This is a genomic window from Streptomyces sp. NPDC059679 (assembly GCF_042734105.1).
Classification (GTDB): domain Bacteria; phylum Actinomycetota; class Actinomycetes; order Streptomycetales; family Streptomycetaceae; genus Streptomyces.
The window spans coordinates 228125-340209 of record NZ_JBHWES010000003.1 but is presented as its reverse complement, the minus strand read 5'-3'; the positions used below and the strand labels follow the sequence as shown (position 1 = coordinate 340209).

The window sequence follows — 112085 nt, the reverse complement described above, 5'->3', positions numbered from 1 at the left end:
CTGAACTCCTGGTCGTCTGAGGCCGGTTCGAGGCGCAGGGTGTCCAAGGCCCGGTCGACTCCGGCCAGCACCTCGGCGTCGATCACGGTGACCGCGGCCGCGGACCTCCGGGCCTCCGTACGGGTGCCGACGAGCAGGACGCCCCGGTCGGCGTCGGCGTACAGGCCCATCACCCACGCATCGGCGCCGGGCAGTGGCGGACGGGTCGGGATGCGGGGGACGATCGGCTGGTCCGGCATGATGTTCCAGCGGCGGCGGATCGCCGCGACCGTGGCGTGGGAGACGCCGAGTTCGCGGGCGATGGCGCGGCTCGCACCGCTGCCTCCAGGCGCGAGCAGGGTCCTGGTGACGACGTCCGCCTCGTCGACCGTCACGGGCCGTCCGGTGCGGCGGCGCTGTTCGAGCCCGGCGAGTCCGCCGCTGTACCAGCGGTGCCGCCAGGCGCCCACGGTCTGCCGGGACACGCCGAGGCGCCGCGCGATTTCCGCGTCGCGCCGGCCCTCGGCGGCCAGCAGCACGATCCGGGCGCGCAGCGCGAGGGGCCCGTCGGCCACGGCCCAGTCGCGCAGCGTCGCCCGAGTCCGGGACGTCAGCGTGTCGGCGTGGAGGGGATCAGGCACCGAGTGGCTCCTCGTCGGCCTCGGCCCGGCTGATCCTCAGGGTGCGGATCTGGAACGGGCGCAGTTGCAGGTGGATGCGGGGTCCGTCGTGGGCGTGCGGGACGGCGTTCTCCTCGAGCAGATCGGTCGTGCACGCTTCGGCGACGGCGAAGTCGGCGGTGAGCGTGGTCCGCGCAGCGTTGCCGCTGGACTCGTACAGACGTACGACGACGTCTCCGCTGCGGTCCTCAGCGAGCTTCACCGTCTCCACGACGACGTCCGGGTGGTCGACGCGCACCAGCGGACGCAACGACGACGCCCCGTCCGACAGACGCAGGGGCATGTCCAGGCGGTAGCCGTCCGCGACAGCGTCGCCGACTGTGGCGCCGGGCCGCACGGTGTGCCGGAAGCGGTGCACTCCCCGGTCGGCGTGCGGGTCAGGGCTGTGCGGGGCGCGGAGCAGGGTGTGCCGCAGTGTCGTGTCCGTACCGCCGTCGCACCGTTCGCGAGGGACGACGTCGTGGCCGTGGGTGACGTCGCCGGCGAAGCCGACCGTCCACGTGGGGGCGTCGACGTGGATCCAGCGCTGCGCCGCCCGTTCCTCTCCGTCGCCCGGTGTGTGCACGGTGTGGCCGAAGGCGATGCCGCACCGCACGTGTGATGCCGGCCCGTTGAGCGGCCACGTCTGTTTGAGGGCGGTGTCGCGCTCGCGCCAGTCGACCTCGGTGTCGACCGTCAGCGAGGGGCCGCCCGCGGTCAGCGTCAGGTCCTGGGTGAAGACGGAGCGGCCGTTTCCGCGGCGCACCCGCACCGTGGCCACCAGCGGCCCGCTCGCGAGAAGTTCGACGTCCTGCGCGTGGATCAGGTCCCGGCGGGTCCGGTCGCTGCCGAGCGCGAGTGTGCGGGACGGGTCGGCGACCGGCTCGTCACGGTGGAGTTCCAGCAGATTTCCGCGGCCGCCGGGGGCGATGACATCGTGGCCCGTGGCCGGGTCGACGAGGGAACGCACGAGACCGTCGCCGTCGATGGTGACGCGCACCAGGCCGTTGTCGAGGACGGAGTGCCCCTCGCGGGTGCGGCGGGCCGTGACCGGTGCCGTACCGTCCAGTGCGATGGCCACCGGGCCGCTGCCGTGGGCGGGCGCCTCGGCGAGCACGGCACACCGCCCGCCGGGCAGCCCCTGGGCGACGGCGGCGCCCTCGACCACGCCGTCCAACAGGACGACTTCGCGGCGTGCGAACGGTGCCGCGTTGTGCGCGGCGACGTCCCCGCCCGGCCCGAGCGCGCGGTGGACGATCCGGGTGAGCCGGCGCGCGGCCTGATGGTGCGCATCCTCGGCGTCCTGGCGGGCGCGGGCGACCGCGGCGCCGGCGAGGACGTCGTGGCTCTGCTGAGTGAGCACGGACTTCCAGATGCGGTTCAGTGCGTCGTACGGATAGGGAATGCCGCGCCGCACCGCCGCCGTGGCCGACCACAACTCCACCTCGTGGAGCAGCACTTCACACATCCGGTTGCCTCGTTTGGTGCGCGCCTGGCTGCTGTACGTGCCCGCGTGCGGGGCGAGGTCGAGGGCGCCGCGCATCCTGGCGCCGACGTCCGTGTCGTGTGCGGGGTGCAAGCTGTGTGACGGCGGGCCGTCCAGGTCCGCAAGGCGGCGGGCCCGCTCCAGCGTGGCGCGGTCGGGGTTGCGCAGGGTGTGCAAGGACTGGGCAGAGGCCTCGTCGCTGCCGGGGCCGGCTGCACGGCCCGTGAGGCGGATGAGCATGGCGGTGCCGTCGATGCCCTCCCAGGTGAACGTTGACCGCGACCGCGCTGCGTCCCGTCGGGAGACCATCAGCCAGTGCGCGCCCGCGGCCCTGGCGATCTGCGGCAGGGCCGGTGAGACGCCGTCCGTGTCGGTCAGCCATACACCGTCGCTGTCGGCGCCGAACTCGCCGCGGAGAAAACGACGCCCGTGCACGAACTGCCGTACCAGCGACTCCGACCCGGCAAGTTCGGTGTCGGCCTGCGCCCACAGGCCGCCGACGGGCAGCCAGGCGCCGTCGGCGACCATCTTGCGCAGCCGCTCGAAGACATGCGGCTCGTGCTGTTTCATCCAGGCGTAGTGCTGCACCGCGGGCGCGACGGAGACGAATCCGGGGTACTCGTCGGCAAGCGCGGCGAACGTGCTGAAGTCACGGGCGCAGGCACGAACCGCCTCGTGCAGGGGCACGGCGCCGAGCGCGGCGGGAGCGCTCTCTCCCACCACAAACGTGGGGCGGCTCGACGGCTCGCGGGCGAGTTCGGGCGCGAGCACGGCGCATGCGGCGGAGGCGGTGCGACCGACGGCACGCGGGTCGACGGCGTCGATCGCGCGCTCCAGGGCGTCACGGATGCGGGCCGCGCGCGGTACGTCGTCGGTCAGCGAGCGCTGCAGTCGGTGCAGCGCCCTTATGTCGTGCGACAGCCGCCACACTGCCTCGTCGCGCACGGCGAGGTCGGCACGGCCCACCCGCAGCGGCAGGGCATCGGCTGCGGCCGCGACGACGGAGGCCTCGACGAAGAGTCGTACGTCGTCGTCTCCAAGAGCGCGCCCGGCGACGAGGACCGGGTCCGGATGCGCGGCGCCCAGTCCTTGCAGCGGCGCTCCGTACGCGTCGCGGACGAGCGCCTGCGGCCTGGCGCCTTCCCCGCCGCCCAGGTCGAGGACCGCCTCGACGCGACGGCCCGCCCAGCCCTTCGGCACGGTCGCCCGGAGCGTGAACCAGGTGGTTGACCACGGCCGCCCCCATGTGTCGCCCACGCAGAACGGTTCATAGTCGGCGCGCAGGGCGACAGGTGCGGGAACGGGCTCGCCCGGCAGATGCCAGGCGCCGACATCGAGAGGAATGCGGAGCGGGTACAGCGCCGGTCGCAGCCTTTGGGCGAGGAATGCGGCTATGCGCTCTTCGAGCATGGGCGGTCCCCTTCGCGTCCAGCCAGTAACCGCTATGTAAAACCATGTGTGTTATCAAGTCAACGCTTCGCACCGGCTCCCTTGAATTGCAGATGAGGGCCGGGGAGATTTCTTTTGTCAGGGGACTTAGATTCCAAATCCGAGGTCGCTTGTAAAGAAAAGGATTGACGTTTCGGGTATGCGAGCGCCGAGCGGGGCGGGAGCACACCCAGTGGGTGTCTCCCGCCCCGCTCGGCGCCTTAAGTCAAATCGATGGACTTATGCTGGGCTCCGTAGAGCTCCCATGTATGCGCGACGGGTTCAGGGCCGCTGCACACTGCCGTCGGTGTTGCGCAGCAGCGCCCACCGATCGTGACCGAGAGGCTCGGGCACCGGGTGGCGCCGGGCCGCAGCCTCGTCGAAGTCGACGCCGTGGCCTGGCGCTCCGGAGGGCACAAGTAGCCCGCCGTGTGCCGCCACGGTGCCGGGGAACACCTCGTGCACCGGCTCCTTGAAGACGGCTGCTTCCTGAACGCCGAAGGCCTGGCTGCTGACGTCGAGCGCGAGGGTCGCGGCCTGGGCGACGGGGCTGACGTCCGCCGGTCCGTGCGGGGCAAGGCGGACCCCGTGCAGTTCGCACAGGGCTGCCAGCTTCCGGGCAGGAGTCAGGCCACCGAGCGTGGGGATCCGCATGCGCGCGAAATCGATGTCCGGTCCCTTCAGGAGGGCCACGAACTGCTGGGGATCGCTGAAGAGTTCACCCACGGCGAGGGGAACCGGCGAGACGGCGTGCAGCCGTGCGAAGTGCGCGGCGTCCTCAGGGGCGAGCAGGTCCTCGACGAAGTACAGGCCGATGTCCTCGACACGGCGCAGAAAGTCCGCGGCCTGGCGAGGATCGAGCCGTTCGTGTACATCGTGCAGCAATTCGACCTCGTCGCCCACGAGTTCGCGTACCCGTGCCAGCACCCGGGGGACGTTTCGCAGATACGCCGCGGAGTCCCACGGCACCCGGCGCTCGCGCACCGCCTGCGGATCGGCACCACCACCTGCCCCGTATGTGTCAGATCCCGGCACCGCGGCCTGGATTCGCACATGCCGGTATCCGCGCTGCCGGGCCGCACCCACCTTGTCGGCGATCTCCTCGGCGTCGGCTCCGTCGACATGGGTGTACGCTTCGGCGCCGATGCGCACTCGGCCGCCGAACAGGGAGTGCAGCGGGACGCCCAGGCGCTTCGCCTTGAGGTCCCACAGGGCGACGTCGATGCCACCGAGGGCGTTGCCGGTCAGCGAACCGCCGCGCCAGTAGGCGCTGTTCAGGATCAGCCGGTGCAGGTCTTCGATGTCGTCCGGGTCGCGTCCGGTGAGCAGCGGGGCGAGGTAGTCGTCGAGGACCGAGCGGACGGCAAGGGTGCGCTGCGGATCGCTGGCGCAGCCCAGGCCGTACAGCCCCGGCTCGTCGGTTTCCACGCGGACGATGAGATGGGGGCAGCCATGCGGGGCGGTCAGGAAGGTGCGGACGGCCGTGATGCGGATCTTGGACCCGCGCTCATCGACCCAGGGGGCCGGAGCGAGCAGGCGGGTGAGGGCGAGGGCATCAGGCTCCGTCATACGGACTCCAGCATTCGAGTAGCAGAATGACGTACTGCCATCCGAACGTATGGAGCGGGGATCCGTTTTGTCAACGGCCATACAGATATGGCGCTTGAGGGCCGGGGGCACGAGCTCCCGGCCCTCAAAGCGCCCGTGGCGCCGCGCATGTGCGCTCAGTGCTGGCCGAGGCGCTTGAGGAGCATGCTCAGAGAGTGCGCCGCCTCGGTCACCGCCTGGGCCACTTCCTCGATCCGGTCGTCGCCCATCCTGCTGCGCGGCGCCGAGCAGCTCACCGCGTCACCGCCGTCCGGGGACACGCCCAGCGGCACGGCGACGGACCGGATGTCCACCGCGTTCTCCCCGTCGTCCATGGCCCAGCCGCGCAGCCGCGCCTCCGCGAGTTCGGCCAGGAAGGCGTCCGGGTCGACGACGGTGTCCGGCGTGAGTTTCTCCAGCGGCCAGGTGAGCCGGCGCTGCACCTCCGCCTGGTCCAGCTGGGAGAGCACGGCCTTGCCCAAAGCCGTGGCGTGCGCCGGCAGCCGATACCCCACCGCGGAGTACGTCCGCAGCGCGTGCCGTGACTCGCGCTTGGCCAGGTGGACGACGTGCGTACCGTCGAGCCTGCCGAGATGCACCGCCTCGCCGGTCTCCTCGGCCAAGGCGTCCAGCACCGGCCCGGCCAGGCTCGCGACGTCGTCGCCGGCCAGATACGCGGTGCCGGTGAGCAGGGCCTTCAGACCCAGGCTGTAGCGCGTGCCGGACGGATCGACGTCCACCCAGCGCCTCGCCTGCATGGTGCGCAGGATCGCGTGCAGGCTGCTCTTGGGCACGGCCATCGCGCTCGCCATTTCCGCAAGCGAGAGGCGGGCGCCGTCCCGCCCGAGGAGTTCGAGGACCTCCAGGACCCGAGCCGCGGACTTGACCTCTTCGACCTTGCGGACCCCCGCCGCGTCCGTCACCGATTCCACTGCCCCTCCGCTTCCCGCCCAGATCCCGACTGGACCGTCACCCACGCTCAATCCCGCCCTGCGTCTTGACGCTATATCACGACGAGCCTAAGTTCGGTCACTCCAACGCCATTCGGCCTTCTGAACGGTCGACCCTAGGTAGGGGTTCATGCGTATCTCAACTTCCCGCAAGGCCACGTACGTCGCCACCGCCGTGGCCACCGCGCTGTCGCTCAGCGCCCTGACGGCTTGCGGCGGCAGCGGCTCCGGCGGCTCGGACGCCAAGAGCCTCACGATGTGGACGTTCAAGCAGTCCCACGTCAAGGCCCTGCGCAACGCCGCCAAGGAGTTCAAGAAGGAGACCGGCATCTCCGTCAGCATCGAGGTCTTCACACCTGAAGAGGCCTATATGACCAAGGTGCAGAGCGCCGCCAAGACCGGCGATCTGCCCGACGTCCTCGAGGTGCACTCCGACGGCGAGGACCGCGTCCTCGGCGCGGCCGGCATCGCCGCGGACCTGCGCGACGACTACAAGGGCGACTGGCTCAACGAGATCCAGCACTCCGTACACGAATCCGGCCTCATCACGCCCGAGCGCTTCAAGAAGTCCCAGAACAAGAAGTCCTCGGACAACGGCATCAAAGAGGGCGCGCGCTACAGCGTCCCGCTGACCATCGGCACGTTCGGCATCGTCTACGCGAACAAGCAGAAGCTGGCCGACGCCGGGATCAAACAGCCCCCGAAGACTTGGGAGGACCTGATCTCCGCCCTCAGGGCGACGACGAAGAAGGACCCGAAGAACGGCGGCCTCACCACAGGTCTCAAGGCCAAAGGCCCCGGCCTCAACTGGATACTCCAGCCGCTCGCCTTCGCCCAGCTCGGCAAGAAGAGCTACGAGGACCTGTGGGGCAAGGACAAGAACGCCGGCTTCGGCTCGCCGAACGGCGTCAAGGTGCTCTCCCAGTACAACCAGCTCACCCCGTACTGGACGCCCGGCACCCAGTCGCTCGACGTCGACCAGGCGGACCAGACCTTCGCCCAGGGCAAGGCGGCGTTCGATGTCGGCGGCACGTTCACCCTCGCCTTCCTGCAGCAGAGCGGCATGAACCCGGACGATGTCTACGCCTTCGGCCTGCCCGCTCCCAAGAGCGGCGCGGTCCCCGACCGGGCGCTGGCCCCGATGGCGCTCACCGGCATCACCCTCAGCTCGGCGAGCAGGCAGCCGGACAACGCCAAGAAGTGGATGCGGTTCCTGGCCGGCAAGAAGGTCGCCGCCCAGTTCGCTCAGGACGCCACCGACCTGCCGGCCACGGACCTCGGCGCCGACACCGCAAAGGCACTCGGCCCGACGCTCAATTCCATGGTCCAGAGCTTCAAGGGCACGCCGGAGACGACGTACGACGCCAACCTCAACCAGAACCTCCAGTCCCCCGGCTATGAGCAGAACGACGTCGGCGACATCCTCGCCGACATGTCCCCGCTCAGGCGCGCCTCCGTCGAATCAACCGCGCGCAAGATCAGCAATCTGAACCAGTCGTACTGGAAGGCAGCCGGCCAGTGACGCTCCAGCCCACGCTCCCCGCGAGGGTGGAGAAGGATCGCACCGGGGTGCCCAGAAGCGGGCCCTCACAACGCAAGGACCACCGGTACGAGGCACTCGCGGGCTACCTGTTCGTCGCGCCGGCGGTCGTGCTGTTCCTGGTGATGGGCCTGTACACGGTCGGCTACGGATTCACTCTGTCCTTCGCCAAGTGGAACGGCTTCGCCCCGAACTGGGAGTGGGTCGGCCTCGACAACTACAAGGACCTGTTGTGGCGCGACCCCGTGTACGCGCCCCGCGTCCGGCACGCCGCCGCCAACACGATCTGGGTGATGGTCGCGGCCCCCGCGCTGACCGTTGTCGTCTCGTTTCCGCTCGCGGTGCTCCTCAACCAGGTCAAGCGGTTCCAGGGCGTCCTGCGCTCGGTTTACTTCCTGCCATACGTCACCAGCGGCGTCGCGGTGTTCTTCGCCTGGCAGTACATCCTCCAGCCGGACGGGGCCATCAACTCCCTGCTCAGCGGTCTGGGTCTGGGCTCGCTGCAGCAACCACAGGGCTGGCTCGGCAATCCCTCAACAGCCATGCCCACCATGATCGTGATCACCGTGTGGGGCCATGTCCCCGTGGCGATGCTGCTGTACCTGACGGGTCTTCAGGGCATCGACCGCAGCATCCTCGAAGCCTCCCAACTGGACGGCGCGGGCTGGTGGCGCACCAACACGTCCGTGGTGTGGCCACTCGTCAGGCCGATCACCGCGATCGTCCTGTTGCTGAATCTGCGCGAGGCGCTCCAAGGGTTCCAGACGTTCCTCGTGATGACCAACGGAGGCCCCGGAGACCACACCAACGTCCTCGGCCTGGAGGCCTATCGGCTGGCCTTCCTCAAGAACCTCTCTCCCACTCTCGGCCTGGCAAGTGCCCTGGGCTGGCTCCTGTTCGCGGCCGCCCTCGTCCTCGCCCTGATCAACCTGCGAGCGCTGCGGAGCAAGACATGACAACGATATCAACGGCCCGGCCCCGTCCGGTCCGCTCCGCCCGACGAGCGCCGTCCGGCCGCTCGTCGGCCCGGATCGTCGTGGGCGTGCTGCTCACCCTGTACGCGCTGGTCAGCGTCTATCCGTTCCTGTGGATGGTGTCGGCGGCGTTCAAGGACCAGGTCGAGGTGGTGCGCGGTGGTCATCTGATCCCGGACCACCCCAAGCTCCAGACCCTGGTCGACACCTGGAACGAACTGCACTTCTTCGACTTCTTCGTCAACAGCGTCCTGGTGACGCTGTACACCGTCGTGCTGACGGTGGTGTTCTACGCGGCGGCCGGCTACGCGTTCGCGGTGCTGCGCTTCCCCGCGCGGGGTGCGCTGCAGAAGCTGTTCGTCTCGCTGCTGTTCGTGCCGGGTGTGACGGTGATGCTGCCGATCGTCCTCCTGGAGAACAAGATGGGCATCCTCGGCACGCACTGGGGACTGGTGCTTCCGTTCGTGAACGGCGGCGCACCCCTGTCGATCCTGCTCATGACCGGCGCGTTCTCCGCGGTCCCCACAGAGCTGCGCGACTCCGCGCGGGTCGACGGCGCCGGTGAGCTGCGCATCTTCACACAGGTCTATCTGCCGCTCACCCGGCCCGCGTTGATCACCGTCGCCCTGCTCACGGCCATCCCCACCTGGAACGAGTACCTGCTGACCCGTGTGTCGCTCAACGATCCGTCCCAATACACCCTGCCCCTCGGTCTGCAGGTGCTCTCCTCCGAGAACGTGCCGCACTACAACAACCTGATGGCCGGCGCCCTCATCGTAGTGGTCCCCGTGGTCCTCCTCTTCCTTAGCCTCCAGAAGTACTTCGTCAACGGCCTGGTCGGGGCGGTGAAGGGCTGATGCGTGTCCTGATCACCGGCGCCGCGGGACACATCGGCATCCATGCCACCCATGAACTGGTCGCCGCAGGGCACGAGTTGACCCTCACCGACCGGGTGCCGTTGGACGCCCCGACCGGCACCCGTGTCCTGATCGGCGATCTGCGGGACGCCGACCTCGTCCGCAAGGCGGTGGACGGCGCGGAGGCCGTCGTCCACCTCGGGGCGATCCCCCATCCGAACGTCGAGGATGACAGCGCCCTGTTCGCCACCAACTGCCTCACGGCCCACCGCGTCCTCGACGAGGCGGGACAGGCGGGCGCACAGCGCATCGTGGCGGCGTCCAGCCTGGCGGCCGTCGGTCTCGCCTGGTCACCGGTCCCCGTCTCACCCCGCTACGTCCCCTTGGACGAGGAGCACCCGACGCTCGTACGCGACCCGTACGGCCTGTCCAAAGTCGTCCTGGAGGAGACGGCCCGCAGCACACACCGACGCTGGGGCACGGACATCGTCTGTCTGCGCTTCCCCTTCACCGGGACCGGTCGGCGACTCACGGACCAACTGGCCCACGTCGCGGCTGATCCCGGCGCCCACCGGCACGACCTGTGGGCCTGGCTCGACACCCGGGACGCGGCCGCCGTGATCCGCCGGGCCCTGACTGCCAACGTCACCGGCTGCCACGTCCTCAACGTCGCGGCAGCCGACACATCATCGCCGCTGACCACCGACGAGCTGTTCCACCAGCACCACCCGGGCGTACCGGCGTTCGAGCCGCTGCCCGGCCGCACCTCTCTGATCGACACCAAGGCGTGCGCGGACCTGCTCGGCTTCACCCCGCGCCATTCCCGTCCATCCGTCCAAGGAGAGTGACCCGGATGACCGCACACCCCAGATCTCTGTCCCGGCGAGGATTCCTCGCCGCCGGCGCCGCTGCGACCACTGCCGTCGCAGCGGGTACCGGCAGCGCCACAGCCGCCCCGGCACACAAGCCATCCGCACGCGCCCACATCTTCTACTACCCCTGGTACGGGAACCCTCAGGTGTACGGCGAGTGGCGGCACTGGCAGCAGGGCGAGCTGACCCCGCCCGAGGCGATCAGCTCCGACTACTACCCTGTGCTCGGACCCTACGACTCCGGTGACCGGCGCGGCGCCGTCGACCGGCACATGCGCTGGCTACGGCAGGCCGGCACCGGCGTGCTGGTCAGCAGTTGGTGGGGGCAGGGCAGTTACGAGGACCGGATGGCACCGGTGGTCCTCGACGCCGCGGCCGCCGCCGGGCTCCAGGTGGCCTGGCACATCGAGCCGTACGAGGGCCGCGACGCCGCCTCGGTGGTCGCCGACATCCGCTATCTCACCGAGCGCTACGGCCACCACCCGGCCTTCCACCGTGACGCGGAGCGTGGCGGGCGGTGCGCCTACTACGTCTTCAACAGCCTTCTGACGGTGGACTGGTCGCCGCTTCACGAGGTCGACGACCGGGCGATCGTGATGGCTCAGACCTGGGATCTGTCCCGTATCGGGGACTTCGGCGGCGTGTACACGTACGACGCGATCGCCACGGCCAACAAGCCGGACTGGTCGCAGGTCGCCGCCTTCTGTGCGGAGCGCGGCATGGTGTGGGCGCCGTCGCTCGGCCCCGGTTACATCGACGATCGGGCCGTCCCCGGCAACACGACGCCGACCCTGGACCGAGCACAGGGACGGACGTACGACCTGGAATGGGAGTACGCCCTGTCCACCGGGAACTCGGGCGGCGTCCCGGACTGGGTGAGCATCACCTCGTTCAACGAATGGCACGAGGGCACCCAGATCGAACCGGCCACCGCCGCCACTCCCGGCGCTCTCGACTACCTCTCGTACGAGGGTGCCTACGGCCGCAAGGGCGGCCGCGCGCAGACGGCCTACCTGGACCGCACGGCGTACTGGGTCGCCCGCTTCGAGGCCGCCCACGCGCGGCAGCGGGACTGACGCGGCGTCGCCGGTGCCCGGGACGCTGTGCCCCGGGCACCGGGGGGCTCACCTCTTCTGCTCGGCCCGGACCCAGTCGATCTCCGCCTGCACTCCCCCGGCGGCGATCTTGTCGACGCTGGACTGCGGCAGACCCCAGTAGGGGGTGGTCACCTGGTTCCAGCCGGCCGGGTAGGCGCCGCCGAGGGCGAGGTTCGTCACCAGCGCGGCCGGGGCGGGCAAGACGGTGCTCGTCCTGGAGCTGATCCTCGGTCTCCTCGACGGTCGGACAGCCGACGCGCCGGTTCCCGTCCGGATATCCGTACCACGCCTGGACACCGTGGAGTTGGGCAGCGAAGTAGCCGAGGAGCGCGCCGTATCCGCCGGGCTGGCCGAACACCTCAGGCAGGCCCACGGACTGTCCCCCGCCGCCGCCCATGCCATCGTCGAGGCCGAGCAGACCGGTACGACACCCTGGTCGAGCAGGGCGAGCTGTGGGTCGGCTACGCAGCCGTCTTTCGCCTGCAGCCCCTCGACTCCGCGGCCTGCACCGAATTCCTGACCTCCCGCGCCATCAAGCCCGCGCGCTGGGCGCCCGTCCTCGAATCCCTGCAACGCGGCCCCCATCCCGTTCTGACCACCGCCCTCTCGACGCCCTGGCGGCTCACCCTCGCCACAACCATCTGCGAACAGCGCCACCGAGGCGGCCACTACCTGTACGAACCCGCAGATCTACTCCATCCGGAACTCGACAGCGACCACGCGAACGCGACCACCTGCTGAGCCACTGCGTCGCCGCCGTCATCGGCAGCCACCCCGGCCGCTACGACCCCGGCCGGGCCCATCGCCGGCTTGCCGAGCTCGCCCGCTACCTCCAGACCGGTGACGACACCGGCAGTCGGCACCCTGCGGCCGATATCGTCCCGTACGAACTGTGGCCACTCCCCGGCCGATTCGTGCCTCGCGCCCTGCCCACAGCGCTGATGAGCATGGTGAGGAAGCCGGGATCATCCGCGGCTACCGGGCGGTGATCGAGCCCGCCGCGGTCGGCCGCAGCCTGCGGGTGTTCGCCGGTGTCCGGCTGATGCGGCACGCGCGCGCGGACGTGACCGCATTCGAGCGTGCGGTCACCCGACTGCCCGAGGTGACCCGCACCCACCTGTCACCGGCAACTACGACTACCTGCTCGAGGTCGAGGTCGCCGGCCTGCCCGCCTACGAGGACTTCCACGCCAACCAGCTGGCCTGGCTGCCCTGCGTAGCGACGGTGACCGGCTACGTCACTATGAAGACGCTCTCCGCGGGGGAGCTTTGCTCCAGAGCGAGGTGTGCATGCTGCCGGAACTTGATGGACTGGGTGGATGAAGATTCTGCCGCCTCGTGTGCTGCGGGCACTTGAACGGTTCAATGCCGCCTATCCCTGGGATCACAACGCCCACTACCACCGCTGGATCTTGCGGCAGCTCCCGAGACGCTTCGACTGCGCTCTGGACATCGGCTCCGGCAGCGGTGACCTCGCAAGGCTCATGGCCCGACGTGCCGCTGCCGTGACGGCAGTCGATTCCGATCCGGCGATCACCGCCCAGGCCCGGAAGCTGACTCCCGCATCGCTTCCCGTGACCTTCGCCGTCGCGGATGCGACAGCCGAGTTCCCGAACGGCTCCTACGACGTCATCACATGTGTCGCCACGATCCATCATCTGCCGTTCGCCCAGACACTCGCCGCTTTCCGCCGCCATCTGGCCCCGGGAGGGACCTTGGTGATCGTCGGCCTGTCCCGCGCCCAGACCCCTGTGGACTACTCGCTGGATGTCCTCGCCATCCCAGCCAACGCCGCCATCGGCTGGCTGAAGAACAAGGGCCGCCCCTCACCCCGGCCCGTCTCCATGACAGCTCCTACCCGCCCAGCGGACATGACCTTTGACGACATCGTCCGTGAAGCCAGAAACGTTCTCCCCGGTGCGCGACTGCGACGACGGCTGTTCTGGCGCTATACGCTCGTATGGCACCGTCCCTGAGCAGCCCGCGCTCCCGGGCGCGGCGGAGGCATGTCTGCGGTCCAAAGCAGGCGGGCTGTTCTGTGAACGGGCGGCAGGCGACAATACGGATTGACGAGGAATCAGGACGATTCCGGCAGACAAACGGGGGACACATGATCTTCGTTGTTTCTATGGTGATCCTGCTCGCGGCCGCGGTCGGGGTGTGCTTGGCCGTACTGCTGCGCAGGCGCGGTTCGGGGGAACGCGGGGCACTGGCGCGTGCGGCAGCGGACCAGGGACTCGCACAGGGGCTGGGCGCCGCGAACGCCACGAGGCGGAACACGGGGCCCTCCGGGTTCTGAGTCCTGGCCGCAGCCAACCAACTGCTCGACCACCTCCGGCGGCAGCATGGTGGGCAAGGTCGGCGGCGGGCATCGCTGTGCCTTGCCCCTTGAAACTTGGCGGTGATGCGGCTGAGGCCGTGCCACCGCCAAGGTGGGGATCCGGGCCGCTATACGCCTGGCACAGTGACACGAAGGGGGTCTGATTCTCCGGGCTGGTTCGGTTCATGAGCCGGGCAATCTCTGTCGGATCGCTGCCGCTGGGTCCTGGTGTAGAAGGTGTAGGCGACGAAGACCACCAGGACCCAGACGCCGGAGACGATCAGCGATATGCGGGTCTCCGGCAGGATGGCGATGCAGACCAGGACTGCGGCCACGAACACCAACGCGAGGTAGTTGCCGTAGGGATGGAGTGGCATCTTGTAGCAGATCTGGTCCTCCTGGCCGTTGCGGATCTTGGCCTTCCGGAACCTGAGGTGGCTTATCACGATGGATCCCCAGGCGCATACCAAGGCGAAGGCGGTGACAGAGGAGAAGACCGTGAAGACCTGGTCGGGTCACCGCCCCGACCTCGAACAACCGATGAGCCATCCGTCCCCGCCCGCCGAAGCCGACCTGGCCGTCGACGGCGCCGGCCTGCTCTGCGTCACCCTCCTGCTCCGCCTCCGCAAGCAGATCGAGGGCGCACCGCCGGGCACCGTCGTCCACGTCATCGCCACCGATCCCGCCGCCCCACTCGACCTACCCGCCTGGTGCCACATGACCGGCCACACCTACCTCAGCCCCATCCCCGGCAAGCAGCCGACATACGCTCTCCAACTGACCGCCGACGCACTCCCCACCCGCCCCGACGCACCGTGGCACCCGGTCCAGCCCGGCTCCTGAAGCGGGGCGACTAGTCAGCCCAGTCGGGGCAGAAGCGACGGCCCTGGCACGGATGACCGGGACCGGCGGCGCGGAGCCGCCATCCCGATTCGCGTCGCACTCTGGTGGCCAGTGGTGTGGTGCGTGCGATCCGTCCCGGGCCGCCAGCCGCGTCGTAGCGGGCCGGTGTCAGTGTGAACGGCGCCTTCAGAGCCCCGCCTCCGTGCCGCCATCGTCGGCCGGTGAGTGCGTCGGGAGAAGCTCCCACCTGATCTCCCCTTCGTGCCAGTGTCCGGTTGGAGCCAGGCCCGCAGCAGTGGCGACAGCAGCGGATGCATGATGGTCCGGATGAATGTGGGCGCAGATCTCCTGCACGCCTTGCTCCTGCAGCCACGCAACCAGTCCTCGTGCCGCCTCGGTAGCGATGCCGCGCCCCTGCCACGCGGTCCCGACCACCCAGGCAACCTCGGCCGCGCACCCGTGCTCAGCAGCGGTGATCGTTGCCTGCACCGTCCCGGTCAGGCTTTTCTCCTCGCGCAGCCGGAGAACCCAGTTCCACCACGTCACGGAAGGTTCGGGTGAGCCGACCACCAGGCGCTCATACCGTGCCCGCAATGCCTGCGGAGGGTGCGGGGTACCGCCGATGAAGACATGCAGAGCCGGGTCGGAGAGCACCTCGGCCATCTCGTCCGCGTGCTCGACAGCGAGCGGTACGAGGCTCAGCCTGCCAGTCTCGATGATCCCGATCTTCATGGCGTCCACGCCGTCTCCTTGTCCAACCGCTTCCCCTGCCAGTGCCCACAGGATGGGCACCCCCGCTGATCCCACCGTCGGCCGCCGCTTGGCAGCGACCCGAACACATCGGCAACGAACTCCGACATCGGTGCGGAGCACGGACGGAATACGCACGGATCCCCGCTGGTTGGCCCGGCGTGGCTACTTTAGGACTCATCGGCAGTGGACGCATCGGCAGCACTCTCGCGCGGCTGGCCGTGAACGGCGGACTCGACATCGTGCTCAGCAACTCGCGCGGCCCACAGACGCTGGCCAACCTGGTCGCGGAGCTCGGCCCCGGTGTCCGGGCGGCGACCGCGGCAGAAGCCGCCGCAGCAGGTGACTGGGTGGTCGTGACCGTCCCGTTCAAGGCGTACGACTCCCTGCCGCGCGAACCTCTCGCGAGCAAGACGGTCATCGACACCAGCAACTACTCCCCGCAGCGCGACGGCGGAATCGAGGCCCTGGACGACGGCTCGACCACGAGCAGCGAACTGCTCCAGCAGTACCTCGGTGAATCGGCGTACGTCGTGAAGGCGTTCAACAACATCCACCACCAACACCTCGCCGAACTGAACAGGCCGGCAGGGGCCGAGGACCGCACCGCGCTCCCCATCGCCGGGGACAACACCGAAGCGAAGCGGCACGCGACCGAACTGCTCGACATTCTCGGATACGACACGGTCGACGCGGGACCACTCGCGCAGGGCAGGCGGTTCGCACCGGGCACGCCCGCATACGGCGCTCCCTACACGGAGCTGCCCAGCGAGTCGTTCGGCTCCCTGGCGGCCGGCTCCGCCCCGGCCGGGTTCCTCTCCCTCAAGGCAGGCCCCGCTTCGGCCGCCGAGATACGAGCGCTCCTGGCGAAGGCACAAAACGGATAGGGCGTCCGGTTCATTCACCCGGGATGCGAGCGGATCGCCTTGAGGTGCGGCTTCGGCTTCCCCGGATCTCCAGGTGCCGACTGCGCGTCCGCGTCCCGTGGCTCCTCGGTGACTGCCGTGTCGGAGGCGTTGCCGCCGTCCGGGACCAGCGCCCTATCGACCCGCCTGCAGGCGACCACCCCTCCCGCCTCCGGTCACGGTCACACCTTCGGTGTCCCGCCGCAGGCAACCGTCCAGTGAGCGGCTCAACCGCCTCTCGGGCTGGTCGCTGAACCACTTCAACCAGACCGATCCGGCAGCTGCGAGCAGTACGACGACGAGCACGGGCGTCGCGCTCGCCGTCCCGGCCGGGCAAGGGTTCGACAGGAGGGTTGCGGGTCAGTGGCTGAGCAGCCGGCCGACACGGTCGTAGGCAAGGATCTGGTAAGCCACCACGACTGCGAGCAGCCACCGAGCCGCACGCCGTCGGCCGGCGAAGTGGAGGGCGGCCACCGCGCCGAAGAACACGGCGACGGGGAGCACGACGACCGCAGCCCAGCGCCAGGGCGAAGGCACACGACGCCATGCCCAGAGCGTCACGCAGGCCAACGAGACCGGTTCGAGCAGGAAACGGACGGCGAGTATGGCGTCGTTGTTGGCGAGGGCCAGTGTGACGTTCATCTGGCCGCCTCCGAGCGGTCCGCCTCGGCCGCCGGCCGGAGAGCGACCTGTTCCAGGGGGAACGGTAGGGCATCGGTCAGGGTGAGCGATCCAGTTGGCGGGGGCCCTCGGCTGCCGCTGCCGCTGCCGGCAGGACAGTACCTGAGGTGTCCGACGCTTATGTGCTGGTGCGGTGTGCCTGCTCGATGGTTGCCTCGGGCAGCCGGGGCTACGGACGGAGCACTATCTTGCCGTGGGTGTGCCCCTGTTCCAGCTCGCGGAACGCGTCTCGCACCTGCTCCAGCGGGTAGGTACGGGCGATCGGCACCTTGAGCTCCCCGCGCGCGGCGAGCCGGGCGAGCTCGCCGACCACGACCGCGCACGCCGCCGAGCCTTCTCCGTAGGTCCGCGCACCCACCTTGGCCGCGGCCTGCCAATCACGGATCGTGTTGATCCGCTCGGGCCGCACACCCAACTCCACTGCCAGCTCCACATAGCCGTCGCCGAACGTGTCGATGAACGCGTCGACGCTCCCGCCGACGGCCTGCCGGATCCGCTCGGCCACGCCTTCCCCGTACGTGACCGGGAGGACACCACGATCCTTCAACCAGGCGTGGTTCCGCTCGCTCGCCAGCCCGATCACCGTGGCGCCGCGCCGCCGCGCGAGCTGCACGGCGAGCGATCCGACGCCGCCCGCCGCACCGGACACCACGACGGTGTCGGCCGGTCCGGGATCCACCGCGAACACGGTGGCGTATGCGGTCGTGCCGGCCACGTACAACGACCCGGCCACCTCCCAGGACAGCCCCTCCGGACGGGAGACCGCATTCACGTCGTCGACCACGACGAACTCCGCGTGGCTCGCTCTGCTATGGGTGAAGCCCAGGACCTCATCGCCCACCGCGAAGCCGCGCACCTGCGGGCCGACCTCCACCACGACGCCGGCCAGATCGCTGCCCTGCCCGGAGGGGAACATCGCCGGCCAGCGGTCGTGCCGCGCGCCCTTGCGGATCATCACCTCGCCAGGCTGGATCCCGGCCGCGCGGACCTCGATCAGCATCTGCCCGGGGCCGGGCACCGGGCGCTCCACCTCCTCCACCCGCAGCACATCGATCTCGCCGTACTCGTGGAACCGCACTGCCTTCATGCCGTAATCACCGCATTCCCTGGTTCGGACAAGGCTTGGAGGCCACGTACCGGATGCCACACATCGACCGTGCCCTCGCATTCAACGGCTCGGGGACGGAGGTGTCTTCCCAGGACGTGCCGCCGACAGCGATGACGTCCGCGCCGATGCCGGCCCCGCCGACAACCCCGAGCCGGCAGACCGGCGGGCGTACTCCGGCGATAGGGCACACTGCCGACTTCACATCACACATGGTTGGTCAGCGGTCCTTGAGCAAGAGCTGTAGCAGCGTCACGACCCCTACGCCGACCAGAAGTGCCGTGCCCAGTGGGGGATGCTCGAACGCGACATACACGGTGACGGCTCCCACCAGCAGCAACAGTGCCGTCCGCTGATTCATCTGGCCATCCATCTGCAAGCACCCTCCCGAACGTGCGGTCCGCCCCCGGTTGCGGCGGTACCCGGTCGATGGAGAGAGAGCGCAGACGGCTCCAACATTGCACGGGTTTCCCGCACCAAATTCGTGATGTACGTCACACGCGCTCCTTTGATGCGGCAAAGAGCGCATTCCCTACCGGCTTCCGACAAGCGGGCCGAACCTGCCACAGTGCCGCGGCCCCTTCAGCGGAAACGGTGCAGACAGCGATCAGCAGGTGAGTGATGATTCGACCGTCCGCTGTTCAGACCAAGATGGCCGGGTTGCTCAACGCTGCCATGTGCCCCTTCACGTCGCGGACCTCGGTGCGAATGAACGCCGATTCCTCAGCGCTGATCCGCCACTTCACCGTGCCCGAACCCGTGTCGGGCAACGATTCGCTGCACACCTTTCCCCTCTCGGTGTGGAGGCTGACAGTGCCGCAGGGCACGCCTCGTACATCAACTCGTACCACGGCCGGCCCATCGCCGATCTTCAGCTCCTCACCGATCCCAGCGCTGCGGTCACCGGCAGAAACTGTGAAAGACAGCCCGACGGCGTGCGATGCGGCGATCCAGCTACGGCCGGCGCGGACACCAGCAAGGATCGCCTCAACACTCAGCTCGTCGGCCAGCACGACGGTGTGCGGGGTGCCGATCTGGCCCTCCAGGTGGGTGTCACTGTTCCCTATCGCAGGCCGCCGCCGTCCCTGGTGGATTTCCGCGGCGAGGCTGCGCCCCCACTCGGCCAGGGCCGCCTCATTGTCCGCCTGCCATGGCACATCCGAACGCCACGGCCCGTTCCACACCTCAACCACGTCGAAGCCCTGGTACGGATACATGAACGTGCCCGACGTGTACGGGACGTGCGGATGAGCTGCCACACAGAGCCCACCCGCCCGATGAACCTCCTCCAGATGCCCGTCGACCCTGTCGTCCCGCACCCCGTAGCGCCAGTCGACCACCTGATCCGGGCGGACCCCCAACGCAAGCCAATGTCCCGTCCGCGTGACAACCTCTTGCCCCAAGATCATTAACAGATCGTTGCCGACGTGCCGGCTCCAGGCGCCATGCGTCTCAGCAGAGTTGTGCTCGGTGGTCGCGAGGAAATCGAGCCCCGCCGCACGCGCACCTACCGCAAGTTCCGCGGGCGTCAGCTCGCCGCCGTGCGAGGCCACCGAATGCACATGACAGTCACCCCGATACCAGCCACGCCCCCGGTCTGCCACCCGCCGCAACGGGAACTGAGACACCGGAAGACACATCCCCGCTTCGTCACCCATCGTCATTCCAGCAACCTAAGGCGCCGCCAGGAGGTCGTGGCCATCGCGGGCGGGCAGCGCGGGCCAGGCTGCCGTCCACGGGCGAAGCTTGTCGGGGTTGCGGACGGCCCAGGGGCGATCCTACGGATGTCCTTGGCCTCCCATGCCTGTCTGAAGTTTCTGACCAGGCCGGCCTGGTGGGCGGCCGGGGCCGCTTGCGGTCGGGAAGTGTGGAGGCGGCGGCGGGCTTGGGATGCCAGCTCGCGGCATGCTGCCGGGGTGAATTCGAGTGCGATGAGGAAGGCCGTGCTGACCGACCCGTCCATGGCGACCCGGTCGGCCGGGTCGGCCGGGTCGGCCGTGGCGCCGCTGGTCCACTCGGTTCGGCCGGGTAGCGGCTCGGGGATCTATCGGCATCAGCACGAGCACACCAGGGCCTGGGCCGACGTCATCGCCACGTTCGACGGGTTCGTGATCGCGGCTGATCTGCGGGGCGCTGCGGATGGCCGACGTGGCCCCGCAGCTCACCCTGTCGCTGCGGACCGAGTTCGAGAACTTCGCCACGTTCAAACCGGGCGACCACAGTGCCACCGCCCTGGACACGCTGCTGGACCAGGTCGTCGCCTGGAGCACTGCCCTCGCGCCGTTGCGCGCGACTTCCCCGGTTTCCTGGAACGGAGGACGCAGTGCACTCGAACGATTCCGAAGTCAGCACGGCTGCCGCGGGCCTGACATCCCGGGCCGCTGTGGCGTCGTACTAGTGAGAAGCCGAGATTCCACACCGATTGGAAGGGATGGTCGCGATGTCTACGCAACGCGAGGTCGACGAAGCCAAGATTCGGCAGCAGATCGACAACATTGTGGAAGGGATCCGAGCCAAGGATCTCGAGGGTCTGAAGCAGCTCTACGCGGCGAACGTCGTGTCCTTCGATGTCGAGCCACCGCTGCAGCATGTAGGGGTAGAGGCGAAGTTGCAGAACTGGGTGAGAGCGTTCACGTTCTTCCAGGATGTGCGTTACGAGGTTCGCGACCTGACCGTCACCGTGGGCGGTGACGTGGCATTCGGGCACTGCTTCGGTCGGCTCAGCGGCACGTTGAAGAACGGGACGGCGGTAAGCGGCATGTGGGTCCGGGCCACGTTCTGCTTCCAGAAGATCGACGGCAAATGGTTGATCGCGCACGACCAGGTTTCTGTGCCGTTCGATATAGCGAGCGGCAAGGGAGTGGCCGACCTCGAGCCCTGACGAGCCCCAGAAGTTCGGGACCTCGCCCGGCGGCGCTGCTCGTTGAGCCCCTGACCTGGCTTCGCAGGCCAGGGGCGCGGCGGTGGGCCAGGGGCTCAACGACACCGGCATCGCGTTCGCGTTCTTCGACGGCGCCACCGGCCTCCGTACACGCCGTGCATGATCGACGACGGCCGACACCGTACGGCCGGGCCGTGCGGAAGGACAACGGAACGTGTCCGTGTCGGTGGCTAGGGTTGCGATCATGGATATCGAGGAGACCAACCGCATGTGGCGGACGGCGCTGGCCGACGGCGACTCGCGCGGTGTCGAACAGTTGCTGCGGCGCGACACTCGACTGCGGCTGTTGGGGCACGAATCGTCGGGGACCCTCGAGACGGCGGGCAGGGCCGAGCTGCGAGGGCTTCTGCTGCTGGGCGGCGACGGCGACATCCCGTTCGCGGCGGATTCTCCGTGGGGCATACCGGCCGACGCGGGTCTCGCCGACGCCCTGGAACACGTATGGGCACCGGTTGCCGCGTACTGCCCGGGCTTCCTCGCAGCGTTGCGCGCGGAGGTACTCGGGCTGGCGTTGGTTGCGATGGAGAACGTGTATCTGCTCGGATACCTGTACCTCGCCGATCGGTCAGGCGAGTTGCCGCGTGACCTGAAGGACCTGGTGCCGTACACGGGGTCGAACTCCCTGGACGTGCTGTGGGGGACGGCTCCGACCCTCCTCGGCCCGACGGACGTCGTCCCCCTGCTGGGCGAGCCGCTCCCCGCAGGCGTTCGTGACCTCGCCGCGGTCCACGCCTCCTTCACGTCGTTCGACTTCGATCTTCGACTGGACCGCTTCACCACGACGCTCGGCGCCTCGACCCTCGCGGACTATGAGGGAGAAGACCCCGACGACTACGGCCAGGACGAGGACTTCGTCCGCGCGGCGAACGGCGAGTTCGACCGCTGGATACAGTTCTGCACGTGCACCTCCGCCGCTGAGGCCTACTTCCTGGACATCGCCGACCGCGATCCCCACGACACCCCCCGGGTCGCGCTCTCGGGCATCAACGGCACCTCCGCGCGGCCCGGCGAGCCCTTCTGGGACTGGACCAACCAGGCTCTGCCATCCCTGCTCTTCTGCGTGTGAACATGGTTGAGGTTGGGGTGTGACCCAGATGCGGCAGAAACCCGCCAGAACTTGATCATGATGGCTGGGTCCCTACCACTGGCCGCGCAGGGCTGTCTTGACCATCGCCCTTCTGCTGTCGGCCCCGCTGTGCGTAACGCGCGACCGGGCCGATGGCGAGGCCCGCGCCGGCGAACAGCCCGCCCAGGACCAGCCAGCCGCCGGTGCCCCAGCCGATGAGCAGCGTGGTCATCACGACCGGGCCCAGCATCCGGGCGATCTGCGGGCCCATCCCGAAGAAGCCCTGGTACTGACCCTGCCGGCCGTCCGGGGCCAGGCCGAAGCCGATCTCCCAGGCGCCGGCGCCGTGCGTCATCTCGCCGAAGACCTGCACGACGGCCGCGGCAAGCAGCAGAGCGACGGCCACAAGGGCGCCCGCCGACGCGCCGGAGGCCGCGTACACCAGGCAGGCCGCGAGCATCAGCACACCGGCCCGGGCCGTGGCGCGGGCCGCGGTCGCCAGGTCCGTCACCTGGTGGGCGACGCGCACCTGGAAGACAACGACGCTGAGCATGTTGACCACCAGCACGACGGCCGCCATCGACTCGGAGGCGTCGGTGCGCTCCACGATCCACAGCGGCAGGCCGAGGCTGAGCAGCGGCATGTTCAGGTAGAGGACCGCGTTGAGGAGCGTCAGCAGCGCGTACGGGCGGTCGTGGAGCACCGCGAGGCGCGGTTCGCCCGTGACGCGGGCCTCGGACGGGGCGGGCGGCACTTCCGGGAGCCGGCCGAGGATGACGACGGCGCAGAGGAACGCCAGCGCGTCCAGTACGAAGACGCAGAGGTACGCGGGCTCGGTGCCGACGGCCAGCGCGATCCCGCCGGCACCGGCGCCCAGCGCCAGCCCGCCGTTGAGGGTGGACTGCAACTGGGCGCGGACGCGGGTGCGTTCGTCGGCGTCGACGAGACCTGCGAGCAGCGCCTGGCGGGCGGAGGTCAGCCCTCCCTGACAGCAGGCGTAGAAGCAGAAGACGAGGACGAACAGCGGGAAGCTGCGCACCACGAGGAAGGACAGCAGCGCGGCGGTGGTGCAGACCGCCAGCAGCCGCGCGGTGCGACGCGGTCCCCACTGGTCGGCCAGGTATCCCAGCGGTACGCCGGCGAGCATGCCCGTACACCAGCCGATGGTGAGCGTGAGGCCGACGCGGGCGGCCGAGAGGCCGACGATCTGGGTGAAGAAGAGGGCGGACGTGGCGTAGAAGGCACCGTCGCCTATGGAGTTGGTGAGCTGCGCCTGCGCCAGGATGCGTGGCGGGCCGGGCTGCGGCAGGAACCTGGGCACAGGCGCTCCTCGGGACGGCGTCGAGAACTGATCGTCGTCAGCCAACCACCGTCGTCAGTGGGGAGGAAGGGCCAATTCCCGGCTCGGCAGCTGGGCAACCGGGCACTCGCCCTGGCGTCAGCCACTCTCCTGTGCACGGCACGCCCGGGCGTAAGCCCCGCTCCCGTGCGCGTGGCCCCGGGCCGTCAGCGGCCGGGACGAGGTCGGCCCCTTCCCGACCGCCCGCGCTGCCGCCGCCGGGCTTGCCGCGGGCTCCTCACCGCTAGCCCCCGGCTTGGTGAAGGCTGCCACGTTTCGCACTCGCAGAAATGAGTCGCTGCCCGGACCGAGGCCCGCATACCTTCGGTCGTATGGCTGATGAGTGCTTCGCACATCCGCAGCTCGCCGCGATCTATGACCCGCTCGACCCCAATCGCAGCGATCTCGATGCATACATCCGGATGACAGAGGAATTCAGCGCACATCGAGTGCTGGACATCGGCTGTGGAACAGGCGTGTTCGCGCTTCTGCTGGCTGATCGCGGCATCGAGGTTGTCGGCGTCGATCCCGCCCAGGCATCGATCGATGTCGCCCGGGCCAAGCCGGGCAGCGAGCGAGTGCGCTGGATCTGCGGCGACGCCACCGCGCTACCACCGCTACGCGTCGACCTCGCGACGATGACAGCGAACGCTGCCCAGCAAATCACCGATCCGACAGCGTGGCAGGAAACCCTGCGACGAGCCTACGAAGCGCTCCGGCCGGGCGGCCGCCTGGTGTTCGAGATCCGGGATCCGGCCAGGCGCGCCTGGGAAGAGTGGAACCGCGAGACGTCCTACAAGGTGACGGAGATCCCGGGCTCCGACGCGGTCGAAAGCTGGGTCCAGCTGATTGAAGTGAGCCCGCCCCTCGTGACGTTCCGCTGGACCTACGTGTTCACTGGCGACGGGCAGGTCCTGACCTCGGATTCAACGCTGCGTTTCCGCGAGCGGCAGGAGGTCGAGGCCGACTTGACCGCACAAGGCTATGTGGTGGAGGACGTCCGCGACGCGCCTGACCGGCCAGGCAGAGAGTTCGTCTTCCTCGCACGACGTCCGTAGGTCAACCGCCCAGCACGGGGCGCCCCCGGACACCTCCGACTCCGGCTCCCGGCCCCACAAACTTCACTGAGTTTGCTCCTTCGGTGCCGTCTTCACCCCGGCTCACTCCTCGCGGGCCGGGCGCTGCGCGGGGGCACCAGTAGCGGGTAGGCGGGGTCGGCTCCCGCCGTGGCCCAGCCGGCCAGCCCCAGGGCAGCCAGGAGCATGCCGGAGACCACCAGCGGACGATCACCCGTACGGCGGCCAGCCGCCCGGACAAGGCGGAGGCGAACATGGTCATCGCCACCGACGGGAACAGCGCCAGCCCGTTGCCGAGGGCACTGAAGCCGCGCTGGTGCTGGAATTCCAGACTGGCGGTGAACAGCAGGCCGTAGAAGCCGAATTTGAACAGCAGACCGATGACGGCTCCACCGCCCATCGCACGAGAGCGCAGCAAGCGCAACGGCAGGGCAGGAGACCAGGCCGGCCGCTCGCGCACCGCGAACGCCGCGGCGGCCACCACGGCCAGGCCCACCCCGGCGAGTACGGCCGGATCCAACCGGCCCCGCCGCCCGGCCTCGTTGAGCGCCTCGGTCAGCAGCGCAACAGCCGCCACGATCGCGCACTGCGGCGGCCAGTCCAGGGCCCGGGCGGTGCGCCGGGGCGAGCGTGCCACATACCGCAGCGTCAGCCCCAGGACGGTCGCGTCAGCCTCGACTCACTCCCGTGGCATCGAGCTGCGGTACAACGGATCCTGCGCGTGGGGCAGGATCTTCGGCCCCCGGCGACCTGGTGTGGGTGGACCGCAGCTTCGACCGCGGCCGGACCTGCGAGCAGCTCAGCGCACCAAGATCAACACCGGCGGCGGCAACCACACCGACGCGTTCAACAACCGCGGCAATCTCATGCGAGCCTGCGGCAAGGCCAGCGACTACCCCGATGTCGCCTGCACCACCTGGTGGTGACCTGGCGCCGACGACAAACTCCGCATCGGTGACGATGCCAGTGGTCCGTGGTGCCTGCCGGCGCAGGCACCACGGGCCGGGACGCGCTCGAGCTCGTGGGGTACGGGCGACCAGGACGGGACGGGGCTACTCGTCTGACGTCCGCATCGCCGGACCGGACCGTTTTGTCTTCATGGGTGGCGACCCAGGAAACACAGAGAAGGCCGTCGACGTGTGGTGCTCTTGCGCCGGAAGGGGGGCCTGACCGTTGCATCGAGACCGCTCACCGTAGGCGCCGGGCGTTGACCTCCTGGTCGAGCCGCCAGGTGTGTCCGCCGTCGGTCGATCGTTCGTTTCGCCAGTGGAAGGTGTCCGCGGTGATGTCGGCGAAGGTCCAGCGGACGAGGTCGCTGCCGGTGGCGCGTTCCATGACGACCTCATCATCGACCTCGCGGGCGTACATGTACACCAGGTCGCCACGGGCCGTGCCGTGAAAGGTGAACCGCCATAGTTGCAGGCGCGGGTCCCAGATTCGCACGCACAGGCCGCACTCCTGGTCGCGCGAGCGACCCGCGGCAGGGAGTTCGTCGCGCCCAGGCCATCGCCAGACATCCAGGACCGCTCTGCCCTCCAGGGCGTAGCCGAACTCCCATTCGCCACTGACTCGGCGGGCCGGTGAGTTGTTGGCGGCGGCGTAGTGGGTGATCTGGGTCGCCCAGTGTCCGGCCAGGCGTCCGAACTGCTCCATCTCGTTCGCGCACAGGTCGCTGGGGCCATCGGCAAGTAGCGTCTTCAAGCGTGCGTCTCCACGGTCGCAAGCGGGGTCAGGGCGGAGGCGAGGCAGTCGACGATGGGAGTGGCGTACGCGCCGTCCGGGTCGAGGTCGGGATCGTAGATGGCGACATCCAGCCCCACCACCCGGCCGGTGCCGACCAGGGTCGAGATGAGTTCGGCGAGCTGGGAGAAGTCCAGGCCGGGACGGCCCGGAGAGTCCACCGCGGGCAGCGCGCGTTCGTCGAGCACGTCGAGGTCGATATGGAGCCAGACGCGGTCCAGCCCACGCCGCTCCAGGCGGCTGATGGCCCGCTCACCCAGATCGGCGATACCGATCTGCTGGATCTCCTGGGCGGTGAACCGGGTGACCGGGGGTATCTCCTCGTCCTCCCGGTCGCCGATCTGGACCACGTCCTCGTCGGCGACCAGTGGTCGGCCCACCACCGGCCAATGGGAGAGCAGCAGCTCACCACGGCCGGTGGCCAGGGCCAGATCCATCCCGGCCGCCGAGCCGAGGGACGAACTGGCGTCGTAGTTGCCGGGGTGCCGGAAGTCGCTGTGCCCGTCGAGGTGTACCAGGCCACAACGTCCGTCGCGGCGGGCCCCCAGCAGGCACCCCAGCAGGATGCTGCAGTCGCCGCCCAGCACGACCGCGAACCGGGAGGCAGCGAGCGCGGCCTGGACCGCCTCGCCAAGCCGCAGCGCGTGCTCGCGAATGGTCACCCCGTTGCGGATACGGGTCGCCGGCTGCGCGTCGAACTCGTACGGCGGACGGTCGAGCTTCACCACCCGGGTCGGCCGCAGCCGCGCTTCCAACCCCGCCGCCAGCAGCGCTTGCGGGGCCTGCCATGTGCCGGGCTCGCGCCCCGGCGCGGGCGGGCGCAAGCCGAGATTCCAGGGGGCTGTGATGAGTTCAACGGCGGCAGCCAAGGCTTTCTCCTTTCAACCGGGAGGCATTCCATTCCAACCGGATAACATGTGTACAGTGGTTGGATAGACTGAGGCAAGCCCATGAAAGGCGGTCGTGCGTGACGGGAACCATCCAGGCTCACACTTTCAAGCCCCGTGACCTGGTCGGCGGGCACTTCGTCATCGACCTGGTGAACACGGTCACGGCTCGTGACGCGGAACCGATCGACTGGCTCGACGGCTACCCGCGCCTGTTGGAGTGGGCCGCCCTTACTGGTCAGTTCGACCCTGTCTCCCTCGCGGACTTGCAGCGACTGGCCGAGACCGAGCCCGGCAAAGCGGCGCTGGCCCTGGACCGCACCCGCGAGCTGCGCGAGGCTCTGCACGACCTCATCGCGGCGCTGATCCACCAGGACCCTCCGGCCCCCGCGGAGGCGGTCGACCAGGTCGAGAATCATTGGAAGCACGCGGTCGCCAGCGCTCGCCTCACCGTCCGCGAGAACACGCCACAGCTCCAGGTCAGCGTCGAGACGTCGGGGCTTGAGTACCTCAACCACGAACTCGTCCTGCAGGCGTTCGACCTGCTTCGGTCACTGCCGCTGGAACGCACCCGCGTGTGCCCTGGCCTGCGATGCGGCTGGGTGTTCATCGACGGCTCCCGGGGCGGCCGCCGCCGCTGGTGCGATATGGCCACCTGCGGAAACTCCGCCAAAGGCCGAACCCACTACCAGCGGAGGCGACAGACCGCGAACCGACAGGAACAGCAGCAGCCGCCCAACGACCAGTAGGTCCCAACGTCCCGTCACGGACCAGTCTGCGGCACCGTGGGCAGCACGCCCCCTCCCCCACTCAGCGAGGACTCACCTCCGCCTGTGCGAAGAGGTGGTTACAGTGCCCGCAGCGCGTTGCCGAGGTCTGGTCCGTAGAGAAGTTCGACCACGGCGTGGCCCAGCTGGGGCCGGATCCACTCACCGCTCCGTTCTATGCCGATGACGCCTCCGAGGAAGGCCATGTCGTAGGTGTCGGTGGGGGTCTCCCAGCGGAACGGGACGCAGGAGACATGGGAAGGGAAGTCGTCCTCAGCGGTGATGCCGTGGCCGAACGATTCTTTGGGACGTGGTCCGTCGTCGGTGTACCGGTGAGCGAAGAAGGCGGTGATCCAGCCGGTGACCCGGTCGCCGCCGGACGCCGACTCCCACGTGTAGAGCGAACTCCAGAATCCGTGGTCGACGCCCCACCCGGAAGCTGCCGCACTGATCGCCTCCAGCACCGGCTGCAAGGCGGTGAACCACGGCCGCAGACCCTCGAACCACCCCGCCAGCTCCCGCACCCGCGCCGCCAACAGGCGCCAGTCCCGGTCTGAGCCCTCGAGCCGGATCCGCGGAATGCCACAGAGCGTCTGCCACCGGAAACGGTAATACGGGCTGACCACGTCCATCAGCGCGACCAGCGCGGCGGTGGCATCGGCGGGGGTGGTCGTGGAGAAGGCGGGCTGGAACAGGTCGGCCACCTCGTCGCCGATCCTTGAGCGCAGGGGCTGTTGAACCAGGTTGATCGAGCGCCCCCAGTCCTGCGGGGCGAAGTCGTCGCGGACGGCGATGGTCTGCTGGAATCCGGGGGTGTCGGTGAAGACCCCCTCGTACGTACTGGGGTTCAGCCGGACGTGAACGGCCACCTCGTGGACGACGGCGTACCAGAGCAAGTCAGGTGACAGGCTCAGTGGCAGGTGGGCGGTGAAGCACAGGTGGATGGCACGCAGCAGGAGGCTGGAGGTGGGCTCGGTGGTCTCCGGAGCGCTGGTGGACCAGCCTACGAGGCGGTCCGTGCTGCGGTGATGAAAACGCGCCTGGTCTCGGAGCACCGCCCGCAGGAAGCGCTCGTTGCCGAGTTCGGTCAGTTCGGTCGCGAGCCGAGCGGCATTGGGGTCTTCGCCGAGCGGAAGATCCATCTCCAAAGCCATCCATATCCCCCAGGAGCAGTGATCGGCCTCGATCCTAGAAGGTCGATCAAGCCCCTCGATTCCGGCTCGCTGCTCGCGACGGATCGACAGCGAAAGGTCCTCCCAGCCCAGCCGGCTTGGTGTCCCGCCGACATACCTGTTCGGGCGCTTTCCGCTCGCGTATGCCCGGGCCGAAGATGTATGGCTCTCACCGACGGGGGATGCGGTGAGAGCCATGCTCAGTATGGCATGGAATAGGCACCGAAGTGCCCGATCCGGGCTGCAAATCTCGCATATATCCACTACTTTGGCCCCACGCGGCTCAGCCGCCTCAGCCCGCACGCACCAATACTTCGTCTCTGCCGCTCCCCGGTGGTACCCGGCCTCGCCGGTCGCGGCCACGCCATACTGCTGCCCCACCGCCTCCGCGTGGGCGAACACCTCGCAGGGTGACCGGGGACTCCCTGGTCAAGGCAAGTCGAGCTCGGCGCGATAACACTCAGTCACATAGGACATCTCCGTTGGGCGCTTCGCGTCCAGCAGCGTGCGGACCCGGGCCAGCAACTCCTCCCGTATCGCGGGCTCCAGAGTGATCACGTAGCTGCGGGAGCCGATCATCGCCATGACCTCCCCAGCCGTCATCGGATGACTCCACCGGAAGTCCTGCCGCTCGACGGACCCAAAAGGCGCGCCCACGCGCTCCACTTGTCGGTCCTCTGTCGGCGCTGCGGCGTAGTCACGCAGGATCCGGTCCAGCTCTGCGACCCAGGGCACCGACACGTCACGAGAGTTCCACACCAGGCCAAGCCGCCCGCCTGGACGCAGCACCCGGGCAACTTCTGGGACCGCCCGCTCCGGGTTCACCCAGTGCCATGCCTGCGCGCAGACCAGAGTGTCCACGCTTGAGTCCGGTATCGGGATCGACTCCCCTGTCCCGTCCAGAACTCGCACATCAGGGAGCACCTGGGAGAACTGCTCGCGCATCCCGGCCGAGGGTTCCACCGCGACGACATCCCGGCCCGGGGCCCGCAGCGCACGGGTCAGCTTGCCAGTGCCTGCGCCGAGATCGACCACGATCCGTGCGCGATCGGGCACCAGCCAGGCCACCGCCTCCGGCGGATAGGGCGGGCGACCGCGCTCATAGGCATCCGCTGCGGCTCCGAACGAGCCCGCCTGACGATATTTCTCCTGCTCTTCGGCCGTCGTCATGCCCGGCATCCTGTCAGGTGGCCGCTTCGTTGCAACCATGCGGACCGGGCGAAGGTCATCCGAGAGGAGTGGCGGCTCAGGTCCAGCCGGGCGTTGGCGGGAGTGGCCACGTCGGTGGCGTGGGCGGATGAGGTTCTGACACGAGGTGCGTGGCCGGTCCGCGGCCGGAGAGCCAGGCGAGGAGCGCATGCCCGGGTCCGGTGGCCGCGGGCCCGGTCGGCGCGAGGGTCCAGGAACGGTCGAGGTCGCCGGCTTCGATGCGGGCGATGGGGAAATCGCGTGCGGCCAGCGTGGCGATGGTGTCGTCGAGTGCCCAGGTGACGTAGCTGGTGGGCCAGTCGGCAGTGGTGTAACCGAGGTTCAGGTCGACGTGGTGGGTTTTGAGTTCGCGGCGGGCCCGGTGGAGGGTGTACCAGGCGGGGTGTCGCCGGCCCGCGAGGGCGGTGACAAGAGTGGGCCAGCGTTCGGTGGGCATGGCCGTTGCCTCGTCAAGCATGCGGTCCAGGCTGCGACGCAGATCGGCGACGAGGTGGGCGGCGTTGCGCTCGGCACCTTCGCGCAGCGCGCGGTCCAAGGTGGCGGCGTCGGCTCGCGTCACGGGCCAGCACCGTACAGCCGCCCGGTGAGCAGCTGGCCGGAGGTCGCGATGCCCTCCGTGACGGCTTGTTCGCCGACGTTTCCGAAGCCGAGAACGAGCTGTGTGGGTGTGGTGACGCGTGAGGCGCGGGCGGGCGGGTGGTCATGCCGCAGAGGACGGCTGACCGTTCGCGGGCGGCGGTGATGACGTGGTGTTCGGCTGCGCCGGCCGGCAGGTGGGCGACGGCGCGCGCACCAGCGGCTGCGGCGCCCGCACCACCACCGCCAGCTCCCGGGCAGGCCCTGGCCTATCGCTCCGAGCCCGAAGCGGGGCCTGTGCCACAGGTGGGCTCGCGGCGGGTCTGCCGGTTACCGATAGGCACGAGGGCGGCGGCGAGGAGTAGCGCGGCCAGGGCGGCGAGGGTGGTGCCCTGCCAGCCGAGGGTGTTGAGGAGGGGTGCGGCCACGGCGGTGCCGACGGCGCCGATGGTGAAATACAGCACCAGGTAGACGCTGCTGAGGCTGCCGGAGCGCTGGGGGTTGAGGGCGATGATGCGGCTCTGGTTGGCGGCCTGGGCGACGAAGCAGCCGGCGTCGAAGAGGGCCAGCCCGATTGCTGTGGTCGGCGGATTGTTGAGACCGGTGGCCAGCAGGGCGGTTCCGGCCGCGGCGATCAGCATGCCAGCGGCTATCACGGTGTGCGGGGCGTACCGGTCGGCGAGGCGTCCGGTGAGCGGGAGCACGGCGAAGCCGAGGAGTCCGGCCAGGCTGTACAGGCCGATGGCGGTCGGGCCGAGGGAGTGTGGCGGCTGGGCCAGGGTGAGGGCGAGGGCGACCCAGATGAGGTTGAAGGCGAAGTACCACAGCCCGCCGGTGGCCACCGCGCGGCGCAGCTGCGGGTGGTGGCGCAGGAGCGGAGGAAGTGAGGCGAGGGTGGCGCGGTAGCCGCGGCGGGAGTGCGGCTGCTGCCGGGGCAGGAGCGTGACGGCGGCGATCGCGCCGAGCAGGGCGAGGGCGGCGAAGACGAGGAGCATCCGCCGCCACCCGAGGATGTCGGCGAGCGTTCCTCCCGCCAGTCGGCTGAGCAGGATGCCCGCGGACATGCCGGCGGCCACGGTGGCAACGCCGGTCCCGCGGCGCCCGGCCGGAGCGTAGCGGCCTGCGATGCTGCTGGCCTGGGCCGCGACGCCGGCGGCCGCGCCGATGAGCACGTAGGCAGCCAGGAGCACGACCGCGCCGGGTGCGGCCGCGCCGAGGGCGAGGGCCGCGGCCAGGGCGGTGAGTTGTGCGCTGACCAGGCGGTTGGGGGCGAGGTGGTCGGTGAGGGGGAGCAGAAGGGCGAAGCCGGTCATGCAGCCGGTGAGCGCGGCGGTCGGTACCAGGCCGATTACGGAGAGCGGGACGCCCAGATCGGCGGCGACCGCGGAGAGCGCCGGCTGGATGGCGTAGTTGTTCGCGATCGCCGTTGCGGCTATGGAGGCGAGAAGGAGTGTGCCGCCCCGGGCGAGGGGGCGCGTCACGGTGTTGTGCCTCGGGTGAGGATGACGGCGTAGCGGCACTCGGTGTCGGTGGTGTTGGCGAAGACGCGCTCGGCGGGCTCGCCGAGTTCGATGGTGTCTCCGGTGTCGAGTTCGTGGACGGTGTCGCCGTCGTGGAAGGTCAGGTGGCCGTCGAGGACCCAGACGATCTGGCGGATGAAAGCGAAGGCGGCGGCCGGATAGGGCACGCGGGCCCCGGGGGGCAGGCGGATCTCGGCGATCTCCGCTGGGAAGTGGGGGCCAGTGATCTGGCGGCGGCGGTAGCCGGTGGCGGGGTCGCGCCACTCGGCCGCGTCGGCCTGCCGGCGCACTCCCGGGATTCCGTCTGTGTCGTCCGGGGTTCCTTCGGCGAGGGCGAGCAGAGAGGCGACGCTGAGCTGGAAGGCGGCGGACAGCTTGCCGAGGACGACGGCGGTGGGACTGCTCTCGCCGCGCTCGATCCGGTTGATCATGGCACGGGAGACCCCGGAGGCATCCGCGAGCTGGGCCAGGGTCCACCTGCGGCGTTCGCGTTCGGTGCGGACGCGGGCTGCGATCTGCCCCACCAGAGGATCTATTATGTTGGACATGAATCCAATATACGAGAAAAGGCTGGCTGTGGAAGTGCGCCCGGTCCGCCCCGGCGACGCGGAGGCCATACGTGCCATCCGCAACCACGCGATCGAGCACTCGACGGCCCTGTGGACGCAGACCCCGCAGTCCCCCGCCGAGGGGGCCGCCTGGCTGGCCGTGCATCTGGAGCGCGGATCGGCGTTCGTGGCCGAGGTGGAGGGCGAAGTGGCCGGGTTCGCGGCCTACGGCCCTTGGCGAAAGCTGGACGGATACCAGCACACGGTGGATGACTCGGTCTACGTCCGCGAAGGCCGACACGGGCTCGGCATCGGCTCCGCGCTGCTGGCCACCCTCATCGCGTCTGCGCGCGAAGCGGGCCACCACGTCATGATCGCCGATATCGAAGCCGAGAACACCTCCTCGATCCGGCTGCATGAACGGTTCGGGTTCCACCACGTCGGCACGGTGCCGGAGGCCGGCTCCAAGTTCGGCCGATGGCTCGACCTGACGATCATGCGGCTGCCCCTGACCTGAGCCGCCGATGCAACCGTCGGCGCAGGGGCGGCGCCGAGCGACACGAGGGGGACCGGTGCGTCCACCCGCCGCGCCGGGCGCCGTCATTGGCCGCGCGGTTCATCCCATCGGTTCAACCCGTCGGTTCGCCCCATGAGGCGAACCGTCCAGCCCGGCAGTCCTCACCACCGTGGCCGGACAGCGGGGGCCCCCGGCTCGGGTGGCGGGTGGGGCGCACGCCTGTCAACTGGGCAGATGGAGAGCGGTAATGCCGGCGAGGACGAGATCGATCCCCGCGAGGAACTGCTCACGGTCGTCGTGCTCGCGCACCTGGTCCGCGACGGCCCGGGTGAACGGGTAGTCGTCAGGGTCGAGCTCTTCCCATGTCGTCGATACGGCGTCGAGGAACTCGGCGCGATCCACGTCGGACCCGAGAATACGGGCGTTCGCGGCGTTCTGGCCGGCGGCGCCCAGGATGTAGTGCATCAACGCCGAGGTCGCCGTGAACCAGTTGCCCTCGGGCACACCCAGCGCGCGGACCCGCCGGCCGATGCTTTCGAAGATCCGCGGCGTCACCGACCCCCAGGGGCTGCGGGAGAGCTGCGTGGCGAGCTGCGTGGCGAGCCACGGGTGTTCGTCGATCGATTCGAACAGGCCGAGCGCGACGGCGCGGATCTCGTCCTGCGGCGAGCCCGGAGACTCGGCGGGCTCGATGGTCAGAGCAGTGGCGACGACGGCGTCAGTGGCGGCGTCGAGCAGCTCGCCCTTGTTCGCTACATGCCAATAGATCGCCCCGGGCCCGGTGGCGAGGCGCTCGGTCAGCGCCCGGAACGTCAGCCCGCTCTCCCCGGCCGTGTCGAGCAGTTCGACGGCGACCTCGACGATGCGCTCGCGGGAGAGCGCATCGGTGCGCCGCTGTGACCGGCGTGTCCGCGTTGCCATGCGGCCATTTTGACATATCTGGAGCACTGTTCCAACATGGAGCATCGTTCCAGAGTGGAGCGTTGTTCCAGTGATGGAACGACATACCAGAGAGGCCGACCAGACCTCACCGGGCGGCCTCGATCCCGAAGGAGTCACGATGCGCACTCCCGTCACGATCATCGGCGCCGGCCTCGGCGGCCTCACACTCGCCCGCGTCCTGCACGTCCACGGAATCCCGGCCACGGTCTACGAGGCGGAGCCCTCCCCGACGGCGCGCGCGCAGGGCGGGATGCTCGACATCCACGACTACAACGGCCAACCGGCTCTCCAGGCGGCAGGCCTGATCGACGAGTTCCGCGGCCTCATCCTGGAGGGCCGCGAGGCGACACGGGTCCTCGCCCCGGACGGGACCGTCCTGCTCGACGAACCCGACGACGGCACGGGCGGACGCCCCGAGGTGCAGCGTGGCGACCTGCGACGGATCCTGCTCGACTCACTCCCGGCCGGCACCGTCCGGTGGGGCCACAAGGCCAGCGGCGTCCGTGCCCTCGGCGACAGCCGCCACGAGGTGACCTTCGCCGACGGCACCACCATCGCCACGAGCCTGCTGGTCGGCGCGGACGGCGCGTGGTCACGGGTCCGGCCGCTGCTCTCCCCCGCCACACCCGAGTACGCCGGCATATCGTTCATCGAGACCTACCTGTTCGACGCCGACACCCGGCACCCTGCCAGCGCGAAAGTGGTCGGCGGTGGGGCGCTGTTCGCGCTCTCGCCGGGGAAGGGGATCCAGGCGCACCGGGAGAGCGGCGGGACCCTCCACACCTACCTGGCGTTCCGCAGGTCGCAGGACTGGTTCTCCGGTATCGATTTCACCGATCCCGCCGCGGCCACCGCCCGAATTGTTCAGGAGTTCGACGGCTGGGCACCGGAGCTCACCGCGCTGATCACCGACGCTGACACCGCTCCGGTCCTGCGCCCCATCTACACCCTGCCCATGGAGCATCAGTGGGATCGGGTGCCGGGGGTGACCCTGCTCGGCGACGCCGCCCACCTCATGCCCGCGTCCGGCGAAGGCGCCAACCTGGCCATGTACGACGGCGCCGAACTCGGCAAGGCCCTCGCCGCCCATCCCGACGGCACCGAGGCCGCGCTCGCCGAATACGAACAGGCCATGTTCCCTCGCAGCGCAGCGGCCGCCGCTGACGCCGTCCGCATTCACGAGGCCATCTTCGGCGACAACGCGCCCCAGGGCCTGACCAACATGATCACCGGACACGAGCAGACCTCTTGAGCCACTGGTCGCGTCGCCGCGACCGTTGCTGCCTCGCGCCTCCGGCTCGCTCATGACTCGCCACAGGGTCCAGGGAGGCTTCGTTGATACCCTGCGATCTTCGCCGGTTACCCGGACGGAGTCCCGGCGGGTCGCCATGTCCTACTCCCACCACCAGCTCATGACAGCCCTCGACGCCCTGGACCGCGCGTTTGCCGGTGAGGAGCCCTTCCCCGTCCAGGGGTGCACATTCTGCTACGGCGAGCAGCACCTCGCCGAGCTCTCCGGACCGCTGCATCTGATATCCGACGGCATGGTCACTTCCGTCGCCATGAAGACGCCCAGCCACTGGGACGACTTCCCCCGCCTCTTTCGCCGTCTGACCCCACGCATCATCCGCCCCGTCGTCACCGGCCAGTTCCATGTCGACGAGAACCTCATCGCCTCCCGCTTGCTGGAGGCGGGCTGGACTACGTGGGACGAGCCCTTGGCCGACGCCCTCCGTGACGTCTGGTCCGCCTGGTGGCCGGCCACCCTGCACACCCACCCCAGCCCTGTCCCCATCAGGGAAACCCTCAGCCTCATCACCGTCGCCACCAACACCTTGCGCCCCTGGCTGGACATGTGGACCGCCACCCGCACTCCGGCCGCCGACGCACACCTGGCAGACCTCATCGACGACGTGATGTTCGAGTTCGAGATCACCGACCTGCGTATGGGTTTCCATGACGAGTACCACGCCACCGCGGAGTTGCTGGACTGGCTCCTCACCGACACACGAGACCGCGTCGCCGACGCGCGACTGGACGACCCATATCTCCTTGCACACCACCGGACAGCCGGCCGGCGCCGCGACTCCCCGGACACGCGCTGAGGGGCGTATCGGAAGAGGATCAAGCCGAAGTGGCGAGTTCGACGAGGTGCCGGGCCGTGCCGGCGGGATCGACGATCTGATGGAGATGTGCACCGGGCAGGTGTGCCACCCGCCAGCCACGTTCGCGCGCCTCGGCGGAGAGGTCGTCGTACGGGGGGCCGAACAGCAGGTAGGCGCAGGGGTGGTCATCCCAGCCGTCGGGCACCGGGACGTGCTGCTCGTAGTAGGACAGCGGCAAGGTGGGCTGCTCCTCGATGACCGTCTGCCGCATCATCGGATCAGAGAACATGGGTGCGACGTCCGCCTCGTCCCACCAGTCGGTCCAGCGCGGCAGCCTGCCATTCACAGCCATCGGGCGAAGGAACTCCAGCAACTCAGGCGAGGCGACAGGGGTTGGTCCGATCCGGGCCGGCAGCGCGGCATCGACGAAGATCGAGTCGGTCACCGGATGGTCCAGGCCCGAGCGAATCGCCGGGAGAAACAAGCCTGCGTTGCTGTGTGCCACCAACGTGACAGGGCTGCCGGCCGAGACCTGCCGCAGGTCGTCGCGGATGGCACTGACGACGCGGGGCCAGAATGGCGGAGCGCCTGCGCCTATGCGCAATAGGGACGGCACCCGTACCTGGTATCCCGCCGCCGTCAGGCGTTCAGCCACAGGGTGCCAGGTCGAGGGACCCACGGACGGACTGTGCACGAGAACGAAGATCGGCCGCATGTGACGATCCTGCCGCCCATGCCATCGGAGCCGCGACAGCCTTAGCCGACGGCAGAACACTTCGCTTCGCTGCTGTGCGAGTTACGAGTGTCCGCGCGGAGGGGAGCCGTGGTGGCGATGACGTGTGCGTCACCGGGAGCTACCGGCCTGTCTCCCTGACGGGCGCGGTTTTGGAAGGGCCCGGGTCTCACCATGGCGGGCCAGCGCCTCCCTCCGGATCACCGCACCCCGCTGATCCTCCGCAGCGCATCCAGGAACTGCTCCCGCTCGGCTGCCGACAGCGGGGCCAGGAGTTCGTCGTTGGCCGACTCCCCCGCCTTCGTGCACTCCTCGAGGCGCCGCTCGCCCTCGACGGTGAGGCTCACCGCGTTCTTGCGGCGGTCGGCCGGGTCGGGGGCGCGTACGACGAGGCCCGCCGCCTGAAGATCGTTGAGGATGCCGACCATGTCCTTCGGGTCGAGCGAGACGGTCCTGCCCAGTTCGGCCTGGGCAACCGGGCCGAGATCCGCCACGGCCGCAAGGACCACGTGATGCCACATCTTCATGTCGTGCCGCGCAAGCGCCTCCGCGACCAGGCCGCGCCCGCGGGCCGCCGCCCGGCCGAGGAGCCAGCTCGGGAGGGCGCGGATTCGGCTGGGCGCCGGCGGGTTCTCTGCCATGCACGGCAGCATACCGAGAAAACGTTGGACTTCCCAACGACCTTCTGGATATCGTTGGGAAGTCCAATGAATCCCAAGGATGTCGGGAGGCGATCGCGCATGCGGCGCATTCGGTATGAACACATCGGCGGACCCGGAGCCCTGTTCCAGGAAGAGGTCCCCGTCCCGGAGCCCGGAGCCGGTGAACTGCTCGTCAGGATCGAGGCGATCGGCGTCACGCTCCCCGTCGTACGCAAAGTGCGCGAGGGTACGCGGCCCATCCCGCTCGGTGGCGAGCTGGCCGGTGAGGTGGTGCGCGTCGGCGAAGGCGTAAGCGGATACGCGCCGGGTGACCGGGTCACCGGGCTCTGCTTCGGGCATGGGTATGCGGAGTACGCGCTGCTGCACACCGCGATGGCCTCACCCGTCCCGGCGGGCGCCACCGCCAAGGACGCCGTCACGCTGGTCCGCAGCGGGGTGGTGGCGCTCGGTGCTCTGGAGGCCGCGCGCCCGGAGAAGGACGAGTCGGTTCTGGTCACCGCGGCGGCGAGTGGGGTCGGCCATCTCGCCCTGCAGTTGGCCCGGTTGAGGGGTGCCTCACGCGTCGTGGCCGCCGTGGGCAATCCTGCCAAGGCGGACTTCGTACGCTCCTTCGGCGCCGATGCCGTGGTGACATACGGCCAAGGCGGCTGGGGCGAGCCGGTCGACATCGTGCTCGACGCGGTCGGTGGCGAACTGCTCACACCCGCCGTCAAGGCGCTCGCGCCTGGTGGGCGGCTGGTCGCGTACAGCTCGGGCGGCGGCACCATCGAGGCGTACGACCTCCTCGTGGGCGGCAAGTCGGCCATCGGGTTCCAGGTCGCGATCGTGGCCAGAACCCAGCCACAGCGGTATGCGGGGTGGATCGAGGAGCTGTGGAGGCTGTTCGGTGAGGGCGCGCTGCGTCCCGCGGTCCACGCCGAGTTCGCCCTCGCGGACGCGGCACGGGCTCACGCGACGATCGAGGGCCGGGCCAATCAGGGAAAGGTCGTCCTGGTTCCCTAGGACTGATCCAGGACCCCAGCCGCCGTGTAGGTCCTGCCACCACTCAGGTCCTTCAGCCCCATGGCCCGCCTTGCCCCACCATGGCCCCTACGGCTGCTGCCACCCGACCTCGATCATCACGAAACCTTCGCCCGGACGCGGGGGGGGCGGCTCCAGGACCGGGTCCGGAAGGTATGCAGACGTCCGCGCTCGAGGGCCAACCGCGGCAGCCGGACGCCGAACTCGGCCGCCAGGGCTTCCAAGGCGCGGCCCTCGCCCAGCCGCTCCTCGTGCGGTTCGTCCTGCGGGAAGAGACGGTCCGGGTCCAACGCGACCGGCACAGCGCCCCGTCTGCTGACGGCGGTCCCCCGGACGGTGAACGCGTACCGCTCCTCGCCTCTCTCCGCGACCGACAGATGGAAGACGCCTGGGCGGTCCCCGTGGGAAGGCTCGCTCCACACCGTCACCGCGCGGGTGTCCCGGGAAGCGGTGATGCCTGGAGAGACGAACCGCCCCCGCTGAAGCCGGAGCCCGGCCGCGGCTCGAAGGCGAAGCTCCAGCCTGGGCCCGCCCGACCGACGGCGGTCAGGGCCTCGTCCTCCCACATCGAGCCGTTCCGGTTGCGGTGCAGACGCATACGCGAGTCCCACAGGGTCGTCGGTTCGTCCAGGGCAGCGGAGTCGTCGGCGCCGATACGGCCGGGCAGTTCGGCCGGCTCGACCCCTTCCACGAGGAGGAAGCGGTTCTCTGTTGTCCGGCCCGGGGCGTGGCCCGCAGCTCCCGGCCCCGCTCCGGCGTGATCAAAGGACTGATGAGCGGGTCGGCGCACAGGCCGACCGGGGCAAGGTGGTCCGGGCCGAGCGGGAGCCATTCGGGCAGCGCAGCGTGCAGCGCGCGCCAGGCCGCGTCGGTGTCGCCCCAGCGGGCCTGCTCCCGCGCCTCCTCCACGGCGCGGCCGAACGGGCCGTCCGCGGTGTAGTGGTACGTGCCTTCCCTGATCTGCCGCGGGATCTCGTCCGCCGCCTCACGCACCGCTTGGGAGGCGCCCCCAGGCGGCGGGTCAACGCCCCGTCGTCCCGGCGCTGTCGCGCCTGCCCGACCGCCAGCACGGGCAGCACCTCCGGCACGTACCTCGGGTCGGTCGCGAGCTCGTGAAAAGACACCGCGTACGTCTCCCCGAGCAGCCGTCGGATCTGGTCGCGCAGCCCCCTCGCCCGGGGCCTGCCGTACGAGATCGCCTCCGTCAGGGCCACTAAGGCCCGCTCATATCGCCCGCCCAGCACGTCCAGACGGGCGGCCTCGACGGGCCTGTCCAGCGCCCGCGTCGTCGCGTTGCCGAAGACCGCCCACGCACGCTCCCAGCGGTCCACCTGCAGACGGTGGAACTCCCGGTACATGGCCTCCATGAACACGCGGAACGACGCGTACCGCTCAGGAGGGCTCGCGCGCCACGACGCGTAGCAGTACGCGGCCCACTCGCCGGCGTCGTCCGCATCCCCCGGGTCCAGCAGGACGTAGACCATGTCCGGCTCCACGTCCCACTGCAGCGCCTGCTCCCACATTCCGGCGAGCAACTGCTCCTCGGGCGTGGGGTCGTCGCCATCCGCTCCTCGGCCGCGGGCGGAAACCCCCGCCAACGCGTATGCAGGGGATCCTCGTCCTCCGCGCTCCGTTCGCCCGCCGGCCAGGACGCGCCGGCGGAAATTCCCTGGCGTGGTGGCCGGGCAGGGACGGAAACTCGTCTCATGGCTGACATGGAGTCGTTCCGGGAAGCGGTCACCGCGTGGGCGGCCGGTGGCCCCGGCGACCCCGCGCGCGAGCTGGCCGCGCGGCTGCCTGTCCGGACGGCCGTCCTACTCGAAGGTCTGAGTGACGCCGCGGCGGTCAGCACGCTGGCCGCGCGCCGCGGCCGGAACCTGGCGGCCGAAGGAGTCTGCGTCCTGCCGATGGGCGGTGCGATGAGCGTCGGGCGCTTCGCCGGCCTCCTCGGGCCATCCGGCCTGGGCCTGCGCCTCACGGGACTGTGCGACGAGGCGGAGCGTGGCTACTACACCCGTGGCTTGGCGCGGGCCGGTGCGGGACGGCAAGGGTTCTTCGTCTGCGCGGCGGACCTGGAAGACGAGCTCATCCGCGCGCTGGGCGTGAGGCGAATGGAAGAACTCGTCCGGGCGGAGGGCGAACTGCGCGCTCTGCAGACCTTCCTGCGCCAGCCCGCGCAGCGAAACCGCACCTCACAGCAGCAGTTGCGGCGCTTCCTCGGCACGAAGAAGGGGCGCAAGATCCACTATGGTCGCGTCCTCGTCGAAGCCCTCGACCCCGACCGCATACCCGCCCCGCTCGACGGCCTGCTCACCAGCCTCTGACCGCTGGGTGACGCCCCGCAGCACCACCGGTATCCGAATCACCGTCGTTCAACCCGGCCTCGTGGACACTGCGGCCGTGTCATCGCGGATGTCCTCCAGTCCGAGCACGGCTCATGGTTCTTCCGGAAGTCGAACCGCAACATGATCGTGCAGGCAACCGGCGACGTGCCCCTCCTCGACGACTTCTGCCGGCTCACTCTCGGGCAGATCGGCGAACTGCTGCACCAGGACGTACACCGTCAACATGGATTCTCCAAGTTGCTGTCCTGGATCACCGGGGAGCGGTCCCGCCATGATGTCCAAGCCGAACGCGTCCCGCTGGCCGGTCTGCCCGGATGGCGCCGCCACGAAATGGCCATCGAGCACGAGCACGGCCGCTACTTCAAGGTGGTCGCGGTGGCCGTACGGGCGGGCGATCGCGAGGTCACCAGCTGGACCCAGCCCTTGTTCGAGCCGGTCGGTCCGGGCTGCTCGTCGATGCCACCGGGGCCGAGGCTCCCCAGGATCCGCCGCCTGGCTACGCCTGGGTCACCCCGCCCAGCTGAGCGGACTCGTCCGTCACGGCCACTACCTCAATGTTCAGGCCCGCGCGCTTCTCGCCTGCCTCGGAGCGTGTCCGACATGGCCCTAGAGGCCGTTGGAGAGCCGACGGCAGGCCTTGAGGGCCGACACGGCGGCGTCCTCCGGTTCGACGAAGCGCAGGCTGGCCAGGACCCGTTCCGTCGCCACCTTGGGCAGAAGATGCGCCACCCCGTGGGCGGGCTAAGGTCTCGGGCATGTACTTCCTCCTTCAGATCTACGGCTGACACGGGCCGGGCAGTGCCCCGGCTCCTCTCCCGCATGCCCATATGCGCCCCGCGACCGAGTTCGTCTCGGAGCCGGCGGGGCGCTGGCCTGCCGTGTCTTTTTCGCCGCATTCGCCGTAGAACTGAAATGAGTGATCTTCCATGTCCCGTCGCCGTGCCCACATCGCGATGGTCGGCATCCCCGCCGTCAGCCATGTCCTGCCGAGCCTCGAGATCATCCGTGAGTTGGTGACCCGCGGCCATCGGGTCACCTACGCCAACGACCCCGCGGTGGCCGACCTGATCGCGGCCACCGGCGCCGAACTCGTCCCCTGCGCCTCCCGACTGCCGGTCGCCGACAACAACTGGCCCGACGACCTCATCGCCGCGATGGCCCTCTTCCTCGACGACGCCATGCAAGCCCTCCCCCGGTTGCGCGCCGTCTACGACCACGACCCGGCGGACCTGTATCTGTACGACATCGGCGCCTACGCCGCGCGTGCCCTCGCCGAATCGCAGGACCGGCCCGTCATGCAGCTGTCCCCGACGTTCGTGGCCTGGGACGGCTACGACCAGGACGTCGCGGCAGATCTGCGTCAACTGCCGGGCGCCGATGCGTACCGGGCGAAGTTCGCACGGTGGCTCGCCGGCTGCGGGGCGTCCACCACCGACGTGGACGCCTTCTCCGGTCGTCCCGCGCGGGCCCTGGCACTGATCACCCGGGCGATGCAACCGCACGCCGACCAGGTCGACACCGATACGGTGACCTTTGTCGGGCCCTGCTTCGACACACGTGCGGGTGAGGGCGGTTGGACCCGCCCGAGGGCTGCGGAGAACGTGCTGCTGATCTCGCTGGGCTCGGCGTACACCCGTCAGCCGGAGTTCTATCGCCAGTGCCTGGCAGCCTACGGCAACCTGCCTGGCTGGCACGTCGTACTCCAGATCGGCAAGTACACCGACTTGACCGAACTCGGCGACATCCCGTCCAACGTCGAGGTGCACTCATGGGTCCCGCAGCGGGCGATTCTGGAGCAGGCGGATGCCTTCGTGACCCACGCCGGTATGGGTGGCTGCGGCGAAGGACTGCTGGCAGGCGTCCCGATGATCGCCGTGCCGCAGGCCGCCGATCAGTTCATGAATGCCGATCAGCTCGTGGAACTGGGTGTGGCACGCCGTATCGACACTCCGGAAGCCACCGCCGAGAGCCTACGGGCGGCCCTGAACGACCTGGTCACCGACTCGGAGGTCGCTCGCCGCTCGGCACTGCTGCGCGCCGACGCACGGGCCGAGGGCGGCACCCCGCGCGCCGCCGACCTCATCGAGAACATGCTGGCCTGAGCTTTTCAGGAGTCAGTCGATTCATCGACACTTCGATGCGGCGCGGGCTGCGGTTGACCGGAATGTTCAGCGAGAAGCGGGAACAGTCGGGCGACCGCGGCTACGGCCACGGCATCCCGGGGGCGCGCGCTGGGGTGGTGCTCCCGGTCGCCGTAGCCGGCGAACAGACGGCGGATGGATGCGGCGAGTTCAGCCAGCTCCGTCGGGGTGAGGTGGAGGACGGCGCTGAAGGACTCGTCCTGCTGCCACGCGGCCGGTGCCCGGTCTCGGTGAGCCAGCCAGTGTTGGTAACTCTCGTCCTCCAGCCCGCGGGCGAGGGTGGCGAACTCTTCAGCCTTTCCCTGATCGGCCTCTCCCTGCTCGGCCGGGTCGGGGGAGCCCCACCGCAGCCGCCACGGCCGCGCTCGGCCACCTTGGTGCGGCGCTTCCTCGATGAGGCCGTACCGGGCCAGCTGACGCAGATGGAAGGAGCAGAGTCCAGAGCTGTGGCCGAGGCGGGCGCCGGCTTCGGTGGAGGTGAGGGTGCCGGTTTCGGCGAGCAGGTCCAGCAGGGCGATGCGCACGGGATGGTCGGGGAGGGACTGGCGGGCACGGTCCGGCAGGGGGCTCGCGGCTTCGCTTTGACGGATTTCATCGCTCACTTTGCAAAGGGTGCTACTTTGCAAAGGACTTGGCAAGCCGTCAGGCATGGAAGGCGTGGATGGTTCATGGCTATGGGGTTCGGTGACTCGGCACAGGATCGTCGGGTGCGGGTACAGGGTGAGCCTGTCGAGTCCTATCCACGGCTCGCTCCGGAGGTGAATCGCGGTGCGGTGCGCCGGATCACCGTGGTCGGGGAAGAGGTTCTGCGCCGCCGGTGCCGGGAGGTGACCGAGTTCGGCACACCGGAGCTGGCGAAGCTGATCGACGACATGTTCGCCACCAACCAGATTGCGGAGGGGGCCGGGCTCGCCGCCAACCAGGTCGACGTGGACCTGCAACTGTTCGTTTGGGACATCACGGACGAGTGGGGTGTCCGTCATGTCGGACACATCGCCAACCCGGTCCTGGACGAGGTGGCCGCCGAGCACCGCCGCCTGGTGGAGGAACCTGAAGGCTGTCTGTCCGTCCCCGGCCCCTACCGCGTGGTTCCCCGCCTCGACCGTGCCGTTGTCCGGGGCCGGGACAAGGACGGCAATCCGCTGGTGATCGAGGGCAGGGGCTACTTCGCCCGGTGCCTGCAGCACGAGACCGACCACCTTCACGGCCGCCTGTATCTGGACCGGCTCGCACAGCGGGAGCGGAAAGCGGCCCTCCGTGAGATGAGGGACTCCCAGGACAAGGTCTTCGCCCGGCGTGCCTCCGTGGCGGAAAGACTCGGCAAATGACCGGCGTTCTGGTGACCACCGGATCCCTTGCGTTATGCAACAGTGAGCAGAGACCCTGGTGTTACGCATGCCAGCGAGCGTGGCCTCGCTGGGCACCCGGTGCGACGCATGAGTAGAAGTTCGCCCGGGGTCTTGACCACATCGACCAGCGCGACCCGCACCTGAGCAACCGACTGCCGATTGATCGTCCGAAGTGACCTCCTCGGCGCCCGGGCGCCGTTGCTCCGTGAAAGGTGGATCGTGAGGAATACTCTGACCGCCCAAGCAGAAGAGCGCGACCTCGCACAGCTGGACAGACTCATCGCGGCCCACGAGAAGCTGCTCACCGACCGGATGCGGCGCTCGCTCGAGCTACGGAAAGCCGCCCGTGCCACCCTCGCCGGAGGCGTCGCCTCGGCCTGGCAGGATTCCCAGCCCGGGGCGATCTGGATCGAGCGTGGCGAGGGCGGGCGCGTCTGGGACGCCGACGGGACCGAGTACGTCGATATGCACGGCGGCTTCGGAGCCGGCCTGGCCGGGCATGCCCACCCGGCCGTCGTCGAGGCGGTCGAGCGGCGGGTGCGCCTGGGCACCCACTTCGGCCACCCCACCGAGGATCTGATCTCCGTCTCCCGGCTCTTACGGGACCGTTTCAGGCTGCCGTTATGGCGGTTCAGCAACTCCGGGACCGAGGCCACCATGGACGCCGTGCATCTGATGCGGGTGGCCACCGGCCGCAAGAAGATCATCAAGGTCGAGGGGGCGTACCACGGGCACCATGACTCGGTCCAGGTGTCGACGTTTCCCACCCCGGAGGGGACGGACATCGGCCCGGACCGCCGGCCACGGTCGGTGCCACACGGACCGGCGATTCCCGGGGAGTTCGTCGATCTGACGGTGGCCGTACCGTTCGGCGATATCGACGCGGTGCGCACCGTGCTGGAGGAGAACCCGGACTCTGCAGCCGGGATGATCATCGAGCCGGTCATGATGAACATCGGCGTCGTCGTACCGCCCGCGAGCTATCTCGCCGAGCTGGTGGATCTGCTGCACGCGCATGGCGCGTATCTGGCGTATGACGAGGTGAAAACGGGTCTGGCAGTAGCGCCCGGCGGGGCCACCGAGTTGTTCGGTGTCACTCCCGACATCGTATGCCTGGCCAAGGCGCTCGGTGGCGGGCTGCCGTGTGGCGCCATCGGCGGCACCGCCGAGTTGATGGCACTGATCGCCGACAACACCTATCAGCAGGTCGGCACGTTCAACGGCAACCCCCTGACCATGGCGGTGGCCCGGGCGATGTTGACCGAGGTCCTCACCCCGGAGGCGTACAGCCATCTGGATGCCCTGCGCGTGGCCATCGTGACCGGCGTCAAGGAGCTGATGGCGCGGTACGGCATCCCCGGCCACGTCGCCTCGGTCGGGGCCAAGGGTTCGGTCATCTTCGCCGACCGACTGCGTGACTACCGCGATTTCCTCCGCTCCCCCGCCCCGTGGCGGCGGGCTCATTGGCTCTACCAGGTGGGCGGCGGGATCCTGCTGCCGTCGTGGGGCAAGTCCGAGCAGTTCACGCTGTCGGTTCAGCACACCATGGAGGACGCGCGGTTGTACATGGCCAACTTCGAGCGGCTGTGCCGGGATGTGCGCCCGGCGCAGCGTACCGAGGTGGCCTCGTGATGGCGTTTGAGGAGCGGAGGGATCCGGAGTCGGTCCGCACCGTCGCGGTCGTCGGAACCGGCCTCATCGGAGGCGGCTGGGCCGCGCACTTTCTGCGGATGGGCTACGACGTCATCGCATACGACACTGGGCCGGGGGCGCAGGACAGGCTGAACGCGCTGGTCGACCGCGCCTGGCCCACCCTCAAGCGCCTCGGCCTCGCCGACGGCGCACGGCGCGACCGGCTCCGTTTCTCCGACTCCCTCACCGAAGCGGTGTCCGCGGCCGACTTCGTCCAGGAGTGCGTCCCCGAGCGACTGGATGTGAAGATCGGTGTCCTGGCCGATATCGACGCTGCGGCGCCCGAGGGCGCCGTCGTCGCGTCGAGTACGTCCGGTTACACCATGACCGACATGCAGAGCGCGTGCCGCACCCCCGGGCGTTTCGTCGTCGGCCACCCGTTCAACCCGCCCTACCTCATACCGCTGGTGGAGGTGGTCGGCGGCCGTGCCACCGACCCGGCCACGGTCACCTGGGCCGACCGTTTTTATCGCCATGTGGGCAAGACTCCCCTGGTGTTGGACCGGGAGCTGCCCGGGTTCATCGCCAACCGGCTCCAAGAAGCCCAGTGGCGCGAAGCGCTTCACATGGTCGCCGCCGGTGAGGCGACCGTCGGCCAGATCGACACCGCGATCACCCACGGACCCGGGCTGCGCTGGGCGCTGTTGGGGCCGGCCCTGACATCCCATCTGGCGGGCGGCCACGGCGGCATGGCCCATATGCTCGACCAATTCGGCCCGTCGCTGCACGACCCCTTGACCAGACTCGACCCACCCGAGTTCACCGATGAGCTGCGCGAGCGGATAGTCGCCGGATGCGAGGCTGCGGCCGGCGGCCGGTCCGTCGCCGAGCTGGAGGAGGAGCGGGACGCCTTCCTGGTCGACCTGCTGCTGCTTCTGGAACGGCACACCGGGCGATGGGGCCGCCGTCCGGCTCCTCCTCACCGCGATTGAGCCTCGCGATCCGTCGGGTTCCTCCCGCGCTCTACTGCGGGGACGCGCTTCCCAAGGTGGCGTGATAGCGGAGTTGTGGCAGCCGGTCGACGGTCACGATTCCCGGTTCCGCCCTGATGACATCCGGGATCCTGTTGACGAGCGTGGTGCAGGTGGTGTCCGGGGTGATCACGCGGTCATTACGGAGGTGCAGCGCGGGCCGGCCGGTGGTGCGCCACTCGTTGAAGTCCGACTCGCCGCCGTCGTACACCTTGCCCGTCGAGCTGATGATCAGCTCGATTCCTTCCTCGGTGTGCAGGGTGTCGGTGTCGGTGTAGCCCAGCACCCTGCCCGCGGCGATGTCCTCCCCCAGCGCCTGGCAGGGGGTGGCCTTCGCCGCGATGACGGGCGTGGTCCGTGTCTCGGGTTGCTTCGGTGTCAGCCCGATGGCGGCGGCCAGGGCATAGAGCGAGGTACGGCCGAACGTGGGTTTCCGGGTGGTGTTGGCGAGCCAGCTGTTGAACTCCCCCACCGTCCGGCCGACCTGCTGCTGTTTCGCCACGGCTGGTCCGAAGTCGTCGACATTCCAGGAGAGCTCGCCTTCCACGGTGTGGAGCGTCTGGGCCGAACCCACCAGTAGGGAGACGAGATTGACCCAGTAGGCGTCCTGGTGTCCGGTACCGGTGACGGTGACCCCCTGCCGCTTGGCGAGTTCGTCGAGCTGTTCCGCGCGTGGCCCGGCGGTCGGGAAGGGGTACAGCATCTCTTCCGCCAGCGTGATCACATTGGCTCCCGCCCGGACGACGGTCGCGTAGATGTCGTACATGACCTGGTCGAGGTATGTGCTGACGGCGACGGCCACGATGTCCGGTTCGGTCTCTTCGAGCGTCTCCCTGGCGTCGCTGCGAACGGGGACCCCGAGCGGGGCGAGGCCCGCGAGCGTGCCTAAATCCTCGCCCACCTTCTCGGAGCCGGGCCGGGTGATCGCCGCGACGATCCGCACCCCGCGCTCGCGGAGCAGCCTGGTGATGTGCAGCCCCATGGCCCCTGGGCCGTAGATGGCAACCTTGATGGCACTGGCGCTGTCCCTGTCGCTGTCGCTGTCGCTGTCGCTGTCGTTCATGCTCACCTCCGGTGTTGTCGACCTCGACGGCCGCCCGGCGGGGGACGGCCGCCCGGCGAGCATGATGACAGCGTCGGGCAGGACCTGGATACGGTGTACGCGCGGTGCGCGGGCTCGCGTACGTTGCTCGCCGAGATCGCCGGGAGCCAGTTGTCCGTGTAGTTGCTGGTGCGGTGACCGAGGTGGCTGAGCTGCGTCAGCATCGCCGCGTCCTGCTCGTGGGCCTCGTCGGCGAGGCGGCGCAGCCAGGGCTCCGCCTCCTCCTTCCAGAGCTGGCGATTACCGTAGGCCGGTGCGCTGTCCCGGCTGGCCAGAGCGCTTCAGGACGAACGGACTCATCAAGGGGTCATTGACAGTCACACCAGACCTCCGGGACTTGGGGGCGTACCGGATCAGCGTCCGTGGTTGTGCATGACGTGTTTGGTACGCGCATAGTCGTCCAGCGCGTAGATCGACAGGTCCCGGCCGTAGCCGGATCCCTTGAAGCCGCCCCAGGGGACTTCACTGGCCAGCACCATATGCGAGTTGACCCAGACTGTGCCGAAGTCGAGGCGCGCGGCGATGTCGTGGCTACGGCGGGCGTTCTCGGTCCACACCGATGCCGACAGGCCGAGCGGGACGTCGTTGGCTCGCCGTACCGCTTCGTCCTCGTCGGTGAAGGTCTCGACCGTGATCACAGGGCCGAAGATCTCCTCGCGGGCGGATTCGACTCCTTCGGGGACGTCGGCCAGTACGGTCGGGGCGACGAAGTAGCCGGGCCCGTCGAGGGCCCCGCCTCCCGTGGCCACCCGGACGCCTTCCTTCTTCGCGCGCTCCAGGTACCCCGTGACACGGTCGAAGTGCGCCTTCGAGACCATCGGGCCGACCTCGACGTCCTTGCCGGCCAGCGGCTCACCGACGACCAACTCGCGGACCTCGCTGACGAGTTGATCGACGAACCTCGCGGCAACCGATTCGTGGACGAGGACGCGGCAGGCGGCCCCGCACTCCTGGCCCGAGTTCCAGAAGCCGGCGACGCGCAGGGACGACGCGGCTGCCGCGAGGTCGGCGTCAGGGAAGATCACCACCGGTGCCTTGCCGCCGAGTTCGAGGTGCACCCGCTTGAGGCTGTCGGCGGCCGCCCGGGCGACGGCACGACCGCTGGCGACCGAACCGGTCAGGGCGATCATGTTCACGTCCGGGTGCTCGGCGAGCCGAGCACCGACGACCGCGCCGTACCCGTTCACCACGTTCAGCACGCCGGGCGGCAGAAGATCCGCGACGAGTTCGGCGAACTTCAGGGTGGTCAGCGGCGTCTGCTCGGACGGTTTGATGACCAGGGTGTTGCCTGCCGCGAGGATGGGCGCGATCTTCCAGGCCGCCATGAGCAGGGGGTAGTTCCATGGGGTGACCACACCGATCACGCCGAGCGGTTCCCGCAGGATGACCGACAGGTGGTTCTCGGCGTAGTCGCCGGCGGCCATGGAGGTGGTCGCGCGCACCGCACCGGCCATGAACCGGAAGGTGTCGACGGCCGGCTGCGCTGGGACGAGGACCTGGCCGCCTTCGTCCCCGACGGCACCGTACGGGACCAGCAGGTCGTCGGCGCGGCGCGCGGGGCGTACGGCCTCGACGGCTGTCTGTCCGAAGGGGCCCGGGCCGGTGCGCGCGCGGCCACGGGTTCCCGTGCCCGCACCGCCCTACGACGATGCGCGGCCCGGGGCCGGAGCGGGCCCGGTGCGCGCACTGTGGCTGGTGCCCGCTCCCGGCGGCGGCCGGGACGGCGACGCCAGTACGTTGGACACCCACTTCGTCGACCTGCAGCGCGACGTCACCGTCGCCGACGTCCGGCGGTCCACCGGAGCCGGTAGGCGCAGTGTCGAACACGTCAAGCGCTACACCTCGCTCAGTACGGCGAACGACCAGGGCAAGACCTCCGGCGTCAACGCGATCGGTGTGATCGCCGAGACCCTTGGCACAAGCGCCTCCCCCGGAGAGATCGGCACCACGGCCTACCGGGCTCCGTACACCCCGGTGGCCTTCGCCGCCCTGGCCGGGCGTGAGCGAGGCGACCTGTTCGACCCGGAGCGCACGACCTCCGCCGTGGCAGCCGAGTTGCGTGACGCCCTCACGGGGGCCCCGGGCTCGGTCGTCGACGTCTCGGCGAACCGCACCACGCTGGAGCTGAGCGGCCCGGCCGCCCGGGAGTGCTGGACAAGGGCTGCCCGCTGGACCTGCACCCCCGCGCCTTCGGGCCCGGCCAGGCGGTGTCGACCACCGTGGGACCTGTCGCGGTGCTGCTCTGGCAGGTCGACGACGCGCCGACGTACCGGCTCTTCCCGCGGTCGTCGTTCGCGGACTACCTGGCGAGCTGGCTCATCGACGCGATGAGCGAGTACCGCGGCCCGGAGGTGCCCTGAGGCGGGTCGTGTGTTCTTACCCGTGGAGCGAGTGCGCCCGGGTGCCCGGCCGGGCACGTGCCTCCCACCCGCGGCAGGGAGAGCATGCCGGCGGCGACACCGGCCTCGGTCACCGCGGGCGCGTACCTATGTCGACGAAGTGTGCAACCAGTCCACCGCGGCAACCTGGTCGATGAACACGCTCCACGCGCTGGCGTCGAGGTTGTCGGTGAGGAAAATGTCGGTCCCTCCGAGGCGCTCCACGGCCTGAGGCCGGACGGACGCGCGGCGAGGGTGGCCTTCTGATGGAACACTGGGACCTGATCGAGGAAGGAGCCTCCCGGAATCAATCCCTGAGCGACCTGCCGATGTACGGCGACGACTTTCCCGAGGAGCGCCGAGAATGAGTACCTATCGAGTCATGCAGGTGACTGCCCCGAACGGCACATTCGAACTCGCCGAGCGGGAGGTGCCACAGCCGGGTTTCGGCCAGGTCAGGATCGCCGTGGAGGCATGCGGCATCTGCCACTCCGACGCACTTTTCGTGAGCGGTGGGCTACCGGGCGTACTGTTCCCCGAGGTGCCCGGACACGAGATCGCCGGACACATCGAGGAGCTGGGCGAAGGCACTCAGGACCATGGGTGGCAGGTCGGTGACCGGGTCGCGGTCGGCTGGTTCGGGGGCAGCTGCGGTCATTGCACGCCCTGCCGGAAGGGCGACTTCATCGTCTGCCGGAATCTGAAGGTCCCGGGGTGGGCGTACGACGGAGGATTCGCCGAGAAGTTGATCGCGCCCGTCGACGCCCTGGCCCGCATCCCCGAGGGACTGGCGCCGGGCGACGCGGGGCCGATGGCCTGCGCGGGCGTGACCGTCTTCAACGGGCTGCGGCGCAGCTCCGGCCGCCCCGGGGACAGGGTCGCGGTGCTCGGCCTCGGCGGCCTCGGGCATCTCGGAGTGCAGTACGCGGTCGCGATGGGCTTCGAGACCGTGGGGATCGCCCGCGGCTCCGAGAAGGCCGACTTCGCCAGGCAGCTCGGCGCCCATCACTACATCGACAGCACCTCGGGCACTCCGGTCGCCGATGCGCTGCAGTCCCTGGGCGGCGCCAAGGTCGTCCTGGCCACCGCCGGGAGCTCCGAGGCGATCACAGCCACCGTGGACGGCCTGACCCCCCGCGGGGAGCTGGTGGTCATCGGCGCGGACACCACACCGATGGGCATCAGCCCGGCCCAGATCCTCATGGACGCTCACGTCGTCCGGGGCCATCCGTCCGGCACCTCGCAGGACGTGGAGGACACGATGGCGTTCAGCGCCCTGCACGACATCCGCCCGATGACCGAGCCCGTGCCGCTGGACCGTGCGGACGAGGCGTACCAGAAGATGCTTGCCGGCAAGGCGCGCTTCCGGATGGTGCTCGCGGTCGGCTGACACCCGTCGGCCGGTACGGCTCGATCGCGTGCTACCTCTCCGCGGCGGCCACGCCCGCCTTGTCGAGCAGCGGCTGGAGGGCGTCGATGAGGGGGCCGGGGTCGACGAGGCCCCCTGTCGGGCTCTCTCCGGCCTCGAACTCACCGACCTCAACGCCGACGACCTCGTGCTGGGCGATCATGTCGGCAATGGACTTGAGGTCATTGAGCGTGATGCCTCCGGGCACGACGTAGTCGGTCGGCACGATGCCGGGGTCGAGAACGTCGCAGTCGAGGTGCACGTACACCGGGCGGCCGGCGATCGCGGTCTGCAGCCTGGCCGTGATGTCGGGGCCCACTCCGACGAGCGTGATCACACCGTCGTCGATCAACGACTGCTCGGGCGGGTCGATGTCGCGGGCGCCGCAGAGGATCACGTTTTCGGTCCTGAGTCCGTCACCGATACCGGTGTGCCACATCCCCAACGGCCCGCTCAGCGCGAGGCCGCCCAGGTAGCCGGTCGTGGTGTTCCGCGGGGTGTTCAAGTCGGCGTGCGCGTCGAACCAGATGACGACCGCATCAGGGCGATGTCCGGCGACGACCGGAAGGGTCGCCAGGGCGACCGCGCACCGGCCCAGCGCGGTGATCGGCGTACCGCCGTCACGGAAGATCCGCTCGTACTGCTCGGCCATCGCCACAAGTGCGGGTTGCGCCGCCGCAAGTTCGTCGTCCCAGTTTGTGCACAGCGCGGGCTCGGGCGATCCGACCACGACCGGGGCAACCTTCAGGCGGGACGCCAGTTCGGCGGCGATCATTCCTGAGCCCTGCATGGCGCGGTCGTTGTGATCACCGGCGCGGGCGGCGAAGTGGGTGATCACCGGCGGCTTTCGGGTGGTCGAGGTGGCCATCGCGACTCGCTCTCCAGAGGCGGGGACTGACACGCTGACCGTATGGCCGGTCGCTGTGGTGAGACGAACGACAAAGAAATGCCCGGAGCGTCGACAGCCGGTCTCCAGCCGCAGGACGTCATCTGTTGTTGCCGCTCGTGCCGCGGTGGCCGGGCGATAAGGTGTCCGCCATGGTGACTGACGATCTTCCCGCCGATGTTCGTCGCACAGTGGACATGTTCCTGGCCACCGTCGACGAGCTGGCCCCGGGGTTGATCACCGGCTTCTACCTGGTCGGCTCGGTAGCCTTGGGCGACTTCCATCCCGGTGGCACTGGACGCGGCCGGCTCAGCACGGCGAGCGACATCGACTTCATCGCGGTGACCGACCGTCGATGCACCGGGGAGTCCCAAGAGGTGGACGCGGTTGCGGAGGCGCACGCCCGTACGGTCGCCCGATTTCCCCGGCCGCACTTCGACGGTTCCGTCCTCACCTGGAGCGACCTCGCGACAGGGCCCGACGGCTGCTCAGATGTTCCCTGCGCACAAGAGAGCCGGTTCGTGCCGGCTGGACGGTTCGGCATCAACCCGGTGACATTCTGCGAGCTGGCCTGGCACGGCATCGCGGTGCGCGGGCCGCAGCCGGCCGAGGTGGATGTGTGGGCCGAGCAAGAAGCCTTGCGGGCCTTCACAGCCGACAACCTCCGCTCCTACTGGCGGCCGTGGTGGCAGCGGAAGCGACAGCCCCACCCCCTGGCCCTTGTCATCGGACTCAGCGGGTGGTTCCCCGTGTGGGCGGTGCTCGGCGTAAGCCGGCTGCATTACACGCTCGCCACCGGTGCCATGACCTCCAAGTGCGGCGCAGGCCGGTACGCGCAGAAAACGTTCGACCCGCGGTGGCACCGCATCGTCGAGGAGAGCCTGGCCTTGCGTACGAGCGGTGCCCAAGGCCGTCGCCACTACCGCAACCCCCTGGCCCGCCGCCGCGACACCCTCGCCTTCCTGGACGCCGCTATCGACTCCGCACTCGCGCTGGACACCGCACCCTGACCACCGCGCGGATCGGCCCGCGCATCGATGGCAACGACGGCAACGACGCCGTCAGCGGCCCCGGCGGGCGTTGAGCCGGGCAGCCTGGCGCGTCAGGTAATCGCGCTCGGCGAGGTTGGGTGCCTTCTGGGCCGCCTCGACGTACAGCCGTGCCGCCGTCGCCAGGTCCCCGTCGCGCTCGTGGAGGTACGCCGCCACCGCGGCGTGGCGGGGCAGCGAGGCGTCCACCGCCTCGAGCGCCGCCAGGCCGGCGCGGGGTCCGTCGGCCTCGCCGACGGCGACCGCGCGATTGAGCCGGACGACCGGGCTGTCGGTCAGGGCCGCGAGCTCGTCGTACCACTCGACGATCTGCACCCAGTCGGTCTCCTCGGCGGTGAGCGCGTCGGCGTGGAGTGCCGCGATGGCGGCCTGGGCCTGGAACTCGCCCAGCCGGTCGCGGGCAAGGGCCGCCTGAAGGATCCCGATGCCCTCGGCGATCGACTTGGTGTCCCACCGGCCGCGGTCCTGCTCGGCGAGCGGCACCAGGCCGCCGTCGGGCGCGGTCCGGGTGGCGCGCCGGGCGTGGTGGAGCAGCATGAGGGCGAGCAGCCCCGCCACCTCGGGGTGGTCGATCGCGGCCGCGAGCTGCCGGGTGAGCCGGATGGCTTCGGCGGCGAGGTCGACGTCGCCGGAGTAGCCCTCGTTGAAGACCAGGTAGAGGACGCGCAGCACGGTGGCGACATCGCCGGGCTGGTCGAACCGCACGCCGGAGACGGTGCGCTTGGCCCGGCTGATGCGCTGCGCCATGGTCGCCTCGGGCACCAGGTAGGCCTGGGCGATCTGGCGGGTGGTCAGCCCGCCGACGGCGCGCAGCGTGAGCGCGACCGCGGACGAGGGCGTCAGTGACGGGTGGGCGCACAGGAAGTACAGCTGGAGCGTGTCGTCCACGGCGGGCGTGGGCCCGGGCTCCGGCTCCTCGTCGACAAGGTCCTCACGCCGGCGGCGGGCGACGTCCGCCCGCCTCGCGTCGAGGAACCGGCGCCAGGCCACGGTGACCAGCCAGCCCTTCGGGTCCCGCGGCAGGTCGGCCGGCCAGACGCGGACCGCCTCGACCAGCGCGTCCTGCACGGCATCCTCGGCCGCCGCGAAGTCGGCTCCGCGGCGGACGAGGATCCCGAGCACGCTCGGTGTGAGGCTCCGAAGCAGGGCCTCGTTCATTGATGAAAGCACTCCGTGATGGTGGGCTGCGCGGCCAGGAACGGGCGCACCTCGAGCCACTCGTGGATCGGCTTCCCGCCCGCCCCAGGGGCGGCCGACAGCTCCCCGGCCAGCTCGACGGCGCGCTCGTAGCTGTCGACGTCGATGATCATCCAGCCGGCGATGAGGTCCTTGGTCTCCGCGAACGGTCCGTCGGTGACCGGCGGACGCCCCTCACCGTCGTAGCGGACCCACGCCCCCTCGGGCGCGAGCGCCTGACCGCCGACGAACTCGCCGGTCTTCTCCAGCCGGGCCGCGAAGTCGTTCATGTACTGCACATGCGCCGAGATCTCCTCCGGCGTCCACTGGTCCATCGGCACGTCGTTGACCGAAGCCGGGGCGCCGCGGTAGTGCTTCAGCAGCAGGTACTTGGCCATCGTGGTTCTCCTTGGTGCTGGTGCGACCCATTGTGGTCGCGTTCATTACGGGGACGGAGCCAGTCACAGGTTCTCGACATCGCCGTCCGATTTTTTTTGGGCTCTCGTGGATGAGCCCAGGTAAGCCGTCGGTGATCCAGCCGCGTGCGCTGATGTCCAGGGCCTGCCCGCCGAAGCCTTCAGAGGACGCCGACAGACTGATCAAGAATCGAGAAGCGCCGCTCCCCCGGCCGTAGTTAGCGTAACCGCCATGGACATCACCATTCACACGCGAGTCCTCACGCACCATCGCCCGGACGACCCTGGGGTCGCCCAATCCAGGAGCGGCGCTGAGACATCCGCGACCGCAGCAGCGTCGGACAGCTGAGACGAGACCGATCCCAGGTGCACCTTCACAAAGTTCCCTCGATGTTCGGACGCCTCGTTCCCTCCGCATACCGACCAGTGCTCGCCAACCGGGTGTTCCGGCGGCTGATCCTCGGCTTCGCGGTCTCGTACCTCGGGGACGGGATGAGCTTCGTCGCGGTGGCGTGGCTCGCCATCGAGCTCGCGCCGCAAGCCGCCACGGGGCTGTGGGTCGGCGGCGCGGTGGCCGCCTACACGTTGCCGGGCGTGGTCGGCGCGCTGGTGTTCGGCCGCCGCCTGCGCCGGGTGCCGGCCAGACGGCTGCTGCTCGCCGACAACACGGTGCGCGCCGTGTTCCTCGGCGCCGTACCGCTCGCCTGGCTCGCAGGGCTGCTCACCCCGCCCCTGTACGTCGTGGTGCTCGCGGTCTCCTCCCTGCTGCATGCGTGGGGCAGCGCGGGCAAGTACACCCTGCTGGCCGAGCTGCTGCCCGATGAGCAGCGGCTCGCCGCGAACACCCTCGTCAGCTCGCTCAACTTCGCTGCCACGATCGCCGGGCCCGCGATCGCCGGTGTTCTGGTGACGTACGTCAGCTCCGCGCTCGTGCTCGGCCTGGACGCTCTCACCTACCTCTTCCTCGCCGTGCTCATCACGCGCACCCGGCTGCCGGAGTCGGGGGAAGTCTCCGCCGTCGACCAGGCGGCCGCCCGCGGCGGGCTCGCGTTGCTGCGATCCCATCCCGAACTGCTCGGGCTGCTGACACTCACCTGGTTCTTCAACCTGCTGTACGGCCCGGTCGAGGTCGCCCTGCCGCTCCATGTGACGAACGACCTGCACGCACCGGGCACGCTGCTCGGCCTCTACTGGATGCTGTTCGGCATCGGTGCGCTGCTCGGCGGGCTCGCGGCCGGCGCGCTGCGGCGGCTGCCGCTGTGGCCTGTGACGGTGGGCATCGTGCTCGGCTGGGGGCTGTCGCTGCTGCCGTTCGGGTTCCACGTGCCGACGGTCGTCACCGTCGTGTGCTTCGCGCTCGGCGGTGCGGTCTACGGGCCGTTCGTCGCGCTCTCGGTGACACTCATGCAAGCGAAGTCGCCACCGCAACACCTGGCCGCGATGCTCGCAGCCCGCAGCGCGGCACTGCTCACCGCCTCACCGCTCGGCACCGCGATCGGCGGACCGCTGACCGCGGCGCTGGGCCCGCGGGCGACACTCGGCGGCTCAGGACTCGCCACCGTGGCACTCGGCGCCGTGGCCGGCTTGCTGCTACTGACCCGGCGCAGAAACCAGTGAGCGCGTGAACAGGCCGCCCAATCCCGCCAGATCACACTTCTCCACGTCGGCGCACAGAAGCGTGCGACACCTTCCCTCGTTCCCTACTCATGGATATGACTAATCATTTTCTTGAGTATGATGTGGTCCCGGACGAGGAGAGGGAAGGAGCTGCTTCGATGGCCTTGCGACATGCCGTCCTGGCGGCGCTGCTGGACGGCGAATACAGCGGATACCAGCTGTCGAAGGCGTTCGACGTCGGCGTCGCGAACTTCTGGCACGCCCTGCCCCAGCAGCTGTACGCCGAGCTGACCAAGCTGGAGAAGGAAGGGCTGGTCGCGGGCCGACAGGTGGTCCAGGAGACCCGGCCCAACAAGCGACTGTTCCATGTCACCGACGCCGGCCGCGCCGAACTGGAACAGTTCGCCGCGGCCGTCTCGAAGCCCTCGTTCATCCGCGACGACCTGCTGGTCAAGGTCCAGGTCGCGGACCGGATCGGCACCGCGTCAGTGATCGAGCAGCTCGAAGAGCGGGCAGCCGCGGCCGAGGCCAAGATCGAACTTCTCGGCAATCTGCTGCGACAGCTGCGCGGCGACACGGATGAAGAGGAGTTCCTACGCCGAGGTGCGCGAATCGGACCGTACCTGACGTGTCTGCGCGGCCTGACCTTTGAGCAGGGCCACCGGGACTGGTGCCTACGGATCACAGCTGTACTGCGGGAAAGGCAGACGACTGATGCCAAGCGGTGAATACCTGCGCTACGTCGCCCTGGGCGACAGCCAGACCGAAGGGCTGGGCGACGGGGACGACACCGTCGGCCTACGCGGCTTCGCCGACCGGTTCGCCGAGCACCTCACAGCCGTCAACCCCGGGCTCCACTACGCCAATCTGGCCGTACGGGGACGTGTCGCCGGCCAGGTCCACGCCGAACAGCTGGGCCCCGCCCTGGCCCTGCGCCCCGACCTGGCCACCGTCGTCGCCGGGGTCAACGACCTGCTCCGGCCCCGGTTCGACGCCGCAGAAGTGGCCGGCCACCTGGAAGAGATGTTCGCCGCGCTCACCGCCGCCGGGGCCCAGGTGGTGACACTGACCTTCCCCGACGTGGGAAAGATCGCGCCCCTTGCCCGGCCCCTCAGGTCCCGGGTGTTCGACCTCAATTCCCACATCCGCGCTGCGGCCGCCCGCCACGAGGTCACGGTCGCCGAAACCGGACGACATGCCGTAGCCACCGACCCACGGCTGTGGAGCGCGGACCGACTCCACGCCAGTCCCCTGGGCCACGAGCGGATCGCCGCAGCTCTCGCCGAAGCCATCCATCTCCCCGGAAGCGACGACACGTGGACTCGCCCCCTGCCGCCACACACGGTGCCCGGGGGCTGGCAAGCCGCAGCGGCCGAACTGCGCTGGGCGGCCGGGTTCCTCGGTCCCTGGCTCGGACGCCGTCTGCGCGGTCAATCCTCCGGCGACGGCCGGACCGCAAAACGCCCCCAGCTCCTGCCCCTTGACGGGCCCGGTGTGAGTGTGCGAGCACGTCGGAGTCCGAAGGGGGCAGCGGATGGCGGGTGAGGACGACGTCGGCCGGGCGTCTGCCGGGTTCGAGGTGGCTACCGGCTCTGGGCCGCTGCCCGCGGGGAGCGGCCGGGGACGGGAAGCCGCGGTGCAGGCGGCGTATGAGGGGTTGCTGCAGATCCGGCGGCTGATGAACACCTCCGATCGTGTGCCCGCTGAATGGGAACGGCGCCGGCCGATGCGCGCCGTGGCCCTCGCTCTGGAGGCCGCCGGCATTTCACCGTCTGCCACCGACCCGCAGGGGCGCCGCGTCGCTACCGGATATTGCGTCAGTGCGACGGAGCAGGCGGGCATCGTGCGGGTCGAGTGGCTGGGTCCGCCAGGAAGCGGTGCCGCCTATGCGGCTCAGGACGAGTTGAGTGGCTGCGTGGCCGTGCTGGGCCGGCTGGGCTGGGAGGCCCTGGAGTACCGGGGGCCACGCGGCCGCCGGTACCTCGAGGTCGAGCCTGCCTCCCCGCCGCTCGGGTGAGCCGGCAGTCCCCCTCGCGCGTCAGTCCAGGCAGAACTCGTTGCCCTCAGGGTCGGTCATCACGATGAAGCCGGCGCTCATCGGAGGCGCGGGCTCGTGGCGACGCACCCGTGTCGCTCCCAGCGCGACGAGCCGGTCGCACTCGGCCTCCAGCGCCGCCATCCGCTCTTCCCCCTGCAGGCCGGGAGCCGCGCGGACATCGAGATGCACGCGGTTCTTGGCGGTCTTGCCCTCCGGCACCTGCTGGAAGAACAGCCGCGGGCCGTGTCCGTCCGGGTCCTCGACGGCCGATCGTGTGTTGCGCTCCTCCTCCGGTACGCCGACCCGTGCGAGGAAGTCGTCCCACGCGGCCAGCGGGTCGGCGTCCTCGGGCAGGTCGACTCCGGGCGGGCCGGGGTGGACGTAGCCCAGTACGTCGCGCCAGAAGCCCGACAGCGCCCGCGGGTCGTGGGCGTCGAAGGTGATCTGAAGGTGGCGGCTCATCGGGTTGCTCCGTTCGTAGCGGCTTTTGTGTGCGGGTAGAGGTCGCGCGGCAGGCAGATCTCGGACAGGTGGTGGATCAGCTCACGGTGGATGTGCCGCACCAGATCGGAGTCGAGTGCGTCTGCGTCCATGGAGCAACCCTGGCACCCCTAGCGGACGGAATCGGTCCGCTATCTGGCAGGGTGGGCCACATGGACGTGGCAAGCCGAGACGAACGCGGTACGACGGAGCGGGTGCTCACCCTGCTCGGGCTGTTGCAGCGGCGCCGGGTCTGGACGGGACCGGAGCTCGCCGAACGGCTCGGGGTCACACCGCGCACGGTGCGGCGCGACGTCGAGCGACTGCGCGCGCTCGGCTATCCGGTGCAGGCCACCCAGGGTGTCGGCGGCGGCTACCAACTCGGCCCGGGGCAGGACCTGCCACCGCTGCTGTTCGACGACGAGGAGGCGATCGCCACCGCGGTCTCGCTGCTCGCCGGCGCGGGTGGCGCGGTCGTCGGCGCCGGGGATGCCGCACTCCGGGCGCTGACCAAGCTCGACCGGGTGCTGCCCACCCGGCTGCGGCACGAGGTGCGCGCACTCTCCGGCTCGGTGGAGTCCTTCGGCGGAGGCACGGCGCCGGTCGACCCCGTCGTGCTCATGACGCTGGCCAGAGCCTGCCGCGACGAGGTCGAGGCCGACTTCGACTATCCGTCCGGGGGCGAGGTACGCCGGCGGCGGGTCGAGCCCTACCGCCTGGTCGCCTCCGACCGGCGCTGGTACCTCCTCGCGTACGACCTCGAACGCGACGACTGGCGCAGTTTCCGCGTCGACCGGATGACCACCCTATCCGCACGGACCTGGCGCTTCCGCCCGCGCGCGGCGCCCGACGCGGCGACGTATGTGCAGGAGGGCGTATCGAGTCGGGTCTACCCGCATCAGGCCCGCTTCCTCGTCCACGCGTCGGCCGATACGGTGCGCGCGCAGATTCCGGCGTCGGCGGCCGTCGTACGGTCGCGCGGGAGCGGGCGCTGCGAAGTGCTCAGTGGCGCCGCCAGCCTCGACTTCGTGCTGATGCATGTGCTCCTGCTGGGGCACGAATTCGACGTACTCGACCCTCCGGAGCTCGGGAAGCGCTGTCGCGCGCTGGCGGAGAGGCTGCTGTCGGCCGGTGCGACGTTCTCACCGGTGCCGGACCCGGCGGAGTCATGATGTGCCTGTTCAGGGCAGGTGGCCTGAGACACTTCCCTCATGGATGCGGGGATGGCGGGGAACGGAACGCGATCGGGCATAGCGGCGCCCGCGCGGATCACTTCGACGCACACCACGGGCTGGGTGCTGCGTTCCGGGGTGGCGGCGGACATCGAGGCCATCGCGGAGTTGCGGGCCACGGTCATGCGCCCGGATTTGGAACGCCTCGGACGCTACGACGAGCACCGGGTGCGACAGCGGCTGCGGGATTCCTTCTCCGCGCAGCACACGTCGATCATCCTGGTCGACGGTGAACTTGCGGGGTGCGTCACGGTCCGGCCCGCCGAAGGCAGCCGGACCACCGAAGGAAGGCAGTGGCTGGAGCACTTCTACCTTGCTCCGCACCGGCAGGGCCGAGGGCTCGGCTCCGCTGTCCTGCGTACGGTGCTGGAGCGGACCGACGCACAGGGTGTGAGCGTGGGTTTGAACGTCTTGCAGGGCAGTGCCGCCCGTCGGCTCTATGAGCGCCACGGTTTCGTCGTGGAGGCCGAGGACCCGATCGACGTCTTCATGGTGCGCACCACACCGGGGGCCTGACTGCCTGTCCACCGACAGGACGGGGGCGAGAACGGCTGGTCCGGGCGCTCGTGACGACGGCTCTCACGACGGCTCCCAGAATTGCTCTATGCGATGAACGGATCTTCGAGCGTGGGGATGCACGGTGAGAGCAGTGGCTCGGTGTGCTCGGAAACCACGCCGCGGACAAGCCTGAGCACCCGCATGTCGTTCTCCTGCCCGCGCGCTTCGTCGTCGCGGATATGGAGAAGCCCATAAGACCCTGGCGCCACCGCGCCCACGTGCGCGAACAGCTCCATGACATCCTCCGCACCGGACCGGTGATTGGCGTTTCCGCCCAGGTGGACGAACGGCTCCCCGTTCATCCACCTCAGATCGAGCAGGTACGGATCGACAGCTTGCTCGATGCGCCGTCGAAGGCCGTCGACGATGTCGGTCAGCCCGCCCTCTTCCTCCCCGTCGTCGACGGTGGCGCTCGCTCTCACCGTGATCCACCCGTGGTACTCGAACATGACTCGATGCTAGTGGTAGCCCGATTTCCGGCCGGTCGCGGACGCAGCGATGAGTTTTCCCGACCCGGGGAGTCTCACCACCGTTATCGACACCACAGGAGGAACACGTGGCTCAGTTGCTGAGAGTCCAGAACTTCAATGTCTCGAGTGATGGAATCGGCGCCGGTGAGGACCAGAGCCTCGAGAATCCGTTCGGCCACATCGACCCCGGGAGGCTGTTCGCCTGGGCCGGTGCCACGGCGAGCTGGCCCATGCGCACCGACCCCGGTGGGAGCCGGGGCCTCGACGACTACTTCACACGGGATTACGCACGCAATATCGGCGCCGAGATCATGGGCCGCAACAAGTTCGGGCCCCAGCGTGGGCCGTGGCACGACCACGAGTGGCGCGGCTGGTGGGGTGAGGAGCCCCCGTTCCGCACCCCGGTGTTCGTCATGACCCACCACAAGCGTCCTTCGTTCACGCTGTCCGACACCACCTTCCACTTCGTCGACGGCGGCCCGGCCACCGTCCTCGAGCAGGCGCGGGAGGCGGCGCAGGGCAAGGACGTCCGGCTCGGCGGCGGGGTTACCACCGTCCGGCAATTCCTTGACGCCGACCTGGTCGACACCATGCATGTGGTGGTCTCGCCCGTGCGGCTCGGATCCGGGATACGGCTCTGGGAGTCACCCGATGAACTGCTCGACCGATTCCACCTCGAGGTCGTGCCCAGCCCGAGCGGCGTGACGCACCACCTGTTCTGGCGGAGGTGCCAAGGTCGAGGGATCAGCTCTCCGCCGCCAGCCCGTGGCGGCGGAGGAAGGCGTCGACGAGCCGGTCGGTGAACTCCTCGCCGACCGGCTCGCCGGTCACCAGCACCCGGTAGTAGACGGGGCCCATGAGCTGGTCGGTCTCGGCCGCCAGATCCAGATCGGACGGCAACTCCCCCCGCTCCAGAGCGCGTTCCAGCGGGAGACGGTCACGGCGGCGCTGCTCGTCGAGGTATCTGGACCGGAAGTCCTGGGCGAATGCCTGATCGTGCTGCGCCTGCGCGATCAGGGCCTTGAAGACGGCGCCGGGGTCGGACTCGCTGAGGAACCAGGCCAGTCGGTGCAGATAGCCGCGCAGGTCGAGGGCGATGTCACCGGAGTCGTGCACGGTGAGGTCTTCGGCCACGTCCTGGAGGAAGGCGTCCATGAGGACGTCGGTCTTGGTGCTCCACCAGCGGTAGATGGTCTGCTTGGCGACACCTGCCCGCGTGGCGATGCCCTCCATCGTGACGCCCGCGAAGCCCTTCTCCACGAGCAGGTCGTCGGCCGCGTTCAGCACCGCCTGCCGGGCCTGCTCACTGCGTCCGTGCCGATTGCCGTGGTGACGCGGCGCCGGTCGGCCGGTGTCGCTCGCCTCAGCGGTGTGTGTCGCGCGTGCCATCTCGCCTCCCGCGATCAGCATATCCAGTGCTGTTGCCGCGCCACCCTTTCTAGACAAGACTCACCGTTGCGTCTACTCTAGCGTCCATGACATTCACTCACACCCTTGCCGAGCCTCGCGTCGAGGCCGCCATCAGCCGGATGTTCGAGCTGGCCGAGCAGGACGAGGCCACCGCCGCGCGCCTCGGGGCGGAGCTGGCGCTGTCGAGGCCCCCGCAGGAACTCGCCGACGCCGCGGCCGGGATCTACATGCCGATATCCGCCGAGGGCGGGAAGCTGCTCTACAACCTGGTCCGTGCCGTCCGCCCGGCCACGGTCGTGGAGTTCGGCATGTCCTTCGGCATCTCCACGCTCCATCTGGCCGCCGCCGTACGGGACAACGGCACCGGGCGCGTCATCACCACGGAAATGAGCAAGGACAAGATCGCCACGGCCCGCCGGACCTTCGCCGAGACCGGGCTGGACGACCTGATCACCGTGCTCGAGGGCGACGCCCGGGAGACCCTGGCCGCTCTCGAAGGCCCCGTGGACCTCGTCCTGCTCGACGGCTGGAAGGACCTGTGCCTGCCCGTGCTGCGACTACTCGAACCACGTCTGCGGCCCGGCACCCTCGTCGTGGCCGACGACATCGACCAGGGCGAGGGCGAGGGGCCGCTGCGGCCGTATCTCGACTACGTACGCGACCCCGCGCACGGCTACCAGAACGTGACCTTCTCCGTCGAGGACGGCATGGAGATCAGCTGCCGCCTCTGAGACCGCCCGCACACCGCCGTCCAAGGTCGACACGACGAACGGAAGCCGCAGCCTTAGCCTGAAGCGACGAGCCGGTCTCCGGAGGTCTCCATGGGTCACTGGACAAGGCGTGAGGACGAGCGGCTGCTCACCGGCCGGGGCCGGTACGTCGCCGACATGGTGGTGCCGGGGTGCTTGGACGCCGTGTTCGTACGGAGCGACGTGGCCCACGGTGTGCTGCGTACGGTGGACTGTTCCGCCGCCCGTCAGGTGGCGGGCGTGGCGGGGGTCTGGTCCGCTGCCGATCTTTCGGAGTTGCCGGCCTGCCGGCAGGCGGCGGCCGACCTGCAGGATCTGCCCCCGGTGCCGCACACCCTGCTCGCCAGGCTGTCGACGGAGGAGGCGGTGGCCGGCCGGGAGTGGCCGGTGCTGGTCAAGGACCGGGTGCGGTATCCCGGCGAGGCCGTCGCGGTGGTCGTCGGAGAGGACCGGTACCGCGCCGAGGACGGGGCGGCCGAGGTCACCTTCGAGATCGACGCCCTGCCCGCCGTGGTGACGCCGGCCGCCGCCGCGGACGACTCGGTGCGCCTGTTCGAGGGTCTGAGCAATGTGGCGTTCCAGGGAGTGGCCGGGGAGCCGATCGAGGAGTCCGTGTGGCAGGGCGCGGCGGCGGTGGTGGCGGCCCGGTACCGCCAGCAGTTGCTGATGCCCACGCCGATGGAGTGCCGGACCATCCTCGCCGTGCCCGAGGGGGACCGGCTGACGGTGTGGTGCGGACACCAGATGCCCCATCGGCTGCGCCGTGAACTGGCCGCCCTGCTGGACTGGCCCGTCGAGCGGATCCGCGTCGTGGTGCCGGACACGGGGGGTGCGTTCGGTTCCAAGAGCGCGGCGTTCCCCGAATTCGTGGCGGTGGTCTTCCTCGCGTTGACGTTGCGGCGCCCGGTGCGCTGGATCGAGGACCGGCTGGAGTCCATGCTGACCGCCACCCGGGGACGGGGCCAGGACCAGCGGGTCAGGCTCGCCGCCGATGCCGACGGACACCTGCTCGCGTACGAGCTCACCATCGACGCCGACGTGGGCGCCTACCCCCACCTCGGGGTGGGCCTGCCCATGCAGACCGCCTGGATGGCGCCCGGCCCGTACCGTACGCCCCGCGTGCATGCCACCGTGCGCTCGGTACTCACCAACACGATGGTGACCTATCCGTATCGTGGCGCGGGCCGGCCGGAGGCGACGATCGCGCTGGAGCGGTCGATGGACACCCTGGCCCGTCGGCTGCGTATCGACCCGGTGGAACTGCGGCGGCGCAACTTCATCCCGCCCGACAGCTTCCCGTACCGGACCCCCACCGGTCGGGAGTACGACAGCGGCGACTACGCGGCCGCACTCGACCTGGCGCTGGAGACGCTGGGCTACCCGGACTGGCGGGCGGAGCAGGCCCGGCGGCGCGGCGACTCGGGCGCGCTGCCGCTGGGCATCGGCCTGTCCTGCTACGTCGAGCGGTCCGGCGGAGAGCCGGGCGGGTTGCACGAGTTCGCCGCCGTCGAGGCACACGAGGACGGCACCGTCATCGCCCGGTGCGGCGCGGCTCCCAGTGGACAGGGCCACGAGACGACCTTTCCGGCGCTGGTCGCCAAGACCCTCGGCGTCGACGAGGCGAGGGTGCGGCTCGTCGAAGGCGACACCGACGAGCTGCCCCAAGGTCTCGGCTCCTTCGCCAGCCGGTCGGCACAGGTGGCCGGAGCGGCCCTGCAGCACGCTTGCGGGCTGCTCATCGATGAGGCCCGCGACCGCGCCGCCGGGCTGTGGGGGGTGCCGGTGGCGGAGGTGGCGTGGTCCGACGGGGCGGTGTCGCCCGCGTCCGGCGGGTCGGCCATGGGCCTGGCCGAGCTGGTGAAGGACACCGGGCCACTGCGGGTGGACGACCGATTCGAGTCGGGCATGGGTTTCCCCTTCGGTGCCCATGCCGCGGTCGTCGAGGTCGATCCCGAGCTGGGCGTGGTTCAGGTGTTGCGCGTGGTCACCGTGGACGACTGTGGCGTCGTCCTCAATCCCGGGGTGGTGGCCGGGCAGGCGTTCGGGTCGGCCGTGCAGGGCATCGGGCAGGCCCTCTACGAAGGCGTCCCCTTCGACGGGAACGGGGTCCCACAGCTCGCCAACGGACTGCTGGACTATCTGATCCCCACGGTCACCGAGATCCCCCCGATCACGGTCAAGGACACCTGCACGCCCAGCCCCAGCACACCGCTGGGCGCCAAGGGAGCGGGAGAGTCAGGATGCATCGGCACGCCGGCGGCGATCGTCAACGCCGTGGCCGACGCGCTGCGGCTCGCCGACGCCGATCTGCTGCAGATGCCGCTCACCCCGGACGTGGTCTGGCGGGCGGCCCGCGCCCCCGAGCTCCGGGAGTCCGCATGAAGCCCGCCGGTTTCGACTACGCGGTGCCCCGGACCGTGCCGGAGACACTGAACGCCCTCGCCGACACCGCGCGCGACATCAAGGTGCTGGCGGGCGGGCAGAGCCTGATTCTGGAGATGCATCTGCAGCGCATCCAGCCCGACCTGGTGGTCGACATCAACCGGGTCACCGAACTGGACCGGCTCAGCGTGAACGACGGCACGGTCGAGGTGGGCGCGCTGATCCGGCATGGCGCCTTCGAGTCCCCGCAGGCCGTGCCCGGGCCGCTGGGCACCCTGTTCTCGCGCGCCGTCGTCAATATCGCCCATCCGCCGATCCGCGCCCGCGGCACGATGGTGGGCAGCCTGGCCTGGGCGCACCCGGCCTCGGAGTGGTGTGCCATCGCCACCGCCCTCGACGCCGACATCCTGCTCCACGGTCCCGACGGCACGCGCCAGGTCCCTGCGTCCGACTGGTTCCACGGCCCGCTCCTGACCGCGCACCGGCCCGGCGAGTTCATCACCTCCGTACGGTTCCCGCTGCTCGGCGCCGACACCGGCGTGGGCTTCATCGAACACCGGCGGACCCACTTCTGCTTCGCCCAGGTGGCCGTGGCCGCCGCGCTGACCGTACGCGACGGGGTGATCGACGAGGCCCGGATCGGGCTGGTCAACTGCGCCGACCGGCCGGTGCGGGCGCGCGCCGCCGAGCAGGCGCTGACCGGCGCCGATGTCGGTTCCCTCGGTACGGGCCACCGGTTGCCCGACGGCCACCCGTTCCTCCGCGCGGGCCGTATCGCCGCGGAGCAGGACGCCGCGCCCCTGGCCGAGCCGTACGCCGACCTCGAGTACCGACGACATGCCATCGCGGTGCTGGTCGGCCGGACCCTGCGCCAAGCGGCGGAAGGAGTGCCCCAGTGAAGATCACACTCACGGTCAACGGCCGGGCTTACCCGCTCGATGTGGAGCCGCGGCGCATTCTGGCCGACGTACTGCGCGATGACTGCCGGCTGACGGGCACTCACCTCGGCTGCGAGCACGGCGTCTGTGGGGCCTGCACGGTGCTGGTGGACGGCGAGGCCGTCCGGTCCTGCCTCATGCTGGCCGTCCAGTGCGACGGCAGCTCGGTACGCACCGTGGAAGGTCTGGCCGGACCCGATGGCGAGCCCCATCCCCTCCAGCGGGCCTTCTCCGCCGAACACGCCCTGCAGTGCGGCTTCTGCACACCCGGATTTCTCATGGTGGCGGCAGGCGCCCTGGAAGCCGACCCCACGATCGGCGACGACCCGGAGCGCGTACACGGTCTGGTCGAATCCAACATCTGCCGGTGCACCGGCTACGAACCCATCCGGCGGGCCATCATGCGCGCCGCGCGCTGACGAAGAAGCGGCGGCCGTTCGCCGTCCCCAGTGCTGACCGGTTGGCCAAATCGATCCCGGCACGCGACAGAGCGACCAGGTGGGAGAGTCGTTCCCGTTCCCAGTCCGCAAGCCGTCCGGCTGGAAGGTCCTGGCCAGGTGTCCATCCGCGCAGGGCCGCCGCGAGCCCGGCCGCGTCGGCGAACGCCTTCGAGGTCCCCGAGGCGGTATGGGGACGGACTGTTCCAGCGGCGTCGCCGATCAACGCCACATGGTCGGCGATCATCCGGTGCGGCGACAGGTCGAAGACGGGCTGCATGAAGACCTCGGAGCGCCGTACGAGCTCGGCGAACCGCTCCGGAAGCGAGGTGTCCGCCGTGGTGGCGAGCTGTGCGACGGTCTCCGGCAGCGTCTCCCCGGGCGGTACGAAGGTCGTGAACGTCTTTCCGGACCGGCCCGCCAGCAGCCTCGGCAGATCGCGCTCGGCCACATTCATGTACCACACCCAGTTGACGCGCTGGGAGCCCTCCGTCAGCTCGCCGTCGGGACCCGGGACGAGGTAGCAGAGCATCTGCAGACCGTCCGCGCCGAAAAACGTGAACCGGCCCGCCAGCAGCTCCAGCAGATCGGCGGGCAGGGCCGACTCCGGCTCCAAACCTCGCCACGCCACATAGCCGGCGTACGCGGGGCGGCGCCCCGGGTCGAGCAGCCCACGCGTCGCCGAGCCGATCCCGTCGGCGCCCACCAGGAAGTTGCCCTGAGCCGTATACCCATCCGCGAATTCGCCGGTGACCTCGGAACCGTCGACTCGTACCCGCCTCAGCGCACTGTCCAGCCGGTAGCAAACCCGGGAAAGGGGTTCACGCAGCGCCCGGTAGAGGGTGTCCCACGCGGTCATCAGCTGAGGCGCCTCGTACCGGGTGGCCCTGCCACCCCGATGGAGCTGCTGGCGCTCACGCAGCTCCACGCTCACCGATCGTGCGGACATGCCCAGGCGGACCAGAAGTGCCTCCACCTCGGGCTGCATGACGACCCCGGCGCCGCGGGCCTCCATCTTGCCCGCGGAACGCTCGTACACAGCGACTTCGGCGCCCGCGGCCCGCATCTCGTGGGCGGCTGCGAGGCCGCCGACAGACCCGCCGACGACCAAGGCCTTGAACGCCTTCCTCGACTGCATCGGCTGCCTTCCTCACGCTTCCTGACGCCGGCCTCGGGCTTGGTGTGCGGCTATGTGCTTTCCCGCGGCCCATTCGCGGTCCGCATCCCCAGGAACCCGCGGCCGTTCGCCTCGAGAGCCGCGGCGTCCATTCCGTTGTCCAGCAGAAAGCCGACCGGGTCGGGCTGCGCCATGTCGAAGGGGTAGTCGCTGCCGCAGAGGATCCGGTCGGGTGAGGCGTGGGCGCGCAGCAGTCTCAGCGCCTGAGGATCGTGGGTGATCGTGTCGAAGTACAGCAGCCTGAAGGACTCCGCGGGCGGCCGGGTACTGCCCCGGTGAACGTCGTCGCGGGACCGCCACCCATGGCCCCACCGCCCGATCAGGGACGGTGCGCAGCCTCCGCCGTGCACGAAGCAGATCCGCGGATCGGGCAGGTCCTCCAGGACGCCGCCCAGGAGGACCGAGGCCACGGCGGTCGTGGTCTCCACCGGATTGCCGATCAGGTTGACCAGGTAGTGGTGGTCCCATTCCGGGCGCGGCAGTTGCATGGGGTGCATCAGCACGGACAGGCCGAGCTCGGCGGCCACGCCGAGCACCTCCCGCAGGACGCCCCCGTCATAGGACCGGCCACCTGCCACGGGCGGGACGGCGATGCCGGCGACGCCTTCCGCCCCGGCGAGCCGCGTCAGCTCCCGCCGGGCCGCGGCCACGTCATCCAGCCGCACCAGACCGAGCCCGACCAGCGTTCCGTCGGTGTTGGACACGGCGTCGGCGAGTTGCTGGTTGTAGGCGGCCACGTAGTCATCCGCCTCGGCCGGCGCGTGGACGGGGAAGGCGAAGGGCGGTGCCGAGATGACGCGCACGCCGAGCCCCGCTTCGCGCGTGTCGGCGACGATCGTGTCGATGTCGGTCATCGCCGCGGTCGGAAATGACAGGGGAATGTCGCCGAGGAACAGTGCGCCACCTCGGTCGTTCATGCCGCCGAGCGGATTCCCGGGCGGGAGGGCGAGCAGTTCGCGCGGCAGCCAGTGCGCGTGAACGTCAACGACTCCAGCGCGGATATCACCGTGTACAGCCATGCCGTTCTCCTTGACCGGCCCCGGAGCGGCGCTGCGCCTCCACTGCCTCAACGTACACACCAGGGCCGTCCCGCGCGCAATCAGAACCGTACGACGAGCACGCGCGTCCCGCACCCAGCGTTGGAAACTCCTGCCGAGGAGGGGCATGGTGGAAAACACCCAAGGCCCATCGGCGGGCAACGCAGAACCTGGAAGAAGTGGTCCGAGCCGGATGATTGTGGCGGTCATGTTTGCCGTGCTGGCTGCCGGCAGCAACGCGGTGGGAACCGTGCTGCAGCGAAGTGCGGCGTTGCGGGTGCCCAGCTCCCCGGCGCGGCTCGGTCTCATCCGGCAGCTGCTGCGCAGCCCGGTCTGGCTCGGGGGCATTCTGGGGGTCGTCTTCGCCGCGCTCTTCCAGGCTCTGGCCTTGAACGCGGGGACTCTGGCGGCGGTCCAGCCCGTCTTCGTCCTCGAGCTTCCGCTTGCTCTCCTGGTCGGCAGCGCCGTCTTCCGGGTGCGGGTGTCGCGCAAGGCGTGGTCCTGCGTGGTGTGCATCTTTGTGGGCCTGGCCATCACTCTGTTCTCCGTCTTCCCCTCCGGAGGCCGCACCCAGGTGCCGGGAATCTGGTGGGTGCCGACGCTCGTCGGTGTCGGCGGGGCCGGGACCGTACTCGTTCTGGCCGGGCTGCGGCGCCCGCATGGTCTGGCGCGGGCGGCTTGTCTGGCGACCGCGGCCGCCATCGGCAACGCGCTCACCGCGGCATTGGTCAAGTCCGCCATGGGCATTCTCAGCGAAGAGGGAGTGGCGAAATTCTTCCTCGCCTGGCAGACCTACGGTTTCGCAGCCGTCGGATCGCTCTCCATCCTCCTGCTGGGGTACGCCATGCAAGGAGGCCCACTGATCGCGTCCCAGCCGGCCCTCACACTCGGGGACGCCATGGTCAGCTTCTGCCTCGGTATCACGCTCTTCGCGGAGTCGCCGCGGCTGGGGCTGTGGCTCCTGCCCACGTTGTTCGGCGTCGCCCTGCTCTGCTACGGCGTCTTCGCCCTCTCCCGCACCCGGTGCCTGGCGAAGTGTGTCGACCCGGATGAGAAGGCACCACGGCAAGAAGAGCAGCCCGCCACCGCACGCATGTGACGGAACGACGCGGCTACCGGATGTGGTCACGCATGTCAGTGTCCGTCGGCCCGGCCCAAGATCCCCTGTGAGAAGCCACAGTCTTCGTCGCTCACACTGGGTGATACGACATGGCGTACGGACGACACGTCGCTCACCCTGAGGTGCCCAGGAGCCCGAGGCCGTCGGCCCGCTCCTGCGTCATTGCACCACCTCGTGTCAGGAGAGCGTCATGTCGAGCCCCCCGAAGGCGATCGATTCCGCGGAGTCACAGCTCACCGAGCTGGAGCGGCGACACCGCCGTTTCGTCTGGCCGGCCGTCGTCGTGTTCGTCGGCGGCTATCTCACCACCATGGCGGTGGTGGCCTACCGGCCACATGCGATGGCCGCCGCCGTGTTCGGCCGGCTCAACGTGGGCTATCTGCTGGTGCTGGGAAACTTCGCCCTGACCTTCCTCGTCGCGGTCGCCTACCGCTGGTACGCCGAGCGCAGGCTGGATCCGCAGGCGCGACGGGTGCGTGAGGCGATGGCCGGACGGTCGCCGGAGGGTGTGCTGTGAGCCACCGCGCCCTGTCCATCGCCCTGTTCGCGGCGTTTGTCGTCGCGACCGTCGCCATCAGCTATGTGGCGGGTCGGCGCACCCGGTCCGCTTCCGACTTCTACGCCGCCGGCCGGCGGATCCGCGGCTGGCAGAACGGCATCGCCGTGGCCGGCGACTATCTGTCCGGGGCGACGTTGCTCGGAGTGACCGGCCTGATCGCGCTCTACGGATTCGACGGGGCCGTATATCTGGTCGGCTTCCTGGTGGCGTTCCTGGTGGTGCTGGTGCTGATCGCCGAGTTGCTGCGCAACACCGGCACCTACACGATGGCCGACACCCTGGCGTTCCGGTTGCGCCCGCGTCCGGTGCGCGCCGTCTCCGCCGTGTCCACCATGGTCATCAACCTCTTCTATCTGACCTCGCAGATGGTCGGCGCCGGTGGTCTGATCGGCCTGCTGCTCGGCCTGCACGGCACCGTGGCGGGTGGCATCGCCATCGGCTCGGTCGGCGTCTTGATGATTCTCTATGTCACCGTCGGCGGCATGATCGGCACCACCTGGGTCCAGATCATCAAGGCGGTGCTGCTGTTGGTCGCCACCGCCCTGCTGACCCTGCTGGTCCTGGCCCGCTTCGACTTCTCGGTCGGCCGGCTGCTGGAGAGCGCTGCCCAGGCGTCCGGCGATGCGGACCGGTATCTGAGCTCCGGCTCCTACTTCACCAACAAGCTCGACCTCGTGTCGCTGAGCCTGGCCCTGGTGCTCGGCACAGCGGGCCTCCCGCATGTGCTGATGCGTTTCTTCACGGTCCGCGACGCCAGGTCCGCGCGCGCGAGCTCCAACTGGACGATCGGCATCGTCGGCGTCTTCTACCTGGGGCTGATCGTCCTCGGGCTGGGCGCCGCGGCGCTGGTGGGCCCGGCCGCGATCAAGAAGGCGGACAGCAACATGGCCACCCCCTTGCTGGCGCGGTTCCTCGGCGGCGGGCAGCACAGCATGGGCGGTGCGCTGCTGATGGCGGTAATCGCGGCGGTCGCGTTTGCGACGATCCTGGCCGTGGTCGCCGGGCTCACCCTCACGGCTTCGGCGTCGTTCGCACATGACTTCTACGCCGGTGTGCTGCGCCATGGAGCGTCGGACGAACGGCGCGAGGTCGCCGTCGCCCGCAGGACGGCCATCGTGCTCGGCGTGGTCGCCGTCGCGTTGGCGATCGGGTTGCAGAAGGTCAACCTCGCGTTCCTGGTGGGCGTGGTGTTCGCGCTGGCGGCGAGCGCCAATCTCCCGGTCCTCGTCCTGTCCCTGTACTGGAGGCGCTTCAACACCGCGGGCGCCGTCACCGGCACCTTGGTGGGGTTGGTGTCCAGCGTGGTGCTCGTCGCCGTCAGCCCGACCGTGCTCGGCCCCAGCGGACTGTTTCTGCACCACGTGACGCCGTATTTCCCACTGTCGAATCCCGGCATCGTGTCGATTCCGCTGGCATTCCTGTCCGCGATCGTGGCCACGTTGCTCACCGGGCGTGAAGAGCAGAGCCCTGACTTCGACGAGCTACGGCTACGTGCCCTGACCGGGTACGAGACCGCTGAGCGCGGTCGGCCGTAACCCGCTCACCGTCGCGGATCATGCGTGCGGCGCTCGGCGCCACTCCCCCGCACATGTCACAACCCCCAGGTATTGAGGGTTCACCTGTGAGGTGCCACAGTCACCGGGTGGGAAAGAGCGCCGCTGATCGCCATGCCGAACTCAGGACCTGGCTCGGTGGTATCGCGGCACTCGCCGAGGCGGTGACCAGTGCCGGGAGTGTGCGCTCCCTGCTCGACCTGGTGGCCAAAACGGCCTGCCGCCTGATGGGGTACGACTTCTGCGCCGTGCTGCTGCCGGACTCCCGGCGCGAAGTCCTCGCCATCCAAGGAGCGTGCGGCCTCTCGCCCACCTATATCGCGGGGGTGAACGCCCAGCACCCCGTACGCATCGGGTCGGGACACCCCGGAGAGGCACCTTCCAGCCGGGCGTTCCGGACGGGCCGGGCGGTCGCACTGAGCGACATCTCCGCCGAGACCGACTACGCGTGGGGCGGCGTCGCCGATGAACAGGGCTACCGCTCGATCATCGCCGTACCGTTGACGACCACCGGCTCCTGTCTCGGCACGCTCACCTGCTACCGGGCCGAGGTGCACCGCTTCTCCGAAGACGAGCAGGAACTGCTCACCACCCTGGCGAATCAGGCCGCCATCGCGATCGAGACAGCCCGGCTCCGGGAGAGGGAGCGGCGCACCATCGGTGAACTGCGGCAGCTCAACGACTCGCTGCGCGAGCAGCACGCGCTGCTGCAGCGGACGGGAGACATTCACCGCCAGCTGACCGAGGTGGCCCTGCGCGGCGAGGGTGTCGACGGGGTCGCTCGGGCCCTGGCCGCGCTGCTCGGCCGCCCGGTGCTCTTCGAGGACCCGTACGGGGGCGCGCTGGCCGCCGCTGGTCCCGACGGTGCCGTGCCCCGCGATCGGTTCGACGGGATCGAGCACATCGCGACACTGCGCCAGTCGATCGCCCACGACCCGGCCGCCGGGACCGTCGAGGTGCGCGCGGGCGCTGCCGGGAGGCCGTGGGTGACGTCCCCGGTGGTGCTCGACAAGGATGTCGTCGCACGGATGTGGATCCCCGGAGAGTCGGCGGAGTTGGGGCCGCTCGGCCGCCGGGCCATTGAGCACGCGGCCGTGGTCGCCGCCCTCGAAATGCTCCGGGGGCGCACGGCTGTCGAGGTGGAGTGGCGGCTGCGCGGCGAGTTGCTGACCGACCTGCTCGCCCAGTCGCCCGCCGCCCTGGCCACCATTGTCGCCCGGGCCGGCCGACTCGGCCACGATCTGCACCGCCCGCACGCCGTGCTCGTCGTCCGGGCCGACAGCGCTCCCGAACCCGACCCGAACCGGCGGGTCGACGCACAGCGTCAGGTGCTGTCGGCCGTCCACGCGGTGGCATCCGGGCAGAGCCCTCGCCCCCTGGCCGCCCGCCACGGCGATGACGTCGTCGTGCTGTGGCCCCTGGACGGGCCGGCCGTCGACGGTTCCGCCCAGGGCTCGGCGCCGACACCCGCGGAGGTCGCGCCGGGAACGGTCGCGCCCGAGACGGTGGCGGCCGCCGACGCCATCCGCGGGGCCGTCGCGCGCACGGCGCCGGTCACGGTGACCGTGGCCGTCTCCCGGCCGTGTACCGACCTGGCCGGTTACCCCGCCGCGTTCCGCACCGCGCGAGGCATGCTGACGCTCACCCGGCTACGCGGCGGCCGCGACCGAACGGTGGAACTGGGCGATCTGGGGGTGCATGGCCTTCTTCTGCAGCTGGAAGACCCGTCCGAGCTGCTGCGATTCGCGGATCGTACGCTCTCCCCGATCCTCGACTACGACCGCAGACGCGGCACCCGGCTGCTGCACACCCTGCGCACCTATCTGTCCCATGAGCTCAGCACCGCCCGAACCGCCGAAGCGTTGTTCGTGCACCCGAACACCGTGAGCCTGCGGCTCAAACGCATCGAAGACCTGCTCGACGTCAATGTGGCTCAGCCCGATTCGCTGCTGCAGCTCACCGCCGCACTCGCGGCAGCCGATGTCGGCGGCACAGCTCATCTCGCACAGTCTCTTTGAACATCTCCACAACCGGCTTCGCCTGCTCCGGTCAGGCCGGGTGCCCGCCCTCGGCAACGTCCAGGAGCAGCAGGGCCGCGCTGACCTCCACGAGGGTCGCCGGAGCGGAGAGGTCGAGGCCGGCCACCGTTTCGATCCGCCGCAGGCGCTGGCTCACCGTGTTGGGATGGACGCTGAGCCGGTGTGCGGCCTCCGTTCTGCTGAGCTCGCTGTCCAGATAGACGCGGAGCGTTTGCAGCAGGTGCGTGCCGCGCAGCAGATCGTGCTGCCGCACCGCCTCCAGCGTGCGGTCGGCGAAGGCGACCAGCTGCCGGGCGTCGCCCAGTTGCAGGAGCAGGCCCGCCACGCCGAGGTCGTCCGGTGTCACCACGGTGTCCGAACGCCCGGTGCGCAGCGCCACATTGAGCGCTCCGCGAGCGGTCCGGTACGCCTGCACAAAGGTCCGCCGCTCGACGCCGGACACCGCGACGGTCACTCCCTCCGTGTCCGGAACCGCGGCCATCGCACGCCGTATCGACGAGGCGACGGCGTCCATGCGCTCCTTCTCACCGGCCGGGGCCACCCGCGAGAGCGTACGGACACTGTCCAGGGGCCACAGCGCGACCACGGCTCCCTGGTGCATCGCGACGAGCGGTCGCGGCGTGTACGCGGCGGCCAGTTCGGAGACCAGGGCCAATGCGCGCTGGTAGGTGAGGGACCGTCGGGATTCGGTCGCCACGTCGAGTTGCCCGACGACGGCGATGTGGGGGTGGGACAAGTCGTGGCCCAGTCGACGAGCGCGCTCCGCGACCGGGGACGATTCGACGACGGCGCCGCTGAGGATGTCGGCGAGCAGTTCGCCGCGCAGCCGGTGCTCGACCTCGGTGCCGGTGCGCAGCCGGAACAGCTCGAGCGAGATCACGATCGAGGCGTGTTCAAGAGCCCGTTCGTCGAGGAGTGAGAATCCCTCGGCGCCGCGCGGCAGCCACACCCGGGCGACCACCTCCCCCGCCAGCCTGACCGTGGCGGCGACGTATCCGCCTTCTTCGCGCACGATGCCGGTGCCGAGCGTGTGCGCCCCCGACGGGTCCTCCTCCAATGGCAGCGCGGCCCGGACATCGCTGCCCGGCAGCTCCGAGGGCGTGCCGGTCCGCGCGAGCACGGCGCCCCCGGCGTCCTCGACGAGCACGGGCCGCGACACGAGGTCCGCCAGCGCCTGGACGATGCCGTCCAGACCACCGGCCCGCAGAGCGACCTCCAGGAGGCGCTGGTGTATCCGCTCCGATTTCGTCAGCAGGTCGCGCTGGCGGCGCAGCGAGACGTTCAGCTGCTGAAGTTCCTCGACCATCCGTGCCGAGGTGAGCGCGATCGCGGCGTGGTTGGCCAGCAGGGTGAGCCGCTCCACCTCGTGGTCGGTGAAGTCGTGGACGGCGGAGTGGTAGCTGTTGAGCGTGCCGACCACGTCGCCGCCGGCGACGAGCGGCACCGAGAGCATCGACCGGTAGCCCTGCTCCTTCGCCACCCCACCCCATGGCGTGAACTGCGGCTCGCGGTCGATGTCCCGCACCGCGACCGGCAGACCCGACCGGAATGCCTGGCTCGACGGCGCGTGGTGGACACCGTCCCCGTGCAGGCGCACCGGACGGTCGGAGTTGACACGTGCCACGTACTCGGCCGACAGCCCGCTCCATCCCTCGATGACGAGGTTCTGCCCGGAGCTGTCGGGGATCAGGACTCCGCAGAAGCCGAACCCCAGCAGGGACCGCGCCGTGTCCGCGACGAGACCAAGGACCTCGCGCAGACCGCGGCCGGCGCTGACGGCGGCGCTCAGCGCCTGTACGGCCTCCAGCCAGCGGCGCAGTTCGGCGTGCGACTCGGCTCCGTCCGACCCCGCGGGGTCCGCGCTGTCCAGTGACTTTGTCGGCATACATCCAGCATGGCACGCCGATGCATGTCAGCAGGGACATACATAGCGATGGATTGTGTCAGCACAAACATAGAGATGCCCTGGGCCTGTCTGGATACTCGACCGCACGCTGCCGCGCCGAGACGCGGACACCACTCCCCCTCCGCGCATCCGCGGCCCTGTGCCCTTCGTGAGGACAGCCCATGAACGAGAACACCACCCTGCTCGCCGACGCCGACGCCACCGGCACGGCGAAGGTGTCGGACGACGCCGCGCACCGCGATCGGACCATCGTCAACCCGGCCACCGGCGCGGTCATCCGCACCGTCGCGGACAACACGGCGGCCGAGGTGGACGAGGCGGTACGGGCGGCGAAGGCGGCCTTCGAATCCGGTCCGTGGCCCCGTATGCCACGCAGCGAGCGAGCCAGGCATCTGCTGCGGTTCGCCGACGCCATCGAGGCGCACACCGAGGTGCTGTTCCAGCTGGAGACGCGGAACAACGGCCGGCCCATCACCGAGACCAGGGCGCAGCTGTCGCGCGTTCCGGAGTGGTTCCGCTACAACGCGGGGCTGCTGGCCACCCAGAGGGACGCCGTGCTGCCCGGCGACGGCCCCTATCTGACCTATCAGCGGCGGTCACCGCTCGGTGTGTGCGGCATCATCACACCGTTCAACCACCCGCTGCTGATCCTCGCCCGCAGCCTGTCCGCGGCGCTGGCCACCGGGAACACCGTGGTGGTCAAGCCCTCCGAGATGACACCGCTGACCACGCTGGCGCTCGTCGACATCCTGCGCGAGGCCGGGCTGCCGGAGGGCGTGGTCGGTGTCGTGACCGGCGGACGCGAGGTGGGGGAACGGCTCACCGGGCACCCCGACATCGCCAAGATCACGCTCACCGGTGGCACCGAGGCCGGACGGGCCGCGGCGGTCGCCACGGCGGCCCGCTTCGCCCGTGTCACCGCGGAGCTCGGCGGTAAGACCCCGATCGTCGTCTTCGACGACATCGACCCGGTCGTCGCCGCCGAAGGAGCGGCGTTCGCCGCGTTCGTGGCGGCCGGTCAGTCCTGTGTGGCCGGTTCGCGGTTTCTCGTCCAGCGCGGGATCTACGACGAGTTCGTCGAGGCGCTGAGCGCCCGGGCGTCGGCGATCCGGATCGGGGACCCGGTGCGGCCGGAGACCCAGCTGGGGCCGCTGATCAGCGGTGGCCAGCGGGACAAGGTCCTGCGTCTGATCTCGACCGGTGTCGAGGAGGGCGTCCGCGTCGCCGCCGGCGGAGGAGTTCCGGACCTGCCGGCGGAGCTCGGCTCCGGCTACTACGTACAGCCGACCGTGCTGGCCGACGCCACGATGTCGATGACCGTCGCACGCGAGGAGATCTTCGGACCGGTCGCGGTCGTCGTGCCCTTCGACGGGGAGGACGACGCGGTGGCGATGGCCAACGACAACCGGTTCGGTCTCGGGGCCGGCGTGTGGACCCGCGACATCGCTCGTGGCCACCGTGTCGCGGACCGCGTCACCGCCGGAATGGTGTGGGTCAACGACCATCACCGACTGGAGCCCTCGCTCCCGTGGGGCGGGGTCAAGGAGTCCGGCACCGGGCGGGACGCGGGCCAGGAGTCCTTCGACGACTTCACCTGGATCAAGACCGTCGTGGTGCGGACCGCCGCGGACGACGTCGACTGGTACGGGAATGCCGAGCCCGGCCGTCTCAACTGACCGGCTGCCCCGGACGCTTCCCCACTTCCCACCAACTTCCCCGTGGTTCCCACGACGACTCCTGTCCGGCAACGTCCAACGAAGGACCCGCCCATGTCGAAAACACAGGCAGCCCCGCCCGCTCGCGGCTGGCGCACGGAGATCACCCGAATCCAATGGCTCGTCCTGCTGGGGACGACGATGGGCTGGGCCCTGGACGGCTTCGCCGGAAGCCTCTACGCACTGGTCCTCGGCCCGGCCATGACCGAGCTGCTGCCGCACAGCGGTGTCGCGGTGGACCCCGACGCCATCGGGTTCTACGGCGGGCTGACCGTGGCCCTGTTCCTCGCCGGCTGGGCGGTCGGCGGGCTTCTGTTCGGTATGCTCGCCGACTACTTCGGGCGGGTCCGGGTGCTGTCCGCCGGCATCGTCACCTACGCGGTGTTCACCGCGCTGGCGGCGTTCGCCGACACCTGGTGGCAACTCGGTGTCCTGCGGTTCGTCGCCGGGCTCGGCTCGGGCGTCGAGGCCCCGGTCGGGGCCGCGCTGGTGGCCGAGGTGTGGCGCAACCGCTACCGGGCGCGTGCCTGTGGCGTGATGATGTCCGGCTACGCCGCCGGGTTCTTCATCGCCGCGCTCGCGTACCAGTTGCTCGGCGACCACGGCTGGCGGCTGATGATGGGCATCGCGGTGGCGCCCGCGCTCCTCGTGTGGTTCATCCGCCGTTACGTTCCCGAGCCCCCGGAGATCCAGGGTGCCATCGCGGCACGCCGGACACGTAAGTCACAGGGGCAGGCCGCCGCGGCGGACCAGTTCGTCCTGCGCCGACTACTCGCCGCGCCGTTGCTGAGCAGGACGGCGATCTGTACGGCGCTGGCCACCGGCTCGCTGATCGCCTTCTGGAGCGTATCGACCTGGTATCCCCAGATCATCCGCCAGATGACCGCCGCCGGTGCGATGTCCCCCGAGACCGCCAACAGCCGCGTCGCGGTCGCCTCGATGTTGTTCAACGCGGGCGGCGTCCTCGGCTATGCCTCATGGGGCTTCCTCGCCGACGCGTTCGGGCGGCGCAAGGCTTTCGCCATCAGCTTCGCCGTCTCCGCCGTGAGCGTCGGCTATCTCTTCCCCTTCCACCACGGCTACGGCGAGTTCCTGCTCGCCCTGCCCGTCGTCGGGTTCGGCCTGTTCGGAGCCCTGTCGGGCACCTTCGTCTACGGCCCCGAACTCTTCCCGCCCAGTGTGCGCGCCACCGGTATGGCCCTGTGCAACAGCATCGGTCGGTCCATCACCGCGGCCGGCCCGCTGGTGGCCGGGGTCATGGCCGCCTCGTGGTTCGGCGGCGACCTGGGCCTGGCGACCACCTGTGTCGCCGCGGTCGGACTGATCGCCGTGGCCGGACTCGCCTTCGCGCCGGAGACCCGCGGGGCCGAGCTACCGACCGACCCCATCGACCTCGACCCGGACCGGGCGCAACCGGCGACCGGGGCGATCACCAGCAAGGAGATGTACACATGAACGCGTACGACGGTGCCACCGCCGTGGTCATCGGCGGATCGATCGGCGGGCTCACCACCGCGCTCCTCCTGCGCGACCTGGGCTTCACGGTCGACGTCTTCGAGCGGACCCCCACCGCACTCGACGGACGCGGAAGCGGCATCGTGCTGCAGCCGGACACCCTGCGCTGGTTCACCGAGCGCAGTGAGCAGCATCCGCAGGACCTCAGCACCTCCACGGACTGGGTGCAGTACCTGGACACCGACAACCGGATCGTCCACCGCGAGCGACGGACCTGGAGCTACACATCGTGGGGCACGTTCTACCGCGCCCTGCTCGGCGACTTCGGGTCCGACCACTACCATCTGGGCGAGTACGCCTGCGGATTCGACCAGGACGAGCGATCCGTCACGGTGCGGTTCGTGAGCGGGCGTGAGGTGACGGCGGACCTGGTGGTCTTTGCCGATGGAATCACCTCCATCGGGCGCCGCCGCCTCGACCCGGCCGCGGACCTCACCTACTCGGGATACATCGGCTGGCGCGGCACGGTCCCGGAGAAGGACCTGTCCGAGGGCACCCGTGAGCTGCTGAAGGACTCCATCACCTACACCGTGGTGCCCCATTCGCACATCACGCTCTACCCGATCCCCGGCGAAGGCGGGACCGGGCCGCAGGACCGGCTCATGAACTACGTCTGGTACCGGAACGTGCCCGAGGGCCCCGAGCTGTCCGAGATGCTGATCGACAAGCGCGGCTTCCCCGGCACGGTGTCCATCCACCCCGCCCAGGTCCAGGACCGCTACGTGGCCGAGATGCGGGACGCCGCGCGGCGGATGCTGTCCCCCGCGGCAGCCGAGGTCGTGACCGCCACTGCCACGCCGTACATCCAGGTCGTCTCCGATGTGCGCGCGTCCCGGATGGCCGAGGGCCGGGTGGCCCTGATCGGCGATTCCGCGTGTGCCGCCCGGCCGCACGCCGCGGCCGGCACCGCGAAAGCGGCGGCCGACGCCTGGGCCCTGGTCGGCGCGCTCCGGGAGGCGGAGGGCGACATCGGCGCCGCCCTGCGCACCTGGGAGCCGGTCCAGCTCGAACTCAGCGCCCGGCTGCTGGAGCGGGTCGTCGCCATGGGCGAGCGGTCCCAGTTCTCGAACACCTGGAAGCCCGGCGACCCGAGCCTGCGATTCGGTCTCTACGGCCCCGGCCGCTGACGCCCGCGGATACGCCTTAACCCACCACGGAACACACCCAAGGAGAAAACGATGACCAGTGACAACTTTCTCGCGGACCTGCCTCTGGCAGGCGACCTCGTCGCCGGCGGATTCGACGGATGGCCGCAGGAGCTGCGTGCGGAGTTCGAGGCGCACTCCCACGACGGCCGGGTCGGCTCCCGGCTGCTGAGCGAGACACCGCGGGTGCGGGTCTGGGAGATCCGGCTCGCACCCGGCGAGCGCTGGCACGCCCACCGACATGTCCTCGACTACTTCTGGACCGCGGTGAACGCCGGCCGCAGTCGTCAGCACACGCACGACGGTACGACCCGGGAGGTCTCCTACAACGCCGGGGAGACCCGCCACTTCACCTTCGGCCCGGGCGAATACCTGCTGCACGACATCGAGAACGTCGGCGACACCGAACTCGTCTTCACCACCGTCGAACACCTCGACAGCGCCAACGCGCCGCTGGACATCCACGGCGACGCGTCGGACGCCCGGCAGGAGGGACAGGCGTGATCAGCGCCCCGCTCGCCGAGGGCGTCATCGACGTCCACGCCCACTGGCTGCCCACCGAACTGTTCCACCTCCCCCCGGGGGCTCCGTACGGGGGTATGCACGACCGCGACGGCGAACTCCACCTCGGGGACATCCCGCTGTCCATTCCGACCCGGGCGATGAGCGATGTCCCCGCGATCCTCCAGGACATGCGCGCCACGGGTGTGGGGGTGCGGGTCCTGTCCGCACCACCGTTCGCGTTCCCCGTGGGCGGAGTGCCGGGGGCCGATGCGTATGTGACGGCGTTCAACGACGCGCTGTCCGCCGTGGTGTCCGACTCCGGTGGCAGGCTCGTGGGGCTCGGCTTGGTCGGGCTCGACGACGCCGACGAGGCCCGCGCCCAGATGGAGCGGCTGGCCCGGACCGACGGCATCGCCGGGATCGCGATCCCGCCGCTGCTCGCCGGCGGCTCGCTCGACCGGGGCGTGCTGCGCCACATCCTCACCGACGCCGCGGATCTCGACCTCGCCGTGCTCGTCCATCCCATGCAACTGCCCCGGCCGGAGTGGTCGGAGCACTACCTCTCCAACCTCGTGGGCAACCCCGTCGAGAGCGCCACCGCCGTCGCGGCGCTCATCCTGGGCGGCGTCAAGGAGCAGCTGCCGCGGCTGCGGATCTGCTTCGTGCACGGCGGTGGCTGCGCACCGTGGCTGCTCGGCCGGTGGACGCACGGCTGGCGGACCCGGGCCGATGTGCGCCGCCACTCGTCCCGGCCGCCGGCAGAAGTGTTCGGCGAGCTCTTCTTCGACAGCGTCACCCACGACCCCGGACCGCTGGGGCTGCTGGCCGCGCAGGCGTCCAAGGGCGGCGTCGTCTGCGGGAGCGACTACCCGTTCGACATGGCCCAGCCCGACCCGGTCCGCTTCGCCACCGACCACGGTCCCGACGCCGGAACGCTCACCGCCAACGCGCGGGCGTTCCTCGGGCTGTGACGGGCCCGGCGCCGAGACCAGCGGACAGACCGCTCCAGCCGTTCCGAGCCGTTCCGAGAAGGGAACCCACCGTGTCAGACATCTCCCTGGCCGAGCGCCAGGCGGTCAGAAAGGCCCTCAGACGGCTGGGCCCATTGGTCCTGCTCCTGTACACGGCCGGCTATCTCGACCGCGTCAACCTCGGGACCGCCGCGCTGACGATGAACGCCGACCTCGGCATCAGCACCTCCGCCTTCGGCTTCGCCACCGGGATCTTCTCGGCCGGCTACATCGCCCTGCAGATCCCCGGCAACCTGGCGCTCAACCGGCTGGGCCCGCGACGCTGGCTCGGACTGCTCACCATGTCCTGGGGCGTCGTCGCCGTTTCGTCGAGCCTGATCCAGGGCGAGGGCAGTCTCATCGCGACCAGAATCGCCTTGGGCGCCGTCGAGGCAGGAATGCTCCCCGGGATGTTCATGTATCTGACGATCTGGTTCCCGCCGCGGATGCGCGGGCGGGTCACCGCTCTGGTGTGTCTGCCGTTCTACGCGATCCTGGGAACGCCGCTGTCCGCGGCCATCATCCAGTACGCCCACGGCCTGCTGGGAGTGGCCGGGTGGCGCTGGATGTTCATCCTGGAGGGGGTGCCGACGATCATCCTCGGTCTGGTTCTGCTCCGTTTCCTGACCGACTCGCCGGCGACCGCCAACTGGCTCACCGAGCCGGAACGGGAGGCCCTGCTCCGGGTCACCACGGCGGAGACCACCACGGAGAAGCCGAAGATCCGGTTCAGCGACATCCTCGAGCGCCTGCGCGACCTCCGCCTGGTCACCCTCTCCGTGGGCGTCAGCCTTCTGTGGGTCGGCTTCGTCGCCATCACCTCGTTCCTTCCGCTGATCATCACCGGCTTCGCCGAGCAGGCCCACACCAAACTGAGCGTGCTCCAGACGGGCCTGCTGTCCGGGTCCGTCTACGTCCCCGCGACGCTCGTCGCCCTGTTCTGGGTGTCCAGCTCGGACCGGCGCAACGAGCGGGTGTGGCATGTGGCCTGCGGTGCGCTGCTGGCCGCCGGCGGCACCGTACTGGCCGCCAACACCACCGGTCTGTGGCTCACCCTGCTCGGTACGGTCCTGCTCACCTCCGGTATCTATGCCGCCCTCTTCCTGATGTGGCAGATCCCGGTCGGACACCTGCACGGCCCCGTCGCCATGTCCGTCGGTATCGCCCTCACCACGATGCTCGGCAACATCGGCAGCTTCCTGGCCCCCTACATCGTGGGATGGCTGCGCGACACGACCGGAAACTACAACAGCGGCCTGTACTTCATCGCCGCCTCGCTCATCGGCTGTGCCGTCGTCACCGTCGCCGGCAACCGGATACGGGCGCGCACCGCCGCCTCCCACAGCCCAGCCCCGCACCACGACGACCTCGAAGAAGTCACCTCGCACTGACGAAGGACGAAACACCTTGCTCACGATCGACCACATCTCGCTCGGGTCCCGCAACATCTACGCGGGCACCGAACAGCTCTGCGCGGAGACAGGATTCGGGCAGTACGAGGGGGGCTGGTTCCCCCACCTCGGCATCGCCAACCGGATCGTCCCGCTCGGACCGGACCAGTACATCGAGGTCGAGAGCGTCATCGACGCCTACTCACCGCACACCAACCCCAGCGCCCGCTGGTTCTACGACCAGATCGAGGGCGGCGATGTGTTCATCGGCTGGTGCCTGCGGGTCGACACGCGCGACGAGTTGCAGAAGCTGGCCGAGCACTTCGGCACCGGCATCATCGACACGCCCCTGCGCAAGCGAACGGACGGCGTGCAGCGCAACGCGATCCGCGTCCCCGAGACGATTCCCTGCTGGCAGCAGGGTGTACCCAACGTGTTCCTGATCGAGGACCTCTCCGAGCACCCGGGGGCACAGCCGCGCGACGGACAGCGGAACACGCCGCAGGGGATCACCTGGATGGAGGTCGGCGGCACCGAATCGGATATGCGTGCGTGGCTGGGCGACGGCGCGGCCGACCTTCCCTTGAAGTACAACGGCGGACGTCCCGGTCTGTACGCGGTCGCCGTCGCCACGGACGAGGGCGAGGTGGTGATCCGCCGCACGGCGGTCACCGAGCCCCGACAGCCGGCGAGCTAGGAACGGTCCCGCGTAGCCACGCGCGCGGACGCGTTCGCGGGCCGTGTCCGAGTCCGCCTGGGCCCGCACCACCACGGGTTCGACGTGGTGGTGCGGCCAGGGGTGCCGTTCGGCCACCCCGTCGAGGTCAGTCACCCACGGATGCGCAAGGCGTTGTCAGTGGTGCCCTCTAGGGTCGAGGTGGACAGCGCAGGAGCGTTGCCCACCAGTGCGGGGAGGGTGTCATGGGTGACGGTATTCGGTGGCTGGCCGACGGGGACGGGGCGACAGGCTGGATGTCCGGACTCGTCTTTGCCCGGGGGATCGACGCGGAGGAGCTGGCGGTACGGATGGGCGGGGCGCCCGGGGCGGGGACCGAGCCGATCGCCGATGCCGAAGTGCTGGAGCTGGGCATGACGGTCTACCGGCCCGGCGGGAGAGGCGACGGTGTGGTCCGGGTCGGTGAGCACGCCGGATGGGCGTTCGCAGTCGAGTACGGTGACTCCACTGGAGGCGACCGTCTGAAAGACATCTCCCGCGGGGGCGCGGAGGCCATCCACTACGTGCCAGTCGGGGAACATCCGCCGGCCACCGTCTTCTACGCCCACGACGGCCGCTCCATCTGCGGCTTCGGGCTGTGCGAGGAGACCGTCCGTTGGGGCGAGGAGCCCGATCTGCTGCTGCCCGCCCTCGCCGCCGCCGGGATTCTGCGCCCCGACGGGACCGCGTACGGTGATCACGAGAACGAGGACTACACCGCCCGAAGCCGCCGCGCTCTTGCCGTCATCGAAGAGCGCTTCGGCCTCTCCCTGCCCCCGGCCTTCCTCACCGAGGCCCGGCTTCCCGCGTACGCGGTCGGTGGCACCCCGGACATGACCACCGAGGACCCCGACTTCGACGTCGTCTGCGGCTGGGCCACCGCCAACGGCTATCCGCTCCCCAGGGGGCGACTCCGTCTGATCCCCGCCCTCCTGCGACGGGCCTACCAGCACGCCACCAGTGGCTGACACCGCGAGGCCCCGGTGGCGTGCGGCCGTCAGTCCACCGTAAGTCCACGCGCCGCAGGCCACCGGCCCGTGGCGCCCTGACGACGTCCGTGCCGCTGCGCAGTCAACTGCGCGCTACAGCGTCTTCGTCTGACGCCTCGCGGCGCGGGTGCGGGCGCACCGTGAGCGCCTGCTGCGCATATCCGACCGGACCGTGCACGTCGTGCAGAACCGTGCTGGTGACACCCAGCCCCGTGGCCCCGAAGACGACCGTGGTGTCCAGCCCGGTCCAGCGCCCCTCGGGTCGCCGGTAGAGGTGCACGGACATGTCGACGTTCGGGTACATCCACTGCGTGGGCGGCTGTCGTACGGCGATGCCGTTGGCGGTGTCGACAAGTGCGATGTAGTTCGCCAACGCGCCGCTTTGCTCACCGTGGACCAGCGCCAGCGGAGTGGAGACCCAGGCCGTGGTGCGGCCGGGGCGCGGTGTGCCGACGGGCCTCAGGTCAAGGGACGCGATATAGCCGCCCGGCCACTGCTCGGACAGCGCCCAGCCGTCGAGCGGTTCGGGAGCGGGCAGCGCCGCGGGTTCACCGCCTGCCACGGCCCTGGTGTCCTGCGCGGCCAGAAGCCAGGCACGGGCGCGTACGACGGTGCGTTCGGCGATGGTGACCGCCGCCTCGATGAGTTCTATGGTGCGGCCGGGCCTGACCGTCTCCACGGAGATCTGGCACTCGTCGAGGGCGATCCGCCCGAGGATGTCGAAGCTCAAGCGGCTGAACAGCATGCCCGGCCGTGCTTCGGAATCGAGGTGGCGCTCCATGGCGTGGACGACGAGGCCACCGAGCGGGCTGAAGTGCTGCTCGTCCGTGCTCCAAGCCCCGCTGGCGTGGGCGGTCGGCTTGTACCGCCCCTCGTCGATGCGCTCGTAATAACTCGGCACGGTCCACGCGTCCTCGGTCAACGACGTTCTCTCCGTTCAGCACGACACACACCGACACCACTCGGCCGCCCGCCGCTCGGGCCGCTCTGTTCAGTGCCGCCTACACCGACCTCAGCATAAGGGCGACGACGGTGGGGCGAGAGGCGAGCCAGGAAAAGGCGGACCTGTACTTCATCGAGGCCCTTGCCGGAGGAGTACTTGCCGGTCAGCAGCCCGCTGGCAAGCGGGTAGTACGGCAGCACCCCAAGCCCGAACGCCTGGGCGGCGGGGGCACCTTGCCCTGTTGCACCAGGCTGTCGAGCGCGGCCAGGGTTTCCTCGATCGGCGTGGCCGGGCCGGGGGTGTGGAACTGGTGCAGGTCGATCCGGTCGGTGCCCAGTCGGCGCAGCGACTCCTCGACAGCTCGGGTGATGTAGCGGCGGGAGCCGCGGACTCCGAAGTCGCGGCCGCTGGCCCCCTCGGCGTCCATGCCGAACTTGGTGGCGATCACGACATCATCGCGGTGGCCCTTCAATGCCTCACCGAGGAGTTGTTCGCTCAGCCCCGGAGGTGTGCCGTAGGTGTCGGCGACGTCGAAGAAGGTGATGCCGGCGGCCCAGGTCCGTCAGGGGGCCGTCAGCTCCCCGGTGCGCAGGGCCGCGGTCACGCCACCGTCCATCAGCAGGTCGGCACCGGTGATGAACCCGGCGTGCTCGCCGAGCAGGAAGGCCGATGCCTCCGCGACCTCGTCGGGCGTGCCGAAGCGGCCGGCCGCCGACACCTCGCGGACATGCTGGAACCACTCGGCGCGGGGACCGGAGAGCTCGTCCTTGGCCAGTGGCGTGATGATCACCCCGGGGCTGACGGCGTTGACACGGGCTCCGCGCTTGCCCCACGCGACGGCCGCGGTCTGCACGCGCAGCGAGTTGGCCCGCTTGGAGAGGGCGTACGCGTGGACCGAGGAACCCACCTGGTCGGGCTGGAGGAACGGCAGCGCGAGCAGTTGCGAGGTCTCGGTGGTCGCCAGTGCGCGCTCGATGTCGGGCGCGTAAGGGCTCTCGCGGTGTCCGGCCATGCTGGCGATCACGATGCCGGCCCCGCCCGGGGCTATGACGCGGGCGAACGCGTCGAGGACCAGAGCGGTGCCCAGGAGGTCGATGTGCAGGACGCGCTCCGTACTGGCCTGGGTGGGCGAGACACCGGCGTTGTGCACCACCTGGGTGACCGGGCCCAGCCCGGCCGCCACGTCGGCCAGGGCCTCGACCGCGGCGCGGTCGGAGACGTCGGTGACCCGGGTGGTCACCTCGTAGCCCTCGTCGCCGAGCTGTTCCGCGGCCTCGGCCAGTGCCTTGTCGCTGTAGTCGGCCAGCAGCAGAAGGCGTCCGGCACCGATACGGCGGGCGACGGCGCGGCCGATGCTGCCCGCGCCGATGACGACGGCGATTCCCTTGCTCACGTCAGGATCCTTCGCTTCGTGGTGGTGGGAGTCAGTGGATCAGGGAGTCAGCGAGTCAGGGGGTCAGGGAGTCACCAGCACCTTCAGTGCCTCGCGGGCCGCCATCGCCCGATAGCCCTCGGGTGTGTCGCCCAGGCCCACCGTGCGGTCGAAGACACGTCCGGGCTGGATACGGCCCTCGAGGATGTCGGGCAGCAACTCCTCGATGTAGGCACGGGCCGGGGCCACGCCGCCGGTGAGGGTGATGTTTTTCATGAACTCCGGGAAGCCGAGGGGGACTTCGCCGTACTGGGGCACGCCGACCCGGCTGACCGTGCCGCCCGCGCGGACCACGCCCAGTGACGTCCGGAGGGCGGGCAGGGTGCCGACGCACTCCAGCACGGCGTGGGTGCCGTCGCCGCCGGTCAGCTCCCGTACGCGCTCGACGCCCTCCTCCCCGCGTTCGGACACGATGTCGGTGGCGCCGAAGTCCCGGCCCAGGTCGGTGCGGTCCTTGTGCCGGCCCATCAGGATGACCCGCTCGGCACCGAGCCGCTTGGCGCTGATGACCGCGGACAGCCCCACCGCGCCGTCGCCGATCACTGTCACGGTCGTACGGGGGTTGACCCCGGCCGTGACCGCGCAGTGGTGGCCGGTGCACAGGACGTCGGAGAGGGTGAGCAGGGAGGGCAGGAGGGCGGAGTCCTCGGCCACCGGCAGTTTCACCAGCGTGCCCTGGGCCTGCGGCACCCGCACCGCCTCGCCCTGCCCGCCGTCGATGCCGTCCCGCGCCCACCGGCCACCGTGCCGGCAGGAGGCGTGCAGGCCCTCGGCGCAGAAGTCGCAGGTGTTGTCGGACCAGAAGAAGGGGGCGACGACCAGGTCGCCACGCCTGAGGCCGGACACGTCCCCGCCAGTGTCCTCGATGACGCCGAGGAACTCGTGGCCGATGCGCACGCCGTGCTCCGTGGCCGGCATGGAGCCGTACGGCCACAGGTCGCTGCCGCAGACACAGGCGCGCAGGACATGTACGACGGCGTCGGTGGGCTGCTGGATCTTCGGGTCCGGGACGTTCTCGACGCGGATGTCGCCGGCGCCGTACATCAGTGTCGCTCGCATGAAGGTTGCTCCCGGGGGTCAGCGGATGATTCCGACACGTTCGACACTCCCGCGCGGGCGCGTCGCGCGGCAGACCGCGGTGTTCCGGGGAGCGGCGTTCCGGGGAGTGGCAGGGCCCCTCACGCGCCCGCCGTTGCTCAGCTCACCGGACCCCGTCGTCGCCGACACCCGATCGCACCAAGGTAAGGTTTACCTAATCAAATGGGCCTCTGGGCGGGGGATCCCCTGTTCAGCACCACGATGAAGCCGCGCCGGATTCAGGGGAGTTGGCCGTTGGAGACCGCACGGTGAGGCGGGGCAAGAGAGCCCGCCCCGTTCTGCTCATGACACTGCTGGGTCGTGGCACTGGGGATCATCTGCCTGCTGTCACTCGCCCTCGGCGCGGCGAGTATCCCGCCGGACCAGGTGGTGCGGGCGCTGTTGGGCGACCCGCCGAGCCGGTTCGTGGACAACATCGTCTGGTCGGCCCGGGTGCCGCGTACCGCGCTCGGTCTCACGGCGGGCGCCGCCCTCGGTCTGTCGGGCGCCGTCATGCAGGCCCTGACCCGCAATCCGCTCGCCAGCCCCGACATGATCGGCCTCACCCAGGGCGCGGGCACCGCCGTGGTGGCGGGCATCGTGCTGGGCTGGGACGACGGCCTCGGCACCCAGACCCTCGGGCTGCTCGGCGCGCTCGTCACCGCGCTGGCCGTGTACGCGCTCGCCTGGCGGCGCGGCGCCACCGGCTACCGGATCATCCTGGTCGGCATCGGGGTGGCCTGGCGGCCTGGCCAAGGAGCAGTACGAGACGCTGTCGAAGTTCGCGCCGGTGGTGGCCCAGCCCAAGGAGTACAACGACTTCGGCGTTCCGTGGCAGCGGCAGACGGAGCTCATCGGCACCGCGCTCGGGCAGAAGGCCAAGGCGAAGGAGCTGGTCAAGGGCGTCCAGGCCACATTCAGGACCGTGGCCGCCGAACACCCGGCCTTCGCCGGTGCCCGCGCGGTGATGGCCACCCCCTACGACGGCATCTTCGTCTTCGGCCAGGACCCGCGCTCCCGCGTCCTCACCGACCTCGGCTTCACCCTCCCGGCCGACCTGGACAAGGTGATCGGTGACGAATTCGGCGCCAGTATCAGCAAGGAGCGCACCGACCTGCTGGACACCGACGCGATCGTGTGGATCGTCGCCGACCCGGCCAAGGACGAGGGCAAGCTCGACCGGAACCCCCTCTACTCCGATCTGAAGGTGGCGAAACAGGACCGCGAGGTCTACGTCAAGGAGTCCAGCGACTGCGGGAACGCCATCTCCTTCGTGACGGTCCTGAGCCTGCCGTACACGCTCGACCGGCTGGCCCCGCAACTGGCCGCCGCCGTCGACGGCAAGCCCGCCACCCAGGTGGCACAGCCGGCGTCCTGACCGCGTGCGACCTCCACTCCCTCAGCACGGTGGCCGGTACGTGTGCTGGGGGAAGTACTGGCGCCATTCGGCCTGGGTCATGGCGGGGAAGGCGGTGGCGCAGATCCGGGAGGCGACCCGCTCGGCGCTGGGGTCCCACAGGAGCGCGGTCCAGTCTTCGCCGCCGGTGGCGAGGGTTCGGCCGTCGGGGCTGAAGGCGAGCGTGTCGACCGGCTTGTTGTGGCCTGCCAGAAGGGCCAGTTCCTGGGCGCCACCGTGACCGGCGATGTCGTACAGCCGCACCGTGTCGTCCGAACTCGCGGCGGCCAGCATCTGCCCGCCCGGGGCGAAGGCGACGGACATGACGCCGTCGGCGTAGCCGGAGAGCCGGCTGCGCGGGACCGGGTGACGGGGATCGGCCAGATCCCACAGCCGTACGGTGCGGTCCTCGCTGCCGGTGGCGAGGGTGCGGTCGTCGGGGCTGAACGCGACGGATTTCACCCCGTCGGTGTGGCCGACGAGGACAGCCAAGCGTCCCGGGTGCCGTCGGTCGGCCAGATTCCACACGCTGGCCGTGCGGTTGCGGTCGCCCACGGCCAGGGTGCGGCCGTTGTGGGCGAACGCCACGGAGTCCACGGCGCCCGCTCTCCGCAGGGCGGCCAGGAGACGGGGACGCCGCGCATCCGTCACGTCCCACAGCCGTACGGTGCCTCCTTCACCGCCGGTGGCCAGGGTGTGGCCGTCCGGGCTGTACGCGATCGCGTTGACGTGGCCGACGCGGGGCGACAGAACACCCAGCAGGCGGGGACGGCGCGATGCTTCCGGGGCCCACAGCCGTACCGTGCCGTCGGCACTGCCACTGGCCAGGACGCGCCCGTCCGGCCGGAAGACCACGGAGTTGACCGGGCCCGTGTGGCCGGTGAGTGGGGGCAGCTCCCGGGGGCGGCGCAGGTCCGTGAGGCTCCACATGCGCACGCTCCGGTCGTAGCTGCCGGTGGCAAGCAGGCGGCCGTCGGGGCTGAAGGCGGCGGAGTAGACCGAACTGCTGTGGCCGGTCAGGGCCGGTCCGGGGAGATCCCACAGACGTGCGGTCTGATCCGCGCTGCCGGTGACCAGGGTAAGCCCGTCGGGGCTGAAGGCGAGCGATCCGATACCGCTGGTGTGGCCTGAGAGAACGCCCAGTTCACGGATAGGGCCGGCGGCGGTCACCACCCACCGCCGTACGGTGGCGTCGGTGCTGCCGCTGGCCAGTGTGCGGCCGTCGGGGCTGAACGCCACCGTGGTGACCGCGTCGGTGTGCCCGGTGAGCGCCTTCACCGGGTGGGCGTGGCGTGGCGTGGCCACGTCCCACAGCCGCACCTTGTAGTCGGTGCCGCCGGTGGCGAGCCTGCGGCCGTCCGGGGCGAACGCCATCGCGTTCACGGTACCGCTGGGGTCGGCCTCGGCCGACAGTTGCCGCGGACGCCCGCCGGAGGCGGGCACTGCCCACAGCCGTACGGTGTGGTCGGTCTGGCCCGTGGCCAGCATCCGACCGTCCCGGCTGAACGCCACCGCGGTCACGGCGGCTGATACCTCCAACGCGGCGAGGCGGCGTGGCCGGTGACCGTCCGAAAGCCGCCACAGCCGGATCCCGTCCCGGGCGACCACCGCCAGTGTTCTCTCGCCGGGGCCGAATCCCACTCCGACGGCCGGACCGGCGTCGGCCGACAGGCGCGCCTCGAGCCGAGGCCGCCGCACATCGCCGATGTCCCACACCGCCACCTTGCCGTCCTCGCCTCCCGCGGCCACCAGACGGCCGTCGTGGCTGACGGCGACCGTGCGGACGGGGCCGGCCAGGCGGGGCAGCGCGCCGAGTTCACGCGGCCGGTGAGGATCCGCGACCCGCCATAATCGCACGGTCCCGTCGGCGTCGCCGGTGGCCAGCGTGGAGCCGTCCGGGGCGAACGCCACCGTGGTGACCACGATCCGCCGACCGGTCAGCTCTGTGGCATACGGGGTGGCGAACGTGCTGAGCAGAGCGCCGCGCGCCTCCGGGGTGGGCGACAGCCGGTAGGCGGCCAGACTCACCTGGGCGGCCAGGGCGGGGTTGGCCGCCCGTACCGCCGCGGCCCTTTCGGCGGCCCGCTGTGAACTCGCCACATCGCGCTGTGCGCCGGCGTCGTCGCGCTGCCGGTCCGCCGACCGCTGCGCCACGACGGCGAGGACCGCGGTCGTGGTCGTGAGGACGAGCAGGGCGCTCAGCAGCGCCACCGCCAGGTGTCCCAGCCGGGTGCGGCGCCGCACCGCCGTTTGCTCAGCCGCCCGAGCGGCCGAGCTCGCGTCCAGGAACTCACGCTCCGGGGCGGACAGGGACGTGCGGTCGAGTCCGGTGGCCATGGTGAGGCGGGTGCCGCGGTACAGCGCGCCGGGGTCGCGCCCCAGCGTTTCCCAGACCTGCGCCGCGTCGGTGAGCCGGCGCAGGGTCCGGGTGTCCTCACGGTCCTCGGTCAGCCATCTGCGCAGCCGGGGCCAGCACCGGATCAGGGCCTCGTGGGCCAGTTCCACCCGCTCGCGGTCCAGCGTCAGCAGCCGCGCGGCGGCCGCACGGTGCAGCACGGCGTCGATATCGCCGCCGTCGGCCTCGGCCAGCCCCTCCAGCTCCTCCAGGCGGGCCGGCCGCCGGGTGTCCTGCGTGCCCTCGCCCAGGGCGGTCAGCCGCACGAACACCCGCCGGGCCAGCTTCCGCTGCTCCCCGTTCAGTTGCCGGAAGAAATCCTCCGCGGTGCGTACCAGGGCGCCCTCAAGCCCGCCCGCAGCCTCGAACGCGTCCAGCGTCAGCGCGTTGCCGCGCCTCCGCCGCCAGGTCTGGAGCAGCGCGTGGGACAGCAGCGGCAGCATCCCGGGCTGGGCGTGTGCCTGGGCCGTGAGCGTCGCCAGCAGCGCGCCTTCGACGGTGAGTCCGGCCCGGTGGGCCGGTTTGACCACCGCCCGGCGCAGCTCGTCCAGGCCCATGGGCCCGACCGGCACCTGCGCATCGCGCATCGCCTCCACCAGCGGGGCGTTGTGGGTGCAGTACGTGTAGAAGTCGGCCCGTACCCCCAGCACCACCCGGCACCGGGCGCCCCCGGCCGAGGCGGCGGTGACCAGGGCCTCGATGAAACGGTCCCGCTCGAAGTCGTCCCGGCAGAGGGTGAAGGCTTCCTCGAACTGATCGACGACCAGCACCACGTCGCCGCCCGCCGCATCGGAGCGGACGGTGATCTGCCGCACGGCGCGGCCCAGGTTCTCCGGGGCCTCCTTCAGCTCCTCGTACAGTCCGCCCGGCGTGACCCCCGCCAGCGCGCCCAGCCGCACCGCGCACTCCTCCAGCGGCCGCGGCCCCGGCGTCAGCACCACTGTCCTCGCCGTTCCTTCCAGGCGCGGCACCAGCCCGGCCCGCAGCAGGGACGACTTGCCCGAGCCCGAGGCCCCGATCACGGCCACGAACCGCTGTCGCTCCAGTCGCCCGGCCAGCTCGTCCACCAGCTGCTCGCGGCCGAAGAACCACTCCGCGTCCTGTTCCCGGAACGACCGCAGGCCCGCATACGGCGAGTCCGCGTCGGACTCCTCCCCCGGGCCGAGGGCGGAGGGCCCTTCACCGAGCTGTTCCGCCGCTTCCCGCCAACGCTGCTCCCACTCCTCCACCTCCCCCTCGCAGGCGCGCACATACGCCAGCGTCACCGCCAGCGTCGGCAGCCGCTGCCCGGAGGCCGCGGAGGACAGGGTGGAAATCGAGTAGTGCGCCTGTTCGGCCAGTCTCCGGTACGTCGGATTGCCGGCCTTCTGCCGCAGCTGTCTGAGGCCCGCGGCGAACTCCAGTAACAGGCCGTCCCCCGGCTCCAGCGGTCGTTCCCTGCGCGGCATCGCCGCACCTCCCCCTTGTTGCCGCATGTCCTGGCCGGCGCGGCGTCGTCACATTTTTCAGGACTTGTTTGTTCGGCACCAGGGCTCGAAGCCGAACAATGCCCGAGCCGCTAGACCTGGGAGCGGACAACAGCGCGTTCCAGGGCGTGATGTCGGTCGAGGCGGAGGAGCTTTGCGGTGAACGGGTGGTGGGTGGTGCTGCCGGATACGGAGGCCGCCGCCGCGCTGGCGGCGCGGCTGCGGCATGACGAACCCGACGAAGGCGCGTCGAGCTGTCTGCGGCATGCGTCGGGCAGACCCTGGCTGGTCGGCCGGCGGGTCGACGGGCACATGCTCGCCGTCCAGGCGGGGGCCACGCGGCTCGCCCTCTCGGGCAGGTTCACCGTCTCCCCGGAGGAGCTGCGCCGGAAGGTCGCGCGGGTGCGGAGCGCGCCGGACGTGGAGCGGGCGGTCGCCGGGCTGGCGGGCGGTTATCACGTGCTGGCCTCGGTGGACGGCAGCGTATGGGCACGGGGGACGGCCTCTGCGGCGTGTCGCGTCTTCACCGCGCGCGTGGACGGCGTACCGGTGGCGGCTTCGGACGCGGATGTGCTGGCCGAGCTGGTCGGTTCGGCACCGGACATGGAGATGCTGGCGGCGCGGCTGCTGGAACCGGGTGTGTCGTGGGCGGCGTTGGGCGGGCGCACCATGTGGCAGGGGGTGCGTGCAGTACGGCCGGACGAGGCGCTGATGTGGCCCCGCGACGGCAGCGGACGCACGGTGCGCTGGTGGTGCCCTCCCGAGCCTGTCCTCCCGCTGGGCGAGGCGGCACAGGAGGTGCGCGCCGCGCTCATGGAGGCGGTGGGCACATGTACGGCGGGCGGGGGAACGGTCAGCGCGGACCTGTCCGGCGGGCTGGATTCGACGAGCCTGTGCTTTCTGGCCGCGCGCGGTGACGCCGCGCTGGTGACGGCGCGCTGGGAGGGTGTGGACGCGCGCGATGACGATGCCGCATGGGCCGCCCAGGCCGCTCGGGAGCTGCCCGCGGCCACGCATCTGGTGGTCGGGCAGCAAGAGACGCCCGACTGGTTCGCAGGGCTGGGGTCGCTGCGCCTGGCCGCGCAGGAGCCCGGCCCCTGGACGCGGGACGTCACGAAGCTGGACGACTTGCTGCGCCGTGTCCAAGCACGCGGGTCCCGGCTGCATCTGGGCGGTGGAGGCGGCGACGAGCTGTTCACCCCGGCCCCCTCCCACTGGATCGACGCCTTGGCGCAGCACCCGGGGATGGTGCTCAAGCGGGCCCGGCGGCAACGCCTCGACTGGCGTGTCAGCCGCTGGGCCATGCTGCGGGCGCTGACGGACCGGCGTGACTACCACCGGTGGCTGCTGGAGGCGGCCGACCATCTGACCGCCCACCGCACGCATGGGCCGGCGGATCACCTCGGCTGGCAGCCAATACCCCGTATGCCCGCGTGGGCCTCCCCGCAGGCCGCCCGCTCGGCGCGGGACGTGCTGCGGGAGGCCGCCGAACGCTGCCCCGAGCCGCTTGCTCCCCAACGCGCCCTCCACGCCGTACTGCACCAGGTACGGGAAGGCGGTAACACCGTGCGCCTGATCAACAAGTCCCTGCCAGGACCCGATCTCGCGCTGCCCTACACCGACGACGCCGTGGTGGCCGCCGCCCTGTCCGCCCGCCCGTGGGAGGCCGCGGCCCCGGGGCGTTTCAAACCGCTGCTGACAACCGCGATGGACGGCATCGTTCCCGAGCAGATCCTGCGGCGCACGACAAAGGGCCGGTACTGTGCGGACTTCTATCGCGCCCTGGACCGGCAGCGCGGTGAGATCTCCACGTTGCTGGACGGTTCGCTGCTGGCCGAGGCCGGCCTGATCGACCCCGACCGCCTGCGCCGCGTCGCGCATTCACTCGCCTCGATCGCCGACCTGGCACCGCTGATGTCCACGGTGGGCTGCGAAATCTGGCTGCGCTCACAAGAGCGGACGCCGCACCACCTCACGTCCACGCTGACCGGAGCCACGCCATGAGCCGCATCACGCTACGCCCGCAGGTGACGTATACACACACTGATGAGGGCATCGTGATCCTGACTCGCGTTGACGCAGGGGTTGGTCAGATGGTGGCCAGCAGCAGGTCCTCGCCGCTCGACGGGCGAAGGCCGTCGGTGCGGTCGGCGAAGTAGCGCTCGGCCAGCACGGCGCCCGATACGTGTCGGGCGTCCTTGAAGCCGGCCTCGCGGGCCATGGCCGGCATTTCCTCCGGCGTGTAGAAGCTGATGAATGGCGTTCCGGATGCGCGCGCGCCTTCCGCACTGGCACGGAAGCCGGGCCGATCGGCGTCATCGACCAGTTCGGGTGGCAGCATGAAGGTCATGGCGAGCGTCGAGTCGGGGGCGAGCCCGCCGATCTGGCGCAGGGTGGCCGCGGTGGCCTCTTTGGTGAGGTACATGGTGACCCCGGTGGAGACAATGACCGTCGGCCGGCCGGGCTCGAAGCCGGCAGCGGTCAGCTGCTCCAGCCAGGACTCGCTGGCCTCGAAGTCGACCGGCACCAGGTGCAGCCAATCGGGAATGCCGTACCCGAGTTCGGCCAGGCGGCGGCGCTTCCATGCCTGAGGGCCGGGCTGGTCGACCTCGAAGATCCGCAGGCAGGAGGCGATCTCCGGCTTGCGCTGCGCGAAGGTGTCCAGGCCGGCTCCCAGGATGACGTACTGGGCGAGGCCGCGGTCGGCCTGCTCGGCGACCAGGTCCTCGATGAACCGAGCGCGGGCCACGATGGACGCCCGGAATCCGCTGGTGGCGTGCGGGTCCATATCGGGGCGGCGGCGCCAGTCCTCTTCGGGGGCCGCCAACTCGCGGCCGATCCCGTCCTCGAGTACATGGGGCGGTGGATCGACCTCCAGGTGCATCGCCCGCCAGAGGGCGACCCGCACCGCACTGCTTTCCGGCGCCCCGGTCTGCTCGTCTGCCATGGTGGTCCCCTCTTTCCTGTGCGCTGTGTGGAGGAATCAGCCCGTCAGCCGGACGGCAGCGCGGCGGCGGCCGAACCGGCGAGCTCGGTGGCCAGTTCGCAGGGCCTGCCCTTGCGGCCCGCCCCCTTGATGTCGAGGACCAGCCGCTCGGTCCCCTCCTCCCGGTCCACGCCGACGTAGCCGCGGTAGACCACTTCGACGCGGCAGCTGCCCGCGCCCTCGTAGCCCTCCAGAACGATGGCCTTGTGACCGCCGAGGTCGGCCAACCGGGCGTTCTCGTCGTTCGACATTCCGCCCTGGTCGAATCGCAGGTCCACCTCCAAGTCGTTGGTGGTGCTCTTCCACTGGCAGTCCCAGCGGCCGAATCCGACGTCCGGGTCCTTGGCGTCGATACCGCGCACCTTCTCCAGCGCCTTGGCGTCGAGCAGCGTGCACGCGTCCTGGTGCGCCAGCGACTTGGACCGGAAGGCCGCGGTACGCCGGGGGATCTCACCGTCGTTGAGCACCTTGACCGCGATGCCCGTGGCGACATCGGCGGTGCGACACAGCGGCTCCTTGATCTCGTTGGGCTCTCTCGCCGCCGCGGTGACCCGAAGGCTGTTGCCGCGCGCACCGGTCACCGCCATGTGCCGCACGCACTCTTTGGCACCGGCGGCGCGTTTCATGACGGTCACCCGGCCCGTGGTCTTGCTCGCCACCCCCTCCGGCAGCGAGTCGGCGTCGAGCTCCACCCTCACGTCCACGACGTCCTCGCCGCGCTCCTTCAGGATGACGTCGCACCGGTTGAAGTTGCCCTCGTCACCGTCCAGTTCAGCCTCCTCGTACCGGCCGAACACGGTGGCGTCCAGCAAGGCGCAGGGGTCGGCCGTACGTGGGTCGCCGATGAAGCCCGCGGCGCTGCTGCGCGTGCTGCCACCCGCCGATGGGGTGGGTTTGTCCGCGTCGGCTTCGTCACCGAGGCTCATCACGATGAACGGAACGGCAATGGCCAGTGCCGTACAGGCGGCGACACCGGCCGTGAGCAGCGGGCGGCGCCGGACGAGGGTCGTCGTCCGGCGCCGCTGTCCGCCCGGCGGTTCCTCGACGCCGGCGACGGTGTCCGTAAAGGGCTTGGTCGCCGAGGTCAATGGGAGGGGCGGGAGCTGGTCCGGCGATCCCGCGATGCCCGCGAGCGCGGTGAGCGACTCGGCCGCGGTGGGACGGGCCCTGGGGTCGCGCTGGAGCATCGCGGTGAGCACCCCGCCGAGCGACCCGACCTGGGGGCCTATGGCCTCCAGCCGGACCGCGCGTCCCTGACCGCGCAGCGGCGGAGTCCCCGTGACCAGCCAGTGCAGGGTGGCAGCGAGCGAGAACACATCGGACGCCCGCTCGGGCGCTGCCCGGAACGCCTCGGGGGCGGCGTAGGCCGGGGTGAGGCTGATCGGGCCGTTGGGCGTGATCGTCTCACTGCCGTCCGCTCGATACGCGGCGCCGAAGTCGGCCAGCTTGGCCACTCTGTCGTGAGTGATCACGATATTGCCGGGCTTGACGTCGCAGTGCACGATCCCCTTGGCATGCAGGGCCGCCAGCGCGGCCGCGATCTGCGCGCCGATGTGCGCAGCGAGCTGCGGGGCCATCTTCACCGGGACGTCCAGGCTCCCGCCGGTCACATGCTCCATCACCAGCCAGAACGTGGCCTTCTTGCCCTTGCCCGCGCGGACGGCGTCGTAGAGGGTGACCACATGCGGATGGCTGAACTTCGCCAGCGCGCGTGCTTCGGCCAGCAGTTGGTCGAAGCCGGCCTGGCTGTTGTCCTCGAGCAGGGCCCGCTTGAGGACGACGGGCCGGCCCAGTTCCGTGTCGACGGCGAACCAGACCGCCCCTCTTCCTCCCTCGACGGGCCCCTTCGTGAGCCGGTACTTGCCCACTTTCTCCCCCCGGCGCACAACGACTCTCCCCTCGTGCAAGACCGGACCCTGCTGTTACAGGCACGCGGATCGAACTTACTGCGTACGGGAAGAGTCACACAGCGTTTCCGGCGCTCTTGAGGGTGAACCCGGGCCCCGCAGGTGTCCGTGGCGCGCCGGGCGTGGCCGGTTGAGAAGGGGATTCACCCACCACTCCAGAAATCATCACCTTCTGTGGAGATTGTGATGCCCGGCACCGTGATTTCTGACTAGGAGTGGGTGACCTTGAGACTGGATATCCGGACCTCGCCGTAGTTATCGCTGTCGCACGGGTCCGAGTTGCCGCAGTTGGCCTGTGTGTAGGCCCCCGCTTTGAAGTAGTTGGTGTCGCCGTCGTGGGAGATCGTGGTCTCGCGCTCCCCGTTGTAGTACACGGCGATCTTTCCGCCCTTCGCCACGAACTTGGCCTGGAACTCGGTGCCCAGCTCGTAGTCGTCGGTGACGAGGTGGTGGCGGGAGTCGTCACCGTCGGTGATGTAGAGCTTGCGGCCCTCGAGGCGGAAGACCGTGACATCGTCGTCGCCGCCATGGACCTGGGCGCCGACCAGATGCGGCTTGTCGTTGGGCAGGGCCCAGAACGCTTCCTTGACCACGAGGGTGTGGGTGCCCTCGGTGGTCGACCAACTGGCTTCTTCTTCCCCGTTGTCCGTCATCTCCCGCAACTCGGCACGCGGGTAGCTGGAGCCGCCCGTCGTCACGCCGTTGACGGCGGCTCGGAACCGGACCGCGTCGCACCCCTCGTTGACCCGGAACCAGGGCTTGGCGGCGAAGGTGGCGAGCTCGGGCTGTGTGATCTCGGTCGGGTCCTCCTCGTCGCCGGTGGGGAGGGTCATCTTCCAGTTGGTGAGGTCGAGGACGTCGGCGGGGTATGTGCAGCGGGCGGCGGTGGCGTCGTGACGGGTGGACGTATCGGCCTGCGCGGGGAGCACGAGGGCGGCGGTCGAGGCGGCCACGGAGATGCCTGCGAGGACGATGATGCGCATACGCGACATGTGCGGTCTTCCTTCCTGAGCGAGGGGAACAAGCGCGACCGTCAATTCCCTCGAAACGTGGAGACGTCGTCGCACTGGTCCCGCCGGCGCGGAACGGGCGTGGGTCGTTCGCCATTGTTCGGCGCCGTCACCGGGACGGGTCCCGGTGACGGCGGCGACACTCCGTGGCGCGGCCCCGGCCACACGCGGCCGCGGCCGGGGTCAGCCGGCCAGCTTCACCTTGGTCGCCTTGGCCACCTCGCAGGTCTGTGGCATCGCGGCGGAGTCACCCTTCCAGGCGGCGGACGCGAGCGCGCTCTTCCGGGCTCCGGCCTGGACGGGCTGGTCGGCGAGGGTGGCGTAGACCGCCTTGTCGGGGTGCGCGGAGTTCAGAAAGCGGACCTTGACGGTGTAGGCGTAGTCCGCCGCGCCGTTCACGTTGTCGAGCTGGACGACCGCGAACAGCTTGGCCGCGTCGCGCAGCTGGCACGACTTGATGCTGACCTCGACCTTGGACGTAACGGGCTGGGCGGGGCCGGATCCACCGGCCGCACCACTCGCCCCGGCGGACGGCGACGACGTGGCCTTCGCGCCCGGCGAGCCGCTGCTGCTCGCGCTCTGCTGCCCGCTCTGCTTCCCGCTCTTCCCGTCGGCATCGGACGATGCGTCATCCGAGCCGCCACTGGAGCAGGCCGAGAGGGCGAGGAGGGCGGAGGCGGCGAGGGCGCCGAACGTGGCGACGCGAGGAAGGTGGCGCATGGCGGAAGGTCCCCCGTCAGGACACAGGTTCGCCGGACGGACCGGCCGGATCCGCTTCACGCTAGCACCTGCGGTAATCGCCTCCCGCAGGGCGGGTGGCCGACGCGTTCGGCCTCGCTCGTGTCCGTGTGGAGGCACATTGGACACCGACCGTCTAGGTGTCGAACTCGCAGTCGCGGGTCTCCGGCAGGGCCAACAGGCACAGGAGGCTCACCAGACAGAGCCCGCCGGTGTAGAAACCGAGCAAGAGCGGTGAATCCCACTGGCTGTTCAGCCAGGTAGCGATGGACGGGGCGAAGCCGCCACCGAGGGTGTTGGCGAGAATGAAGGCCGCGGAGGCACCGGTGTAGCGCAGCCGGGCGGGGAACAGTTCGGCCAGGAATGCCGCCACCGGAGAGAACATCAGCGCGAGCAGCACGAGTCCGACCGTATAGGCGCCGGTGATCGTCAGGGCGTCGCGCGAGCTCAGCGAGGCGTACATGGGCACGGCCCATAACACGCAGCCGACAGCCCCGGTCAGCATCACCGGGCGGCGGCCGACCCGGTCGGCGAGCCTGGCGGCCGGGACGGTGATGGCGATTCCGGCCGCGGCACCGACGCTCGCAGCGGTCAGCATCGTGTTCTGGGGGATGTCGAGTGACTTCGGTCCGTACGAAATGCTGTAGACGATCGTCAGGTAGTAGACGGCCGATCCACCGAGCGCCGCGCCGACGCCGAGCAGCAGCCGACCGGGATGCTGTTGGAGAAGTACACCGAGCGGGAAGCGGGACACCGGCGTCGGCGCCGGTGCCGTACGGGTGGCCTCCGGGCTGAACACGGGTGACTCGGAGACCGTCGTACGCACCCACAGGCCGATCAGGACGAGGACGGTGCTGAGCAGGAAGGGGATCCGCCAGGCGCCGTGTGTGAAGCCGTCCCTGCCCGCGAGGTGGAGGGTGGGCAGGATGACGGCGCTGGACAGCAGGAAGCCGAGCGAGGGGCCGGCCTGGGGAATGGACGCGTACAGCGCACGGCGCCCGGGTGGCGCGTGTTCCACGGAGAGCAGCACCGCGCCACCCCACTCGCCTCCCATGCTCACCCCCTGCAGCAGGCGGAGCGTCACCAGCAGGACGGGAGCGAGGAGTCCCGCGGTCTCATACGTCGGCAACAGTCCGACGCCCACCGTTGCCACGCCCATCAGCAACAGTGAGGTGACCAGGGCCCGTCGGCGGCCCAGCCGGTCACCGATCGTCCCGAACAGTACGACGCCGAGGGGGCGGGCCAGGAAGGCCGCGGCGAACGTGAGGAACGCGGCCAAGGAGGAGGCGGTGTCGTTCCCGGAGGGGAAGAAGGCCGGGCCGAGGACGAGCGCGGCAGCGGTGCCGTACACGGCGAAGTCGTAGTACTCGATCGTGGTGCCGATCAGGCTCGCGACGGCGATCCGCGCTGCCTTGCTCTTCGGCTCCGGCGGTGGCGCGACGGCCGGTCCGGGACGGGCGGTCTCGAGCGCGATCTTGGCGGGGGAATCGGGCATGGGGGTTCACTTCCGGTATGCCCGGAACCAAACGGTCCGGGTCCAGATGGGGACGGCCTCGCATGCAACACGAATCGGAGCGGGGTGTCACTCTAAACCCCGAAATTCGATTTCGACAAGGAAGCCTGGTCATCCGATTTAGCCGGGGGATGTCGCGGGTTCCGGAGACGAATAAGCGCCTCTTTACACAGCTCACCAGCCATAAACGTCCGCCGCGGCTACGGGTGGACACATCTCCAAAAGTTGCACAGAGCGCACCATGCGGCACCACCCCCACCACTTTCCGCATAACGACCCACCATGACCACGAATCGCCCCCCAACCACCCGATCGACAGCTAATAAGTATGCGTAGTTCAGCGTAAAAATTCCCAGGCGGTCACACCTTGCCAACGGGCGATCACCCGGTGAATGCTGAGGCGGACAAGAACTTGAAAGTTTCATGACCGCTCTTTTTCGGCCATGGAGGCCCCAACGGGATGCCGTAGTTCCGCTTTTCCAGGATTTTCACTCGAAGCCGCTGCCAGACCTTGCCATGCGGCCTCTGGGTATGGAAGGCGCATTACCCATGATGAAAAACGGCAAGTTATTTCGCCTAAGACGACTGTCGTTGGCGGGTGACGACAAACACCTGCTCGTCCCACTCGACCACAGCGTGTCGGACGGCCCGATCGTCCCCGCCGACCAGTGGGCCGATCTGCTCCGGGCGCTGGTGGCCGGTGGAGCGGACGGGATCGTCGTCCACAAGGGACGTGCCCGCGCCCTCGCACCGGACATCCTCAAGAGCTGCGCCCTGGTGGTGCACTTGAGCGCCAGTACCGCCTGCTCCGCCGATGTCAACGCCAAGGTGCTGGTCGGCGATGTCGAGGAGGCGTTGCGGCTCGGTGCGGACGCGGTCAGCGTGCATGTGAACATCGGGTCGGACACCGAAGCGCAGCAGCTCGCCGATCTGGGGGCGGTGGCCCGCTCCTGCGACGCGTGGGGCATGCCGCTGATCGCGATGGTCTACCCCCGGGGCCCGCGGATCGAGAATCCGCACGATCCCGCCCTGCTCTCGCATCTGGCCAATGTCGCCGCGGATCTGGGCGCCGACATGGTGAAGACCTCCGTCGCCCTGCCGCTCGACCGGATGGCCGAGGTGGTGGCCAACAGCCCCATCCCCATCCTGGCGGCCGGAGGCCCGCCGGACGGCTCCGACCTCATCGAATACGGCACCGCCGTCATGGCCTCCGGCTGTCGGGGGCTGGCCATCGGCCGCCGGGTCTTCACCTCCCCCTCACCCGCCGTGCTGGTGTCCCGGCTCTCCGCGGTCGTACACGGCGGCAGTGGCGGCGGCAGCGGCGGTGACGGCACCGAACCGGCGACGCGTCCCGACGGACGGACCGATGACATGGCCCATTACTCGACGATGGTGGCAGGTATCGCATGAGGTTTGCATGGATCGATCTGCGTGAAGTCCCGGGGCCACAGCTCCAGGCGGTGGTGGACGCGGCCGTCCACACCCGGATGGCCGGGGTGCTGGCCACCGATGCCGAGCTGCTTGCGACGCTGCCCCCAACCGTCACCCGGGTGCTGCTCCCCGGGGATCCGGCCACGGACACCGCGAAGAAGCCCGGCGCCAAGGAGACGAAGGAAACCAAGGGGGATTCCAAGGAGGCGAAGGCCACCACCACATCCCCGTCCGGCGCCGGATGGGACGTCCTGCTGCGGACCTTCACCACCCAGGACGAGCTCGACGGCCTCGCCGCGGACAACCGCGCCGCCAGTGGCACGCCCACCGCCGGCTTCATCGACGTACGCGACGACCGCACCCTGCGGCTGTCGTGCGCGGGCGCCATGGCGCTGCCGTACACCGTCATCCACTTCGCCGACCCGACCAAGATCCCGCTGGAGATCGTGCTCGCCGCGGCCGAGTCCGCCGAGGGCAAGCTGCTCACCACCGTCGCCGACCTGGAAGAGGCGGCCATCGTCTTCGATGTGCTGGAGCGCGGCTCGGACGGCATCCTGTACCCGCCCCGCACCGCCGACGAGGTGTTCGCGCTGGCCCGGCTGCTGGAGGCCACCACACCGCAGTTGGAGCTGGCCACGCTGACCGTGGAGAGCATCCAGCACGTCGGGCTCGGCGACCGGGTCTGTGTGGACACCTGCTCGCACTTCGAGGAGGACGAGGGCATCCTCGTCGGCTCGTACTCCTCCGGGTTCATCCTCTGCTGCAGCGAAACCCATCCGCTGCCGTACATGCCGACCCGGCCGTTCCGGGTCAACGCCGGCGCCCTGCACTCGTACACGCTCGGGCCCGAGAACCGCACCAGCTATCTGAGCGAGGTGGGCTCCGGTCACGCCCTGCTGGCGGTCGGCGCCGACGGCCGCACCCGGCGGGTCGTGGTCGGCCGCGCCAAGCTGGAGTCCCGGCCGCTGCTGGAGATACGCGCCCACGCCGAGGACGGGCAGTTGGTCAGCCTGACCGTGCAGGACGACTGGCACGTACGGGTGCTCGGCCTGGGCGGGAAAGTCCTCAACGTCACCGAGCTGCGGACCGGCGATGAACTGCTCGGCTATCTGGCCACGGACAAGCGCCATGTGGGCCTGCCGATCGGCGAGTTCTGCAAGGAATTCTGATGGACACCACAGGCATGGCACCCGTGATCCAGAGACTGTTCGACGGGCGAAATGACAACCTTCCTTACCTGACGCACAAACAGCTGACCATCTCCCGGGGCGAGTTACGGGAACGGGTGGCCAAGCAGGCCGAGGTGTTCGCCGGATACGGTATCGGTCCGGGCAGCGCCGTGGGCCTGCGGACGCCGCCCAGTTTCACCCAGGTCGAGGTGTTGCTCACGCTGTGGCGACTCGGTGCCCAGGTGCTGCTCTTCGACTTCCGGCTCAAACCGGCCGAGGTGGAAGCTCTCTGCGCCTCCTGCCGACCGCAGTTCATGGTCCGGGCCGGTTCCAACGTCCAGGGGGCGTCCGGTTTCCGGCCCGAGTACGAGATCGTCACCGAGTGCCGAAGAACCGGCCGACCGGCCACCACCGCACACCGGCTGGTCCAGTTCAGCTCGGGCTCCACCGGACGGCCGAAGGTGATCGGCAGGACCGCCCGGTCGATCGAGGCCGAGGTGGACCGGTTCGCCTCGATCCCCGGTATGCCCGGCGAGGGCGACCGGCTGCTGCTGCTCAGTTCGACGGCGCACAGTTTCGGTTTGATCGGCGGGCTGCTGCACTCGCTGGCGGCCGGTGTCTCCGTGGTCTTCGCGCCCCGGGTCTCCGCCCGCGACATCCTGCGGACGGCGGTCGACCACCGGATCACTGCCCTGTTCGGGGTGCCGATGCACTACGAACTGCTCGCCGCCGCCATCGATCCCCCCGAACTGCCCGAGCTGCGGGTCGCGGTGTCGGGTGGCGAGATGATGCCCCCCGAGGTCGCGGCACGGTTCACCGAACGGTACGGCGTACCGGTCGGCGAGTCCTACGGCACCACGGAGACCGGTGTGGTCGCCATGGACGTCAGCGGCGCGCTGCGGCCGTCGGTCGGCCGGACCGTACCGGGTGTGGTGGTACGGGAGCACGGTGGCGAACTTGACGTCGCGCTCGAGGACTCGCCGTACCTCTTCGACTCGGGCGGCGCCCAGTTCGCGGACGGCTGGCTGCACACCAGGGACCGGGCCACGGTGGACGGCACCGGGGCGGTCCAGGTGCGCGGCCGTGCCGACTCCCTCGTCGTGATCGGCGGCCTCAAAGTGGATCTCACCGAGGTCGAGAACGTGCTCCGCGGGCACCCGGGGGTCGAGCAGGCGGTTCTGGTCCACGAGGGCGTGACCGAGGCCTATGTCGCGCTGACCGCCGGGGACGACCGCCCGTCCGCCGAGGAGCTGCTGCGCTGGTGCCGGGAGCGGCTTGCCGACTACAAGCTGCCGCGGGTGATCCGGCTGCTGGACACCCTGCCCCGCACGTCCAACGGGAAGCTGGTGCGCCAGGCCGCCACGCTGCAGGCGGCCGCGACGGTCGGAGGATAGCCGGCCGGGGCTGTTCACACCTTCGTACGACTCTTTCTTTTACGTGAGGATTTCATTCATGGACACGCCAACGCTGCAGGGCGAGATCCGCGAGTTCGTCCTGGCCACGGTCATCGACGAGATGAGCCTCCTGACGAGCCGCGACGGCATCACGGACGAGAGCCCGGTGACCGTCGAGGGGCTTGAGCTCGACTCACTGAGCCTGATCGAGCTCACCCTGCGGCTGGAGTCGCGGTTCGGCGTAGAGATCCCGGACGCTGACATCGAGCCGCTGGCCTCCCTGAACCTCGGCCAACTCGTCGCCGAGATCGCCCGGCGCGGTGCGAAGGCATGAGCGCGGGAGACACAGCGAGCGACGGCGGTCTTGCCCTGTCCCCCATCACCACCGACACCGTCAGGGAGCTGCTGTCGGACCGCAGGGTCTTCCCGGCGGTGCCCGCCGAGCTCGACGAGGACGCCGAACTGGTACTGGACTCCCTCGGGTTGGTGTGGCTGCTGCATGTGGTGGAGGAGCGCTACGGCCTGGTCGTGGAACCCAGCGACGAGGACGTCGTCGGGCTGACCTCGCTGCGGCGGCTCACCGCGTATCTGCGCGCCGCGCAGACGAACCGGCGCCAGGAGAGGGCAGCGGAGGGCGGCCGCGATGAGCGGTGAGGTGACGGTGACCGGATTCGGTGTGCGCACCGCGTTCGGCACGGGCCCCGAGGCCCTGCGGCGCGGGGTGTTCGCGGGAGTCCCCTCGTTCCGGGCCACCACGAGGTTCGACACCGGCCCGTACCGTACGGCGATGGCGGGCGTCGCCCCGGACGGACCCGACGCGGCCTGGGACTGGGCGCTGCGCCATGCGCTCGCGCAGTGCAGTACGGAGGCCGTCGACATGGCGGGCCTCCGGCCGGGTACGAAGGCAGCGGTGCTGCTCGGCGTCGCCGGCGACTGCACCAGCATCACCCGGTACTGGCGAACCGCCGCCGGGGCCACGCCCGGGCGGCGGCAGGATGTGGAACCGGCCCCACGCACCGCGGCAGGGGCGGCGGAGCGGGCCGCCGACGCCGTGCCCGCGCACCTCGCCGAGCTGCTGGCCGGGCGGCTCGCGCTGACCGGGCCGCGGCTCACCTTCACCAACGCCTGTGTCGCCTCCGCAGCGGCGATCATCCATGCCTGCCGGCTGATCTCCTCGGGCCGGATCGACGCGGCGGTCTGCGCGGGTGGATACCTGGTGGAGGAGGAGACCTTCGCCAAGTTCGACTCCGGCCGGGCGCTGTCCCGCGACGGCGCGGTGCGCCCGTTCAGCGCCGACCGCAGTGGACTGCTGCTGGGCGACGGGGTGGCGGCCGTCGTGCTGGAGTCCGCCGAACACGCCCGGCGCCGCGGTGCCCGGCCGCTGGCCACCGTGGTGGGCTGGGGCGCGGCCACGGACACCCACCACATCGCCCAACCGCATCCGGAGGGGGTCGGGCTGGCGCGCGCGGCACGGCAGGCGATGCGGCGCGCCGGGGACCCGGACGGGGCGGGCCTCGGCTATGTCAACGCCCATGGGACCGGCACCAAGTACAACGACGGGGCGGAGACCCGCGGACTGCGGGCCGCCTTCCCCGAGCGGGCCGAGACCATACCCATCAGCTCCACCAAGAGCACCACCGGCCATCTCCTGGAGGCCGCGGGCGTGGTGGAGTTCGTGATCACGATGCTGGCCCTGCTGGACGGCGTACTGCCGCCGACCGCCGGGTTCACCCGCTCGGCCCCGGAGTGCGACCTGGACTATGTGCCGAACCAGCCGCGTACGGCCGATCTGCGCCGGGCCCTCACCGTCAACGCCGCCTTCGGGGGCGCCAACACCGCACTCGTGCTGGAGCGGCCGTGAAGACCGAGAGGACGGTACTCCGCTCCCCCTTGGGCATCCTCGCCACCGCCACCGCGACGCTCGGCACCGGGCGGGACGACGACCTTCCGCTGCCGCGGCTGCCCGGTTTCGTGGAGTCGTCGTTCAGCCCGCTGGCGTACGAGGTCAGCCGGCAGTGCCTCACCGAACGGCCCGGGGACGGCTCACGCACCGCCGTGGCGCTGGCCAGTCTGATGGGCGACACCACCACCGCGGATCTGGCCAGTCGGCGCATGGTCTCCGGGCAGGTCCACAACCCGCTGCTGTTCATGCAGGCCACCGCCAACTCGGTACTGGGCTATACGAGCCGGGAGTTCGGGATCACCGGGCAGACGTTCAGCCTCTCCACCCTCGACGATCCGGTGACCGAGCTGCTGGCCATGGCGGATCTGCTGCTGGAGGACCCGGAGCTGGACCGGGTCCTGGTGCTGGGTGTCGAGCTGGGCGGCGGAGAGCGCCGTGAGGCGGGGGTGCCCCCGGCCGATGGCTGGGCAAGGGTGGCCGAAGCGTACCGGGAACTGGCCGTCGACAGCGGCCGCCCCGTCCCGCCCCCGTCGACGCCCGCCGGGCTGGCGGCGGCGGTGCTGCTCGGCCGGCCGGGCGCCGAGGCACCGGTCTCGGTCCGGTCGGCCGAGGCGTACGACGCCGACCACGCCACCCACGGCGAGGCAGTCGGCACCGAGGCCGTCGACACCGAGGCGCCCGGGCATCCCGGAAACATCCTGGGCCTGTTCGACCTGGCCGCCGCCCACCGGCGGCTGCTGCGGGACGGCGGCAGTCACCTCCTGTTGACGGAGCCGGGCGCGCGGGGCGGCCGCACCGCGTTCCGGCTCACCGCCGACACGGAAACTCCCCCGAGCGCGCCGACGGACGCGCACGCCGTAAGGGACGACAGGGAGACCCATGCTCATCACTAGGCAGGAGCGGGCGCGGATCTGCTCCGACACCGAACTCGGTGCCGGTAATGTCCTGCACCGCCTGAAGGCGTACGGCCGCCCACTCGACGAGCCCGTGCTGTGGACGGACGGCAGCTGGCAGGCGCCGGACGGCAGCCGCCCCGAGGCGCTGACGCTCGGTCAGCTGGACGTGGCGGTCGAAACCTACGCGGGCTGGTACGCCGCCCAGGGCGTGCGGCCCCGCGATCCGGTCGCCGTGCACACCGCCTCCAGCACCGAGTTCGCGGTGAACTTCCTGGCGCTGACGTCCCTCGGCGCCATCCCGTCGTTCGTCAACGGCAATCTGCCCCCGGAGATCGCCCGGGAGTACGTACGCGGACAGGGCGCGGTGGGCGCGTTCACCGACCGCGACCACCATGCCGTGCTGTCCGGGTCCGGGCTGGGTTTCTGCGTGACCGCCGCCGAGATCCGGCCGGCCCACCGCGAGTTGCTGCCCCGGTCCTACCCGTACCGGCACGACCCGACCGACCCGGTGATCATCTCCCACTCCTCGGGCACCACCGGGATGCCCAAGGGCGTGCCGCACACCCACCACACGCTGATGTACGCGCAGGTGCACCGGCTCCGCTACTCCACCGGCGCCGATATGGAGCGCACGCTGGTGGGGCTGCCGGGCGCGCACAACGCCGCGGTGGCGACACTGCTGTACTGCCTGCTGCTGCGCGCGAACATCAAGTTGCTCTCCAGCCAGCGCGGCGCCGATGTGCTGGACGCCATCGAGGAGTTCCGGCCCAGTACGGTGCTGGCCTTCGCGGCGACCTTCGGCGAGATGGCCGCGGCCGACCTGGCGGCCCGGGACCTGTCCAGTGTGCAGGTGTGGTTCAACACCGGGGACGCGGCGCACGAGGCGCATATCCGGGCCCTGGTCAAGCACGGCTGCCATGAGCGAATCGGCAAGGACCTGCGCCGTACCCGGGTCGAGGGCTCGGTCTTCGTCGACGGGCTCGGCTCGTCGGAAGCCGGCTACTCGGTCTTCCACAACCGGCACACCCAGGACACCTCGGCCTACTCGCGCTGCGTCGGCAAGCCGATCAGCTTCGCCCAGGCCGCCGTGCTCGGCGAGGACGGCACCCCGCTGCCGCCCGGGCAGGTCGGCCGCCTGGGGCTGAAGTCGCCGACGCTCACCCCCGGGTACTGGAACGACTCGCTGACCTTCCACCGGCTGCGGCTGGGCGGCTACTGGCTCACCGGGGACCTCGCCTACCAGGACGAGGAGGGCAACTTCTACCACCTCGACCGGGCCCCGGACGCCATCCGCACCCGGAACGGGATCCTGTTCAGCACCCGTACCGAGGAGTTGCTGCTGCGGGAGCTGCCCGAGCTGGCCGACTGCACGCTCGTCGGGGTCGCCCCGAAGGGGGTACGGGCGGACTGGGACGGCGACGGAGAGGCCGAGGCGTACGCGCTGCTCCAGCTCGCGAATGACAGCGACGACAGCGACGGCAGCGATGACGACCGCGATGAGACGTGGACCGGACGGGTCAACGCCGCCCTCGCCGATGCCGGATTCCCCCCGGTGACGCGGGCCCTGCGGATGAAGCCCGACGACGTGGCAAAGGGCGCCACGGGCAAGGTTCTCAAACGAGTGATACGCGACAGGTTCGCGGCCAAGGAGCACATATGAGTACGGGTGAAGACGGGGTCAACCACCGCGCCCGGACACTGGAGGCATACCGGCTGTGGTGGCAGCACGACGCCAACTGGTATCAGGGGGTGGCCAAGCGGTTCGGGCAGCAGGTCGCGAACGAGATCAACGCCGAGGCGATGCGCAAGATCGCCCTCAAGGTCGGGCAGCAGGTCGCCCGGCGGAGCGGCGCGCTGCCCGACAGCGGTGACGGCGCCAAGGACCTGGAGGAGCTGCGCCGCCGGTACGACGAGTGCGGCGACCGGATGTTCCCGCGGGAGCTGCGCAACGCCTCCACCGAGGTGGCCGGGGACGATC

General features: G+C 70.1%; 106 protein-coding genes and 7 pseudogenes (2 of these 113 running past the window's edge). 63 read left to right on the top strand and 50 right to left on the bottom strand.

Annotated features, from left to right (window positions below):
• The 4 genes from ACFV2X_RS06455 to ACFV2X_RS06440 form a co-directional block, all read right to left on the bottom strand.
• Positions 1–620, bottom strand: the beginning of a protein-coding gene (locus ACFV2X_RS06455; RefSeq protein ID WP_385612178.1) for an ROK family protein. Its footprint begins 1549 nt before the window's first position; the window shows 620 of its 2169 coding nt (coding positions 1–620); the start codon lies at positions 618–620; the stop codon falls past the left edge of the window.
• Entirely contained in the window at positions 613–3534 is a 2922-nt protein-coding gene (locus ACFV2X_RS06450) for an alpha-mannosidase (RefSeq protein ID WP_385612175.1), read from the bottom strand. The genes ACFV2X_RS06455 and ACFV2X_RS06450 overlap by 8 nt, the downstream gene beginning before the upstream one ends.
• A 300-nt stretch (positions 3535–3834) precedes the next feature.
• Entirely contained in the window at positions 3835–5121 is a 1287-nt protein-coding gene (locus tag ACFV2X_RS06445) for an enolase C-terminal domain-like protein (RefSeq protein WP_385612171.1), read from the bottom strand.
• A gap of 155 nt (positions 5122–5276) precedes the next feature.
• Positions 5277–6071 (bottom strand): IclR family transcriptional regulator, encoded by a 795-nt coding sequence (locus ACFV2X_RS06440; RefSeq protein WP_014181960.1) that lies wholly within the window; start codon positions 6069–6071, stop codon positions 5277–5279.
• A gap of 148 nt (positions 6072–6219) precedes the next feature.
• Between ACFV2X_RS06440 and ACFV2X_RS06435 the strand changes: the two genes are divergently transcribed.
• Genes ACFV2X_RS06435 through ACFV2X_RS06415 form a run of 5 tightly spaced genes read left to right on the top strand, consistent with a single transcriptional unit; the run spans position 6220 to position 11408 of the window.
• Entirely contained in the window at positions 6220–7611 is a 1392-nt protein-coding gene (locus ACFV2X_RS06435) for an ABC transporter substrate-binding protein (RefSeq protein ID WP_385612168.1), read from the top strand.
• 47 nt (positions 7612–7658) lie between these two features.
• Positions 7659–8585: a carbohydrate ABC transporter permease gene (locus tag ACFV2X_RS06430; protein WP_385612165.1), complete on the top strand. Its 927-nt coding sequence runs from the start codon at positions 7659–7661 to the stop codon at positions 8583–8585.
• Positions 8582–9460: a carbohydrate ABC transporter permease gene (locus tag ACFV2X_RS06425; protein WP_385612162.1), complete on the top strand. Its 879-nt coding sequence runs from the start codon at positions 8582–8584 to the stop codon at positions 9458–9460. Before ACFV2X_RS06430 ends, ACFV2X_RS06425 begins: the two co-directional genes overlap by 4 nt.
• Positions 9460–10308, top strand: coding sequence for an NAD-dependent epimerase/dehydratase family protein (locus tag ACFV2X_RS06420; RefSeq protein ID WP_385612159.1), 849 nt, complete (start codon positions 9460–9462; stop codon positions 10306–10308). Before ACFV2X_RS06425 ends, ACFV2X_RS06420 begins: the two co-directional genes overlap by 1 nt.
• A 5-nt stretch (positions 10309–10313) precedes the next feature.
• A complete protein-coding gene (locus ACFV2X_RS06415) occupies positions 10314–11408 on the top strand; it encodes a glycoside hydrolase family 99 protein (RefSeq protein WP_385612157.1) in 1095 nt (364 codons plus the stop codon).
• A gap of 48 nt (positions 11409–11456) precedes the next feature.
• Here the strand turns inward: ACFV2X_RS06415 and ACFV2X_RS06410 are convergent, their stop codons facing one another.
• Positions 11457–11630 carry a hypothetical protein gene (locus tag ACFV2X_RS06410; protein ID WP_385612370.1) on the bottom strand — a complete coding sequence of 58 codons (174 nt, stop codon included), beginning with the start codon at positions 11628–11630 and terminating at the stop codon, positions 11457–11459.
• Between the two features lie 870 nt (positions 11631–12500).
• On the opposite strand from ACFV2X_RS06410, the gene ACFV2X_RS06405 reads away from it, so the two are divergent.
• Positions 12501–12785: an Lrp/AsnC ligand binding domain-containing protein gene (locus tag ACFV2X_RS06405; RefSeq protein ID WP_385612362.1), complete on the top strand. Its 285-nt coding sequence runs from the start codon at positions 12501–12503 to the stop codon at positions 12783–12785.
• Entirely contained in the window at positions 12748–13404 is a 657-nt protein-coding gene (locus tag ACFV2X_RS06400) for a class I SAM-dependent methyltransferase (RefSeq protein WP_385612154.1), read from the top strand. The genes ACFV2X_RS06405 and ACFV2X_RS06400 overlap by 38 nt, the downstream gene beginning before the upstream one ends.
• 472 nt (positions 13405–13876) lie before the next feature.
• Here the strand turns inward: ACFV2X_RS06400 and ACFV2X_RS06395 are convergent, their stop codons facing one another.
• Positions 13877–14218, bottom strand: coding sequence for a hypothetical protein (locus ACFV2X_RS06395; RefSeq protein WP_385612151.1), 342 nt, complete (start codon positions 14216–14218; stop codon positions 13877–13879).
• Here ACFV2X_RS06395 and ACFV2X_RS06390 point away from each other — a divergent pair.
• Positions 14196–14591 carry a sulfurtransferase TusA family protein gene (locus tag ACFV2X_RS06390; RefSeq protein WP_385612148.1) on the top strand — a complete coding sequence of 132 codons (396 nt, stop codon included), beginning with the start codon at positions 14196–14198 and terminating at the stop codon, positions 14589–14591. The two genes, ACFV2X_RS06395 and ACFV2X_RS06390, sit on opposite strands and share 23 nt — an antisense overlap.
• A 186-nt stretch (positions 14592–14777) precedes the next feature.
• Here ACFV2X_RS06390 and ACFV2X_RS06385 read toward each other — a convergent pair whose 3' ends face one another.
• Positions 14778–15323, bottom strand: coding sequence for a GNAT family N-acetyltransferase (locus tag ACFV2X_RS06385; protein WP_385612359.1), 546 nt, complete (start codon positions 15321–15323; stop codon positions 14778–14780).
• Between the two features lie 179 nt (positions 15324–15502).
• Between ACFV2X_RS06385 and ACFV2X_RS06380 the strand changes: the two genes are divergently transcribed.
• On the top strand, positions 15503–16228 hold the full coding sequence (locus ACFV2X_RS06380; protein WP_385612146.1) for an NADPH-dependent F420 reductase: 726 nt from the start codon (positions 15503–15505) through the stop codon (positions 16226–16228).
• A 378-nt stretch (positions 16229–16606) separates the two neighbouring features.
• On the opposite strand, the gene ACFV2X_RS06375 is transcribed toward ACFV2X_RS06380, so the two are convergent.
• The 5 genes and pseudogenes from ACFV2X_RS06375 to ACFV2X_RS06355 all read right to left on the bottom strand — a co-directional run.
• On the bottom strand, positions 16607–16888 hold the full coding sequence (locus ACFV2X_RS06375; RefSeq protein WP_385612144.1) for a DUF2568 domain-containing protein: 282 nt from the start codon (positions 16886–16888) through the stop codon (positions 16607–16609).
• A gap of 208 nt (positions 16889–17096) precedes the next feature.
• Positions 17097–18014 carry an NADP-dependent oxidoreductase gene (locus ACFV2X_RS06370; RefSeq protein WP_385612141.1) on the bottom strand — a complete coding sequence of 306 codons (918 nt, stop codon included), beginning with the start codon at positions 18012–18014 and terminating at the stop codon, positions 17097–17099.
• 238 nt (positions 18015–18252) lie between these two features.
• Positions 18253–18405: a hypothetical protein gene (locus tag ACFV2X_RS06365; protein ID WP_385612139.1), complete on the bottom strand. Its 153-nt coding sequence runs from the start codon at positions 18403–18405 to the stop codon at positions 18253–18255.
• Positions 18406–18673: 268 nt separating this feature from the next.
• On the bottom strand, positions 18674–19696 hold the full coding sequence (locus ACFV2X_RS06360; protein ID WP_385612138.1) for a CehA/McbA family metallohydrolase: 1023 nt from the start codon (positions 19694–19696) through the stop codon (positions 18674–18676).
• 119 nt (positions 19697–19815) lie between these two features.
• Positions 19816–20076 (bottom strand): annotated as a pseudogene (locus tag ACFV2X_RS06355) (RNA polymerase subunit sigma-24); the annotation flags it as partial.
• A gap of 396 nt (positions 20077–20472) precedes the next feature.
• On the opposite strand from ACFV2X_RS06355, the gene ACFV2X_RS06350 reads away from it, so the two are divergent.
• Entirely contained in the window at positions 20473–20913 is a 441-nt protein-coding gene (locus tag ACFV2X_RS06350) for a YybH family protein (protein ID WP_385612135.1), read from the top strand.
• A 244-nt stretch (positions 20914–21157) separates the two neighbouring features.
• Entirely contained in the window at positions 21158–22039 is an 882-nt protein-coding gene (locus ACFV2X_RS06345) for a hypothetical protein (RefSeq protein WP_385612132.1), read from the top strand.
• A gap of 55 nt (positions 22040–22094) precedes the next feature.
• On the opposite strand, the gene ACFV2X_RS06340 is transcribed toward ACFV2X_RS06345, so the two are convergent.
• Positions 22095–23360 (bottom strand): MFS transporter, encoded by a 1266-nt coding sequence (locus ACFV2X_RS06340; protein WP_385612131.1) that lies wholly within the window; start codon positions 23358–23360, stop codon positions 22095–22097.
• Between the two features lie 350 nt (positions 23361–23710).
• Here ACFV2X_RS06340 and ACFV2X_RS06335 point away from each other — a divergent pair, with 350 nt between their 5' ends.
• Positions 23711–24436, top strand: a complete 726-nt coding sequence (locus tag ACFV2X_RS06335) for a class I SAM-dependent methyltransferase (RefSeq protein WP_385612128.1) — start codon at positions 23711–23713, stop codon at positions 24434–24436.
• Between the two features lies 1 nt (position 24437).
• Here ACFV2X_RS06335 and ACFV2X_RS06330 read toward each other — a convergent pair whose 3' ends face one another.
• On the bottom strand, positions 24438–25091 hold the full coding sequence (locus ACFV2X_RS06330) for a hypothetical protein (RefSeq protein ID WP_385612126.1): 654 nt from the start codon (positions 25089–25091) through the stop codon (positions 24438–24440).
• A 118-nt stretch (positions 25092–25209) separates the two neighbouring features.
• Between ACFV2X_RS06330 and ACFV2X_RS06325 the strand changes: the two genes are divergently transcribed.
• Entirely contained in the window at positions 25210–25380 is a 171-nt protein-coding gene (locus ACFV2X_RS06325; RefSeq protein WP_385612123.1) for a hypothetical protein, read from the top strand.
• Positions 25381–25642: 262 nt separating this feature from the next.
• On the opposite strand, the gene ACFV2X_RS06320 is transcribed toward ACFV2X_RS06325, so the two are convergent.
• Positions 25643–26155 carry a hypothetical protein gene (locus ACFV2X_RS06320; RefSeq protein WP_385612121.1) on the bottom strand — a complete coding sequence of 171 codons (513 nt, stop codon included), beginning with the start codon at positions 26153–26155 and terminating at the stop codon, positions 25643–25645.
• Positions 26152–27063 carry an arginase family protein gene (locus tag ACFV2X_RS06315; RefSeq protein WP_385612118.1) on the bottom strand — a complete coding sequence of 304 codons (912 nt, stop codon included), beginning with the start codon at positions 27061–27063 and terminating at the stop codon, positions 26152–26154. Before ACFV2X_RS06315 ends, ACFV2X_RS06320 begins: the two co-directional genes overlap by 4 nt.
• Positions 27064–27161: 98 nt before the next feature.
• On the opposite strand from ACFV2X_RS06315, the gene ACFV2X_RS06310 reads away from it, so the two are divergent.
• Positions 27162–27830 (top strand): CGNR zinc finger domain-containing protein, encoded by a 669-nt coding sequence (locus tag ACFV2X_RS06310; protein WP_385612115.1) that lies wholly within the window; start codon positions 27162–27164, stop codon positions 27828–27830.
• Positions 27831–27928: 98 nt separating this feature from the next.
• Here ACFV2X_RS06310 and ACFV2X_RS06305 read toward each other — a convergent pair whose 3' ends face one another.
• The 5 genes from ACFV2X_RS06305 to ACFV2X_RS06285 all read right to left on the bottom strand — a co-directional run bounded on the left by ACFV2X_RS06305 (position 27929) and on the right by ACFV2X_RS06285 (position 32873).
• Positions 27929–28990 (bottom strand): DUF4419 domain-containing protein, encoded by a 1062-nt coding sequence (locus ACFV2X_RS06305; RefSeq protein ID WP_385612113.1) that lies wholly within the window; start codon positions 28988–28990, stop codon positions 27929–27931.
• A 459-nt stretch (positions 28991–29449) separates the two neighbouring features.
• Positions 29450–30190 carry a methyltransferase domain-containing protein gene (locus tag ACFV2X_RS06300; protein ID WP_385612110.1) on the bottom strand — a complete coding sequence of 247 codons (741 nt, stop codon included), beginning with the start codon at positions 30188–30190 and terminating at the stop codon, positions 29450–29452.
• Between the two features lie 76 nt (positions 30191–30266).
• Positions 30267–30788 carry a maleylpyruvate isomerase N-terminal domain-containing protein gene (locus ACFV2X_RS06295; RefSeq protein WP_385612107.1) on the bottom strand — a complete coding sequence of 174 codons (522 nt, stop codon included), beginning with the start codon at positions 30786–30788 and terminating at the stop codon, positions 30267–30269.
• Between the two features lie 286 nt (positions 30789–31074).
• Positions 31075–32286, bottom strand: a complete 1212-nt coding sequence (locus ACFV2X_RS06290) for an MFS transporter (protein ID WP_385612104.1) — start codon at positions 32284–32286, stop codon at positions 31075–31077.
• A complete protein-coding gene (locus tag ACFV2X_RS06285) occupies positions 32283–32873 on the bottom strand; it encodes a helix-turn-helix domain-containing protein (RefSeq protein ID WP_385612102.1) in 591 nt (196 codons plus the stop codon). Before ACFV2X_RS06285 ends, ACFV2X_RS06290 begins: the two co-directional genes overlap by 4 nt.
• Between ACFV2X_RS06285 and ACFV2X_RS06280 the strand changes: the two genes are divergently transcribed.
• Positions 32872–33390 (top strand): GNAT family N-acetyltransferase, encoded by a 519-nt coding sequence (locus tag ACFV2X_RS06280; protein WP_385612099.1) that lies wholly within the window; start codon positions 32872–32874, stop codon positions 33388–33390. The two genes, ACFV2X_RS06285 and ACFV2X_RS06280, sit on opposite strands and share 2 nt — an antisense overlap.
• A 222-nt stretch (positions 33391–33612) precedes the next feature.
• Here ACFV2X_RS06280 and ACFV2X_RS06275 read toward each other — a convergent pair whose 3' ends face one another.
• On the bottom strand, positions 33613–34311 hold the full coding sequence (locus ACFV2X_RS06275; protein WP_385612096.1) for a TetR/AcrR family transcriptional regulator: 699 nt from the start codon (positions 34309–34311) through the stop codon (positions 33613–33615).
• Between the two features lie 139 nt (positions 34312–34450).
• Between ACFV2X_RS06275 and ACFV2X_RS06270 the strand changes: the two genes are divergently transcribed.
• On the top strand, positions 34451–35584 hold the full coding sequence (locus tag ACFV2X_RS06270; protein ID WP_385612093.1) for an FAD-dependent oxidoreductase: 1134 nt from the start codon (positions 34451–34453) through the stop codon (positions 35582–35584).
• A gap of 136 nt (positions 35585–35720) precedes the next feature.
• The gene (locus tag ACFV2X_RS06265) at positions 35721–36437 is read left to right on the top strand and encodes a hypothetical protein (protein WP_385612091.1); all 717 of its coding nucleotides are present in this window, start codon (positions 35721–35723) and stop codon (positions 36435–36437) included.
• Positions 36438–36456: 19 nt separating this feature from the next.
• Here ACFV2X_RS06265 and ACFV2X_RS06260 read toward each other — a convergent pair whose 3' ends face one another.
• The gene (locus tag ACFV2X_RS06260; protein ID WP_385612088.1) at positions 36457–37152 is read right to left on the bottom strand and encodes an alpha/beta hydrolase; all 696 of its coding nucleotides are present in this window, start codon (positions 37150–37152) and stop codon (positions 36457–36459) included.
• A 218-nt stretch (positions 37153–37370) separates the two neighbouring features.
• Positions 37371–37811, bottom strand: a complete 441-nt coding sequence (locus ACFV2X_RS06255; protein ID WP_385612085.1) for a MarR family winged helix-turn-helix transcriptional regulator — start codon at positions 37809–37811, stop codon at positions 37371–37373.
• A 99-nt stretch (positions 37812–37910) separates the two neighbouring features.
• Between ACFV2X_RS06255 and ACFV2X_RS06250 the strand changes: the two genes are divergently transcribed.
• Positions 37911–38834: a zinc-binding alcohol dehydrogenase family protein gene (locus tag ACFV2X_RS06250; RefSeq protein WP_385612082.1), complete on the top strand. Its 924-nt coding sequence runs from the start codon at positions 37911–37913 to the stop codon at positions 38832–38834.
• A gap of 116 nt (positions 38835–38950) precedes the next feature.
• On the opposite strand, the gene ACFV2X_RS06245 is transcribed toward ACFV2X_RS06250, so the two are convergent.
• The 3 genes from ACFV2X_RS06245 to ACFV2X_RS06235 all read right to left on the bottom strand — a co-directional run bounded on the left by ACFV2X_RS06245 (position 38951) and on the right by ACFV2X_RS06235 (position 40450).
• On the bottom strand, positions 38951–39280 hold the full coding sequence (locus ACFV2X_RS06245) for a hypothetical protein (protein WP_385612079.1): 330 nt from the start codon (positions 39278–39280) through the stop codon (positions 38951–38953).
• Positions 39277–39543: a hypothetical protein gene (locus tag ACFV2X_RS06240; protein ID WP_385612076.1), complete on the bottom strand. Its 267-nt coding sequence runs from the start codon at positions 39541–39543 to the stop codon at positions 39277–39279. Before ACFV2X_RS06240 ends, ACFV2X_RS06245 begins: the two co-directional genes overlap by 4 nt.
• 70 nt (positions 39544–39613) lie before the next feature.
• Positions 39614–40450, bottom strand: coding sequence for a hypothetical protein (locus ACFV2X_RS06235; RefSeq protein WP_385612073.1), 837 nt, complete (start codon positions 40448–40450; stop codon positions 39614–39616).
• A 108-nt stretch (positions 40451–40558) separates the two neighbouring features.
• On the opposite strand from ACFV2X_RS06235, the gene ACFV2X_RS06230 reads away from it, so the two are divergent.
• The 3 genes and pseudogenes from ACFV2X_RS06230 (at position 40559) to ACFV2X_RS06220 (ending at position 43299) form a co-directional block, all read left to right on the top strand.
• Positions 40559–41176, top strand: a complete 618-nt coding sequence (locus ACFV2X_RS06230) for a TOPRIM nucleotidyl transferase/hydrolase domain-containing protein (protein WP_385612070.1) — start codon at positions 40559–40561, stop codon at positions 41174–41176.
• Between the two features lie 3 nt (positions 41177–41179).
• Positions 41180–41587, top strand: a pseudogene (locus ACFV2X_RS06225) (NDP-hexose 2,3-dehydratase family protein); the annotation flags it as partial.
• 536 nt (positions 41588–42123) lie between these two features.
• The gene (locus ACFV2X_RS06220; protein ID WP_385612068.1) at positions 42124–43299 is read left to right on the top strand and encodes a macrolide family glycosyltransferase; all 1176 of its coding nucleotides are present in this window, start codon (positions 42124–42126) and stop codon (positions 43297–43299) included.
• 5 nt (positions 43300–43304) lie between these two features.
• Here the strand turns inward: ACFV2X_RS06220 and ACFV2X_RS06215 are convergent, their stop codons facing one another.
• Positions 43305–43940, bottom strand: a complete 636-nt coding sequence (locus ACFV2X_RS06215; protein ID WP_385612065.1) for an ArsR/SmtB family transcription factor — start codon at positions 43938–43940, stop codon at positions 43305–43307.
• Positions 43941–44006: 66 nt separating this feature from the next.
• Between ACFV2X_RS06215 and def the strand changes: the two genes are divergently transcribed.
• The 3 genes from def to ACFV2X_RS06200 all read left to right on the top strand — a co-directional run bounded on the left by def (position 44007) and on the right by ACFV2X_RS06200 (position 47311).
• Positions 44007–44666: a peptide deformylase gene (gene def, locus ACFV2X_RS06210; protein WP_385612062.1), complete on the top strand. Its 660-nt coding sequence runs from the start codon at positions 44007–44009 to the stop codon at positions 44664–44666.
• A gap of 240 nt (positions 44667–44906) precedes the next feature.
• Complete coding sequence (locus ACFV2X_RS06205; RefSeq protein ID WP_385612060.1) at positions 44907–46319, top strand: aspartate aminotransferase family protein; 1413 nt, start codon at positions 44907–44909, stop codon at positions 46317–46319.
• Positions 46319–47311, top strand: a complete 993-nt coding sequence (locus ACFV2X_RS06200; RefSeq protein WP_385612057.1) for a 3-hydroxyacyl-CoA dehydrogenase NAD-binding domain-containing protein — start codon at positions 46319–46321, stop codon at positions 47309–47311. Before ACFV2X_RS06205 ends, ACFV2X_RS06200 begins: the two co-directional genes overlap by 1 nt.
• A 31-nt stretch (positions 47312–47342) precedes the next feature.
• Here ACFV2X_RS06200 and ACFV2X_RS06195 read toward each other — a convergent pair whose 3' ends face one another.
• Both ACFV2X_RS06195 and ACFV2X_RS06190 read right to left on the bottom strand, forming a co-directional pair.
• Complete coding sequence (locus ACFV2X_RS06195; RefSeq protein WP_385612056.1) at positions 47343–48413, bottom strand: dihydrodipicolinate reductase; 1071 nt, start codon at positions 48411–48413, stop codon at positions 47343–47345.
• Positions 48414–48805: 392 nt separating this feature from the next.
• Positions 48806–49906: an aldehyde dehydrogenase family protein gene (locus tag ACFV2X_RS06190; protein ID WP_385612053.1), complete on the bottom strand. Its 1101-nt coding sequence runs from the start codon at positions 49904–49906 to the stop codon at positions 48806–48808.
• Between the two features lie 18 nt (positions 49907–49924).
• Between ACFV2X_RS06190 and ACFV2X_RS06185 the strand changes: the two are divergent.
• The 3 genes and pseudogenes from ACFV2X_RS06185 to ACFV2X_RS06175 form a co-directional block, all read left to right on the top strand.
• Positions 49925–50492 (top strand): annotated as a pseudogene (locus ACFV2X_RS06185) (ferredoxin); the annotation flags it as partial.
• Positions 50490–50812: pseudogene (locus ACFV2X_RS06180) on the top strand (sarcosine oxidase subunit gamma); the annotation flags it as partial. The pseudogenes ACFV2X_RS06185 and ACFV2X_RS06180, both read left to right, overlap by 3 nt.
• A gap of 382 nt (positions 50813–51194) precedes the next feature.
• Positions 51195–52220, top strand: a complete 1026-nt coding sequence (locus ACFV2X_RS06175; protein ID WP_385612050.1) for an alcohol dehydrogenase — start codon at positions 51195–51197, stop codon at positions 52218–52220.
• Between the two features lie 31 nt (positions 52221–52251).
• Here the strand turns inward: ACFV2X_RS06175 and ACFV2X_RS06170 are convergent, their stop codons facing one another.
• The gene (locus tag ACFV2X_RS06170; protein ID WP_385612047.1) at positions 52252–53106 is read right to left on the bottom strand and encodes an arginase family protein; all 855 of its coding nucleotides are present in this window, start codon (positions 53104–53106) and stop codon (positions 52252–52254) included.
• Positions 53107–53276: 170 nt separating this feature from the next.
• On the opposite strand from ACFV2X_RS06170, the gene ACFV2X_RS06165 reads away from it, so the two are divergent.
• Complete coding sequence (locus ACFV2X_RS06165) at positions 53277–54134, top strand: hypothetical protein (RefSeq protein WP_385612045.1); 858 nt, start codon at positions 53277–53279, stop codon at positions 54132–54134.
• Between the two features lie 51 nt (positions 54135–54185).
• Here the strand turns inward: ACFV2X_RS06165 and ACFV2X_RS06160 are convergent, their stop codons facing one another.
• Positions 54186–55331 carry an RNA polymerase sigma factor gene (locus tag ACFV2X_RS06160; RefSeq protein ID WP_385612042.1) on the bottom strand — a complete coding sequence of 382 codons (1146 nt, stop codon included), beginning with the start codon at positions 55329–55331 and terminating at the stop codon, positions 54186–54188.
• Positions 55328–55747, bottom strand: a complete 420-nt coding sequence (locus ACFV2X_RS06155; RefSeq protein WP_089505971.1) for a YciI family protein — start codon at positions 55745–55747, stop codon at positions 55328–55330. The genes ACFV2X_RS06160 and ACFV2X_RS06155 overlap by 4 nt, the downstream gene beginning before the upstream one ends.
• A 408-nt stretch (positions 55748–56155) precedes the next feature.
• Here ACFV2X_RS06155 and ACFV2X_RS06150 point away from each other — a divergent pair, with 408 nt between their 5' ends.
• From ACFV2X_RS06150 to ACFV2X_RS06135, 4 genes are all read left to right on the top strand, one after another.
• Complete coding sequence (locus tag ACFV2X_RS06150) at positions 56156–57382, top strand: MFS transporter (protein ID WP_385612039.1); 1227 nt, start codon at positions 56156–56158, stop codon at positions 57380–57382.
• Between the two features lie 158 nt (positions 57383–57540).
• Positions 57541–58110, top strand: coding sequence for a PadR family transcriptional regulator (locus ACFV2X_RS06145; protein ID WP_385612036.1), 570 nt, complete (start codon positions 57541–57543; stop codon positions 58108–58110).
• The gene (locus tag ACFV2X_RS06140; RefSeq protein ID WP_385612034.1) at positions 58097–58927 is read left to right on the top strand and encodes an SGNH/GDSL hydrolase family protein; all 831 of its coding nucleotides are present in this window, start codon (positions 58097–58099) and stop codon (positions 58925–58927) included. The genes ACFV2X_RS06145 and ACFV2X_RS06140 overlap by 14 nt, the downstream gene beginning before the upstream one ends.
• Positions 58917–59399, top strand: a complete 483-nt coding sequence (locus ACFV2X_RS06135) for a hypothetical protein (RefSeq protein WP_385612031.1) — start codon at positions 58917–58919, stop codon at positions 59397–59399. Before ACFV2X_RS06140 ends, ACFV2X_RS06135 begins: the two co-directional genes overlap by 11 nt.
• Before the next feature lie 21 nt (positions 59400–59420).
• On the opposite strand, the gene ACFV2X_RS06130 is transcribed toward ACFV2X_RS06135, so the two are convergent.
• Positions 59421–59882, bottom strand: coding sequence for a VOC family protein (locus tag ACFV2X_RS06130; RefSeq protein WP_385612028.1), 462 nt, complete (start codon positions 59880–59882; stop codon positions 59421–59423).
• A complete protein-coding gene (locus ACFV2X_RS06125; RefSeq protein WP_385612025.1) occupies positions 59879–60013 on the bottom strand; it encodes a hypothetical protein in 135 nt (44 codons plus the stop codon). Before ACFV2X_RS06125 ends, ACFV2X_RS06130 begins: the two co-directional genes overlap by 4 nt.
• 60 nt (positions 60014–60073) lie before the next feature.
• Between ACFV2X_RS06125 and ACFV2X_RS06120 the strand changes: the two genes are divergently transcribed.
• Both ACFV2X_RS06120 and ACFV2X_RS06115 read left to right on the top strand, forming a co-directional pair.
• Positions 60074–61072 (top strand): helix-turn-helix transcriptional regulator, encoded by a 999-nt coding sequence (locus ACFV2X_RS06120; RefSeq protein ID WP_385612022.1) that lies wholly within the window; start codon positions 60074–60076, stop codon positions 61070–61072.
• Between the two features lie 51 nt (positions 61073–61123).
• On the top strand, positions 61124–61648 hold the full coding sequence (locus tag ACFV2X_RS06115; RefSeq protein WP_385612020.1) for a GNAT family N-acetyltransferase: 525 nt from the start codon (positions 61124–61126) through the stop codon (positions 61646–61648).
• A gap of 86 nt (positions 61649–61734) precedes the next feature.
• On the opposite strand, the gene ACFV2X_RS06110 is transcribed toward ACFV2X_RS06115, so the two are convergent.
• Positions 61735–62139, bottom strand: coding sequence for an Imm7 family immunity protein (locus ACFV2X_RS06110; protein WP_385612017.1), 405 nt, complete (start codon positions 62137–62139; stop codon positions 61735–61737).
• A 107-nt stretch (positions 62140–62246) separates the two neighbouring features.
• Between ACFV2X_RS06110 and ACFV2X_RS06105 the strand changes: the two are divergent.
• Positions 62247–62888: pseudogene (locus tag ACFV2X_RS06105) on the top strand (dihydrofolate reductase family protein); the annotation flags it as partial.
• Between the two features lie 16 nt (positions 62889–62904).
• On the opposite strand, the gene ACFV2X_RS06100 reads toward ACFV2X_RS06105, so the two are convergent.
• On the bottom strand, positions 62905–63549 hold the full coding sequence (locus tag ACFV2X_RS06100; RefSeq protein WP_385612015.1) for a TetR/AcrR family transcriptional regulator: 645 nt from the start codon (positions 63547–63549) through the stop codon (positions 62905–62907).
• Positions 63550–63635: 86 nt separating this feature from the next.
• On the opposite strand from ACFV2X_RS06100, the gene ACFV2X_RS06095 reads away from it, so the two are divergent.
• The 4 genes from ACFV2X_RS06095 to ACFV2X_RS06080 all read left to right on the top strand — a co-directional run bounded on the left by ACFV2X_RS06095 (position 63636) and on the right by ACFV2X_RS06080 (position 68058).
• Positions 63636–64301 (top strand): O-methyltransferase, encoded by a 666-nt coding sequence (locus ACFV2X_RS06095; protein WP_385612013.1) that lies wholly within the window; start codon positions 63636–63638, stop codon positions 64299–64301.
• 90 nt (positions 64302–64391) lie between these two features.
• Positions 64392–66701: a xanthine dehydrogenase family protein molybdopterin-binding subunit gene (locus tag ACFV2X_RS06090; protein ID WP_385612010.1), complete on the top strand. Its 2310-nt coding sequence runs from the start codon at positions 64392–64394 to the stop codon at positions 66699–66701.
• Positions 66698–67600 carry an FAD binding domain-containing protein gene (locus tag ACFV2X_RS06085; RefSeq protein ID WP_385612008.1) on the top strand — a complete coding sequence of 301 codons (903 nt, stop codon included), beginning with the start codon at positions 66698–66700 and terminating at the stop codon, positions 67598–67600. The genes ACFV2X_RS06090 and ACFV2X_RS06085 overlap by 4 nt, the downstream gene beginning before the upstream one ends.
• Positions 67597–68058: a (2Fe-2S)-binding protein gene (locus tag ACFV2X_RS06080; RefSeq protein WP_385612006.1), complete on the top strand. Its 462-nt coding sequence runs from the start codon at positions 67597–67599 to the stop codon at positions 68056–68058. The genes ACFV2X_RS06085 and ACFV2X_RS06080 overlap by 4 nt, the downstream gene beginning before the upstream one ends.
• On the opposite strand, the gene ACFV2X_RS06075 is transcribed toward ACFV2X_RS06080, so the two are convergent.
• Both ACFV2X_RS06075 and ACFV2X_RS06070 read right to left on the bottom strand, forming a co-directional pair.
• Complete coding sequence (locus tag ACFV2X_RS06075) at positions 68039–69214, bottom strand: FAD-dependent monooxygenase (RefSeq protein ID WP_385612004.1); 1176 nt, start codon at positions 69212–69214, stop codon at positions 68039–68041. The genes ACFV2X_RS06080 and ACFV2X_RS06075 overlap by 20 nt on opposite strands.
• Positions 69215–69264: 50 nt before the next feature.
• Entirely contained in the window at positions 69265–70272 is a 1008-nt protein-coding gene (locus tag ACFV2X_RS06070; RefSeq protein WP_385612001.1) for an amidohydrolase family protein, read from the bottom strand.
• A gap of 211 nt (positions 70273–70483) precedes the next feature.
• On the opposite strand from ACFV2X_RS06070, the gene ACFV2X_RS06065 reads away from it, so the two are divergent.
• The 4 genes from ACFV2X_RS06065 to ACFV2X_RS06050 all read left to right on the top strand — a co-directional run bounded on the left by ACFV2X_RS06065 (position 70484) and on the right by ACFV2X_RS06050 (position 75540).
• The gene (locus tag ACFV2X_RS06065) at positions 70484–71389 is read left to right on the top strand and encodes a DMT family transporter (RefSeq protein WP_385611999.1); all 906 of its coding nucleotides are present in this window, start codon (positions 70484–70486) and stop codon (positions 71387–71389) included.
• Between the two features lie 211 nt (positions 71390–71600).
• Positions 71601–71927, top strand: coding sequence for a DUF485 domain-containing protein (locus ACFV2X_RS06060; RefSeq protein WP_385611997.1), 327 nt, complete (start codon positions 71601–71603; stop codon positions 71925–71927).
• Positions 71924–73504: a cation acetate symporter gene (locus ACFV2X_RS06055; protein ID WP_385611994.1), complete on the top strand. Its 1581-nt coding sequence runs from the start codon at positions 71924–71926 to the stop codon at positions 73502–73504. Before ACFV2X_RS06060 ends, ACFV2X_RS06055 begins: the two co-directional genes overlap by 4 nt.
• 107 nt (positions 73505–73611) lie before the next feature.
• Positions 73612–75540 (top strand): helix-turn-helix domain-containing protein, encoded by a 1929-nt coding sequence (locus tag ACFV2X_RS06050; protein WP_385611991.1) that lies wholly within the window; start codon positions 73612–73614, stop codon positions 75538–75540.
• 31 nt (positions 75541–75571) lie between these two features.
• On the opposite strand, the gene ACFV2X_RS06045 is transcribed toward ACFV2X_RS06050, so the two are convergent.
• Positions 75572–77446: a helix-turn-helix domain-containing protein gene (locus ACFV2X_RS06045; protein WP_385611989.1), complete on the bottom strand. Its 1875-nt coding sequence runs from the start codon at positions 77444–77446 to the stop codon at positions 75572–75574.
• A 182-nt stretch (positions 77447–77628) separates the two neighbouring features.
• Between ACFV2X_RS06045 and ACFV2X_RS06040 the strand changes: the two genes are divergently transcribed.
• The 8 genes from ACFV2X_RS06040 (at position 77629) to ACFV2X_RS06005 (ending at position 86430) form a co-directional block, all read left to right on the top strand.
• Positions 77629–79143, top strand: a complete 1515-nt coding sequence (locus tag ACFV2X_RS06040; protein WP_385611986.1) for an aldehyde dehydrogenase family protein — start codon at positions 77629–77631, stop codon at positions 79141–79143.
• A gap of 93 nt (positions 79144–79236) precedes the next feature.
• Complete coding sequence (locus ACFV2X_RS06035; protein WP_385611983.1) at positions 79237–80637, top strand: MFS transporter; 1401 nt, start codon at positions 79237–79239, stop codon at positions 80635–80637.
• Complete coding sequence (locus ACFV2X_RS06030; protein ID WP_385611980.1) at positions 80634–81824, top strand: FAD-dependent monooxygenase; 1191 nt, start codon at positions 80634–80636, stop codon at positions 81822–81824. The genes ACFV2X_RS06035 and ACFV2X_RS06030 overlap by 4 nt, the downstream gene beginning before the upstream one ends.
• A 51-nt stretch (positions 81825–81875) precedes the next feature.
• The gene (locus ACFV2X_RS06025) at positions 81876–82346 is read left to right on the top strand and encodes a hypothetical protein (RefSeq protein WP_385611977.1); all 471 of its coding nucleotides are present in this window, start codon (positions 81876–81878) and stop codon (positions 82344–82346) included.
• Complete coding sequence (locus tag ACFV2X_RS06020; protein WP_385611975.1) at positions 82343–83317, top strand: amidohydrolase family protein; 975 nt, start codon at positions 82343–82345, stop codon at positions 83315–83317. Before ACFV2X_RS06025 ends, ACFV2X_RS06020 begins: the two co-directional genes overlap by 4 nt.
• A 71-nt stretch (positions 83318–83388) precedes the next feature.
• Positions 83389–84747 carry an MFS transporter gene (locus ACFV2X_RS06015; protein WP_385611973.1) on the top strand — a complete coding sequence of 453 codons (1359 nt, stop codon included), beginning with the start codon at positions 83389–83391 and terminating at the stop codon, positions 84745–84747.
• Positions 84748–84763: 16 nt separating this feature from the next.
• A complete protein-coding gene (locus ACFV2X_RS06010) occupies positions 84764–85444 on the top strand; it encodes a VOC family protein (RefSeq protein ID WP_385611970.1) in 681 nt (226 codons plus the stop codon).
• Positions 85445–85668: 224 nt separating this feature from the next.
• Entirely contained in the window at positions 85669–86430 is a 762-nt protein-coding gene (locus tag ACFV2X_RS06005) for a DUF6461 domain-containing protein (protein ID WP_385611968.1), read from the top strand.
• A 103-nt stretch (positions 86431–86533) separates the two neighbouring features.
• Here ACFV2X_RS06005 and ACFV2X_RS06000 read toward each other — a convergent pair whose 3' ends face one another.
• From ACFV2X_RS06000 to ACFV2X_RS05985, 4 genes are all read right to left on the bottom strand, one after another.
• A complete protein-coding gene (locus ACFV2X_RS06000; protein ID WP_385611966.1) occupies positions 86534–87373 on the bottom strand; it encodes a thioesterase family protein in 840 nt (279 codons plus the stop codon).
• A 184-nt stretch (positions 87374–87557) separates the two neighbouring features.
• Positions 87558–87893 (bottom strand): aldo/keto reductase, encoded by a 336-nt coding sequence (locus ACFV2X_RS05995; protein WP_385612356.1) that lies wholly within the window; start codon positions 87891–87893, stop codon positions 87558–87560.
• Positions 87894–87956: 63 nt separating this feature from the next.
• Positions 87957–88787, bottom strand: a complete 831-nt coding sequence (locus tag ACFV2X_RS05990; RefSeq protein WP_385611963.1) for an SDR family oxidoreductase — start codon at positions 88785–88787, stop codon at positions 87957–87959.
• A 63-nt stretch (positions 88788–88850) separates the two neighbouring features.
• Positions 88851–89885 carry a zinc-dependent alcohol dehydrogenase family protein gene (locus tag ACFV2X_RS05985; RefSeq protein WP_385611961.1) on the bottom strand — a complete coding sequence of 345 codons (1035 nt, stop codon included), beginning with the start codon at positions 89883–89885 and terminating at the stop codon, positions 88851–88853.
• Between the two features lie 339 nt (positions 89886–90224).
• Here ACFV2X_RS05985 and ACFV2X_RS05980 point away from each other — a divergent pair.
• Positions 90225–90647 (top strand): annotated as a pseudogene (locus ACFV2X_RS05980) (iron chelate uptake ABC transporter family permease subunit); the annotation flags it as partial.
• Positions 90646–91281 (top strand): annotated as a pseudogene (locus ACFV2X_RS05975) (ABC transporter substrate-binding protein); the annotation flags it as partial. The pseudogenes ACFV2X_RS05980 and ACFV2X_RS05975, both read left to right, overlap by 2 nt.
• A 21-nt stretch (positions 91282–91302) precedes the next feature.
• On the opposite strand, the gene ACFV2X_RS05970 reads toward ACFV2X_RS05975, so the two are convergent.
• Positions 91303–95142, bottom strand: a complete 3840-nt coding sequence (locus ACFV2X_RS05970) for an XRE family transcriptional regulator (RefSeq protein ID WP_385611959.1) — start codon at positions 95140–95142, stop codon at positions 91303–91305.
• A 177-nt stretch (positions 95143–95319) separates the two neighbouring features.
• Here ACFV2X_RS05970 and ACFV2X_RS05965 point away from each other — a divergent pair, with 177 nt between their 5' ends.
• Positions 95320–97164, top strand: a complete 1845-nt coding sequence (locus ACFV2X_RS05965) for an asparagine synthase-related protein (protein WP_385611956.1) — start codon at positions 95320–95322, stop codon at positions 97162–97164.
• A gap of 85 nt (positions 97165–97249) precedes the next feature.
• Here ACFV2X_RS05965 and ACFV2X_RS05960 read toward each other — a convergent pair whose 3' ends face one another.
• From ACFV2X_RS05960 to ACFV2X_RS05940, 5 genes are all read right to left on the bottom strand, one after another.
• Complete coding sequence (locus tag ACFV2X_RS05960; protein WP_385611953.1) at positions 97250–98107, bottom strand: class I SAM-dependent methyltransferase; 858 nt, start codon at positions 98105–98107, stop codon at positions 97250–97252.
• Positions 98108–98151: 44 nt separating this feature from the next.
• The gene (locus ACFV2X_RS05955) at positions 98152–100032 is read right to left on the bottom strand and encodes a serine/threonine-protein kinase (protein ID WP_385611951.1); all 1881 of its coding nucleotides are present in this window, start codon (positions 100030–100032) and stop codon (positions 98152–98154) included.
• 230 nt (positions 100033–100262) lie between these two features.
• The gene (locus ACFV2X_RS05950) at positions 100263–101045 is read right to left on the bottom strand and encodes a polysaccharide lyase family 7 protein (protein ID WP_385611948.1); all 783 of its coding nucleotides are present in this window, start codon (positions 101043–101045) and stop codon (positions 100263–100265) included.
• Positions 101046–101246: 201 nt separating this feature from the next.
• On the bottom strand, positions 101247–101783 hold the full coding sequence (locus ACFV2X_RS05945) for a hypothetical protein (protein ID WP_385611945.1): 537 nt from the start codon (positions 101781–101783) through the stop codon (positions 101247–101249).
• Between the two features lie 154 nt (positions 101784–101937).
• The gene (locus ACFV2X_RS05940; protein ID WP_385611943.1) at positions 101938–103296 is read right to left on the bottom strand and encodes an MFS transporter; all 1359 of its coding nucleotides are present in this window, start codon (positions 103294–103296) and stop codon (positions 101938–101940) included.
• Positions 103297–103863: 567 nt separating this feature from the next.
• On the opposite strand from ACFV2X_RS05940, the gene ACFV2X_RS05935 reads away from it, so the two are divergent.
• The 9 genes in view from ACFV2X_RS05935 to ACFV2X_RS05895 are tightly spaced (at most 58 nt apart) and all read left to right on the top strand, a layout consistent with a single transcriptional unit that may run on beyond the window.
• Complete coding sequence (locus ACFV2X_RS05935; RefSeq protein ID WP_385611941.1) at positions 103864–104724, top strand: 2-amino-3,7-dideoxy-D-threo-hept-6-ulosonate synthase; 861 nt, start codon at positions 103864–103866, stop codon at positions 104722–104724.
• Entirely contained in the window at positions 104721–105914 is a 1194-nt protein-coding gene (locus tag ACFV2X_RS05930) for a 3-dehydroquinate synthase II family protein (protein WP_385611939.1), read from the top strand. The genes ACFV2X_RS05935 and ACFV2X_RS05930 overlap by 4 nt, the downstream gene beginning before the upstream one ends.
• Positions 105914–107308: a class I adenylate-forming enzyme family protein gene (locus ACFV2X_RS05925; protein WP_385611937.1), complete on the top strand. Its 1395-nt coding sequence runs from the start codon at positions 105914–105916 to the stop codon at positions 107306–107308. Before ACFV2X_RS05930 ends, ACFV2X_RS05925 begins: the two co-directional genes overlap by 1 nt.
• Positions 107309–107366: 58 nt before the next feature.
• Entirely contained in the window at positions 107367–107642 is a 276-nt protein-coding gene (locus tag ACFV2X_RS05920; RefSeq protein ID WP_385611935.1) for an acyl carrier protein, read from the top strand.
• Entirely contained in the window at positions 107639–107962 is a 324-nt protein-coding gene (locus ACFV2X_RS05915; RefSeq protein ID WP_089506009.1) for an acyl carrier protein, read from the top strand. Before ACFV2X_RS05920 ends, ACFV2X_RS05915 begins: the two co-directional genes overlap by 4 nt.
• Positions 107952–109169: a beta-ketoacyl-[acyl-carrier-protein] synthase family protein gene (locus ACFV2X_RS05910; protein ID WP_385611933.1), complete on the top strand. Its 1218-nt coding sequence runs from the start codon at positions 107952–107954 to the stop codon at positions 109167–109169. Before ACFV2X_RS05915 ends, ACFV2X_RS05910 begins: the two co-directional genes overlap by 11 nt.
• Positions 109166–110104 (top strand): hypothetical protein, encoded by a 939-nt coding sequence (locus ACFV2X_RS05905; RefSeq protein ID WP_385611931.1) that lies wholly within the window; start codon positions 109166–109168, stop codon positions 110102–110104. Before ACFV2X_RS05910 ends, ACFV2X_RS05905 begins: the two co-directional genes overlap by 4 nt.
• Complete coding sequence (locus ACFV2X_RS05900) at positions 110091–111767, top strand: class I adenylate-forming enzyme family protein (protein ID WP_385611929.1); 1677 nt, start codon at positions 110091–110093, stop codon at positions 111765–111767. The genes ACFV2X_RS05905 and ACFV2X_RS05900 overlap by 14 nt, the downstream gene beginning before the upstream one ends.
• Positions 111764–112085, top strand: the 5' portion of a protein-coding gene (locus ACFV2X_RS05895) for a hypothetical protein (RefSeq protein WP_385611926.1). The gene runs 227 nt beyond the window's last position; 322 of the gene's 549 nt are visible here — the first part of the coding sequence; the start codon lies at positions 111764–111766; its stop codon lies off the right edge, out of view. The genes ACFV2X_RS05900 and ACFV2X_RS05895 overlap by 4 nt, the downstream gene beginning before the upstream one ends.

What these genes read in the sequence shown, in the direction of transcription:
- ACFV2X_RS06450 (WP_385612175.1), bottom strand. Translation starts at nt 3,534, where the DNA reads ATGCTCGAAGAGCGCATAGCCGCATTCCTCGCCCAAAGGCTGCGACCG.
- ACFV2X_RS06445 (WP_385612171.1), bottom strand. Translation starts at nt 5,121, where the DNA reads ATGACGGAGCCTGATGCCCTCGCCCTCACCCGCCTGCTCGCTCCGGCC.
- ACFV2X_RS06435 (WP_385612168.1), top strand. Translation starts at nt 6,220, where the DNA reads ATGCGTATCTCAACTTCCCGCAAGGCCACGTACGTCGCCACCGCCGTG.
- ACFV2X_RS06425 (WP_385612162.1), top strand. Translation starts at nt 8,582, where the DNA reads ATGACAACGATATCAACGGCCCGGCCCCGTCCGGTCCGCTCCGCCCGA.
- ACFV2X_RS06420 (WP_385612159.1), top strand. Translation starts at nt 9,460, where the DNA reads ATGCGTGTCCTGATCACCGGCGCCGCGGGACACATCGGCATCCATGCC.
- ACFV2X_RS06415 (WP_385612157.1), top strand. Translation starts at nt 10,314, where the DNA reads ATGACCGCACACCCCAGATCTCTGTCCCGGCGAGGATTCCTCGCCGCC.
- ACFV2X_RS06400 (WP_385612154.1), top strand. Translation starts at nt 12,748, where the DNA reads ATGAAGATTCTGCCGCCTCGTGTGCTGCGGGCACTTGAACGGTTCAAT.
- ACFV2X_RS06390 (WP_385612148.1), top strand. Translation starts at nt 14,196, where the DNA reads ATGGATCCCCAGGCGCATACCAAGGCGAAGGCGGTGACAGAGGAGAAG.
- ACFV2X_RS06385 (WP_385612359.1), bottom strand. Translation starts at nt 15,323, where the DNA reads ATGAAGATCGGGATCATCGAGACTGGCAGGCTGAGCCTCGTACCGCTC.
- ACFV2X_RS06375 (WP_385612144.1), bottom strand. Translation starts at nt 16,888, where the DNA reads ATGAACGTCACACTGGCCCTCGCCAACAACGACGCCATACTCGCCGTC.
- ACFV2X_RS06370 (WP_385612141.1), bottom strand. Translation starts at nt 18,014, where the DNA reads ATGAAGGCAGTGCGGTTCCACGAGTACGGCGAGATCGATGTGCTGCGG.
- ACFV2X_RS06365 (WP_385612139.1), bottom strand. Translation starts at nt 18,405, where the DNA reads ATGGATGGCCAGATGAATCAGCGGACGGCACTGTTGCTGCTGGTGGGA.
- ACFV2X_RS06360 (WP_385612138.1), bottom strand. Translation starts at nt 19,696, where the DNA reads ATGACGATGGGTGACGAAGCGGGGATGTGTCTTCCGGTGTCTCAGTTC.
- ACFV2X_RS06350 (WP_385612135.1), top strand. Translation starts at nt 20,473, where the DNA reads ATGTCTACGCAACGCGAGGTCGACGAAGCCAAGATTCGGCAGCAGATC.
- ACFV2X_RS06345 (WP_385612132.1), top strand. Translation starts at nt 21,158, where the DNA reads ATGGATATCGAGGAGACCAACCGCATGTGGCGGACGGCGCTGGCCGAC.
- ACFV2X_RS06335 (WP_385612128.1), top strand. Translation starts at nt 23,711, where the DNA reads ATGGCTGATGAGTGCTTCGCACATCCGCAGCTCGCCGCGATCTATGAC.
- ACFV2X_RS06305 (WP_385612113.1), bottom strand. Translation starts at nt 28,990, where the DNA reads ATGGATCTTCCGCTCGGCGAAGACCCCAATGCCGCTCGGCTCGCGACC.
- ACFV2X_RS06300 (WP_385612110.1), bottom strand. Translation starts at nt 30,190, where the DNA reads ATGACGACGGCCGAAGAGCAGGAGAAATATCGTCAGGCGGGCTCGTTC.
- ACFV2X_RS06280 (WP_385612099.1), top strand. Translation starts at nt 32,872, where the DNA reads ATGAATCCAATATACGAGAAAAGGCTGGCTGTGGAAGTGCGCCCGGTC.
- ACFV2X_RS06285 (WP_385612102.1), bottom strand. Translation starts at nt 32,873, where the DNA reads ATGTCCAACATAATAGATCCTCTGGTGGGGCAGATCGCAGCCCGCGTC.
- ACFV2X_RS06275 (WP_385612096.1), bottom strand. Translation starts at nt 34,311, where the DNA reads ATGGCAACGCGGACACGCCGGTCACAGCGGCGCACCGATGCGCTCTCC.
- ACFV2X_RS06270 (WP_385612093.1), top strand. Translation starts at nt 34,451, where the DNA reads ATGCGCACTCCCGTCACGATCATCGGCGCCGGCCTCGGCGGCCTCACA.
- ACFV2X_RS06265 (WP_385612091.1), top strand. Translation starts at nt 35,721, where the DNA reads ATGTCCTACTCCCACCACCAGCTCATGACAGCCCTCGACGCCCTGGAC.
- ACFV2X_RS06260 (WP_385612088.1), bottom strand. Translation starts at nt 37,152, where the DNA reads ATGCGGCCGATCTTCGTTCTCGTGCACAGTCCGTCCGTGGGTCCCTCG.
- ACFV2X_RS06255 (WP_385612085.1), bottom strand. Translation starts at nt 37,811, where the DNA reads ATGGCAGAGAACCCGCCGGCGCCCAGCCGAATCCGCGCCCTCCCGAGC.
- ACFV2X_RS06250 (WP_385612082.1), top strand. Translation starts at nt 37,911, where the DNA reads ATGCGGCGCATTCGGTATGAACACATCGGCGGACCCGGAGCCCTGTTC.
- ACFV2X_RS06230 (WP_385612070.1), top strand. Translation starts at nt 40,559, where the DNA reads ATGGCTGACATGGAGTCGTTCCGGGAAGCGGTCACCGCGTGGGCGGCC.
- ACFV2X_RS06220 (WP_385612068.1), top strand. Translation starts at nt 42,124, where the DNA reads ATGTCCCGTCGCCGTGCCCACATCGCGATGGTCGGCATCCCCGCCGTC.
- def (WP_385612062.1), top strand. Translation starts at nt 44,007, where the DNA reads ATGGCTATGGGGTTCGGTGACTCGGCACAGGATCGTCGGGTGCGGGTA.
- ACFV2X_RS06200 (WP_385612057.1), top strand. Translation starts at nt 46,319, where the DNA reads ATGGCGTTTGAGGAGCGGAGGGATCCGGAGTCGGTCCGCACCGTCGCG.
- ACFV2X_RS06195 (WP_385612056.1), bottom strand. Translation starts at nt 48,413, where the DNA reads ATGAACGACAGCGACAGCGACAGCGACAGCGACAGGGACAGCGCCAGT.
- ACFV2X_RS06190 (WP_385612053.1), bottom strand. Translation starts at nt 49,906, where the DNA reads ATGGCCGGTGCGGTGCGCGCGACCACCTCCATGGCCGCCGGCGACTAC.
- ACFV2X_RS06175 (WP_385612050.1), top strand. Translation starts at nt 51,195, where the DNA reads ATGAGTACCTATCGAGTCATGCAGGTGACTGCCCCGAACGGCACATTC.
- ACFV2X_RS06170 (WP_385612047.1), bottom strand. Translation starts at nt 53,106, where the DNA reads ATGGCCACCTCGACCACCCGAAAGCCGCCGGTGATCACCCACTTCGCC.
- ACFV2X_RS06165 (WP_385612045.1), top strand. Translation starts at nt 53,277, where the DNA reads ATGGTGACTGACGATCTTCCCGCCGATGTTCGTCGCACAGTGGACATG.
- ACFV2X_RS06160 (WP_385612042.1), bottom strand. Translation starts at nt 55,331, where the DNA reads ATGAACGAGGCCCTGCTTCGGAGCCTCACACCGAGCGTGCTCGGGATC.
- ACFV2X_RS06155 (WP_089505971.1), bottom strand. Translation starts at nt 55,747, where the DNA reads ATGGCCAAGTACCTGCTGCTGAAGCACTACCGCGGCGCCCCGGCTTCG.
- ACFV2X_RS06150 (WP_385612039.1), top strand. Translation starts at nt 56,156, where the DNA reads ATGTTCGGACGCCTCGTTCCCTCCGCATACCGACCAGTGCTCGCCAAC.
- ACFV2X_RS06145 (WP_385612036.1), top strand. Translation starts at nt 57,541, where the DNA reads ATGGCCTTGCGACATGCCGTCCTGGCGGCGCTGCTGGACGGCGAATAC.
- ACFV2X_RS06140 (WP_385612034.1), top strand. Translation starts at nt 58,097, where the DNA reads ATGCCAAGCGGTGAATACCTGCGCTACGTCGCCCTGGGCGACAGCCAG.
- ACFV2X_RS06135 (WP_385612031.1), top strand. Translation starts at nt 58,917, where the DNA reads ATGGCGGGTGAGGACGACGTCGGCCGGGCGTCTGCCGGGTTCGAGGTG.
- ACFV2X_RS06130 (WP_385612028.1), bottom strand. Translation starts at nt 59,882, where the DNA reads ATGAGCCGCCACCTTCAGATCACCTTCGACGCCCACGACCCGCGGGCG.
- ACFV2X_RS06125 (WP_385612025.1), bottom strand. Translation starts at nt 60,013, where the DNA reads ATGGACGCAGACGCACTCGACTCCGATCTGGTGCGGCACATCCACCGT.
- ACFV2X_RS06120 (WP_385612022.1), top strand. Translation starts at nt 60,074, where the DNA reads ATGGACGTGGCAAGCCGAGACGAACGCGGTACGACGGAGCGGGTGCTC.
- ACFV2X_RS06115 (WP_385612020.1), top strand. Translation starts at nt 61,124, where the DNA reads ATGGCGGGGAACGGAACGCGATCGGGCATAGCGGCGCCCGCGCGGATC.
- ACFV2X_RS06110 (WP_385612017.1), bottom strand. Translation starts at nt 62,139, where the DNA reads ATGTTCGAGTACCACGGGTGGATCACGGTGAGAGCGAGCGCCACCGTC.
- ACFV2X_RS06100 (WP_385612015.1), bottom strand. Translation starts at nt 63,549, where the DNA reads ATGGCACGCGCGACACACACCGCTGAGGCGAGCGACACCGGCCGACCG.
- ACFV2X_RS06095 (WP_385612013.1), top strand. Translation starts at nt 63,636, where the DNA reads ATGACATTCACTCACACCCTTGCCGAGCCTCGCGTCGAGGCCGCCATC.
- ACFV2X_RS06090 (WP_385612010.1), top strand. Translation starts at nt 64,392, where the DNA reads ATGGGTCACTGGACAAGGCGTGAGGACGAGCGGCTGCTCACCGGCCGG.
- ACFV2X_RS06085 (WP_385612008.1), top strand. Translation starts at nt 66,698, where the DNA reads ATGAAGCCCGCCGGTTTCGACTACGCGGTGCCCCGGACCGTGCCGGAG.
- ACFV2X_RS06075 (WP_385612004.1), bottom strand. Translation starts at nt 69,214, where the DNA reads ATGCAGTCGAGGAAGGCGTTCAAGGCCTTGGTCGTCGGCGGGTCTGTC.
- ACFV2X_RS06070 (WP_385612001.1), bottom strand. Translation starts at nt 70,272, where the DNA reads ATGGCTGTACACGGTGATATCCGCGCTGGAGTCGTTGACGTTCACGCG.
- ACFV2X_RS06065 (WP_385611999.1), top strand. Translation starts at nt 70,484, where the DNA reads ATGATTGTGGCGGTCATGTTTGCCGTGCTGGCTGCCGGCAGCAACGCG.
- ACFV2X_RS06060 (WP_385611997.1), top strand. Translation starts at nt 71,601, where the DNA reads ATGTCGAGCCCCCCGAAGGCGATCGATTCCGCGGAGTCACAGCTCACC.
- ACFV2X_RS06045 (WP_385611989.1), bottom strand. Translation starts at nt 77,446, where the DNA reads ATGCCGACAAAGTCACTGGACAGCGCGGACCCCGCGGGGTCGGACGGA.
- ACFV2X_RS06040 (WP_385611986.1), top strand. Translation starts at nt 77,629, where the DNA reads ATGAACGAGAACACCACCCTGCTCGCCGACGCCGACGCCACCGGCACG.
- ACFV2X_RS06035 (WP_385611983.1), top strand. Translation starts at nt 79,237, where the DNA reads ATGTCGAAAACACAGGCAGCCCCGCCCGCTCGCGGCTGGCGCACGGAG.
- ACFV2X_RS06030 (WP_385611980.1), top strand. Translation starts at nt 80,634, where the DNA reads ATGAACGCGTACGACGGTGCCACCGCCGTGGTCATCGGCGGATCGATC.
- ACFV2X_RS06025 (WP_385611977.1), top strand. Translation starts at nt 81,876, where the DNA reads ATGACCAGTGACAACTTTCTCGCGGACCTGCCTCTGGCAGGCGACCTC.
- ACFV2X_RS06005 (WP_385611968.1), top strand. Translation starts at nt 85,669, where the DNA reads ATGGGTGACGGTATTCGGTGGCTGGCCGACGGGGACGGGGCGACAGGC.
- ACFV2X_RS05985 (WP_385611961.1), bottom strand. Translation starts at nt 89,885, where the DNA reads ATGCGAGCGACACTGATGTACGGCGCCGGCGACATCCGCGTCGAGAAC.
- ACFV2X_RS05970 (WP_385611959.1), bottom strand. Translation starts at nt 95,142, where the DNA reads ATGCCGCGCAGGGAACGACCGCTGGAGCCGGGGGACGGCCTGTTACTG.
- ACFV2X_RS05960 (WP_385611953.1), bottom strand. Translation starts at nt 98,107, where the DNA reads ATGGCAGACGAGCAGACCGGGGCGCCGGAAAGCAGTGCGGTGCGGGTC.
- ACFV2X_RS05950 (WP_385611948.1), bottom strand. Translation starts at nt 101,045, where the DNA reads ATGTCGCGTATGCGCATCATCGTCCTCGCAGGCATCTCCGTGGCCGCC.
- ACFV2X_RS05945 (WP_385611945.1), bottom strand. Translation starts at nt 101,783, where the DNA reads ATGCGCCACCTTCCTCGCGTCGCCACGTTCGGCGCCCTCGCCGCCTCC.
- ACFV2X_RS05940 (WP_385611943.1), bottom strand. Translation starts at nt 103,296, where the DNA reads ATGCCCGATTCCCCCGCCAAGATCGCGCTCGAGACCGCCCGTCCCGGA.
- ACFV2X_RS05935 (WP_385611941.1), top strand. Translation starts at nt 103,864, where the DNA reads ATGATGAAAAACGGCAAGTTATTTCGCCTAAGACGACTGTCGTTGGCG.
- ACFV2X_RS05930 (WP_385611939.1), top strand. Translation starts at nt 104,721, where the DNA reads ATGAGGTTTGCATGGATCGATCTGCGTGAAGTCCCGGGGCCACAGCTC.
- ACFV2X_RS05925 (WP_385611937.1), top strand. Translation starts at nt 105,914, where the DNA reads ATGGACACCACAGGCATGGCACCCGTGATCCAGAGACTGTTCGACGGG.
- ACFV2X_RS05920 (WP_385611935.1), top strand. Translation starts at nt 107,367, where the DNA reads ATGGACACGCCAACGCTGCAGGGCGAGATCCGCGAGTTCGTCCTGGCC.
- ACFV2X_RS05915 (WP_089506009.1), top strand. Translation starts at nt 107,639, where the DNA reads ATGAGCGCGGGAGACACAGCGAGCGACGGCGGTCTTGCCCTGTCCCCC.
- ACFV2X_RS05910 (WP_385611933.1), top strand. Translation starts at nt 107,952, where the DNA reads ATGAGCGGTGAGGTGACGGTGACCGGATTCGGTGTGCGCACCGCGTTC.
- ACFV2X_RS05900 (WP_385611929.1), top strand. Translation starts at nt 110,091, where the DNA reads ATGCTCATCACTAGGCAGGAGCGGGCGCGGATCTGCTCCGACACCGAA.